The organism is Duganella sp. Dugasp56 (assembly GCF_047304105.1).
Classification (GTDB): Bacteria; Pseudomonadota; Gammaproteobacteria; order Burkholderiales; family Burkholderiaceae_D; genus Rugamonas; species Rugamonas hordei.
The window spans coordinates 1-101,071 of record NZ_JBGLYQ010000029.1; the positions used below are offsets into that span (position 1 = coordinate 1).

A 101,071-nucleotide genomic window follows, 5' to 3' on the forward strand; every position below is an offset into this window, starting at 1 on the left:
ATCTTCCAGCGCGGCACGCCGGCCACGCTGGAAGATCTCCACGGCCACCAGGCCGTGCACTTTTTGTGATCCAGCCGCGGGGAGATGTTTTGGGTGTGTGTTATTGACATCTCCGGGCCCCCGCGCCGAAGGGGGGGGGGGGGGGGGGGGGGGGGGGGCCGCCCCCCCCCCCGCCCCCCACCCACTGCCTCTTAAACCCCCCTTTTCAAAAAACCTTAAACCCCCCCAAAAAAAAACCCCCCCCCGGGGGGGGGCCCCCCCCCCCCGATCACTCTGGCATCGTACACGAAATCGTGCAATAAGTTTTACTTCGGCTGCATGCGGATGGCGCCGTCGAGGCGGATCGATTCGCCGTTCAGCATGGCGTTCTCGATGATGCTGCGGGCCAGCTGCGCGTATTCGGACGGCTTGCCGAGGCGCGGCGGGAACGGCACCATGGCGCCCAGCGCGTCGCGCACTTCGGTCGGCATGCCCATCAACATCGGGGTTTCGAAGATGCCGGGGGCGATGGTCATCACGCGGATGGCATTGCGCGACAGGTCGCGCGCCATCGGCAAGGTCAGGCCGACCACGGCGGCTTTCGAGGCGGCATAGGCGGCCTGGCCGATCTGGCCGTCGTAGGCTGCGACGGAGGCGGTATTGATGATGACGCCGCGTTCGCCGCTGTCGGTGGCGGCGGTCTTGCTCATGGCATCGGCGGCCAGGCGGGCCATGTTGAAGGTGCCGACCAGGTTGATGTTGATGGTGCGCTGGAATACGTCCAGCGGGTGCGGGCCTTCCTTGCCGACGGTCTTGACGGCGGGCGCCACGCCGGCGCAATTGACCAGGCCGCGCAGCGTGCCCAGCGCCGCGGCTGCGTCGATGACGACCTTGCCGTCCGCTTCCGAGGTGACGTCGCACTTGACGAACACGCCCTTGAGTTCGGCGGCCAGCGCCTGGCCCGGCTCGACCTGCACATCGGCCAGCACGACCTTGCCGCCCTGCTCCGCGATCATGCGCGCCGTGGCGGCGCCCAGGCCCGAAGCACCGCCGGTGATGATGAATACATTGTCCTGAATTTGCATGCCCGTCCCCTGTCTTGTTGGTGTTTGACGTTTACGTAAACGTCACATCGCAATTGTAGCGAATTTTTCGACGGCGATGAGGAAAACCTGTGCAAGCGTATAATGCGCATGATCCATCTTCCAATTGATGCGCATAGGAGCTCATATGGACAGTCCACCTCTCAAGCTTCCCGCAAAAAAAGCCACCAACATTACCCTCGCCATGGATGTGTACCGTGATGCGAAGGCGCTTGGCATCAATATTTCCCAACTCTGCGAGCAAAAACTGCGCGAGGAAATTGCAGCGCAAAAGGAATTACGATGGAATGCAGAGCACGCCGCTTTCATCACAGCGTATAACGAAGTTATCGAAGCTGAAGGCGTGGCGTTGCAGGAATGGCGGGCTTTTTAGGATGGCTCGCTTTGACATCTATGCCAATCCAGGCAAGAATCTAAAAAGCATTCCTTTCCTTATCGATGTCCAGAGCAACGTCATCAGCGGCCTGGCCAGCCGGATCGTCATACCGCTCCGGGCATCCACTTACTTTAGTCTGACCAACCTGCCCGCGGATCTGTTTCCCTTGATCGACGTGAACGGAACCTCCTGCATTCTCGATACGCCGCAACTCGGCGCCATTCCTTTGCGCGAATTAAAATCCAAGGTCGGTTCCGCGAAGTCCCAGCAAGCCGAAATACAGCTGGCGCTGGATCGAGCGTTCGGCGCCTACTAGCACTGCACTACGGCGCCGTTGCGGCTGCAGGTTTTGCCGGAGGGCATGATTACGGTGCCGGGGCCGGCCTGGTTGAGGTGGGTGCCGCTGGCGTCGTTGCAGCCGGTGGGGCCGCAGCCGTTCACCGCTTGCGGGGCGTTGGGCGGATTGAGCAGGGTTTGCAGCGACGGCGATGGCGACATGGCCGGCATCGCCACTTGCGGCGCCTGCTTGACGACCGGCATGCGCTGGATGATCTGCGGCACCGGACGGCGCGGCATCGGCACCCGCGCCGGCGCGGTGCGGCACGGCTCCACCGCCAGATGCTTGCCGTCCGCGCTGAGCTTGCAGACCGGCAGGCTGGCGTAGTCACGCAACTCGGACGCCGGCTTGGCGGCTGCAGGCGCCGGCGACTGGGCGGCCGCCAGCGTCGGGATTGCGCCGGGCAGCGCCAGCGACAACATCAGCAGCGCGGTGCGCGGCGTCATGGCGGCGGTACCACGGTGCCGATCACCACGCGCCATGGCACCAGACAGGCGTCCACATTGGGATAGTAGCCTCTGGGATTGTCGCAGTAGTACAGCCTCCGCGTGCCGGGCCCGGCGTACACGGCCGCGTCGCCGGGCGGCAGATACCACGGCGCGCCGACATAGTAGCCCGGCGTGTAGTAATAGTAGGGATCGAGGTAGCCGTAACGCGGCCAGTACAGCGGCGCGCCGACAATGATGCCGCCGCGTACGTAACCATGGCCGCGCCCGTGATAGTAGCCGTGGCCGACTGGTCCGCCGTGGAAATGATTATGGCCGCCGCCCTGGAAATGGCCATGGCCGCCGCCTCCGTGGCCATGCTGCGCCCACGCGTCAGGGCTGAGCAGCGCACCCAGCAGAAACGCCAGCGTCAGCGCCGGTTTCAACATGTTCATGGCATTCCCTCGCGTAGTGCTACACCTTCCATTATTAGCAGGTGTGGCACAGGAGGGAAGCCACTGAAACAATTCGTAACGCTTACTTGGCAGGCACCGGCTGCGCTTCCGTCGCCGGCGGTGGCGGAGGCGGAGGCGGAGCATCGGCCGGCGCCATCATGCCGGTCCCGGGGGCCATCATCATCGCCGGCGGCGGCATCGCCGTGTGCGCGGCGACCGGTGCCGGCACCGTTACCGCCAGCCAGCCCGACGCCGGCAGCAGCGGCACCAGCAGCAGCGCGACGATGTTGATGATCTTGATCAGCGGGTTGACCGCCGGACCGGCAGTGTCCTTGTACGGATCGCCGACGGTGTCGCCGGTGACCGCCGCCTTGTGCGCGTCGGACCCCTTGCCGCCGAAGTGGCCGTCCTCGATGTACTTCTTGGCGTTGTCCCAGGCGCCGCCGCCGGTGGTCATCGAGATCGCCACGAACAGGCCGGTGACGATGGTCCCCATCAGCATGCCGCCCAGCGCGGCCGCGCCCAGCAGCATGCCGACCACGATCGGCACCACCACCGGCAGCAGCGACGGGATGATCATTTCCTTGATCGCCGACGCGGTCAGCATGTCGACCGCCTTGTCGTATTCCGGCTTGGCCGTGCCTTCCATGATGCCCTTGATGTCGCGGAACTGGCGCCGCACTTCCACCACCACGGCGCCGGCGGCGCGGCCCACGGCCTCCATCGCCATCGCGCCGAACAGATAGGGAATCAGGCCGCCGATGATCAGGCCGACGATCACCATCGGGTTCGACAGGTCGAAGGTGATGCTCTGCCCGCGCGACTCCAGCGCGTGCGTGTAGTCGGCGAACAGCACCAGCGCTGCCAGGCCGGCCGAACCGATCGCATAGCCCTTGGTGACGGCCTTGGTGGTGTTGCCCACCGCGTCCAGCGGATCGGTGATCGCGCGCACCGATTCCGGCATGCCGGCCATTTCGGCGATGCCGCCGGCGTTGTCGGTGATTGGTCCGTAGGCGTCCAGCGCCACGACGATGCCCGCCATCGACAGCATCGAGGTCGCGGCGATCGCCACGCCGTACAACTGGCCCAGCTGGTAGGACACCAGGATCGCCGCGCACACCGCCAGCACCGGATAGGCGGTGGACTTCATCGACACGCCCAGGCCGGCGATGATGTTGGTGCCGTGGCCGGTGGTCGACGCTTCGGCGATATGGCGCACCGGATGGAAATCGGTGCCGGTATAGTACTCGGTGATGTAGACCATCAGGCCGGTCAGCACGATGCCGACCACGGTGCAGCCCATCATCTTCATGCGCATGGCTTCGTCAGGCCAGATCTGCCAGGTGACGACGGCAAAGCCGACCAGCGACAAGCCGGCCGCCCACCACAGGCCGGTGTACAGCGCCGACATGATTTTCTTGCCCGGCTTGGCCTTGACCATCGAGCAGCCGATGATGGAGGCGATGATGGACACCGCGCCCAGCAGCAGCGGATAGACGATGGCCGACGTCGGCGCCGACGTGATCAGCAAGGCGCCCAGCAGCATGGTGGCGATCAGGGTCACGACGTAGGTCTCAAACAGGTCGGCCGCCATGCCGGCGCAATCGCCGACGTTGTCGCCCACGTTGTCGGCGATCACCGCCGGGTTGCGCGGATCATCCTCCGGGATGCCCGCCTCCACCTTGCCCACCAGATCCGCGCCGACGTCCGCGCCCTTGGTGAAGATGCCCCCGCCCAGCCGGGCGAAGATCGAAATCAGCGATGCGCCGAAGGCCAGGCCGATCAGCGGCTTGATGACGTCGTGCGCCGTCATGTTCGGATTCGGCACGGCGGTCGAGGCCACCATGGTGAGGAACATATAGAACAGCACCACGCCCAGCAGGCCCAGGCCGACCACCAGCATGCCGGTGATCGCACCGCCCTTGAAGGCGACGTTGAGCGCCTCGTTCATGCCCTTGGTGGCCGCCTGCGCGGTGCGCACGTTGGCGCGCACCGAGACGTTCATGCCGATGAAACCGCAGGCGCCGGACAACACCGCGCCGATCAGGAAGCCGATCGCGGTATGCATGTCGAGTAAAACTGCAATGAGTATGAGCAGCACCACGCCGACGATGGCGATGGTGCGATACTGGCGCGCCAGATAGGCGGCGGCGCCCTGCTGGATGGCCAGCGCGATTTCCTGCATGCGCGGATTGCCCGCGTCCTGACTGAGTATCCAGCTTCTGGACCACAAACCATAAACCACGGCGATAACGCCGCACGCAACTGCTAACCAAAGACTAGCTGCCATAGTGTCCCCTTGTTTTTATTAATCGAGCCTACAAACCACACTTCAGAAAACCAACGCCCGCCGGGTAGGCAAGCGCAGCCAACTAAACCTGCGAACTGCAAAACTTCATAAAACGGGATGGCATCCAGCCGATTTTGGGCGCAAAAAAAGCGGACACTCGGTCCGCTCTACTTTACCGCTTATTCCGCCAGCGCTGCAAACGCGCTGTCGCGAATTTGCTCCACGGGGCCGACGCCCTCAATGCGGCGGTATTTCGGCGCGCCAGGCTGGCCCGATTGTGCCCAGCTATTGTAGTAACCCAGCAGCACCTCGGTCTGGTTGTGGTAGACCTCCAGACGTTTCTTGACGGTTTCCGCCTTGTCGTCGGGACGCTGCACCAGGTCTTCGCCGGTGATATCGTCCTTGCCGTCGACCTTGGGCGGATTGAACTTGATATGGTAGACGCGGCCCGAACCCGGGTGGCAGCGGCGGCCATCCATGCGCTCGATGATCGATTCGTCCGGCACGGCGATTTCCAGCACGTAGTCGACCTTGACGCCGCCGTCCTTCATCGCGTCGGCCTGGGCGACGGTACGCGGGAAGCCGTCGAACAGGTAGCCGTTGGCGCAGTCCGGCTGGGTCAGGCGATCCTTGACCAGGCCGATGATGATGTCGTCCGATACCAAACCGCCCTCGTCCATCACCTTCTTGGCGGCCATGCCCAACTCCGTACCCGCCTTGATTGCAGCACGCAGCATGTCGCCGGTGGAGATTTGCGGGATGTTATATTTTTCTTTGATGAAATTAGCCTGGGTGCCCTTGCCGGCACCTGGTGCTCCTAAAAGAATAAGACGCATGAAAAATTCCTAAAAAACAGATATTGGGTGGGTTAGTTGGTATCGGATCGTACGAAACTTACCACAAAACTTTGTCTCAACGCCAATTTATGACGGTTTGTACCGTTCTTAGCTGGCGAAATCCGGGCCCAGAGAGATATTCCGTATGAATACCGCACTGTTGTTTTCGTTATATCAGCCGTAACTGACTACTGGCTGACGCGCCTTTTGATGCAAATCAATAGAATTGCCGTACGCGAACGAGGTCTTCCGGTGTATCCACTCCGGCCGCGGGGGCCGTATCGGTCACATGGACCGCGATGGGATAGCCGTGCCACAGCACGCGCAACTGCTCCAGCGCTTCGATCGATTCCAGCGGCGACACTTCCAGCGCCGGATAGGCTTGCAGGAAGTCGTTGCGGTAGGCGTACAGTCCGATGTGACGGAGCGGCACGTAAGCGGCAGGCAGTGTGTCTTTGGACTGCGCAAAGGCGTCGCGGTTCCAGGGTATGGTCGCGCGCGAAAAATAAAGCGCCCGCCCCGCCTTGTCCAGCACCACCTTGACCACGTTGGGGTTGAAGGCGTCGGCGGCGTCGTGCAGCGGATGGGCGCAGGTGGACATCGGCACGCCGGCGTTGATGCGCGACGCGGCCGCCTGCAGCAGCGCCGGGTCGATCAGCGGCTCGTCGCCCTGCAGGTTGACGACGACCGCGTCGGCCGCCAGGTTCAGCGCGCGCGCCACCTCGGCGATGCGGTCGGTGCCGGATGGATGGTCGGAACGGGTCATGCAGACTTCGACGCCGTGCTGCTCGCAGGCGGCGCGGATGTCTTCGTGGTCGGTGGCGACGATGATGCGGGCCGCGCCGGCCTGCCGCGCGCGCTCGGCCACGCGCACCACCATGGGCTTGCCGCCCAGGTCGGCCAGCGGCTTGTTCGGCAGGCGGGTCGAGGCCAGGCGGGCCGGGATGATGACGATGAACGGGGATGCTGAAGACACGAGCTTATTCCGCCTTGTCCTGCAGCGTGCGGGCCTCGTCGGCCCACATGATGGGGATGCCGTCACGGATGGGATATGCCAGGCGGTCGCCCTTGCAGATCATTTCCTGGGCTTTTTTATCGTACTCCAGGGGGCCTTTGCAGACCGGGCAAACCAGGATATCAAGCAATCGAGCGTCCACGACATTTCTCCACAATTTGGTCGGCCAGCGCGCTATCGATGCGCGCGGTGACCGGGACGACCCATAGTCGCGGGTCGTCTCTGAGTTCTTCAATTTGCGCACATTTTACTGCATCCTTCTCGGTCATCAAGATCAGGTCCGCATCGAGGGCGGCAAATGGACGGTCCTGGAAGTCGTGATGGTCGGGCAGAGGCAGCTCGGTGATGCGCAGGCCGGCCGCTTTCAGCATGCCGAAAAAGCGCGCGGGATTGCCGATGCCAGCCGCCGCCGCGATGCGCAGGCCGGGGCCGCTGCGCGCCAACTCGGCCAACTCGGCCAGCGTGCGGCGCACGCCGCGGTCGCGCAGCTGCTCGGCGTGGTCGCCGGCAAGGACCATCTGGATCGGCGCCGGGGCGCCACGGTGCGCGCCGACGGCGGCCGCCAGTCCGGCGTCAAGCCGCGACGTGTTGATGACGGTGAAATCGCGACGGCGCGAGACGGGTTCCCGCAGCGGTCCGGCCGGCAGCAGCCAGCCATTGCCGGCGCCACGGCCATCGAACAGGATGATCTCGATATCGCGCTGCAGCGCGTAATGCTGCAGGCCGTCGTCGGTCAACAGGATGTCCACCTCCGGATGCGCCGCCAATAGCGCGCGCCCGGTCGCGGCCCGGTCACGTCCCACCATCACCGGACAGCCGGTTCTCTGCTTGATCAGCAACGGCTCGTCGCCCACCTGAGCCGGCGTCGATGCGGCGCCCACTTCGCGCGCGCCGTCGGCGCTGCTGCCATGGCCGCGCGAAATCACGCCCGGCTTCATGCCGGCTGCCTGCAGCGCCTGCACCAGCCAGATGGTCAGCGGCGTCTTGCCGGTGCCGCCGATGTAGATATTCCCCACCACGACCACCGGCACCGGCAGCCGCGACGACTTCAGCCAGCCGGCACGGAACATGGCCGCCCGCAAGCCGCTGAGCGCGCCAAACACCAGCGACACCGGCCACAAGGCGCAGGCCAGCGGCCCGCGCCGCAGCCAGTTGCGCGTCAGCGTCGCTTCGAGCGCAGACGATTTGGAAGGAGGATGGTTTAGCAAATTAAGGAGCCTTGGCGAACTGCGTCATTCCCGCGCAGGCGGGAATCCATGGAACATCGGCTCCGGACGTTCAGCATGGATTCCCGCCTGCGCGGGAATGACGTTCACATATTATTTCGCGGCACTGGTCTGCGCGGCGAAGGTCAGCTTTTCGTAGCCCGCGATGCGCGCCGCCTCCATCACGTTGATGACCATCTGGTGCATCGCGAACTGGTCGGCGTTGACGATCACCACCGGCGACTTGCCCGCCGCGCCACCCTTGTCGGCGGCACTCTTCATCGCCTGCGCGAAACCGGCCACGTCGTGGAACGACACCGGCTCGCCGTTGATCGTGTAGTTGCCCTTGGCGTCCACCGTCACGTTCAGTTCGAACGGCTTGTCGGTCGCCTTCTGCGCGTCGGCAGTGGGCAGCGTGATCTGCAGCTCGGTGAACTTGCTGTAGGTGGTGGTCACCATCAGGAAGATCAGGATCACCAGCAGCACGTCGATGAACGGGATCAGGTTGATCTCGGGATCCTCGCGGTGCCGGCCTTTGCGGAAATTCATGCCGGGTCCTTACTTGCGCTTGAGGTGCACGACATCGACGAACTTCACCGCCTGCTGCTCCATCTCGATGATGAAGCTGTCCACCAGCGCGCGGAAGTGGCGATAGAAGACCAAGGTCGGCATCGCGATCGCCAGGCCGAAGCCGGTGTTATACAGGGCCACCGAAATGCCGTGCGCCAGTTGCGCCGGATTGGAACCGGTGGCGTTTTGCGCGCCGAAGATCTCGATCATGCCGACCACCGTGCCGAACAGGCCCATCAGCGGCGCCAGGGTCGCGATGGTGCCCAGCGTGGTCAGGAAGCGTTCCAGCATGTGGGCCACGCCGCTGCCGGCCTCCTCGATGGACTCCTTCATCACGTCGCGCGGCGATTCGATATTGCGCAGCGCCGCCGACAGCACGACGCCCAGCGGCGAACTCTTTTCCAGCTTGTCGATGATGTCGGGGGTGATGTTGCCGCCGCGGTAGACCTGCACCACCTCGTCCAGCAGCTTCTTCGGCAGGATCTTGCTGCGACGCAGGTAGAGCAAACGTTCGATGATCAGGGCCGTCGCAACGATCGATGCGACCAGCAACAACCAGATAGGCCAACCTGCAGCTTGTAATATGGCGAGCAAAACGAACTCCTGTCTAGATAAACACCCGAAGGCGCAATGTATCTTGTTGGGCGGCACTCGGCAAGTGTCGATTCACCCGCGCTCGCGGCCGCCATCAGGCATGGACGAATGTTGTGCCCACTTATGCCCATATTCTGTTGATAAGATTGTGAGCAAGACATGCCATGCCGCCCTACTCCCTTGATTTTAATCAGTATTCTTTCCATGCGTAAAAATCTGGCATGCGGAGGATTGGGCGCTTTTTCAGCCACCAAAAGTGGCAAAGCCAAAACTTCTGCACACTTCTGCACATAAATTGTGGATAAGACTGTTAGCAAGGAAGCCCATCGTATACAAAGCCCTTGATTTATAAGGATATTTTTTCCATGCGTAAAAAAATCGCAGTAAAAACCTTGCTTTGTTGCACTGGTATGGATGTGGACTTCTGCACACTAAATGTGGATAAGATTGTTAGCAACGCTTCCCGCATCGTGAAAGAGCCTTGATTTATAAGGGAATTTTTGCCGTGAGTAAAAATCAAGCAGACTGTGCTTTTCGACCACTTTTCATAGGAGAAATGGCGTTTTCGATAAGACTGGATGGCGCCGCTACCGATAATGTCTGCCTATCGGCAACAAGGACTGACTTCTGCACATTTTGTGTGGATAAGATTGTTAGCAAGGCGGGGCGTGCTGATCAAAGTCATTGATTTATATCAGATTTATTGCCATGCGTAAAAATGAAGCAAGCGGTTTTTTATCCCCAACACCCCGCCGAAGCTGGCCGGCCTGCCTGCCACGGGATATTCAGCGGCCAACGCCGGCTGGGGGCAAGTCCGAAGTTTTGCACAAATTCTGTGGATAAAAGTGTGCGTAATGGCCCCACCTGTAACATAAGTCATTGATTTTTCACAATATACTTTCCGTGCGTAAATTTTGAGCATTACAAAATCAACAAGAAGAAAATAACTATCGCTCACCAAAGTTTCGCACATCTTTTGTGGATAACTTTGTGCGTAACCATGAGTGGCTGATGCAAAGTACTTGATCCATAAGGGTTTTTCCGCATTGCACGCAAATACGGCAGAAAAGTTTACCTTTTAAAATCAAATATTTACCTATAATACTTGCTGCTTTAGATACTCTATGACCGCTGTGTGACCGAAACAGCATAGTGTGGATAGTTTCCTTTTTTGAAATCAATGAACTTCGACGACCGCACCGATTCCGCCCCAGCCGCCGCCCCCGTGATGACCGTTACCGCGCTCAACCAGGCGGTGGCGCGGCTGCTGGAACGCTCCTTTCCCCTGACGTGGATATCCGGCGAGGTGTCGAACTTCACCAAGGCCAGTTCCGGCCACTGGTACTTCACGCTCAAGGACGACGCGGCCCAGGTGCGCGCGGTGATGTTCCGCGGCCGCGCGCAATATGCCGGCTTCATTCCGCGCGAAGGCGACAAGGTCGAAGTGCGGGCGCTGGTCACCTTGTACGGCGCGCGCGGCGACTACCAGATCAATGTGGAGGCGATACGCCGCGCCGGCGTCGGCTCGCTGTTTGAAGCGTTCCAGCGGCTGAAGGAAAAGCTGGACGCGGCGGGCCTGTTCCATCCGGAGCGCAAGCGCGCCTTGCCGCTGTTCCCGCGCACTATCGGCATCGTCACCAGCCCGCAGGCGGCGGCGCTGCGCGACGTGCTGACGGCGCTGAAACGGCGTGCGCCCCATGTGAACATCGTGCTGTATCCGACACCGGTGCAGGGCCAGGGCGCGGCGCAGAAAATCGCCGCCGCCATCGACACGGCCTCGCTGCGCGACGACTGTGACGTGCTGATCGTCTGCCGGGGCGGCGGCAGCATCGAGGACCTGTGGTCGTTCAATGACGAGGACGTGGCGTACGCGGTGGCCAACTGCCGCATGCCGGTGATTTCCGGCGTCGGCCACGAAACCGATTTTACGATCTGCGATTTCGCCGCCGACCTGCGCGCCGCCACGCCGACCGCCGCGGCCGAACTGGCCGTCACGCCGCGCGCGGACTGGATGGCGTCGCTGCGCGCGGACGTGGTCGACCTGCGCCGCGCGATGCGCCGCGGCGTCGGCGATGCCGCGCAAACGCTGGACAACTACGCGCGCCGGCTGCTGAACCCCGGCGCGCAGATCAAGCAGCAGCGCCTGCGCCTGCTGGCCTTGTCCACCGCGATGATGCACGCCAACCGCCAGCCCTTGTCGCAAGCGCGCTTCCAGCTCGATCGCCTGAGCGGCCGCCTCGGCGCCCGCAAGCCGGACGTGACGGCGGCGAGATCCGCGCTGGCGGGCCTGCAGCACCGCGCCGGCACCAGCGTGACGCGCCAGCTGGCGCAGCGCCGCGATGCGCTGACGGCGCTGTCGTCGCAGCTGGAACTGTTGAATCCACAGCGCACGCTGGAACGCGGCTACGCCATCGTCACCGACGACAAAGGCGCCATCGTGCGCGCGCCGGCGCAGCTGAAGCCGCACAGCATCCTGAACCTGCGCCTGGCCGAGGGCAGCGCCCAAGTCGGCGTGGAGTCGGTGCAGCAGTCCCTGTGACAAAGCGCGCATATCGGGCGCCGGAAACGCTATATAGTTGTCGCACCATCGACCAGACGCCGTCCCCATGACAAAGACTTCCGCCCTGATTTGCGCATTGCTGACCATCCACGCGGCCGCCCACGCCGAGCGTGCGGACAGTTTCAAGGAAACCAAAGTGAGCTCTCGCGAGGCGCTGATCACCCTGTCGCCCAAGGTCAGCACATTGGACGGCGCAGTCGAAATCCGTCGCGGCACGCTGTTGATTCGGGCGGACCACGGCGTGGTCACCATAGACGCCGAGGGATACCAGCACGCCGTCCTGACCTCGCATAAAAACGGCAACCCGGTGTTCTTCCGCCAGAAGCGCGACGGCGAAGGCAATCGATGGATGGAAGGCGAAGCACTGAGGGTCGAATACGACGAAAAGACCGAAGTGGTCGACCTGCTGGAGGATGCCAAGGCCCGCCGCACCACCGACGGCGAGCTGACCGACGAAATCACCGGCGAGCACATTTCGTATGTGGCGCGAGAGGAGCGCTACGCCGTCACTCAGTTGCCCGGCAGCGTGAAGCAAGGCGACCGGCGCGGCACACTGGTGCTGCAGCCCTCCCGCAAGGATCCGCTGGACGTGCCGTCATCGGCGGGGACGACATCCGCGACCGCATCGGCCCCGGTTCCGCAATAAAAACCCGCAGGCAGTGACAGGCCGTTGAATCCAACTGGTCGCCCTGTCAGGTCTACTTCTTGATCGTGGGTTTGCCAGCCCTGCGCGTGCAGGATGTGTTGTCCTTGCTGGAAGATCCGATGTTTTCTCCGCCGCTGGCGTCCACCCCGCCCTGCGGCCGATGGCAATCAGCCTTCGCCCCTTTTGGCGGCTTGTTGTCGAACCCAGGCTTGGAGGCCGCCTGCTGCGATCCATCATTGCCGTTCTGGGGCCCCGTGGCGGCTTCCACCTCGCCACGCGCCGCCCCCTTGGGCTGGAACGCGGTCGATCCGGCGGTGCCGGTCGGCTGGACGGCATCCTTGGTTTGCGCCTGAACTCCCGCGCCGAAGCCGCAGGCCAGGCAAAATGCAGCGAGGCCGCACGCCCGGTTGATGATTGCCGCCATGATGGTTCTCCCTCGCGATGATAGAGCAACCATTGTGTCACCCGAAGGCGAAACCGACAGTAGGATAGCGCCGCCTGCGCGGGTCGGACGTCAGCCCGCCGACAACATCGCCGACATGCCGGTCAGCACCGGATGTTTTTCGGTGATCACATAAGTCGGGATATGCGACAGGTAATCCGAGAAGCGGCCCTTCTGCTCGAAGCGCGCGCGGAAGCCGGAGCGTTCGAAGAAATCGCTCATCTGCAGCACCGTGCGGCCGCCGATGTAGATGCCGCCCTTGGCGCCCAAGGTCAGCGCGACGTTGCCGGCCACCGTGCCCAGCATCTCGCAAAACGCCACCAGCGTCTCCTCGCAGACCGGATCGAGCCGGTGCAGCCCGCGCTCCATGATCTGCGACGTCGTCAAGTTCTGCGGCTCGATGTGCGCCCGCTCGGCCAGCGCGCGGTAGGTCAGCACGATGCCGATGCCCGACACCAGCCGCTCGCTCGACACGTGATCGTGATAGCGCCGCGCGTAGCGCAGGATGTCGATCTCGCGCTCGTTCATCGGCGCGAAGGTGCTGTGCCCTCCTTCGCTGTCGATGGCGATCCAGCGGTCGCCGCCGGGCACCAGGCCCGACACGCCCAGCCCCGCATCCGCGCCGACCAGGCCGATGGTGGCGCCGATGCGCGCCACGCCGCCGCCGACCTGGTGCTTGTTTTCCGGCGCCAGGTAGGGCAAGGCGCTGGCCAGCGCGGTGAAGTCGTTCACCACCACCAGCGACTTCAGGCTGAATTGCGAACACACCGCCTCGATCGAGAACGACCAGTGGTGATTGGTCATCGTCACCCAGTCGCCGTCGATGGGATTGGCGATGGCGATGCCGGCGAAGCGGGCCTGGTAGCCGCCCGCCGCCACCGTGGCCGGCTGCGACAGATAGGCCACCAGCGCGGCGCCCAGGGTCGGATAGGCGGCGCACTCGGTGACCCAGATCGCGTCGATCTGGTTGGGCGCCGTCTCCAGGCCGAAACTGGCGCTGCTGCCGCCGATGTCGGCCAGCAGGCGCGGGCCGTTCGCGAGGTGCGAAAAAGATTCGCGTTTCATGTCTCTTCCTAGTCTTTCTCAGGTGTTCCGAGGTTCTTTGCTGGCGACTTGATTATATGTCACTCAAGTTATGAAAACGTTTTCAAGCATGCTTTTCATTAAATACCGTATCCGGATGAAAGTCAATGTGCCGCGATCCGACGATTTGGCGAAGACCGCCGCGATTTATGGTAATCTTTCGCCGAAAAGGTTTTCATAAATATCACCATAATTAAAACAGGAATCACCTTGGCAGACACCCCACACCCTTCCGGCCCGTCGACTTTGATGGATGTAGCCCGCCAGGCGGGCGTGTCGCCCAGTACCGTTTCACGCATCCTCAACGGCACCGCCAGGGTGTCGGACGACAAGCGCCAGGCCGTGCTGGCCGCCATCGACAAGATGAACTTCGCGCCCAACCAGATGGCGCAGGGCCTGAAAAAAGGCCGCTCGATGACCATCGGCATCGTGGTGCAGGACATTTCCTCGCCGTTCTTCGACGAAACGCTGCGCGGCGTCGACGACGGCTTGAAGGGCACCGGCTACGCCTCGGTCATCGTCAGCGGCCACTGGAACGCGGAAGAGGAAGCGGAGCGCATCCGTCTGCTGCTGGCGCGCAAGGTCGACGGCATCATCCTGCTGTCGGGCCGCATGTCGGACCAGACGGTGCTGGGCTTTTCCGGCCAGCGCCCCATCGTCTCCACCGGCCGCGCGCTGCAGACCCGCACCGCGCTGGGCTTCAAGCTCGACAACGAATACGGCGCCTACCTGGCGGTCCACCACCTGATCGAGCTGGGCCACCGCAACATCGCCTTCATTTCCGGGCCGTCCAACAATATCGACGCCGCCGAGCGCCTGGCCGGCTACACGCGCGCGCTGCAGGAAGCCAATATCCCGTTCAATCCCGAGCTGATCGTCGAGGGCAATTACCACGAGGCCAGCGGCATGCTGGCCATGAACCGCCTGTTCGACACCGGCCAGCAATTTACCGGCGTGTTCGCCGCCAACGACCTGAGCGCCTATGGCGCGCGGCTGGCGCTGTACCGCAAGGGCATCCGCGTGCCGGACGACATCTCGCTGGTCGGCTTCGACGACTTGCCCGGCTCCTCATATACGACGCCGCCTTTAACCACTATACGCCAGCCCTTGTATGACATCGGCCGCATCGCCACCCAGGCGCTGCTGCGCATCATCAACGGCGAGGAAGCGCGCGGCGAAGTGCCGCCGTTGGAGCTGATCGTGCGCGAAACCACGCGGCGCGTGCGCTGACCGGCGGCCACAACAAGTAGCCACACGGAAAGCGGGCCTTTTCTGCGCCGAAGGCCCATCCGCTTTACAATGGTGGACGTTTCGGCAAAAATCATCCCCGTTTTTTTAACATCGTCAAACCAACAAAAGGAAGAACAATGGAACATACCCTGCCACCACTGCCGTATGCAATCGACGCCCTGGCGCCGCACATCTCGCAAGAAACGCTGGAATACCACTACGGTAAGCACCATCAAACGTATGTGACCAACCTGAACAACCTGATCAAGGGCACCGAGTTCGAAAACCTGTCCCTGGAAGAGATCATCAAGAAATCGTCCGGCGGCATCTTCAACAACTCCGCCCAGGTATGGAACCACACCTTCTACTGGAACAGCCTGACCCCGAACGGCAAAGGCGCGGCAGCCGGCGCGCTAGCCGACGCGATCAACGCCAAGTGGGGTTCGTTCGACAAATTCAAGGAAGAGTTCACCAAGTCGGCAGTCGGCAACTTCGGTTCGAGCTGGACCTGGCTGGTGAAAAAAGCCGACGGCACCCTGGACATCGTCAACACCTCGAACGCGGCGACCCCGCTGACCACCGACGCAAAAGCCCTGCTGACCTGCGACCTGTGGGAACACGCCTACTACATCGACTACCGCAACGTACGTCCGAAGTATCTGGAGACCTTCTTCAAGCTGGCCAACTGGGACTTCGCAGCCGCCAACTTCGCCTGATCCCGGGCTGCGGCCTAAGCAAAAAAAAGGAAGCTTCTGCCTGCGGCACAAGCTTCTTTTTTTACGCCTTCATCCCACAGGAGATTCGCCCATGACCTACCACGCCTCCCCGCACCGCTACGAAGAAATGCAATTCCGCACCTGCGGACGCAGCGGCCTGAAACTGCCGCTGATGTCGCTCGGCCTGTGGCACAACTTCGGCGACACCAACACCCTCGCCTCGCAGCGCGACATGCTGCGCACCGCCTTCGACCTGGGCATCACCCACTTCGACCTGGCCAACAACTACGGCCCGCCGTACGGCTCGGCCGAGACCAATTTCGGTCATCTGTACAAGGAAGACTTCAAGCCCTACCGCGATGAGCTGATCATCTCCACCAAGGCCGGCTGGGACATGTGGCCCGGCCCCTACGGCCAGGGCGGCGGCTCGCGCAAATACGTGCTGGCCAGCCTCGATCAGAGCCTGCAGCGCATGGGGCTCGACTACGTCGACATCTTCTATTCGCACCGCTTCGACCCGGACACGCCGCTGGAGGAAACCATGGGCGCGCTGGCGCACGCGGTCCAGCAGGGCAAGGCGCTGTATGTGGGCGTGTCGTCCTATTCGGCCGAGAAGACCGCCGAAGCGGCGCGGCTGCTGCACGAGTGGAAGGTGCCGTGCCTGATCCATCAGCCGTCCTACAATATGCTCAACCGCTGGATCGAGGACGAGGGCCTGCTCGACACGCTGGGCAAGCAAGGCATAGGCTGCATCACCTTCACCGCGCTGGCGCAGGGCATCCTGAGCGACAAATACCTGAACGGCATTCCGGCCGACTCGCGCGTCAACCGTCCGGGCGGCGGCTCGCTGCAGCAGTCGCACCTGAGCGAGGCCAACCTCGAACGCGTGCGCGGCCTGAACGAAATCGCCAAGGCGCGCGGCCAGACGCTGGCCCAGATGGCGCTGGCCTGGGTGCTGCGCGATCCGCGCGTCACGTCCACGCTGATCGGGGCCAGCAGCAGCGCGCAGATCCGCGAGAACGTCGCCGCGCTGAAGAACCTGAGCTTCAGCGCGGCCGAGCTGGCGGCCATCGACGAGCAGGCCAAGGAAGGCGCGATCAACCTGTGGGCCGGTTCGTCCAGCCACAGATAAGCGGCCCTCCCGATGGATCGTTTCAACGCCATGCGCATCTTCACCCGCATCGTCGAGCTGGGCAGTTTCAGCAAGGCGGCGGACGATTTGCAGATGCCGGCGGCCACCGCCACCTACACCATCAAGCAGCTGGAGGCGCACCTGGGTGTGCGCCTGCTGCAGCGGACCACGCGCCACGTCAGCACCACGCTGGACGGCCAGGCCTACTACCAGCGCTGCGTGCGCATCCTGGCGGACGTGGAGGAAACCGAGGCCGGCTTCGGCAATAGCGGCGTGGCGCCGCGCGGCAAGCTGCGGGTGGATTTGCAGGGCACGGTGGCGCAGCATTATGTGCTGCCGCGCCTGTCGGAATTCTTCGCCCGCTATCCTCAACTGGAACTGGAGATCGGCATGGGCGACCGCCTGGTCGACCTGGTGCGGGACGGCATCGACTGCGTGCTGCGCGTGGGAGAGCTGCGCGACTCGAGCATGGTCGGCCGCCGCGTGGCGACGCTGCAGCAGGTCACCTGCGCCAGCGCCGCCTACCTGGACCAGCGCGGCACGCCGGCCACGCTGGAAGATCTCCACGGCCACCAGGCCGTCAACTTTTACTCATCCAGCAGCGGCAAGATGTTTCCGTTCGACTTCATCGTCGACGGCGAAGAGCGCAGCGTGCAGCTGCCCGGCGTGGTTTCGGTCAGCAACGCCGAGGCGTACGTGGCCTGCTGCGCCAACGGCCTGGGCCTGGTGCAGCTGCCGCGCTACCACGTCGCCAGGCACCTGGAAAGCGGCGCCTTCCGCGAAGTGCTCGGCGCGTGGCGGCCGAAGGCGATGCCGGTATCGGTGCTGTACCCGCACCAGCGCCAGCTGTCGCCGCGCGTGCGGGTGTTCGTCGACTGGCTTACGGACGTGATGACGGCGGCAAGCTAGTTCCTGGTAGTGCGCGACCAGTCGCGCCGTTCTTCGCGCGGCTCGGCTTCCACGTCTTCCGGCGCGCTGCCGTCGTCTTCCGGCTGCACCACGTCATGAAACTCGCCGTCGACCACCGGTATCGTCTCGACATGGTCGAAGCCTATGTCGGACGGTCCCGTGGTCATCTCCACGCCGGCGCGCTCGCCGGTGCCTTCCGCATCGGTATCGCTGTCGAGGCCGATATCCGGCTCGCCCACGACATCGCTGCCGCTGTCGGAATTGTCGCTGGGCCCCAGGGCGCGCGTGCCATGGCCGCGTCCCAGGGTTCGGTCGGTACCTACCGGAATGTTATCCGGATCCAGAGTGCTGTCAGACATGATGGACTCCTTTTCTAAAACCTGATTGGACCACCGCCGCAGCGGCCAGTCCGTGCGCACCCTCGCATAAGGCTATCGTACCGATAGGAATTTTTTACTTTACAAATGTAATATTCATCTCTATAGTTAATGCATTGAACGAGCAGACGCGCATTAACCACCTCACCCAGGAGAACCGCCATGAGCACCACGACCAAAACCCTGATCAACGCCGCCGCCACCACCGCTTTCGCGATTGCCGCAGCCGCCATCACCGTGACCAACGCTTTCGCGCAGACCACCGCGCCGGCCGCAACCACGACCACCGCCTCCACCACCAGCGCCGCGCAAACCGCCGTCGCCAACGGCGCGCTGGCCTCCACCAAGACCCAGCAAGCCACCGGCCTGACCCGCGCGCAAGTGCAGGCCGAGTTCCTGGAAGCCCGCAAAAACGGCACGCTGCTGGAAACCGAAGCCGACTTCGACGTCGCCCAGACCAAAAAGCACGTCGCCAAGTAACAGCTAACGGGAAACCACGCCCATGACACCGCGCCACGCCATCCGCCCGCTCGCCCTTGCATCGTGCATGCTGGCGCTGCTGGCCGGCTGCGCCGACATGGGCAAGGTCCGGCCGCAAGCGGTCGCGTTGAAACCTGCCGAGCTCAATTCCGGCAAGGCCATTGCCGCCGCCAGCAAAGACATCGCATGGCCCGAGCAGCAATGGTGGCAGGCGCTGCACGACGAACAGCTGGACAAGCTGGTAAGCGCCGCCTTGGCCGACAACCCGACGCTGCGCGCCACGCAGGCGCGTGTGCGCCAGGCCGAGGCGCTGGCCGGCGTCGCCAGGGCCGGCACGCAACCGCGCGTGGACGCCTCGGCCAGCGCCGACCGCGAACTGTATTCCGCGCACAGCACCGTGCCCGCTCCGCTGGCCGGCAACTACGCGTGGAAGAACACGGCCATGCTGTCCGGTTCCTACGACCTGGATCTGTGGGGCCGCAACCGCGACGCGCTGGCGGCCGCGCTGGACGAAGTGCACATGGCCTCGGCCGAATCGCAGATGGCGCGGCTGACGCTGACCACGGCCATCGTGCGCAGCTACATCCAGCTGTCGCTGGAGTACGCGCTGCAGGACAGCGTGGCCGAGAACCTGGCGCAGCGCCAGCGCATCCTGGACATCACGCGCAAGCGCCGGGCCGCGGGCCTGGCCAGCGAGCTGGATGTGGCCAGCATCGAAACAACGCTGCCGGCGGGACGGCGCGAGCACGAGCAGATCGGCGAGTCGATCGCGCTGCTGCGCAACCAGCTGGCGGCACTGATCGGCAAAGGACCGGGCGACGGCGATGCGATCGCCCGGCCGATGCTGGCTCTTGAGGCAGGCCGCGGACAGGCGGTGCCGGCGTCGCTGCCGGCCGAGCTGGTGGGACGCCGGCCCGACATCGCGGCGCAGCGCTGGCGCATCGAAGCGGCCAACTCGCGCGTCGCCGGCGCCAAGGCGGATTTTTACCCGAACATCAACCTGGCCGCCTTCGTCGGTTTCCAGGCGCTGGGGTTCACGCACTTCCTGGACGCTAACTCGGCCATGCGCGGCGTGACGCCGGCCATCAGCCTGCCGATCTTCGACGGCGGACGACTGCGCAGTCAATTGGGTAACCAGACCGCGCTCCATGACGGCGCGGTCGAGCAGTACAACGCCGCAGTGGTGCAGGCGATGTCCGACGTTGCAAACGCAGTCGTCCGGATCGACTCGGTGCGGCAGCAGGACCTGCTGGCGCAGCGCGCGCTGGGCTCGGCGCGCCGCCAGCAGCAGCTGGCCGAACGGGCCTACAAGGCCGGCATGACCGACGCGCTGAACGTGATCAATGCGCAGATCACGCTATTGAATGAACAACAGCAGATGGCGCAAGTGGCTAGCAAACAACTGGATAACTACGCATTACTGATGGCCGCACTGGGCGGTGGCATAAAACTGGATTTGCCTTGACGATTAGATAGTAGAATCAATCCTTCGAAAAAAATAAGCAGAGGAGCAAGGCAATGAGCAGTTTTGAAGCGACTAAAAAGCGCCTGAAAAACATCCATGCCCGAATGCCAGAGTTCCCGGAGGACTTGATGCGCCTGTTGCGCATGACCTACCACATCCAGAAACGGATGAAGGACTTGAGCAATGCCGCGCTGCGCAAATACGATCTGGTCGACGCCAGCTACATGGTATTGGCCGTGCTGTATGGATCCGATGGCGAAACCTCGACCGCGTCCACGCTGGGTGAAGCGTGCATGGAAAAACCGGCCAACCTGACACGCGTGTGCAACGACCTGGAAACCCAGGGCCTGATCACGCGCGGCAACCGTCCGGGCGACCGTCGCTGCGTGATGATCTCGCTGACGGATGCCGGCCGCGCGCTGGCGGAGAAAGTGCTGCCGGAAGTCTGGGCTGCCACCACGCACGCCTACGACGGCTACACCGACGAAGAAGTTAAAGTACTTGAAGCGCTGCTGAAACGGCAGCTGGACAATCTCGAAGCCCTTACATAACACGACGCCATGAATTCTCCCCCAGCCGCCACCTCCAACCAGGATCACAGCGCGGCCGGGGGAGCCTTGCGCTGGCTGGCGGCAGAAACCGCCGGCTGGTTCGGCACCGAAGGCGAACGCTGGGTGTTCGTCGCCAAGGCCATGCTGGCCTCCTTCTCCGCGCTGTGGCTGGCCTTCCGCCTCGGCCTCGACGCTCCCTACACCGCCCTCGCCACCACCGTCATCCTCGCGCTGCCCAGCAGCGGCATGGTGCTGGAAAAGGCTTTCTACCGTTTTCTCGGCACGCTGGTCGGCTGCTCGGCCGCGCTGGCGCTGGTCGCGCTGTTCCCGCAATCGCCGCCGCTGCTGTTCATCGGCGTGGCGGTCTGGATCGCGCTGTGCACCGGCGGCGCCGCCATGCACCGCAACCAGCAGTCGTACAGCTTTGTGCTGGCCGGCTATACCGCCTGCATGATCGCCGTTCCCGCCATCGACGCGCCGGACCACGTGTTCACGCTGGCCATTACGCGCGTGACCGAGGTTGGCCTGGGCATCATCTGCGCAGCGGTGGTGCATGACGTGGTGTTCCCGCGCCGTCACTCGCGCACGGTGATGCGCACCGTCGAAGCGCGCTACGCCAGCTTCACCACTTTCTACACGCAGGTGCTGGAACAGCGCCTGACGCCGGCCGAAGCGGAACTGACCCACCTGAAATTCGCCGCCGACATCGCCGCGCTGGAATCGGGCCGCGCCGCCGCCTTCTTTGAAGCCGACCATCCACGCTCGCACACGCGCCAGCTGCACGCCTTCAACGCGGCGTTCATGACGGCGCTGACCACGCTCTACACGCTGCACCGCCTGCTCCACCGCGCAAGCGGCGTGCCGGCCGGCGTGCCTGTCGAACGCCAGCAACAGATCGACATCGAAACGGCGGCCGAGCTGAGGGAGCGCTTCGCCCGCGACATCGATGCCTTCAACGCGCTGTACCACGGCCTGGCGGCCGAGAAGCGCCAGCAGGTCAGCGATCCCGGCGCCTACACGCCGAAGACGCCGCCGGCCATCGTCGCCGCCAGCGGCTTCCGTGCCGGCGCCACGCTGCTGGTGACAGCAGCCGCCTGGTACTGGCTGGCCTGGCCCTTTGTCGGCAACGCCATCCTGATGGCGACTATCTTCTGCGCACTGGCCTCGTCGTCGCCGCGGCCGACGGCGCTGGTGCGGCAGGTGCTGATCGGCTTCCTGCTGGCCTCGCCGCTGGCTTTCGTCACCGAGTTCTTCCTGGTCGCGCGCGCCAACGACTTCACTACGCTGATCATCTCCGCCCTGCCCTTGTTCGCCTTCGGTGCCTACCTGATCAGCGGACCGCGCTGGGCCGGCGTGGGCATCGGCATCTGCATGTTCTGCGCCACGCTGGTGGTGCCGACGAACCTGATGCGCTACGACGTCGAAAGCTTCATCAGCAGCGAACTGTCGCTGACGATGGGCGTGGCGGTGGCCTACCTGATGTTCAAGCTGATCCTGCCCGAGCACACCATGGGCCAGAAGGACCACGTGGCCGCCGCGCTGTGGCGCGAGGCGCTGGGCGCCTGCAACGCCCCGATGTACCGCCTGAAGCGGCGCTTCGACAACCGCGTGCGCGACTTGCTCAGCCAGTTGAACGCAGCCTCCGGCCCGGCGCCAGGCGAGGCGGCGCGGGCCGTGGTGCGCCAGGGCCTGACCCTGCTGGAGCTGGGCCATGCCGTCATCGAACTGCGCCAGCTGATCGGCAGCTCGCGTCCCGGACCGGTGCGCGACGCCTTGCAGGACGTGGTGCGCCAGCTTGCCGCCCACCTGCGGCAGCGCTCCGGCGCCAGCGGCCAGGCCGCGCTGCAAGCCATCCTCGATGCGGGAACCGCCGTGCGCGCGGCGCTGCCCGACGCCACGGCCGAGCGGCAACTGCGCCTGCGCACGGCGCTGACCGACCTGCATTCCATCTACACCTCCCTGCTGGACCAAATCGCTGCAGGAGAACCCACAGGAGAAACATCGCATGCCGCGTGAAATCGACTTTTTCGGCGTACTGCTGCCCGGCGTGCTGCCGCTGTTCCTGGCCAGCCTGGTGCTGCAGGTGGTGCTGGACAGCGCCTTGAGCCACGTCGGCGCCTACCGCCGCAGCTGGCACCCGGCGCTGGTGCGACTGTGCCTGTTCGTCTGCATCTTCAGCGCCCTGCTGGTCACGCTGTACAAATAATTCACTATCCTGAGGAACCGCCGTGAGTGCATCCAAAATCTTCCGCTTCTTCCTGACCATGCTGCTGCTGGCCGCCGCCCTGTGGATGGGCCGCTCGGCCTGGAACCACTACATGGAATCCGCCTGGACCCGCGACGGCCGCATCAAGGCCGACGTCATCAACATCAGCGCCGACGTCGCCGGTACCGTCACCGAGGTCAAGGTCCACGACAACCAGCTGGTCAAGCAGGGCGACGTGCTGTTCGTGGTCGACAAGGCGCGCTACCAGAGCGCGCTGGCGCAGGCCAATGCCCAGCTGGCGTCGCAGCAGGTGGAAAAAGGCCGCCGCAGCAAGGAGGCCAGCCGCCGCGCGGGCCTGGACAACGCCATCGTCTCGGCCGAAAGCCGCGAGACGGCCGAATTCGCGGTCGGCACGGCGTCGGCGCAGTACCAGGCGGCGCTGGCGGCGCGCGGCATGGCGGAGCTGAACCTGGAGCGCACCGTGGTGCGGGCGCCGGTGACCGGCTACGTCACCAACCTGAACGTGCACGTGGGCGATTTCGCCGCCGTCGGCGCGGCCAAGCTGGCGGTGATCGACAGCGCCTCATACTATGTGGTGGGCTATTTTGAAGAGACCAAGCTGCCGCTGCTGAAGGTGGACGATGCGGTGGAAGTGCACCTGATGAGCGGCGCCGCGCAGCTGCAAGGCCATATCGAGAGCATCGCCCACGGCATCACCGACCGCGACGCCAACACCGGCCGCGAACTGCTGGCCGACGTCAACCCGACCTTCAACTGGGTGCGCCTGGCGCAGCGGGTGCCGGTGCGCATCCACATCGACCGCCAGCCCAAGGGCATGGAACTGGTGGCCGGCACCACCTGCACGGTGGTGATCCACAGCTGAAAAAAAGCCCGCTGTTGCGGGCTTTTTGCATATTTATTTTTCGGGACTGACATGGGTCAGCGCGTACGTCACGTGCTCCCACCAGTGCTCGCGCGAGTGCACGGTGCGCAGGCATTTCTTATCCAGCTCGCCCTTGAACACCGGGTCCGCGCACTGCTTGGTCATCAGCGCGTTGCGCTGGTTCTCGGCGTTGGTCAACGCGATCACCAGCCAGACGATGAAGCCCAGCGCCAGCACGGCCAGGCTCCAGGCCACGTGATTGATATAGGCCCATTCGAACAGGCTCTCGATGACCGGCGAGGACTCCTTGTAAATCTTCATGACCTCGCCTTCGGCCGCCTTGCGTTCCTCGCTGATCTCTTTCATGACTGCTCCTTACTTCTTCCCGGCGCGTTCCTGAGCCGACTTGGCAACCAGGCTATCCATCACCGCGAACATGGCCGCGTGCGCCGCTGGAGCGGACGACAGGCCGTGGCCAGCCACCGCCGGCGAGGTCGTGTAGTGACCGTCGATCACCAGGGCAGGCGCACTGTCGATTTTATACTGGTTTGCGATCTGCACACCGCGTTTCATCTTGGTTTGGACCGCGAACGAGTTGAAAAATTCCAGATACTTGTTCTTGTCGACGCCGTTCTTGACCACGAAGTCCAGGATGGATGCGTCCGTATTCAGGCGGTTATGCTCGACGTGGATCGCGTGGAAGAACTTCTCGTGCAGGCCGTTGCCCAGCGCGTTCATCGCTTCCAGCGTGAAGAAGGCCTTGGCTTGCGCGTCCTCGCCCAGGTGCATGCGGCGGAACACGATCTTGTCGCCCTGCTTCTTGACCCAGTCCGCCAGCGGCGCGTCGAGCGCGTTGCAGTGCGGGCAGTGGTACATGAACACTTCCAGCACTTCGACCTTCTTGCCGGTGTCCGGACGGGCCGGCAGGTCCACCGTGTTGTAATCGAGGCCGTTCTTGAAGTCGGCGGCATGGGCGCCGGCGGCTGCGGCCATAAAGGCGGCGGTGGCAATCAGGGGACGCAGGAAGCTCAGGAAACGCATAACAGTCCTTCAACAGGTTAGGTGGCAAACGCCGGGAGATTACCACCTTTTTTACGCCGCGCATATTAAGAGGGGATTAAGGGGACCTCAAGGCCGCCGGCGGCGCGCCGTCTCCAGTTTTTCGCACAACACGGCGACGCCGTCGGCGATGCGCGGCGTGGCGCGCACCAGCAGTTCGCTGTCGAGCATGAACAGGTTACCGCGCCGGACCGCCTCCATGCCCTTGTACTGCTGCCAGATATTGATGCCGGATTCGGCGTCATGCTTCTCGCCGCCGACGATCGCTTCCGGATTTGCCTGCAGCACCGCTTCCGTGCTGACCGTCGGCGCCGGCACCTTCAGCGCGGCGAACACGTTCTGGCCGCCGCAGACGCGCATCGCGTCGCTGGCGATGTGATCGCCGTTCAGCGTGAAAATCGGCTTTTCCCAGATTTGATAGAACACCCGCACCGTCGGCCGCCGCGCATAGGTGGACGACAGCCTGGCGATCTTCTGCCGGTAGTCCTGCGCGGCGCTCTGCGCCAGCGCCTCGGTGCCCATCAGCTGGCCCAGGCGGGTCAGGCTGGTGGCCACCTCGTCCAGCTTGTGCGGATCGCTGTAGAAGATCGGGATGCCCAGGCTTTTGAGCTGCTCCAGCTGGCGCGCGGTGTTCCCGGTCCTCCATACCACCAGCAGGTCCGGCCGCAGCGCCAGCACCCGCTCCATGTCGATCTGCGCATCGCTGCCGACCAGCGGCAGGCGCTTGGCCGCCTCCGGGTAGTCGCTGTAGTTCATCACGCCGGCCACGCGGTCGCCGCCGCCGGCCGCGAACAACAGCTCGGTGATGTGCGGCGCCATCGAGATGATGCGTTGCGCCGGCTTGGCGAGGGTGACGCTGTTGCCGGCGTCGTCCCTCACCGTGACGGCGTGCGCCGCCACCGGCAGGCACGCCAGCGCCAGCAAGGCGGCGGGAACGGAGGTGGTGGCGGCTTTCATCAGAACTCGTAGCGCGCCGAGACTTTCAGCTGGCGGCCGTCCGATGGATAGATTCCGCTCTTGCCCCTGGCATCGCAGGTGAACGCCTGCGAGTAGTAGTGCTTGTCGCTCAGGTTGGTGCCCGCCAGCGCCAGCTCCCATTGGCCGAACCTGCGTGCATAGCGCGCGTCGAGCGTGGTGTAGGAAGGGATCTTGCCGGAGCAGGTGTTGTCGAAGTCCGAGCCGTAGCGCTGGCTGTCGACCCACTGTGCGCCGACGTCGGCAGTCTGGCCGCTGGCAGGGGTCCAGCTCAGGCGCGCGGTCAGCGTGTTCTCCGGCACCAGCACCATCTGCTTGCCATTGTTGGCGCCTCCGGTGAACTTGGCGTCCACGTGCTGGTAGTGCGCGGTGACGTTCCAGTCGGCGCCGATGCGCTGTTCGGCATCGACTTCGAAGCCTTCGCGTCGGGTAGGTGCCAGATTGGTGTTGGTGAAGATCGTCGGATCGTAGAAGATCTCGTTGGTCAGGTTGTGGCGGAAGACGCGGGCAGTGACCTTCTGCGCGGCGGTGGCATAGCTCGCGCCCAGTTCCAGGTCGTGCGACTGCTGCGGCTGCAGCGCTTCATTCGGCACCGGCGTCAGCGCGTTTTCATCGGAGTTGGCTACACGGTAGCTCTGGCCGGCCTTGCCGTACACGGTCAGACTGGCGACCGGCAGGTAACTGGCCTGCAGTTCCCACGCGTTCAGGCCTTGCGCCGTTTTGTAGGCGGTGGTGCCGTAGCCCAGCGGATCGCTGAAGTCCTTGTCGAAGATCTCGCGGCGCACGCCGGCCGAGACGCGGCCTTCATGGGCGGTATCGAAGCGCAGTTCGTCGCGCACGTACAGTGCTTTCGAATGCTGGGTGGCGTCGGCGGCAGAGTACGAGGCGGTGGTGGTGCGGTTCCACTCGGTCCAGTCGAAGCCGGCCACCATTTCGTTCAGCATGCCGCCGATGTCGCCCAGGCGGCGCACGCGCGGCGAGAACTGGGTCTGCTTGCTGTCGTAGGTGGTGGTCGATGGCGAGGCGCCGAAGAAGTAGGTCGAATCCACCGTCTTCTTGCGGTACGACAGGTCGGCCGCCAGGTCGTAGGCGCCGATGCGGCGCTGGGCGAAGGCGGTGAAGCGGTCGCTGTCGAGCGAACCGTTGTCATTCGGCGTCAGCGTCTGGCGCGGATTGGCGTTGAACTGCGCTTCCGTCAACGCGCCGGCGAAATGCGTGTCCTGGCGCGCGCCTTCGTAGCGGAAGCCGATGCGGCCGTTGTTGGAGAACCACTGGGCGCCGCCGCTGAAATGGGTCTGCTTGAATTCGTTGTTGTCACGGTAGTTGTCGGTGCGCTGGGTGGCCAGCGTGGCGTCGGCGGCAAAGCCGTCCCACGCCTGCGCGCCGGAGACGCGCACCTCGCCGGCGCGGAACTGGCCGCCTTCGACGAACACGCTGCCGCGGCTGGTGTTCTTGCCCGGACGCTTGGTGACGATGCTGATCACGCCGCCGGTGGCGCCGTCGCCGTACAACACGCTGGCGCCGCCGCGCGTGATTTCAATGCGCTCCACGGTGTCGATCGGGATGGCCGACAGGATGGCGTTGCTCAGTTCATTTTCCGACAGGCGCACGCCGTCCAGCACGATGACCATGTTCTGGCTGCTATCGGCGCCGAAGCCGCGCAGGTCGAGGCCGAAGTCCGGGCTGCCGTCCAGGCTCTGGCGGCCGTAGACGCCGCCCACCTTGCGGATCGCGGCGTTGACGTCGCTGGCGCCGGAGCGGCGGATATCGTCGGCGCTGATGATGGTGGCGCCGATCGTGGACAGGGCAGGGTCGGCGTCGAAGCGTGAGCCGGTGATGACGACGGGCGCCAGCACCTGGGATACCTGGGCGCCGGCAACGTCTTGTGCCAGCACGGTGAGGGGGACAGCGGCGCTAAAGCAGAGGGAAACGGCGACGGCCAGCAGGCGCGGTTGGACAGCGGTGGAATTCATGACAGATCTTTTCAAAAGAGACATCCGCCTGCGTCCCCGCAAGCCGGAAGTGCACGGAAGCCGTGCGCGTCGTGGCGGCGCACGCTTCCCCCATGTCTGGCCGATATCCGGGCTGGCGACCTTGACGTCGCGTTACCGTTGCGGGGGCAGCACACCTTGGCCGGTTCGCTGTGGAGCGGAGGCGGCCTGTGTTTCCCGTTTAACTGCGCATGTGAGCACATGGGCGAGCACCAGAACCCGGGCATTATACGCCCGCGTGCCGGATCATTAACAATTTAGATAGTATCCATCTACATTTCATGGATTGATCGCGGCGGCCGCGATGCTTATAGTGGATGTCAATGTCAAACCGGAGCAATGCCATGAGCACCCTACCAACCTACTTCCTTTCCCACGGCGGCGGCCCCTGGCCGTTCATGATGGACCAGGTCGGCCATCTGTACGGCCGGCTGGACGCATCGCTGCGCGACATCCCGCGCCAGGTCGGCGTCACGCCGAAAGCCGTGCTGGTGATCACGGCGCACTGGGAGGGCCGCGATTTCATGCTGTCGTCCTCGCCCAAGCCGCCGATGATCTACGACTACGGCGGCTTCCCGCCGCACACCTACGAGGTGCAGTACAGCGCGCCCGGCTCGCCGGAGCTGGCGGCGCAGGTGAAGGATTTGCTGGATGCCGGCGGCTTCCCGGCGCAGCTGGACGCGCAGCGCGGCTTCGACCATGGTACCTTCAGCGCGATGTACCCGGTGTATCCGGATGCCGACGTGCCGATCGTGCAGCTGTCGCTGAAGCACGGCCTCGACCCGCTGACGCACCTGCAGGTGGGCCGCCTGCTGGCGCCGCTGCGCAAGGAAGGCGTGCTGATCGTGGGCAGCGGGCTGAGTTACCACAACCTGCGCGCCTTCAACGCGCAGGGCGCGGCGGCCTCGCACGCGTTCGACGACTGGCTGAGGGCGACGATGGCCTTGCCGCCGAAGGAGCGCAGCGCGCAGCTGCTGGAATGGGAAAAAGCCCCGGCCGCGCGCATGGCGCATCCGCGCGAGGAGCATTTGCTGCCGCTGATGGTGGCGCTGGGCGCGGCCGAGGACGAAGCGGCGGCCGTGCCCTACCACGAAGACGCGTTCATGGGATCGCTGGCCGTCTCCAGCTTCCGCTTCGGCTAAACAGATCCGGGGTCAGATCCGACATTTGGACACGAGCTCTGCCGTAATGGCGATTACGGCAGAGCTCGTGTCCAAATGTCGGATCTGACCCCGGATCTTTAAGAGCCGCGCTTGCCGTTGGCGTAGGCTTCGGCCTTGGCGGCGGCGAGGGCGGCTTTTTCGGCGGCCTTGACCGCCATCTCGGCTTCGTGGATCTGCAGCCGCTCCTTGCGCGTGGCCGGCGTCTCCAGCGAGATGCGGCCCAGGATGCCGCTGCGGTAGTCGCCCAGGAAGGTGTGCGAGGCCTTCTCGAAATCGAGGTCGCCGCCCTTCTGGCGGAAGCCCCGCTTGGCCGCCACGCCCTCCACCACGGCGATGCCGTCGAAGGTTTCGATCTCCTTGAAGCCGTAGCGCGCCACCAGCAGCTGCGGGTAGTGCTTCAACAGCTCGTCGGCCAGGAACACCGCCACCTCTTCCTCGATCAGCGCGTTCGAGCCGATCGCATGGCTGGCGGCCAGCATCAGGCCGTCGCTTGGCAGCGCGATCTTCGGCCACAGCATGCCCGGCGTGTCGACCAGGATGGTGTTCTTGTCCAGGTACAGCTTCTGCTGCTGCTTGGTCACCGCCGGCTCGTCGCCGACCTTGGCCACGCGCTTTTTCAGCAGCGCGTTCATCAAGGTCGACTTGCCGACGTTGGGTATCCCCATGATCATGATGCGCAGCGGCTTGGTCGGCACGCCGCGGTGCGGCGCCAGCTGTTTGGCCAGCTCGGGCACGCGGGCCACGTCGGCCGGCTTCTTGGTCGTCATCGCGAACGCGGTCACGCCTTCCTGCGCGTTGTAGTACGCCACCCAGGCCGCCGTGGCGGCCGGATCGGCCAGGTCGATCTTGTTGAGGATTTTCAGGCATGGACGCTGGCGGAACTTGCGCAGCTCCTCCACCATCGGATTGGTGCTGGCCTCGGGCAGGCGCGCGTCGACCACCTCGATCACCAGATCGGTGTTCTCCATCTGCTCCGCCGCCTTCTTCTTGGCGGCGTTCATGTGCCCCGGGTACCATTGTATCGACATGCTCTGACCTTCAAAATCGTTCTGACAATCCGCTATTTTACCCGCAGCCCCGTCCGGACTTCGGATATCATGGGTCGCTTTTCGATTTTTCTGATTATATAAACAACCATTTATCAAACCGGAGTGCTGAAGATGAGCATAGCTGCACCGTCCAACCCGAAGGAAATCACTCTTCGCGGCATTATTCTGGGCATTCTGATTACGCTGGTGTTTACGGCGGCTCAGGTCTACCTCGGCCTGAAAGTAGGTTTGACTTTCGCCACCTCGATCCCGGCGGCCGTCATCTCGATGGCGCTGCTCAGCGCCTTCAAGGATGCCACCATCCAGGAAAACAACATCGTCCAGACCATCGCCTCGGCCGCCGGCACGCTGGCGTCGGTGATCTTCGTGCTGCCAGGCCTGCTGATGGTGGGCTGGTGGGCCAAGGTGCCGTTCTGGCCGACCTTCGGCGCCTGCGCCATCGGCGGCGTGCTGGGCGTGATGTACACGATGCCGCTGCGCCGCGCGCTGGTGTCGCAGTCCGACCTGCCCTACCCTGAAGGCGTGGCCGCGGCCGAAGTGCTCAAGGTCGGCATGGCCTCGCGCGCCGGCGCCGCCGAAGGCAAGGCCGGCCTGTGGGCGGTGATCTGGGGCAGCGTGGCCTCGGCCGTCTTCGCCGCCGGCGCCGCCGTCAAGCTGATGGCCGGCGAAGTGTCGATCTACTTCCGCACCGGCGCGGGCGCCACCGGCATCGGCGCATCGAGCTCGCTGGCGCTGATCGGCGCCGGCCATCTGATGGGCATCACCGTCGGCGTCGCGATGCTGGCCGGCCTGGTCATCGCCTGGGGCATCATGGTGCCGCTGATGACGTCCCTGACGCCGGCCGCCGCAGGCGTCGACGCCGCCGGCCACGCCTTGGGCATCTGGTCCAAGGAAGTGCGCATGATGGGCGCCGGCGTGATCGGCATGGCGGCGATCATCACGCTGGCCGGCCTGGCCAAGCCCATCCTCGGCGGCCTGAAGTCGGCGATGGAGTCGTCGCGCAAGGCCAAGGCCAACGGCGGCGTGCTCGATCGCACCGAACAGGATCTGCCGATCTTCGTGGTCGGCCTGGTCACGCTGCTGTCGATGGTGCCGGCCGGCTGGCTGCTGGCGAGCTTCCTGCAAGGCGGCCCGCTGGCCTCGCTGGCGTTCCCGCTGGTGGCCGTCGGCATCGGCTACATCCTGATCGCCGGCATGTTCGCCGCCGCCGTCTGCGGCTACATGGCGGGCCTGATCGGCTCCTCCAATTCGCCGGTGTCCGGCATCGCCATCCTGACCATCCTCGGCGCCGCGCTGAGCGTGGGCATGGTCGGCCGCAGCGTCATGGGCCCGGAAGTGGCGCAGGCGCTGATTGCCTACGCGCTGTTCGTCACCACCGTGGTGCTGGCCGTCGCCGTGATCGGCAACGACAACCTGCAGGACCTGAAGACCGGCCAGCTGGTCGACGCCACGCCATGGAAGCAGCAGGTCGGCCTGCTGATCGGCGTGGTCGCCGGTTCGTGCGTGGTGCCGCCGGTGCTGGAGCTGCTCAATCACGCCAACGGCTTCGTCGGCGCGCCCAACCTCAATTCGATCTCGGACCAGCCGCTGGCCGCGCCGCAGGCGCTGCTGATCTCGACCCTGGCCAAAGGCGTCATCGGCGGCCAGCTGCGCTGGGACCTGCTGGGCTACGGCGCGCTGGTCGGCCTGCTGCTGGTGCTGATCAACTACGGCCTGAAGAAATCCAGCAACGGCAAGTACAGCCTGCCGCCGCTGGGCGTGGGCCTGGCGATCTACCTGCCGAGCGCGGTGATCACGCCGGTCTGCATCGGCGCCGTGACCGGCTACCTGTTCGACCGCGCGATGGAGCACAAGGTCGGCGGCGACACCGCCAAGCGCCTGGGCGTGCTGGTGATGTCCGGCTTCATCGTCGGCGAGAGCCTGTTCAACGTCGCGCTGGCCGGCCTGATCGTGGTGTCGGGCAAGGGCGAGCCGCTGGCCATCGCCAACTCGCTGAGCGAGGCGCACATGATGATCATCGCGCTGGTCGTCGGCGTCGCCGTGGTCTGGGGCCTGTACCGCTGGTCGGCCAACAACGGCCGCGCCGTCAACGCCTGATCCGCATCCGCCAGACACAGAAGCCGCCCGTTCCGCCGGGCGGCTTTTTTTACGTCAGAGCTCCGCCAGCGCCTTCAGGTGCGCGACCACGCTGCGGCCCAGGGCCGACAGGTTGTAGCCGCCTTCGAGGCAGCTGACGATGCGGCCCTTGGCGTACAGGCGCGCCACCTCCATCACCTGCTCGGTCATCCACGCGTAGTCGGCCTCCACCAGGCCCATGCCGCCGATGTCGTCCTCGCGGTGGGCGTCGAAGCCGGCCGAGATGAAGATCATCTCCGGCTTGAAGGCATGCAGCGCCGGCAGCCACTGTTCGGTGACGACGCGGCGCACCACGTCGCCCTTGCTGTGCGCCGGCACCGGCACGTTGACCAGGCGCTCGGTGATCGGCTCCGGCTCGCAGTAGGGATAGAACGGGTGCTGGTAGAAGCTGACCATCAGCGCGCGCGGCTCGGCGATCAGCGCTTCCTCGGTGCCGTTGCCGTGATGGACGTCGAAGTCGACCACGGCCACCCGCGCCAGCCCGCGCGCGTCGAGCGCGTGCTTGGCGGCGACGGCCACGTTATTGAACAGGCAAAAGCCCATCGGCTCGACCGGCCGCGCGTGGTGGCCGGGCGGGCGCACCGAGCAGAAGGCGTTCTGGATCTCGCCGTCGATGACGGCGTCGGTCGCGGCCACGGCGGCGCCGGCGGCGCGCTGCGCGGCCAGCCAGCTGTAGGCGTTGAGCGAGGTGTCGCCATCGATCGGATAGGTGTCGCCCGGCGCCGGCACGTTGTCGCGCACGATGGCGATGGCGTTCTGGCTATGGTTGCGCTCGAGGTCCTCGATCCGCACCAGCGGCGCCTCGCGGTGCTCGAGCAGGTCGCTGATGTGCGATCCGATCAGCTGGTCGGCAATCGCCTGCAGGCGCGCCGGCGATTCGGGGTGCCAGTCGCCCATGTCGTGGCGGGCGCAATCGGGATGGCTGTAGATGGCTGTGGTCATGGTATTTTGTACTGCGGATCAATCTGTATCCTCTGCGCAGTTTCTCGCATAGAATCCGGTAAGCGCTAATCTACCACACATACCATGTACACAAAATTGCACGCCGTCGCCAGGCAGGTTGGCCACATCATCGTCGGCAAGGACCTGCAGATCCGCCAGGCGCTCACTTGCCTGCTGGCCGGCGGCCACCTGCTGGTGGAGGACGTGCCGGGCGTGGGCAAGACCACGCTGGCCCACGCGCTGTCGCTGTCGCTGGGGCTGCGCTTCAACCGCGTGCAGTTCACCAGCGACCTGCTGCCGGCCGACGTCAACGGCATCTCCATCTACGAGCGCGAAAAGAACGGCTTCGTGTTCCATCCGGGCCCGATCTTCACCCAGGTGCTGCTGGCCGATGAAATCAACCGCGCCACGCCGAAGACCCAATCCGGCCTGCTGGAGGCGATGGAGGAGCGCCAGGTCAGCGCCGACGGCGTCACGCGCGCGCTGCCGGAGCCGTTCTTCGTCATCGCCACGCAAAACCCGACCCACCAGATCGGCACCTTTCCGCTGCCGGAGTCGCAGCTGGACCGCTTCCTGATGTGCCTTTCACTGGGCTACCCGGACGCCGCCGCCGAGCGCGCGCTGCTGATGGGCGAGGACCGCCGCGTGCTGCTCAAGTCGCTGAAGCCGGCGATGACGCCGGCCGAGCTGGCCGCCGCCCAGCAGGAGCTGCGCCGCATCCACGCGTCGCCGGCGCTGATCGACTACGTGCAGGCGCTGGCCGCCGCGTCGCGCCAGAACGGCCTGTTCGCCGAGGGCATGAGCCCGCGCGCGGCCATCGCGCTGCTGCAGGCGGCGCGCGCCTGGGCCGCGCTGGAGGGCCGCGACCACGTGCTGCCGGAGGACGTGCAGGCGGTGCTGGTGCCGGTGTGCGCCCACCGTTTGCGGCCGCTGAAGTCGGCGCACGGCGTGGCGCTGGCCAGCCGCGACCTGGTGCTGCAGCTGCAAAAATCGGTGCCCGTCTAGGCAGCCATGGCCGCGCCGCTGCAAAGTCTCTACCGCAAGGCCCGCGACAAGTGGCTGTTCCAGCTGCGGGACAGCGAACCGGGCGTGGTGACGCTGACGATGCGCCGCGTCTTCATCGTGCCGACCCGCCCCGGCCTGGCCTTCTGCGGCCTGCTGCTGGTGATGCTGATCGGCGCGCTCAACTACAACCTCGGCCTCGGCTTCGCGCTGACCTTCTTTGCCGGCGCCTGCGCGGTGGCCGACATGTACCTGACCGCGAAGAACCTGGCCATGCTGCAGCTGGCGCCGGGCCGCGCGCAGCCGGTGTTCGCCGGCGAGGAGGCGCAGTTCGAGCTGCACCTGAACAACCGCGGCAAGCGCGATCGCTACGCCGTCTGGCTGGGCTTCCAGGCCGACGGCGAGCCGCGCCAGGCCACCGACGTACTCGCCGGCGGCAGCAGCGCGGTGCGGCTGTCGGCCGCCAGCGGGGAGCGCGGCTGGCTGGCGGCGCCGCGCGTGCGCCTGGTCACCCGCTTTCCGCTGGGCCTGTTCCGCGCGTGGAGCTACTGGCGGCCCGACCTGAAGGTGCTGGTGTATCCGGCGCCGGAGACGCCGGCGCAGCCGCTGCCGTCGAGCGGCGCGGCCAGCGCGGACGGCCACGGCACCGTGGGCCTGGATAACTTCGCCGGCATCCGCAGCTACCAGCCGGGCGATCCGATGCGGCACCTGGCCTGGCGCCAGATCGCGCGCCACGATCCGGCGCTGGGCGGGCAGCTGGTGACCAAGCATTTCGACGGCGGCGCGGTGGCCGAGCTGTGCCTCGATTTCGCCGAGCTGCCGCTGCAGATGGAGCTCGAACAAAAGCTGTCGCGCATGACGCGCTGGGTGCTGGAGGCCGAGCAGCGCGCCCTGCCCTACACCTTCCGCCTGGCGCAGCACGAATACGGCCCGGCGCTGGGCGACGCCCACCAGGCGGCCTGCCTGCGCGCGCTGGCGCTGTTCGGGCACGCCTCATGATGTCCTGGTTGCGCCATCTGCCGCGCGACAAGTCCGACACGCTGTTGCTGCTGGCGGCCGCGCTGATGGTGCTGGCGCCGCACTTCGAGCACCTGCCGGCGTGGATCACCGCCACCGTGTGCGGCACGCTGCTGTGGCGCGCCGCGCTGACCTGGCGCGGCAAGCGCATGCCGCCCTTGTGGCTGCTGCTGCCGGTGTCGATGGCGGCCATGGCCGGCGTCTGGCGCAGCTACCACACGCTGCTGGGGCGCGACGCCGGCGTGGCCATGCTGGCGCTGCTGCTGGCGTTCAAGCTGCTGGAGATGCGCGCCAGGCGCGACCTGTTCGTGGTGGTGTTCCTCAGCTTCTTCGTCCTGCTGACCAACTTCTTCTATTCGCAGACGATGCTGACCGCGCTGTGCATGGGCGCCACGCTGATCGTGCTGCTGACGGCGCAGATGTCGTTCCAGTACACCGGCGCCGTGCCGCCGCTGGCCGCGCGCCTGCGCATGGCGGCCCGGATCGCGGTGCTCGCCGCGCCGCTGGCGGTGCTGATGTTCTTCGGCTTCCCGCGCATCCAGGGTCCGCTGTGGGGCCTGCCGGGCGACGCCCACACCGGCCACACCGGCATTTCCGACAGCATGGCGCCGGGCACGCTGTCGTCGCTGGCGCAATCGGAGGCGGTGGCCTTCCGCGCGCGCTTCCTCGACGACCTGCCGCCGCCGCCCAAGCATTTGCTGTACTGGCGCAGCATCGTGCTGGGCGACTACGACGGCCGCACCTGGACCCGCGTGCCGCGCCGGCGCGGCCAGCCGCGGCAGGAGATCGCCATCGCCATGCGCGGCAAGCCGCTGCGGCTGCAGGTCACGCTGGAGCCGGGCAACACGCGCTGGCTGGCGGCGCTGGAGCTCAGCGGCCCGGAACTGAAGCTGGCCGGCTACCGCGTGCGCGATTCCGACGAGCTGGAATTCTTCACCACCGATCCGCTCACCCAGCGCGTACGCTACGAGACCACCGCCTGGACCGATTTCACCATCCAGGCCGACGACGACCCGCGGCGCATGGCGCGCTGGACCGAGCTGCCGGCCGGCTTCAACCCGCGCACCTTGGCGCTGGCGCGCCAGCTGCGCCATGCCGATCCGGCGTCCGGCACGCCCCTGCCGCCGCTGCCGGCCGCCGACTCGGCCGCCCTCGCGCAGCAGCTGCTGCAGCGCTTCCACGACGGCGGCTACAGCTACACGCTGCAGCCGCCGCTGCTGGGCCGCGACGCCGTCGACGAGTTCCTGTTCAACAGCAAGGCCGGCTTCTGCGAGCACTACGCCGGCGCCTTCGTGGTGCTGATGCGCGCCATGGGCATCCCGGCGCGGGTGGTGACCGGCTACCAGGGCGGCGAACTGAATCCGGTCGACGGCTACGTCACCGTGCGCCAGTCCGACGCCCACGCCTGGGCCGAGTACTGGAGTCCCGGCCGGGGCTGGCGCCGCGTCGACCCGACGGGCGCCGTCGCCCCCGAGCGCATCGCCCAAAACCTGGCGCGCGCGCTGCCGCAGACCTCCGCCTTCGGCCTCGGCCCCTTGATCGACTTGCAAAACGATCCCAATTCGTGGCTGGCGCAACTCAGATTTAACTATGCCGCGTTGAATAATTGTTGGAATCAATGGGTCCTGGATTACAATCCAGATAGGCAGCGAAGTTTCCTTGAAGAACTAGGCGCGGCCTTCGCCAACTGGCGCAGCGCACTGGGCGCGGCGCTGGTGTGCGCCCTGCTGTACGGGCTGCGCTGGCGGCGGCAGCGGCGCCCGGCCGATCCGCTCGACGGGCTGTACGACGCCTTTTGCCGGCAGCAGGCGCGCCACGGTTATGCGCGCCGCGCGGACGAAGGGCCGCACGCTTACGCGGCGCGGCTGCGCGCGATGCCGGCCAGCGGGGAGAAACACGCGGCCATGGAACAATTTTTATCCCTGTACGGTACGCTGAAGTACAGCGCGGCAGGGGCCGAACCACGATCATCGTCGCTAACGACGCTGAAAACACTGCTACCTCTATGCCGATGAAGACTCTGATTACCGCCCTGCTGCTGGGCGCCGCCACCCTGGGCCAGGCCGCCGCCGTCGATCCCTACGGCTACAAGCTGCCGCCGAGCATGCAGCCGAAGAAGAAGCCGGCCGTGGTCAAGAAGAAGGGCCCGCCGCCGATCGACTACGTCGGCGAGTTCGTCAACTTCGGCGAGTGGAAGGACGTGCGCGCCTTCCTCGACGACGTGGCCGGCCGCGACGGCTTCGACCGCGCCGCGCTGAACACGCTGATGGGCCAGGTGCGCTACGTCGATTCGGCGGTGCAGCTGGTCAAACCTGCGCCGCCGGGCAAGCCGAAGAACTGGCAAGCCTACAGCCGGCTGATCATCGATCCGGCGCGCATCGACGGCGGCGTCAAGTTCTGGAACGACAACCGCGAGGCGCTGGAGCGGGCCGAGTCGCTGTACGGCATCCCGGCGGAAATCCTGGTCGGCATCATCGGCGTGGAAACCGTGTACGGCCGCAACACGGGCCGCTTCCGCGTCGTCGACGCGCTGACCACGCTGGCGTTCTCCTATCCGGAAGCGCCGCAGCGCAGCGAGCGCATGGCCTTCTTCCGCAGCGAGCTGGAAGCGACCCTGCTGTTCGCGCGCCAGAACGGCATCGATCCGCTGTCGCTGCGTGGCTCGTTTGCCGGCGCCATCGGCATGCCGCAGTTCATGCCCAGCAGCGTGATGAAGTATGCGGTGGACTTCGACGGCAGCGGCCAGGTCGACCTGCTCGGCTCGAGCACCGACGCCATCGGCAGCGTGGCGGCCTTCCTGGCCGGCCACGGCTGGGAGCGCGACAAGGGCGGCCCGCTGGTGTACTCGGCCAGCGTGTCGCCGAACCGCGCCTGGGAACGCATGATCAACCAGGGCCTGAGCGCCAAATACCCGGCGCAGGAGCTGGCGGCGGCCGGCGTGACCACCGCCATCCCGGTGCCGGAGCAACAGACCTATGGCCTGGTGGACTTGCAAAACGGCGCCGAGCCGACGGAATACTGGTTGGCCAACAATAATTTCTTTGCGATCACTCAATACAACCGCAGCTATTTCTACGCGATGTCGGTGGTGGAGCTGGGCCGCGCGGTGCGGCTGGCCCGGGGCGGATTGTAAGGAAGCGTAAAGTGCCTTGTTGCGCGGCTTTGCTGCTTGTATTGTTTAGTTGACACTCGGAAATTATTTGTCCACACTTGTGATAATTGCAGGCAAAAGTCAGCGCGCTTACAACAAAATTATCTTATAATTAACTTTATCAGTTAATCAAAAGTGTGCACTCTCAGCATATCATATGAGTGGGTGTATAATTCTCACACAATGTTGCAACCGGACAACAATACCCTATGGGCAATCAGGTTTTTTTATTGCTTATGAGTATTAGATGGCGTGTTGTTGTAGAATTGTGTATATATTATGAAACTTGTTATCCCGGAATCCGTGTCCGTGTTTGAATTCGTTCCTTGGTAAGGATGAACATTAACGCAGCAAAGCGAGCTCCGAGTGTTGTACTTTGCAGGACAACTTTATCAGAAGGAAAAGACGAAATCATGACAAACCAAGTCGGCATAGATATGAACAACGATGCGGATGGCGATGATCTGCTGCAATACAATCCCAACCGCCTGCTCGATACCCTGATCGAGAACCTGCGCCTGAAAAACGACGCGGCCCTGTCGCGCGCGTTGGAAGTGGCGCCGCCGGTGATCAGCAAGATCCGCCACCACCGCCTGCCGGTCGGCGCCTCGCTGCTGATCCGCATGCACGAGGTGAGCGATCTGAGCATCCGCGACCTGCGTTACTTGATGGGCGACCGCCGCAACAAGTTCCGCATCAGCGACAAGCAGTTCAAGCCTAAAGAAGGCGAACCAGGCGGCGGCCAAGGCTGATCGAGCCGTTGTCCTGCTTGCACTCCCTCCCCCTTACTCGGGGGGCGAGGGAAGTAATGCCTTACGCCACGCCTTAGCCGCGCCTTAAGCCGGAAATACCCCGGTCGACAGGTAGCGGTCGCCGCGGTCGCAGACGATGAACACGATGGTCGCGTTCTCCACCGTCTGCGAAATGCGCAGCGCAATCTCACAGGCGCCCGCCGCCGAAATCCCGCAGAAGATGCCTTCCTCGGCCGCCAGCCGGCGCGCCATGCGTTCGGCCGCCGCCTGCGACACCGATTCCACCTGGTCCACCCGCGAACGCTCGTAGATTTTCGGCAGGTAGGCTTCCGGCCATTTGCGGATGCCGGGGATCGACGAGCCCTCTTCCGGCTCGGCGCCGATCACCTGCACCTGCGGGTTCTGCTCCTTCAGGTAGCGCGACACGCCCATGATGGTGCCGGTGGTGCCCATGGCGCTGACGAAGTGGGTGACGCGGCCTTCGGTGTCGCGCCAGATTTCCGGGCCGGTGCCCTCGTAGTGGGCGCGGGCGTTGTCGAAGTTGCCGAACTGGTCGAGGATGCGGCCCTTGCCGTCCTTCTGCAGCTGCTCGGCCATGTCGCGCGCGTACTCCATGCCGCCGGTCTTGGGCGTCAACATGATCTGCGCGCCGTAGGCGGCCATGCTCTGGCGCCGCTCGATGCTCAGGTTCTCCGGCATCAGCAGCAGCATCTTGTAGCCGCGCAATGCGGCCGCCATCGCCAGCGCGATGCCGGTGTTGCCGCTGGTGGCCTCGATCAGCGTATCGCCGGGCTTGATGTCGCCGCGCTCTTCCGCGCGCTTGAGCATCGACATGGCGGCGCGGTCCTTGACCGAGCCGGCCGGATTATTGCCTTCGAGCTTGCCGAGAATAATATTGTTGCGGGCCAGCGCATCGGCGCCGGGCAACCGGGTCAGCTGCACCAGCGGTGTGTTGCCGATCGTGTCTTCCAGAGTCTTGTAAGCCATCGTGTTCTATCTTCAGTGAATTGCGCCAAAACAGGCATTTTAATCCGAGTTGGACTTGCGCGTATTGCAAGCCCTGGCCCGGCTCCTCCGTATGGGGGAAACGGGGTGGAAGTTTTGGACTGCGAGGGCCGCATGCGATAGACTTGCACCATTTCTGCAACCCCTTTCATTTTCCGGAATCGTCATGGCCACCACCTCCACGGAACTGCTCCCCGAAGAAACACCGGACGAGCCCACGCCGCGCCCCCTGATCGACGTGGAGCAACGCCGCCACCAGATTTTCCCCACGCTGAGCGCGGTCGACGTCAAGCACATGATGCGCTTCGGCCATGTGCGCCACTTCAGCGACGGCGACATGATTTTCGAAGCGGGCAAGACCAGCTTCGGCCTGATGCTGGTGCTCAAGGGCGGCATCGTCGTCAGCCGCTACGACGGACTGGGCAACACCTCCTACATCACCACCCACACGCGCGGCCAGTTCAGCGGCGAAGTGGCGCAGCTGTCGGGCCGCCCTTCGCTGGGCAACGGCGTGGCCGAGGGCGAGGTCGAGGTGCTGGTGGTACCGTCCGAATCGCTGCGCGCGCTGCTGGTGGCGCACGCCGACCTGGGCGAGCGCATCGTGCGCGCGCTGATCCTGCGCCGCGTCGGCCTGATCGAACAGAATTCCGGCGGCCCGGTGATCGTCGGCCCGCGCGGCCACGGCCGCATCCACACGCTGCAAAGCTTCCTGGCCGCCAACGGTCATCCGCACGTGGTGCTCGATCCCGAGCTGGACCAGCAGGCCGCGCAGCTGATGGCGCACTACCAGCCCAAGCCGGAAGAGCTGCCGCTGGTGGTCTGCCCGGACGGCATCGTCAAGAAAAACCCGACCGTGGTCGACATCGGCCGCTGCCTCGGCATGCTGCCCGACATCGACAGCGAAAAGATCTGGGACGTGATCGTCGTCGGCGCCGGCCCGGCCGGCCTGGCGACGGCCGTGTACGCCGCATCCGAAGGCTTGTCGGTGCTGGCGCTGGAAACGCGCGCCTATGGCGGCCAGGCGGCCGCCAGCGCGCGCATCGAGAACTACCTGGGCTTCCCCACCGGCGTCTCCGGACGCGCGCTGGCCGGCCGCGCCTACGTGCAGGCGCAGAAATTCGGCGTCGAGGTGGCGATCCCGGCACCGGCCGGCCGCCTGGTCTGCGACACCTATCCGCTGCAAGTGGAAATGTGCGGCAGCCTGCAGCGGCTGAAGGCCAAGACCGTGGTGCTGTCGTGCGGCGCCCGCTATCGCCGGCCGTCGCTGGCCAACCTCAAGCAGTTCGAGGGCAAGGGCGTGTACTACTGGGCCTCGCCGATCGAGGCGCAGCTGTGCAAGACCGAGGAAATCGTGCTGGTCGGCGGCGGCAACTCGGCCGGCCAGGCCGCGGTGTTCCTGTCGGGCCACGCGTCCAAGGTGCACATGCTGATCCGCAAGGACAGCCTGGCTTCCACCATGTCCAGCTACCTGATCGAACGCATCCAGGCGACGCCGAACATCGAGCTGCACACGCACTCGGAAATCGTCGCGCTTGAAGGCGACGAGGACGGCCTGAAGCAGGTGCGCATCCGCAATTCGCAGAGCGAGCAGGAATGCGACTACGACGTCTGCCGCGTGTTCCTGTTCATCGGCGCCGATCCCAACACGGCGTGGCTCAGCGATTGCGGCGTGGACGTCGACAGCCACGGCTTCATCCGCACCGGCTTCGACGTGACCAAGGCGCAGTGCAAGGCCAATTTCGCGCACGGCGTGTATCCGAAGGAATTGCCGTCGCGGGCGGCGCTGGAGACCAGCGTGCCGGGCGTGTTCGCCATCGGCGACGTGCGCGCCACGTCCACCAAGCGGGTGGCGGCGGCGGTCGGCGAAGGCGCGGCGGTGGTGTCGCAGATCCACCAGTTCCTGGCGAACTTGCCTGCGGATAAGGTCTACAACTAGGACAGGCATGCCCGATTCCCCTCCATGAGGGGGATCGTTCTCTTTTGGCGTTCTCTTTTTGTCTCTTCTTATCAGTTTTGAACTTCGATTTCGTTCGACTGTCTAACAAACAGTAAGAGAAGAAAAACGACAAAATCCTGAAGGAGAAAGAGCATGAACCCTCTCACGCATTCGAAACCGCAGCCCACATCGGCCATTCCTCCTGCCGCGCTCGCTGAACTGCAGGACTACCTGCGCCAGAGCGGCAGCACGTTGTCTCCCGCCGAGGCGATCTCCCACGCCATCAAACTCTGGATAGCCAGGGACCGTGACGACGCGGCGCCGATGCGCGGCTATCAGTGGAAACAACTATTCCTGCCCGATGCGACGCGTCTCCGCGTGCACATGAACAATGAATGGCATATCGCCGAAGTCAGCGGCGACGACTTGATCTACGAAGGCCGCGCCGTTTCGCCCAACCAGATGGTGCAACAAGTGACGGGAGGTGGCCGCAATGCATGGCGCGAGCTGTGGATACGCTTCCCCGGCGAAAAGACCTGGGTCAACGCCGCCAGTCTGCGCACCCGGCAAAGCAAGCAGGCCGCCACGCCGCCGCTGTCGCCGGCCGATGCGATGGCGGCCGCCGCCAAGTCGATGAGCGTCGCACTGAGCACCGCGCTGACGCTGGTGGAACACGCCAATCACCAGGCGCAAAACACGCTGGAGCGCCGCCTGCCCCGCTATCGCCGCGAGATCGACCAGATGGACGATATCCACTGAGGCATCATCATGCCCGCCCAAGACGGCGCAGCTGCGCCGCCTGATAGGCGCCGAAGGCGTCGTTGAACAAGCAGCGTATCAACGGGTCGTCGACGATGTCGGCATCGGCCGGCGCGCCGCTGATGCGCATGTACATCGACGTCAGCGACTCGCCCAGCGCCAGGCCGGCGTACAGCTTGGCCATCGGGATTTCGGTATGCCAGGTCGGTGCCTCCCCGTCGCCGGTCGCTGCGATGGCATCGCCGTGGATACGGTAGCGGAACTGGTGGACCGTGCCCGCATGGTCGTACAGCGACAACTGCCAGATGCACGGCGTGGCGAAGTAGCTGTCCGCCGGCAGTTCCATGTCCGCGTATTTTTCGGCCAGGCCGGTGCGGCAGTAGTCCAGCACCTGCGCGGTCTGCTGGTCGCCGAGCGCGGCGAAATGGCTGGCGATCTCCGAGGTCGGCGGCGGCGCGATATCGGGACGGTAGTCGTAGTCGACATCCTGCTCGCCAACGGGCAGCACCCAAGGCAGCGGCGCGGCCGGCGTCAACGCATGCGGCGTCAGTTCGAAGGAGACCGATGGATTGAGCCGCACGACGGCGGCGCCGGGCAGCCATCCACTCACCTCGTCGGCGAACTGGCGGTAGGTGATCGGGAACAGAGCGTGGTTGTACCAGGACCACGGCTCCTGCACGAACTGGCAGGAACTGGGGACGACGTAGCGCGGTGCCAGCGCGCGCAGCTGCTCCGGCCATTCCTCGGGCAGCACGCTGGCCGCGCGGGGATCCGGCGCTCCCGCGCGCGACGGCGCGATGACGTCGATCTCGCGCATGGTCTGGAATGGCCACAGCACCATGTCCCACGGCGCGTAGGCCTTCAGTTGCTCCAGCGTTTCCGGGTCCATCCACGAATCGACCACGTTCAGCACGTTCAGGCCGGCGGCGCGGATGTGGAACATCGAATCCACGTCCGAGTCCAGCGCCTTGCGCGGAATGACTTCGAACGCCCCCACCCGCACCGGCGCGTCGACCGCCAGCGCCTGCACATTGGTGAAGCCAAGTTGCCGTATCATCGCGAACAGCTCGTCGAACAGGCAGTACAGATAAACCGGCGTGGCGCGATCGAGCAGGTCGAGGCTCTCCATCGAGCAGTGGTCGTCGTGGAAGTGGGAGATGAACACCGCATCGGGCTTCATGCCGCGTATCCGCGCATGATCGAAGCGCACGTCCGGGAAGGCGTGACAGTTCCTGCTGAACGGGTTCTCGAAGATCGGATCGAATGCGATCAGCGTGCCGTCGCATTCGAAGACATAGCCGGCGTGCAGGATGCGAGAGATTTTAAGCGTCATCCCGCCATGTTAGCACCGCAGCGATGACGCTGCGGTTTGCCGGCCAGCATGAGACTTACTTGGCGGGGGCGGCGGCCTTGTCGGCCTTGGCGGCGGTTTTGTCAGCCTTGGCGGCCGCCTTGTCCGCTTTGGCCGCAGGCTTGTCGGCCGGCGCTGCCATCGGCGCGCCATCGAGCGGCTTGCCGTTCACGGTCAGGCCAGCCTGCGACAGCTTGACCGCGCTTTTCTCGCCGATGCCCTTGACGCGCTTCTCCAGATCCGGCCAGTCCTTGAAATCGCCTTTCTTGCGCTCTTCCAGGATGGCCTTCGATTTGGCCGGGCCGATGCCCTTGATCGAATCGAGCGCGGCCGCGTCGGCCTTGTTGACGTCGACTTGCGCGAAAGCGAAGCTCATGGTTGCAATCAGGGTTGCAACTGCCAGCAATAGTTTCTTGAACATGTCTCTATCTCCGTTGTGGGTGAAAAGCAAGGGCGACAATCGCGCCTTGAGTTCCCTTAACGGCCAACCTCGGCCGCGGTTGACAACGCGGCCTTTGACATGGATCAAGCGCTGAACAGCTCCTCGCGCGTGACCGTCGCCGTGCCCAGCTTGCCGACCACGATGCCGCCGGCGCGGTTGGCCGTCTGCACCGCCTCGTTCCAGCCGGCGCCCGCTCCCAGCATGCAAGCCATGGTCGCGATGACGGTGTCGCCGGCGCCCGAGACGTCGAACACCTCGCGCGCCTGCGCCGGCATGTGGAACTGCGCGCCGTCGGTGTACAAGGTCATGCCCTCTTCCGAGCGGGTCAGCAGCAGCGCGTCCAGCTTCAGCTCCGCGCGCAGCTGCTGCGCCTTGGCCGTCAGCTGTTCCTCGCTGTTCCAGCTGCCGACGATGCGCTTCATTTCCGACTTGTTCGGCGTCAGCACGGTGGCGCCGGCGTAGCGGGAAAAATCGTCGCCCTTGGGATCGACCATCACCACCTTGCCGGCCGCGCGCGCCGAGGCGATCATGTCGGCCACGTTGACCAGCGAACCCTTGGCATAGTCCGACAGCACGATCACGTCGTAATCGGCCAGCAGCGCCTTGAACTGCACCAGCTTGTCGCGCAGCACCGTGTCGGTGGGCGCCTCCTCGAAATCGATGCGCACCATCTGCTGCTGGCGCCCGATGACGCGCAGCTTGATGATGGTGGAGATGGCGTCGTCGCGCTTGAGGTAGCTGTGGATGCCGCCGCCCTGCAGCAGCTGCTCCACCTCGGTCCCCGCCTCGTCGGCGCCGACCACGCCCAGCAGGCCGGCATGCGCGCCCAGCGCGGCCGCGTTGCGCGCCACGTTGGCGGCGCCGCCCAGACGCGCCTCGCGCTTCTCGATGCGCACGATGGGCACCGGCGCCTCCGGCGAGATGCGGCTGACGTCGCCGAACCAGTAGCGGTCCAGCATGACGTCGCCGACCACCAGGATGCGCACCTGGTCCAGCGCGGGGGTTTGATACGTCGTCACGGCAGTGCTCACGGCAACCTCTTCAAGTGCGGGTCAGGATGGAACGGCCGATGCCGTGGTATTCGAAGCCCGCTTCGGCCATCACTTCCGGCTCGAACAGGTTGCGGCCGTCGAAGATGATGGCCTGCTTCAGCGCGGCCTTGATGCGGTCGAAGTCCGGGCTGCGGAAGGCCTTCCATTCGGTGACGATCACCAGCGCCTCGGCGCCGGTCAGCGTATCCATCGGGCTGGCGGCGAAACGCACGCGCGCCATCTCCTCGGCGTTCAGGTCCAGCCCCAGCACGCGCTTGGCCTCGGCCATCGCCACCGGATCGTAGACCGCCACAGTGGCGCCGCCGTCGAGCAGCTGCTTGAGCAGCACGCGCGCCGGCGCTTCGCGCATGTCGTCGGTGTTCGGCTTGAAGGCCAGGCCCCACACGGCGAAATGCTTGCCGCGCAAATCGTCGCCGAAGCGCTTGACCACCTTCTGCCCCAGCACCAGCTTCTGCTTGTCGTTGACCGCCTCCACCGCGCGCAGGATCAGCAGGTCCTGGTTGTACTGGCGCGCCGTGCGTTCCAGCGCCTGCACGTCTTTCGGGAAGCAGGAACCGCCGTAGCCGGCGCCGGCGTACAGGAAGCTGTGGCCGATGCGCGGATCGGAGCCGATGCCGTGGCGCACCGCCTCGATGTCGGCGCCCACCTGGTCGGCCAGGTTGGCCAGTTCGTTCATGAACGAGATGCGGGTGGCCAGCATGGCGTTGGCCGCGTACTTGGTGAATTCGGCCGAGCGCACGTCCATCCAGAAGGTGCGCTCGTGGTTGCGGTTGAACGGCGTGTACAGCTTCTTCATCAGGCCGTGCGCCTTCTCGCCTTCCGCCGTGCTGTCGCAGCCGATGACGATGCGGTCCGGCCGCATGAAGTCTTCCACCGCCGCGCCCTCCTTGAGGAACTCCGGATTGGACACCACCGAGAAGGTCGACCCGTCGCCGCGCGCGGCCAGCTCGGCCTGCACCGCCGCCTTGACGCGGTCCGCCGTGCCCACCGGGACGGTCGACTTGTCGACGATGACCTTGAACTCGGTCATGTGGCGGCCGATGTTCTTGGCGGCGGCCAGCACGTACTGCAGGTCGGCCGAGCCGTCTTCGTCCGGCGGCGTGCCGACGGCGATGAACTGCAGGCAGCCGTGCGCCACCGAGGCGGCGACGTCGGTCGAGAACTGCAGGCGGCCGGCGGCGCGGTTGCGCGCCACCACTTCCTCCAGGCCCGGCTCGTGGATCGGGATGCCGCCGTTGTTGAGCAGGTCGATTTTCTTCTGGTCGACGTCGAGGCAGAACACGTCGTTGCCCAGTTCGGCGAGGCAGGCGCCGGTGACGAGGCCTACATAGCCGGTGCCGATAATTGTAATTTTCATGTGTATTCCGCCTTCTTGTTAGCAGCGCTGCCGCCCCGCCGTCATTCCCGCGCAAGCGGGAATCCATGCTGAGTATGGGTTCCCGCCTGCGCGGGAACGACTGCGGCGGCGCCGTATTTAATTCATGACATTCAGTTCTTCGGTGCGGCGCGGCGGGTAGGTCTCCCAGCGGCTGCATCCCGGGCACTGCCAGTAGAACTGGCGCGCCTTGAAACCGCAGTGGCTGCACTGGTAGCGCGCCAGCTTCTGCGTATAGCCGTGTACCAGGTTCTTCACCATCGACAGTTCCGGCACCAGGTTGGCCGGCGCATCCATCAGCCGCGCCTCCAGCAGCTTGTCCAGGCCCAGCAGGGTCGGCGTGCGGCGCAGCTCGTTGCTGACCAGCTGCTTGGCCGCGTCGACGCCGTCCAGCTCCAGCACCGCCTTGTACACCACCTCGATCAGGTCGATCGACGAGGCCTGCTCCAGATAGGACTTGAGCAGGCTGACGCCTTCCTGCGGGCGGCCCACCTTGCGGTAGGCGTCCATCATGCGCTGCGCCACCAGCGCCGTGTGCGGCACGCTGATCTGCTCGACGCGGCGCCAGGTCATCAGCGCGCCCTCGACGTCGCCCTGCGCCAGCTGGGCGTCGCCGGTCAGCATCGTGGCGCGCACGTTGACGCGGTCGGCCTGCAGCGACTTCTCCAGCAGCGGCAAGGCGTCCTCCGGATGCATGTGCACCAGCGCGTCCTGCGCCAGCTCGCAGTAGAACTGGGCGATTTCCTTCTGGCGCGAGCCGGCGCCCGATTCCTGCAGGCCGATGGCCGCCTCGATCGCGCGCGGCCATTCCTTCTCGCGCTGGAAGATCTCCAGCAGCGCGCGGCGCGCCTGCACCGCGTACTGGCCGCTGACCATCGAGGTGAAGGTTTCCTCGGCGCGGTCCAGCAGGCCGGCCTTCAGGTAGTCCATGCCCAGCTCGTACTGCGCGTGCTCCTTCTGCTCCTGCGGCAGGTCGGGACGCGACAGCAGGTTCTGGTGCACGCGGATGGCCCGCTCGGTCTCGCCACGGCGGCGGAACAGGTTGCCCAGCGCGAAGTGCATGTCGGCCGTTTCCGGGTCCAGCCGCACGATCTCGATGAAGGCGTCGATCGCCTTGTCGGGCTGCTCGTTGAGCAGGAAGTTCAGGCCCTTGAAGTAGCCGCGCGGCAGCGTGCGCGATTCGGACACCAGTTGACGAATGTCGACGCGCGCGGCGACCCAGCCCAGTCCGAAGAAGACCGGGATACCCAATAACCACCAGAGTTCGAATTCCATGCTTTGTGTTTTTTATTGTGTATTGATGCTGTCCGGCTGCGGCTGGACATTGGGCTGCAGCGCCGAGCTTTGCAGCGTCGAGATCGTGGTCTTGTGTTTGTTCGTTTCGCGGCGGTGGCGGAACACCGTCGGCGTCAGCGCCAGCACGCCGAGGAAGGCGCCGGCCACGAAGAAGCCGAGCAGCATCAGCACCAGCGGCCCGTGCAGGTCATAGTGGAGGAAAAAGTGCAGGTCGACTTCCTGCGTATTTTTCAGGGCAAAGCCAAAAAACAGGACGAAAAGAACGAATCCAATAATCGTGGAGATGAATTTCATTGGCCAGGTTTCCTGTTCAGTATTTCTAAAAAAAAGCGGCATCCGTAGACGCCGCTTTTATTTTAACTCATCAGACGCTTCAGTCCTCGATGATCGGTTGCCCGACCATCGCGTCAACCCGCTCGCGCAATTGCTTGCCCGGCTTGAAGTGAGGCACCCGTTTTTCGGGCACCATCACCTTGTCGCCCGACTTCGGATTACGTCCGATACGCGGTGGCCGGCTGTTGAGGGCAAAGCTGCCAAAACCGCGGATCTCGATGCGCTGACCGGTCGCCAGGGCGTTGGTCATCGCATCCAGTATGGTCTTGACGGCATACTCCGCATCTTTGGCCACCAGCTGAGAATAACGCTCAGCCAGGCGGTTGATCAACTCGGACTTAGTCATCGACTAGTTCTTAGTTCTTGTTGTCGAGCTTAGCTTTCAGCAGCGCGCCCAGGCTGGTGGTGCCCGAAGCTGCGTTGCTGTCGCCAGCGATCTTCTGCATGGCTTCCGCGGTTTCAGCGCTATCTTTCGCTTTGATCGACAGCTGGATGCTGCGAGCTTTGCGGTCGATGTTGATGACCAGGGCTTCGACGGAATCGCCAACCTTCAGGTGGGTACCGGCATCTTCCACGCGGTCGCGGGAGATTTCGGATGCACGCAGATAGCCTTCGACTTCTTCGGACAGTTGGATCACGGCGCCTTTAGGCTCCACCGATTTCACGGTGCCGGTCACCAGCGCGCCCTTGTCGTTCATGGCGGCGAAGTTGTTGAACGGGTCGCCTTCCAGTTGCTTGACGCCCAGGGAAACGCGCTCGCGCTCGACGTCGATGGCCAGAACGATGGCTTCCAGTTCGTCACCCTTCTTGAAGCGACGCACGGCTTCTTCGCCGGTTTCGGTCCACGACAGGTCGGACAGGTGCACCAGGCCGTCGATGTTGCCGGCCAGGCCGATGAACACGCCGAAGTCGGTGATCGACTTGATCGCGCCGCGGACTTTATCGCCCTTCTTGTGGGTCACGCCGAAGTCATCCCATGGATTCGCTTTGCACTGCTTCATGCCCAGCGAAATACGGCGACGCTCTTCGTCGATTTCCAGTACCATCACTTCAACTTCGTCGCCCAGCTGGACAACTTTGTTTGGCGCGACGTTTTTGTTGGTCCAGTCCATTTCGGAAACGTGCACCAGGCCTTCGATGCCTTGCTCGACTTCCACGAACGCGCCGTAGTCGGTCAGGTTGGTGACTTTACCGAACAGACGGGTGCCTTGTGGGTAACGACGGGACAGACCGGTCCAAGGATCGTCGCCCAGCTGCTTCACGCCCAGCGAGACACGGTTCTTCTCTTGATCGTACTTCAGGACCTTGGCGGTGATTTCCTGGCCGACGGTCAGCACTTCCGATGGGTGACGCACACGACGCCATGCCAGGTCGGTGATGTGCAGCAGGCCGTCGATACCGCCCAGATCCACGAACGCGCCGTAGTCGGTGATGTTCTTGACCACGCCGGTAACCACGGTGCCTTCTTTCAGCGTTTCCATCAGTTTCTGACGCTCTTCGCCCATCGAAGCTTCGATGACGGCGCGGCGGGACAGAACCACGTTGTTACGCTTGCGATCCAGCTTGATCACTTTGAATTCGAGGGTCTTGCCTTCGAACGGGGTGGTGTCCTTGACCGGACGGGTGTCGACCAGCGAACCCGGCAGGAAAGCGCGGATGCCGTTGGTCAGAACGGTCAGGCCGCCCTTGACTTTGCCATTGACGGTACCGACGACGATCTCGCCCGATTCCATGGCTTTTTCCAGTGCCAGCCACGACGCCAGACGCTTGGCCTTGTCGCGCGACAGGATGGTATCGCCGAAACCGTTTTCCAGCGATTCGATCGCCACGGAAACGAAGTCGCCTACTTTGACTTCCAGTTCGCCGTGGTCGTTCTTGAATTCTTCAACAGGGATGAATGCTTCCGATTTCAGGCCGGCGTTGACGATCACGAAGTTGTGATCCAGACGAACGACTTCAGCCGAGATCACTTCGCCCGAACGCATGTCTTGACGCGACAGGGATTCTTCGAAGAGGGCTGCAAAACTTTCCATATTAGACATTGTAACTTCCAGGTTACCAACAAGGCTCGCGATATGCGACTTCAGTTGGGTTAGGGTTGAAAAAACCGGGGCACTCAGAGCTTGCCCAGGCACGTACTATTTACCGACGGCCGCATACCACTGCAACACCTGATCGACCGCTGCCTCAGCGGTCATGTTCGAGGTATCAAGCACATGCGCCCCCTCTGCGGGGACCAGCGGTGCGATGGCCCGATTCGTATCCCGGTCGTCGCGCGCCTGCAAATCCATCAGTAGGTCTTCCATATTAGCAGAAAACCCCTTGTCAATCAATTGCTTATATCGACGCTCGGCCCGCGCCGCCACGGAGGCGGTCAAAAACACCTTCAACACCGCGTGCGGGAAGATCACCGAGCCCATGTCGCGCCCGTCCGCCACCACCCCCGGCGCCTTGCGGAAACCCAGCTGCAGCCCCACCAGCGCGTGGCGCACGGCGGGAAATGTTGCAATTTTTGAAGCGGTGTTGCCCACCTCTTCCGCCCGGATGGCGTCGCTGACGTTTTCGTGCGACAAGATGATGTCGCCGCCCTGGAAGCTGCACTGCAGGTGCTCGGCCAGCTTGGCCACGGCGTGCTCGTCGGCCAGGTCGGTGCCGCGGCGCAGCGCCGACAGCGCCGTCAGCCGGTACAACGCGCCCGAATCCAGGTAGTGGAAGCCGAGCTTATCGGCAACGCGATGCGCGACCGTGCCCTTGCCGGATGCGGTCGGGCCGTCGATGGTGATGACTGGAATTGGGGAAGTTACCATTTAGTTCACTTTGCTTATTTGCACTTCTTATTTTGCGATCGCCGCGAACGCCGCGAAATACTCCGGGAAGGTCTTGCCGACGCACTTGGGATCGTTGATGCGCATGACGTTGCCCTTGCGCGCGGCGCCGTCCAGCGACACCAGCGAGAAGCACATCGCCATGCGGTGATCGTCGTAGGTATCGATGGTAGCAGGCGTGATGACCGCCGGCGGGGTGACCTTGATGTAGTCCGGGCCCTCCTCGACGATGGCGCCGACCTTGCGCAGCTCGGTCGCCATGGCGGCGATGCGGTCGGTTTCCTTGACGCGCCAGCTGGCGATGTTGCGCAGCGTGCTGGTGCCGTCGGCGTACAGCGCGGCCACGGCGATGGTCATGGCCGCGTCGGGAATGTGGTTGAAGTCGGCGTCGATGGCCTTCAGCACGCCGTTCGAGCGCGCCTCGATCCAGTTGTCGCCCATGGTGATCCGCACGCCCATCTGCTCCAGCGCGGCGGCGAAGCGCACGTCGCCCTGGATCGAATCCTTGCCCACGCCCTCGACCCGCACCGGACCGCCGGCGATCGCGCCGGCCGCCAGGAAGTAGGACGCCGACGACGCGTCGCCCTCGACGTGGATGGTGCCCGGCGACTGGTAGACCTGGCCCGGCTCGATGGTGAACGACTCCCAGCCGTTCTGCTCGACCTTGACGCCGAAGCGGCGGATCAGGTTCAGCGTGATTTCGATGTAGGGCTTGGAGATCAGCTCGCCGACCACGTCGATGGCGATCGCGTGCTCGCGCGCCATCAGCGGCGCCACCATCAGCAGCGCGGTCAAAAACTGGCTGGAGACGTCGCCGCGCACCGACAGGCGCCGCGCGTGGATCTTGCCCTGCTTGATGTGCAGCGGCGGGAAGCCCGGGTTGCCGGTGTATTCGACGTCGGTGCCGGCGGCGTTGAGCGCGTCGACCAGGTCGCCGATCGGGCGCTCGTGCATGCGCGGCACGCCGTGCAGCGTGTAGTCGCCGCCGATCACGGCCAGCGCGGCGGTCAGCGGACGGATCGCGGTGCCGGCGTTGCCCATGAACAGGTCGGCCGATTTGTTCGGCAGCACGCCGGCCACGCCCTTGACGTGGTGGATGGTGCCGCTGGCGGTTTTCTCTTCGGTCCACTGCACGCCCAGCGCACGCAGGGCGGCCAGCATGACGGCGGTGTCGTCCGAGGCCAGCAGGTCGACGATGGCGACGTCGCCCTGCGACAGCGCCGACAGCAGCAGGATGCGGTTGGAGATGGATTTCGAGCCCGGCAGGCGCACGGCGCCCTCTACGTGGGCGACGGTGGGGAGATCGATAAATTCGTGGGTCATGCCGTTTCCTTATGCGGCGGCCGGAGTACCGTCGCCCTCGCGAAAGCGGGGGCCCATAGAACGCAAGCTCAGTATGGATTCCCGCTTTCGCGGGAACGACGGCGCCGCGGCCTCCTGTTAATCTGCGCGGTTAAACTTCTTTCGCTTGCGACGGCGGCGCCTCGGCCGCCTCGATCGCTGTGATCCACTGGTGGCGGGCATGCTGGGCGTTGCTGTACACGCGCTCCAGCCCTGCCCCGTCGCCAGCGGCGAGACGGGCCCTCAAGCCCGTCAATTGTGCCAGATACGCATCCAGCTCCGTCAACAGCGCCGACTGGTTGGCCAGGCTGATGTCGCGCCACATCTCGGGCGACGATCCGGCGATCCTTGTGAAATCGCGAAAACCGCTGGCCGCATACTGGAACAGTAAATCCGCATGCGGCTTGTTGGCGATGTCGTCCACCAGCGCATACGCCAGCAAGTGCGGCAGATGGCTGACGGCGGCAAACACCTTGTCATGCTCCTGCGGCGTCAAACGATGGATGACCGCATCGCAGGCCCGCCACGCCGCCGCCACGCGCTCGATATCGTCGGCCGCGTTTTCATCCAAGGCCGTCAGCACCACCTTCTTGCCGACGTACAGATCGTCGATGGCCGCCTCGGGACCGTTGGTCTCGCGGCCGGCGATCGGATGGCCCGGCACGAACTGGGCGATCTTGCCGCCCAGCGCGCGGCGCGCCGACGCCACCACGTCGGACTTGGTGCTGCCCGCGTCGGTGACCACGGTGCCCGGCCGCAGGTGCGGCGCGATCGCGGCCAGGATGGCCTCGGTCTGCGCCACCGGCGCGGCCAGCAGCACCAGGTCGGCGCCGGGCAGCGCCTCGCTCATATCGCCGCCGATGACGTCGATGATGCCCAGCTCCCGCGCGCGCTGCAGCGAGGCGGCCGAGCGCCCCATGCCGACCACGCTGCCGACGGCGCCGGCCTTCTTCAGCGACCGCGCGAACGATCCGCCGATCAGGCCAACGCCAAAGATGACGACTTTGTTCAGCATCATTTTTACTCTGCCAGCGCCTTGGTCAGCGCGGCGATCAGCACGGCGTTCTCCTGCGGCAGGCCGATGGAGATGCGCAGCCATTCCGGCAGACCGTAGTTGCCCACCGGGCGCACGATCACGCCCTGCTTCAGCAGCGACAGGTTGACGCGGGCGCCGGCCGCCAGGTCCTTGCCGACCTTGACCAGCACGAAGTTGCCGTACGACGGCACATACTCCAGGCCCAGCTTGTCGAACGCCTCGGTGAACTGCTGGTAGCCGGCGGCGTTGTTGGCCGCGCTGCGCTTGAGGAATTCCTTGTCGTTGAGCGCCGCGATGGCCGCCGCCTGCGCCAGCGAATTGACGTTGAACGGCTGGCGGATGCGGTTCATCAGGTCCGTCAGCGCCGGCTGGGCGATGCCGAAGCCCACGCGCAAACCGGCCAGGCCGTACGCCTTGGAGAAGGTGCGCGACACCAGCAGGTTGGGATACTTCTTGACCCACTCGGCCGATTCGAACTGGTTTTCCTCGGCCAGGAATTCGTTGTAGGCCTCGTCCAGCACCACCACCACATTGGCCGGCACCTGGTCCAGGAAGGCCTGGATGTCGGCGGCCGGGATGAAGGTGCCGGTCGGGTTGTTCGGGTTGGCGATGAACACCAGGCGCGTATCGTCCTTGATCGCCGCCAGCATCGCCGGCAGGTCGTGACCGTAGGCCTTGGCCGGCACCACGATGTGGTTGGCGCCCACGCCCTGCGTCGCCAGCGCGTACACGGCGAACGAATACTGCGAATACACGATCGACTGGCCGCGCTCGACGAACGCGTGGGCGGCGATTTCCAGGATGTCGTTGCTGCCGTTGCCCAGCGTGATCCACTCGGCCGGCACGTCGTAGCGCTTGGACAGCGCGGCTTTCAGTTCGAAGCCGTTGGCGTCCGGGTAGCGGCCCAGGTCGGCGGCGGCGGCGGTCATCGCCTGCACGGCCGATTCCGGCACGCCGAACGGATTCTCGTTGGACGCCAGCTTGACGATGGCCTCTTCGTCGAGGCCGAATTCACGCGCGACTTCCGCGATCGGTTTGCCGGCCTGGTATGGAGCGATGGCGCGGACGTACTCCGGGCCGTAATTCTTGGACATAGTCTCTCTCTGATTCTGGTTGGTTAGGTCAAACTCACGGGATAGGATCCCAGCACCTTGAAGAAGGCTGCATTGCCCTGCAGTTCATCCAGCGCCTTGGCCACGGCCTCGTCCTGCACATGGCCTTCGACGTCGACATAGAAGTAGTACTCCCAGGTTCCCGTGCGCGCCGGACGCGACTCGAAGCGCGTCATCGACACATTGTGCTGGGCCAGCGAACCAAGCAGGCGGTAGATGGAGCCGGCCTTGTGCGGCGCGGCCAGCGCCAGCGACGTGCGGTCCTCGCCCGACGGGCCGGCCTGCAGGTGGCCGATCACGGCGAAGCGGGTGCGGTTGTGCGGATCGTCCTGGATGTTGGCCTTGACCGTGCCCAGGCCGTAGCGCACGCCGGCGCGTTCACCGGCGATGGCGGCGATCGCGTGATCGTCGCGCGCCATGCGGGCCGCCTCGGCGTTCGACGACACGGCGCGGCGCTCGATGTCCGGGTAATTGTTGTTCAGCCAGATCTGGCACTGCGCCAGCGCCTGCGCGTGGGCGCAGATGGCGGTGATGCCGTCCATGTTGCCGGTGGCGGTCAGCAGGCTGTGGCGAACCGCGATCGACACTTCGCCGCTGATGGTCAGCGGCGTATGCAGCAGCAGGTCCAGCGTGCGGCCGATGGCGCCCTCGGTCGAGTTCTCGACCGGCACCACGCCGAATTCGGCGGTGCCGGCCTCGGTGGCGCGGAACACCTCGTCGATGGACGAGCAAGGCAGCACATCGACGGCGGTGCCGAACTGCTGGTACACCGCCTGCTCGCTGTAGGTGCCGGCCGGGCCGAGGAAGGCGATGGTGACGCGCTTTTCCAGCGAACGGCAGGCGGACATGATCTCGCGCCAGATGGTCTGCAGCTCGGTATTGCCCATCGGGCCGGGATTGCGCTCGGCCACGCCGCGCAGCACCTGCGCCTCGCGTTCGGGGCGGAATACGGGAGCGTTGGTCTCGGCCTTGACGTGGCCGACTTCCTGCGCCACCTTGGCGCGGCGGTTCAACAGGTCGAGGATCTGCGCATCGATGGTGTCGATCTGCTCGCGCAGGGGTTTGAGTTTATCGTTCATGAGAGTCTATTTGCCGGCGCGGCCGGCGAATTCGTTCAAGTAGTCCACGAGCGCTTGCACGCCCTCGATAGGCATCGCGTTGTAGATCGATGCGCGCATGCCGCCGACGGACTTGTGGCCCTTCAGTTGCAGCAGCCCGCGCGCCTTGGCGCCGGCCAGGAATGCCTCGTTCCTGCTCTCGTCCTTCAGGTAGAAGGGCACGTTCATGCGCGAGCGGCTGGTTTTCGCCACGCGGTTCTGGTAAAAGTCGTCCACGTCCAGCGCCGCGTACAGCAGCCCGGCCTTGGCCTTGGCGCGCTTTTCCATCTCGGCCACGCCGCCCTGCTTTTTCAGCCACTGGAACACCAGGCCGGCGATGTAGATGCCGTAGGTGGGCGGCGTGTTGTACATCGATTCGTTGTCGGCCACCAGCTTGAAGTCGAACGCCGACGGGCACACCGGCAGCGCCTTGCCCAGCAGGTCGTCGCGGACGATGACGATGGTCACGCCGGCAGGGCCGATGTTCTTCTGCGCGCCGGCGAAAATCAGCCCGTACTTCGACACGTCGACGGGGCGCGACAGGATGTGCGAGGACATGTCGGCCACCAGCAGCACGCCGTCCTGCGGCGCCGGCACGCCGGCGTCGAAGTCGTACTCGACGCCGTCGATGGTCTCGTTGGTGCACATGTGCAGGTAGGCGGCGCCCGGCGTGAGCTTCCACTCCGATTGCGGCGGCACCGACGTCATCGACGACGCGGCGATATTGACGTTGGCGTACTTGGCGGCTTCCTTGATGGACTTGCCCGACCACGAGCCGGTATGAATGAAATCGATGGTCGCTGGCTGCGGCTTGTGGCCGACGAGGTTCAGCGGGATCAGGGCGTTCTGCGACAAACCGCCGCCCTGCATGAACAAGATCTTGTAGTTGTCCGGTACTGCCAGCAGCTCGCGCAGGTCGCGCTCGGCCGCCTTGTAGATCGACATAAACTCCGGTCCGCGGTGGCTCATCTCCATGACGGACATGCCGCTGCCATGCCAGTCCAGCATTTCGGCAGCGGCTTGCGCCAGTACTTCCTTCGGCAATACGGCGGGGCCGGCGGAGAAGTTATAGATGTGAGTCACGTTGCGGTCCTTATTTGGTGGATTGTTTTTCCTGCAGCTTCTGCATCAGCGGGGTGATGCGGCGCGCGGCGACCTGCTGGCCGATCTGCATGGCTTCGGCCATCAGCTTGGGCATGGTCGACAGCATCTTGGCGCCGATCGGCGTGCGGTAGAAGGCGGTGATCTGCTTCAACTCGCCCGCGCTGTAAGTGCGCGCGTACAGCGGTACGGTTTCGGTGAGGATGTCGTCGATCATGGCCGGGTCGTTCATCGCGCCTTGCAGCACGGCGACGGCGGCCGGCAATTCCGCTTCCATCTTGGCCAGCGCCTCTTTCTTTTGCTCCGGCGTGGTATTCGGGTTGTTCTTGATGCCGGCTTCGGCGCCGGCGCGCATGGACTGGCCGATGCTCTGCGACATCTGCTGCATCACGCCGGTCATCATGGTGCGATAGTTCATCGCATCGAACAGCTCGCGCGCGGCGGCGGTGGAGGCGGCGTCGGCCTGGGCGTACGCCGGGGCGGCGCCGACGAGGGCGAACGCGGTGATCGCGGTGCTGACAATGGCTGCTATCTTCTTCATATGTTCGCCTAAAAATTAAAAACAAAAAAACGGGGCCAGTCTTATTGTCGCATTTATCCGCGAAATAAACCTGACCCCGCTGACCCCGGACCGCAGTCCGGGGGCGTGTTTGCTATGACTTACTCGGGTTGAGCTTCGTCTGGCTTGGCATCGGGGCCCGGTTCCAGCTCGACTTCGTCGATGTCGGTTTCAACCACGCGCTGCAGGCCGGACAGCTTGGTGCCGTCTTCGACCGCGATCAGGGTCACGCCTTGCGTGGCGCGGCCCATTTCGCGGATCTCGGACACGCGGGTGCGGATCAGCACACCGCCGGTGGTGATCAGCATGATCTCGTCGGTCGAATCGACCAACGTCGCCGCCACCACCTTGCCGTTACGCTCGGAGGTCTGGATCGCGATCATGCCCTTGGTGCCGCGGCCGTGGCGGGTGTACTCGGTGATCGGCGTACGCTTGCCGAAGCCGTTCTCGGTCGCCGTCAGCACCGACTGCTGCTCGTTTTCCGCCACCAGCAGCGCGATCACGCGCTGGCCCTCGTCCAGGTTCATGCCGCGCACGCCGCGGGCGTTGCGGCCCATCGGACGCACGTCGTTCTCGTCGAAGCGCACCGCCTTGCCGGCGTCGGAGAACAGCATCACGTCGTGCTCGCCGTCGGTCAGCGCGGCGCCGATCAGGAAGTCGCCCTCGTCCAGGTCGACCGCGATGATGCCGGCCTTGCGTGGATTGCTGAAGTCCTTCAGCGGCGTCTTCTTCACGGTGCCCAGGCTGGTCGACATGAACACGTAGTGGTCTTCCGGGAAGGTGCGGTTGGCGCCGGACAGCGGCAGGATGACCGTGATCTTCTCGTTGTCCGCCAGCGGGAACATGTTGACGATAGGCTTGCCGCGCGAGTTGCGCGAGCCTTGCGGCACTTCCCATACCTTGAGCCAGTACATGCGGCCGCGGTTGGAGAAGCACAGGATGTAGTCGTGCGTGTTGGCGATGAACAGCTGGTCGATCCAGTCTTCCTCTTTGGTCGCCATGGCCTGCTTGCCGCGCCCGCCGCGCTTCTGCGCGCGGTACTCGCTGATCGGCTGCGCCTTCATGTAGCCGGTGTGCGACAGCGTCACCACCATGTCCTGCGGCGTGATCAGGTCTTCGGTGCCCAGGTCGGTCGCGTTGTGCTCGATGTTCGAGCGGCGCGGATCCTTCTGCGGGTCGCCGAATTCGTTGACCACGTGGGTCATCTCGTCGGTGATGATGGTGGTCACGCGTTCCGGCTTGGACAGGATGTCCAGCAGGTCGGCGATTTCGGCCATCACGTCCTTGTACTCGTTGACGATCTTGTCCTGTTCCAGGCCGGTCAGGCGTTGCAGGCGCATCTGCAGGATCTCTTGCGCCTGGTCGTCGGACAGCTTGTACATGCCGTCGGTCTGCATGCCGTAGTGCTTCGGCAGGTGCTCCGGACGGAAGGCGTCGATGCCGCCTATGGTGCCGCCTTCGCCGGTACGGGCCAGCATCTCGCGCACCAGCGACGAATCCCACGAACGTTCCATCAGGCCGGTTTTCGCGACCGGCGGCGTCGGCGCCGCCTTGATGATGGCGATGAAGTCGTCGATATTGGCCAGCGCCACGGCCAAGCCCTCGAGCACGTGGCCGCGCTCGCGCGCCTTGCGCAGCTCGAACACGGTGCGGCGGGTGACCACTTCGCGGCGGTGCGACAGGAAGCACTGCAGCATTTCCTTCAGGTTCAGCAGGCGCGGCTGGCCGTCGACCAGCGCCACCATGTTCATGCCGAAGGTGTCCTGCAATTGCGTCTGCTTGTACAGGTTGTTGAGCACCACTTCCGGCACTTCGCCGCGCTTGAGCTCGATGACCACGCGCATGCCCGACTTGTCGGACTCGTCGCGGATGTCGGAAATGCCTTCGAGCTTCTTGTCGCGCACGTTTTCGGCGATGCGTTCCAGCAGCGATTTCTTGTTGACCTGGTATGGCAGCTCGTCAACGATGATGGCCGTGCGGCCGCCGTCCTTGCCGTACTCTTCGTAGTGGGTCTTGGCGCGCATCACCACGCGGCCGCGGCCGGTGCGGTAGCCGTCGCGCACGCCGGAGACGCCGTAGATCGTGCCGCCGGTCGGGAAGTCCGGCGCCGGGATCAGTTCGATCAGCTCGTCGATCGAGCAGGCCGGGTTGCGCAGCACGTGCAGCGCGCCGGCGATCACTTCATGCAGGTTGTGCGGCGGAATATTGGTCGCCATGCCGACCGCGATACCCGACGAGCCGTTGATCAGCAGGTTGGGAATGCGGGTCGGCAGGACGGTCGGCTCTTTTTCCTTGCCGTCGTAGTTGGGCTGGAAGTCGACGGTTTCCTTGTCGATGTCGGCCAGCAGTTCAGCGGAAATCTTGTCCAGGCGGCACTCGGTGTAACGCATCGCCGCCGCGCCGTCGCCGTCGACGGAGCCGAAGTTGCCCTGGCCGTCGACCAGCATGTAGCGCAGCGAGAAGTCCTGCGCCATACGGACCAGCGTGTCGTAAATCGACGCATCGCCGTGCGGGTGGTACTTACCCATCGTCTCGCCCACCACACGGGCGCATTTGACGTAAGGGCGGTTCCACACGTTGTTCATTTCGTGCATCGCGAAGAGGACCCGGCGGTGCACCGGCTTGAGGCCGTCTCGCACGTCCGGCAAGGCGCGGCCTACGATCACGCTCATGGCGTAATCGAGGTAGCTCTTGCGCATCTCTTCTTCGAGGGAAATAGGGATTGTTTCTTTTGCGAATTGATCCATTGGCGGGTCGACTGATCTTTGACTGTGGTTTATCTTTTATGCAATGTAGGCCGCACGTACTGCACTTCTACCCTGCCCTCCCAAATTGGACAGGCAAGCGTGCGATTTTAGCATGCGGGCAGGACGATCAGCGCAAATCCCGCGCCTGCCCCGGCATCCTCGAGCCCGCGCACGATTCACAAGCTTGTAACCCCTTGTAATATTCATGACACATTACTCAATTATTATCGATAATCACGTTGCAACAAAACAACATTTTGGTCGAAATCGAAAAGGGCGCGTGTTGCACCCTTTTTACGGCCGAAGATCGCTTGTGGCAAAATGGATTAGAAGTTAATTGCTTGTTTCGCAATCGGGAGACGGGCGCGACGCCCGTGCGTGGTAGAATTCGCCCCACGTATTACACGTCGCGCAGTTTTTCTGCGGATATCACCCCCGAAAGGAAGAAAAATATGAAAAAACTGATTTCGATGCTGGCCGTGTCGGCTGCCTTCGCTACCTCGGCTATTGCACAAACCGCGCCTACCGCTCCTCCGTATGCTCCTGTGACCCAGGACATCAAGGCAGCAACCCCTAAGAGCGCATACGTGCAGGATGCACGCGGCGTCATCGCCCGTGATCCGTTCGGCCTGTGCTGGCGTACCGGCTACTGGACCCCGGCTGATGCCGTTCCAGGTTGCGACCTGCCAATCTGCGTCGAGCCAGAAAAGCTGGAAAACGGCAAGTGCGTAGCACCGCCGCCGCCACCGCCAGCCGCGCCAGCCCCTGCTCCGGCACCGGCTCCAGCACCTGCGCCAGTCCCAGTGCCTACCGCACAAAAAGTCAGCTTCGCAGCGGATGCGTTCTTCGACTTCGACAAAGCCGTTCTGAAACCAGAAGGCAAAGCGAAACTGGACGACGTGACCTCGAAACTGGGTTCGATCAACCTGGAAGTGATCATCGCCGTCGGCCACACCGACTCCGTTGGTACCGATGAATACAACCAGAAGCTGTCGGTACGCCGCGCTGAAGCTGTCAAGGCCTACATCATCTCCAAAGGCGTTGAAGCCAACCGCGTGTACACCGAAGGCAAGGGCGAGAAACAGCCGGTTGCAGACAACAAGACTGCAGAAGGCCGCGCCAAGAACCGTCGCGTAGAAATCGAAGTCGTCGGCACCAGCAAGTAATTGCTCGTCCGGTAAGACAGAAACCCCGCCCCGGCGGGGTTTTTTTACGCCCGCTGCTTTAGAATAGCGGGATGAGTCCCGTAGCATTTATTTAGTCCTTACCAGAGCCCATGAACGCCGATCCATTAGAACTGCAAAAATTCTCCGACCTCGCGCACCGCTGGTGGGACCCGACCTCCGAGTTCCGCCCGCTGCACGAAATCAATCCGCTGCGCCTGGAATGGATCAACGCGCGCGCGCCGCTGGCCGGCAAGAACGTCATCGACATCGGCTGCGGCGGCGGCATCCTCAGCGAATCGATGGCGCGCAAGGGCGCCACGGTGACCGGCATCGACCTGTCCGAGAAGGCGCTGAAGGTGGCCGACCTGCATTCGCTGGAATCGGGTGTGCAGGTGCGCTACAAGCTCATCGCCGCCGAAGAGATGGCGGCGCAGGAAGCGGGCCGCTACGATGTGGTGACCTGCATGGAAATGCTCGAGCACGTGCCGGACCCGGCCGCCATCGTGCGCGCCGCCGCCACGCTGGTCAAGCCGGGCGGCCAGGTGTTCTTCTCCACGCTGAACCGCAACCCCAAGGCCTACCTGTTCGCCATCCTCGGCGCCGAGTACCTGCTGCGCATGCTGCCCAAGGGCACCCACGACTACGACAAGTTCATCACGCCGTCCGAACTGTCGCAATTCATCCGCAGCGCCGGCCTGGAACTGCAAGGCTTCAAGGGCATGGGCTACAATCCGCTGACCAAGATCTATTCCCTGAACGACGACACCAGCGTCAATTACCTGGTCGCCACCACCCGTCCGCTGTAAGAACTCATCCATGACCCTACCTACTCCTCCGCGCGCCATCCTGTTCGACCTCGACGGCACGCTGGCCGATACCGCGCCCGACCTGGCCGCCGCCGTCAACCTGCTGCGCGCCGAGCGCGGCCTGGCGCCCACCGCCTATGAACTGCTGCGCCCGACCGCCTCGGCCGGCGCGCGCGGCATGATAGGCGCCGCCTTCGGGCTGAAGCCGGAGGACGAAGGCTTCGTCGAGCTGCGCGACGGCTTCTTCCACAACTACCAGGCGGCGATGGCGGTGCACAGCACACTGTTCCCCGGCATCGTCGAGCTGCTGGCCGGCATCGAGCAGGCCGGGCTGCAATGGGGCATCGTCACCAACAAGCCGTCGCGCTTCACCGATCCGCTGCTGCCGCTGATCGGCCTGGCACACGCGGCCTGCGTGGTGTCCGGCGACACCACGGCGCACGCCAAGCCGCACCCGGCGCCGCTGCTGGAAGCGGCCGGCCGCCTCGGCCTGGCGCCGGAGCAATGCTGGTACGTCGGCGACGACCTGCGCGACATCCAGGCCGGCAAGGCCGCCGCGATGAAGACCATCGCCTGCGGCTGGGGCTATTGCGGACCGGTCGAGCCGCAGGGCTGGCAGGCCGACTATCTGTTTGATAGTCCTTTGGAATTGTTGGCGCTGATGCAACACTCGTTGACGGGCAATACCGAACTGGCCGCGTAAACTTAGCGACTTAGCATTTGATACCGCTAACCGTTGTATAGACGTATCAATGGTAACGGTGTCATTTGAAGCCAGGCACTAAACGGTTGTTCAGGAAACTTAACTACGTATAATCGGCGCCTGACTGCGTAGTATTACTTATTTCCTCAAGGCCACAAACTCGCTGAACGGAAAGGGAGACAGTCACCAACTATCTCAACTTTCCAATCAGGAGCATCATGAATTTTCCTGAGATGGCTGCCACGACCTCGCAGCCTTACTCCGAGCAGTTCGCTGTCTTAGCCGCCAACCTGGACGAGCCAGGCGCCCCGCAAAGCTGGATGGCCAGCGTGGCCGACGCCAAATACCACTGGTACGACCTGGTGGCCGGCTTCCCCGAAACCCCTGACATCCGCGATCCGATCGGCCGCTATCAGCGCCGCATGCAGTTCGAGCTCGAAGCGCTGGCGGAAAAACGCCACCTGTTCTTCGCCGTCACCCGTCCGCGCGTGCGCTTCGACGTCGCCGGCGCGATCCAGTGGGGTTTCTTCTCGCTGAAGCTGACGCTGCCGCTGCTGATGGGCCTGGCCGAAACCAAGGAAACCATTTCCATCGAACTCAAGGTGCCGTTCGCCGCCACCCTGAAGAAGCCGGCCGTGACGCTGACGCCGAACTTCATCACGCTGAACTGGGGCGGCCTGGTCGAAGCGTTTTCGATCCACGACATCCTGCAAACCTACGCCCACACGCTGAAGGTGCCGAGCAAGGTGGTCTACGTCGGCCAGACCCGCGACGCCGAGGCCCGCCTGTCCAAGGGCCGCCTGCCGGCGCTGCAGAAGCTGCACGCGCAAGCGGCCGGCGAGCTCGACATGCTGCTGCTGGTGCAGCAGATGGATGTGCAGGTGACCTGCGCCGACGGCGATCCGGCCGACGCCCCGCACAACGCGCATCCGGTCGCGGCCGACGCGCTGCAGGGCGAGCGCATGGACGTCATCGAGGCGGCGCTGATCCGCTACTTCGAAGGCAGCGCCGCCAGCCGCGTGCGCAGCCAGGAAGAGCGCACGCTGCGCGCCGCCCGGCTGCAGGACGCCCAGGCCAACAGCAGCCTGGCGCAGCTGACCATCGACCTGCAGCTCGACCAGGCCAGCCACTACCGCTACCTGGGCTCCGAGCACGTGGCCGCCGCCAAGCGCCACCTGCTGAGTTGCTACATCGCCGACGGCGCCGCCATGGTCGCGCCGCTGCCGTTGCCGGTGCCCGCCAAGGGCGCAAAAAATTAAAGCGCCGGAGGCCGGCGCGGATGCGCGCCGGCCTTGCCAGTGTTACATTGTGTGTAGAATTACCAGATTCCCCAGATTGCCATGTGGAAATATTCACGTGGACGTACTATACTGGGGGAATACATACGAGACACTCTGGAGCCCGCCCCATGACGAGCGATTTGCCCGACTCGATCGCTGACGACTATCCCGACCCTTCGCCGGATGAGCTGGGCGTGGGGGCGCTGTTCGCCGAAGTGCAGGAACCCTTCCACGACCTGCTGGCGCCGCCGGTGGACCACGACGACCTGCTGCCGCTGGTGCCGCGGCGCACCGCGTCGCCGCAAACCTGGACCGTCACCGTGGCCGACGCCAAGTTCCACTGGTACGACCTGGTGGCCGGCTTCCCCGAGATTCCCGACATCCGCGATCCGGTCGGCCGCCACCTGCGCCGCATGCAGTTCGACCTTGAGGCGACCACCGAAAAGCGGCTGATCTATTTCGTCGTCAACCGTCCGCGGGTGCGCTTCGACACCACGCGCAGCACCAGCTGGGGCTTCTTCTCGCTCAAGCTGACGATCCCCATCCTGCTCGGCGCCGAGGAAAAACGCGACAGCCTCACGATCGAACTCGAAGTGCCGTTTGCCGCCACGCTGAAAAAGCCCAGCGTCATCGTCACCGACCGCTTCATCACGCTGAACTGGGGCGGCTTGATCGAGGCGCTGTCGATCCACGACATCCTGCAGAACTATGAGAACACGCTGACCTTCCAGAGCAAGGTGCAGTACGTCGGCCAGACCAAGGATCCGATGGGCCGGCTGGCGCGCGCGCGCCTGGCGCCGGTGCAGAAGATCCACCGCGACAATGAAGAGTTCAACGACATGCTGCTGCTGATACAGCGCATGAACATCGAGGTGATTTCCGACGACGGCGATCCGGGCGAGCTGCCGGAGAACCAGAACCCGATAGCGGCGGACATCCTGCTGAAGGACCGCATCGACGTCATCGAATGCGCGCTGATACGCTACTTCGAAGGTCCGCAGATGCACGGCCGCAGCGACAAGGAAGCGGAAGTGCGCAAGCAGCGCCTGCGCGAGGTGCAGGCGGCCAACCACCTGGAGCACTTCCGCATCGACCTGAGGCTGGACAATCCAGGCAAGTACGAAGACCTGTTCTCGGCCCACGCGGGCGTGTCGCGCACTCACATCATCGACTGCACCATCGTCGACGGCGAGGTGCTCGTCACCCGCGTGCCGGACAAGCCGGCCAAGGGCTGATACCCGGGTTTAAAGCTTGGCCGGCTGGTACAGCTGGTCGAACAGGCCGCCGTCCGAGAAGTGCGCCTTCTGCGCCTTGGTCCAGCCGCCAGCCACTTCGTCGATGGTGAACAGCTTCACTTTCGGGAACTGGTTGGCGTACTTCTTCGCGGCCTTCTCCACCGTCGGACGATAGTAGTTCTTCGCGATGATCTCCTGCCCCGCATCGGTGTACAGGTAATCCAGATAGGCCTGCGCCACCTTGCGGGTGCCGTGCTTGTCCGCCACCTTGTCGACCACCGCCACCGGCGGTTCGGCCAGCACGCTGATCGACGGCACCACGATGTCCACCTTGTCCGGGCCCAGCTCCTTGACCGCCAGGAAGGCTTCGTTTTCCCATGCGATCAGCACATCGCCGATGCCCCGCTCGACAAAGGTCACCGTCGAGCCGCGCGCGCCGGAATCGAGCACCGGCACGTTTTTAAACAGCTTGGAGATGTAGTCCTTGGCGGTGGCCTCGCTGCCGCCCGGCTGCTTCAGCGCATAGCCCCAGGCCGCGATGTAGTTCCAGCGCGCGCCGCCGGAGGTCTTCGGATTCGGCGTGATGACCGAGATGCCTGGCTTGACCAGGTCGTTCCAGTCCTTGATGCCTTTCGGGTTGCCTTTGCGGACCAGGAACACGATGGTCGACGAATACGGCGTGCTGTTGTGCGCCAGGCGCTTCTGCCAGTTTTTGTCGAGCAGGCCGTGCTCCGCCACCTCGTCGATGTCGTAGGCCAGGCCCAGCGTGACGACGTCCGCATCGAGACCGTCGATCACCGTGCGCGCCTGTTTGCCGGAACCGCCATGCGACTGCTTGATGGTGACGCTGTCGCCGGTCTTGGCCTTCCACTGCCTGGAGAAGGACGCGTTGACGTCCTGGTACAGCTCGCGGGTCGGATCATAGGACACGTTCAGCAGCGAGATATCGGCCGCATGCGCGGTCGCCGCCACCGCGCCAAGCAGCAGCGCGGAATGAATCAGTTTTTTTACAAACATCAGTAGTTCTCCTTTTGGACAAGTTGATTTTTATGCGATGCCGCCACCGGCGGCACCAGGGTTATGCTGGCGATACGCGCCGCCATCTGCTGGTCGGTCAATGGGCCGGTGCCGCTGTAGCGGTCCAGCACCAGGTAGATCACCGGCGTGATGTACAGCGTGATCACCTGCGAAAACAGCAGGCCGCCAACCACGGCAAGGCCCAGCGGCTGGCGCAGTTCGGCGCCGGCGCCCCAGCCGAAGGCCAGCGGCAAGGCGCCCATCAGCGCCGCCAGCGTCGTCATCATGATCGGCCGGAAGCGCTGGATACAGGCCGCGCGGATCGCCTCTGGCGCCGACAGCCCCTGATTGCGCTGGGCGTCGAGCGCGAAGTCGATCATCATGATGGCGTTCTTCTTGACGATCCCGATCAGCATCAGGATGCCGATGATGGCGATCAGCGTCAGGTCCATGTCGAACAGGCGCAGCGTGATCAGCGCGCCCACCGCCGCCGACGGCAGCCCAGCCAGGATGGTCAGCGGATGGATATAGCTTTCGTACAGCACCACCAGCAGCACGTAGATCACCAGCACCGCGATGGCGATCAGCACCAGCTGGCTCGATTGGGTGTCCTGGAACACCGCCGCCTCGCCGCCGTACTTGGTGATGATGGAGGCCGGCAGCTGCACTTCCCTGCCGATCGCCGCGATGCGGTCGGTGGCGTCGCCCAGAGCGGCGCCGGGCGCCAGGTTGAACGACAGCGTGATCGCCTGCAGCTGCCCCTGGTGGTTGACGGCCGTCGGCCCGACCGTGCGCACCACGCGCGCAAAGCTGGACAGCTGCACCAGCGCGCCGCCGCTGCCGCGCATGCTGATCTTGTCGAGCGCGGCGTCGAACTGGCGGTCGGCCGCTTCCATGATGACCTGGTAACTGGCGCTCGGCGCGTAGATGGTGGAGATCTGGCGGTCGCCGAAGGCCAGGTACAGCGCGCTGCGCAGGTCCGCCATCTGTACGCCCAGGCCGCTGGCCTTGTCGCGATCGATGTCCAGCGTCGCCTGCAGTCCCTTGTTCTGGGTGTCGCTGGTGACGTCGCGGAACAGCGGATCGGCGCGCATGCCTTGCATGACCTTGTCGGCCCAGCCCTCCAGCGCGTCCGGCGTCACGCTCTGCAGCGTGTACTGGTAGCGGCTCTTGCTGGTGCGTCCGCCCAGCTGCAGGTTCTGCATCGGACTGAAATACACCGCGATGCCGGGCACCGTGCGCGCCGCCTTGCGCAGCGAGTCCAGCGTTTCCTTCATGCCGGCCCGTTCGCCCTTCGCCTTCAGCGTCAGGATCAGCCTTCCGCTGGAGGTGCTGTTGCCGCCGCCGGGACCGCCTGCGCCGGTGAAGGACAGCACGCCCTGCACGTTGGGGTCGGCCTGCAGCGCCTTCGCCACCCTGGCCTGCAGCGCCATCAGCGCCGGCATCGACACGTCCTCCGAAGCCTCGGTGATGACGCGGATGCGGCCCAGGTCCTCCTCCGGGAAGAATCCCTTGGGGATGGACTGGTACAGCACCGCCGTCAGCACGAAGCTGGCCAGCGCCGCCAGCAGCACCGCGTTGCGATGCCGCAGGCCCCAGTCCAGCGTGCGCTCGTAGGCACCGGTCAGCCGTGCGAAGGCGGCTTCGAAGACGTTGCTTTCGGCGTGCGCCGCGTTCTCGTGGGTGAGCAGGCGGCTGGCCAGCATCGGCACCAGCGTCAGCGACACCAGCGCCGAGACCAGCACCGCCAGCGACACCACCACCGCGAATTCGTGGAACAGCAGGCCGATCACTCCCGGCATGAAGAAGATCGGGATGAACACCGCCACCAGCGACACAGAAATCGAGATGATGGTGAAGCCCATCTCCTTCGAGCCGTTCAGCGCGGCCTTCAGCGGCGGCTCGCCGCCCTCGATGTGGCGCACGATGTTTTCCAGCACCACGATGGCATCGTCCACCACCAGTCCCACCGCCAGCGTGATGCCGAGCAGCGAGACGTTGTCGAGGCTATAGCCGGCCCAGTAGAACAGCACCATGGAGCCCAGCAGCGAAATCGGCAGCGTGACGGCGGGGATCAGCGTCGCCGACGCGCGGCGCAGGAACAGGAAGATCACCAGCACCACCAGCACCACGGTCAGCGCCAGCGTCAGGTTGACGTCGTGGATGGCGTCGCGGATCGACAGTGAGCTGTCGCCGCTGAGCGTCACGCTGATCGACGCCGGCAGCTGCGCCTGCAGCAGCGGCATCAGCTTGCGCACCGCGTCCACCACCTTCACCGTATTGGCATTGGGCTGCCGCTGGATCTGCAGCACCACGGAGCCTGCGCCGTTGTAGTTGGCGCTGGTGCGGACCGATTGAAAGCTGTCCTCCAGCGAGGCCACCTCCTTGAGCCGTATCGGCAAGCCGTTGCGGTTGGCGATAATCAGTTCGCCGAACTGCGCGGCCTTCATCAGGCGCGCGTCGGCCTGGATGGTCAGCGTCTGGTCCGGGCCTTCGATGATGCCCAGCGGGGAATTGGAATTGGCCGCCTTGACGGCGTTGGCCAGCTCGTCGAGCGTGATGTTGCGGGCGTTGAGTCTTTCCAGGTCGGCGCGCACGCGCACCGCGAAACGCTTCTGGCCGTTGACGTTCACCTGCGCCACGCCGTCCAGCGTGGCCAGGCTGGGCGCGATCAGGTTCTCGGCAAAGTCGTTCAATTCGGTCAGGCCCAGCGTCGGCGAATTAAGCACGATGAACAAGGTCGGGCCGTCGGCGGGATTGGTCTTGCGGTAGGACGGCAGTTCCGTCACCTCCGGCGGCAGCGAGCGCTGCGCGCGCAGCAGCGCGGCCTGCACGTCCAGCGCCGCGACGTTGATGTCGATGCTGGGATCGAACTCCAGCGTCAGCGCGGTGGTGCCGGACGAGCTGCTGGAGGTGATCAGGTTCAAGCCGCCGATGGTGGCGAACTGCTTCTCCAGCGGCAGCGCCACCGACGACGCCATCGTCTCGGGACTGGCGCCGGGCAGGTCGGCGTTGACGTTGATGACAGGCGTGTTATAGCTGGGCAGCGCGGCGACCGGAATGCGGAAGCACGCCATGACGCCGGCCACGATCAGCGACAGCGACAACACGAACACCAGCGCGGGCCGGCGGATGCACAATTCGGAAATGTTCATCGCGTGCTCCCGCCGGCGTCGGCCACCAGCGCGTCCTTGCTGGCGTCTTTGCCCACCTTGACCTTGGCGCCGGGTTTCAGATTCTGCTTGCCTTCAATGATGATCTGCTCGCCGCCGGTCAATCCCGAGACGGCGGCCTGGCTGCCGAAGGCGTGCAGCACCCGCACCTTGCGCGGCTGCGCCAGCTGATCGGCGCCGACCGCGTACACCACCGCGCCCTCGGGGTGGGTCAGGATGGCCGCCAGCGGCACCACGACGGCGTCGCGCATCGTGTCCAGCGTGACGCGCGCATGCACGTACTGGCCGGGCCACAGCCGCGTATCGGTATTGTCGAATTGCGCCTTGACGCGTATGGTGCCCGCCACCGCATCGACGGAACTGTCGATGAAACTGAGCTTGCCTTGCAGCGTGCGCGCGGATGTGCCATCGCCCAGGCTTGCGCTGACCGCGACCGCGCCTGCCTTCTGCCCGGCCAGCAGCGCGGCCAGTCCACTCTCGGGTATCGTGAAGCTGACGGCGATAGGATGAATCTGCGTCACGCTGGCCAGCGGCGTGTTGGCCTGCACCAGGCTGCCCGCAAAGACATTGACCGCACCGACGCGCCCCGCCGACGGCGCGCGTATCGTCGTGTAACTCAGATCGACCTGCGCGGAACGCAGCGCCGCCTGGTCGGCCTGCAGCAGCGCGCGCTGGCTCTCAACCTGGGTTTGCAGGCTGTCCGCAGCACTGACGGAGATGAAGTTTTGCGCCGACAGATCCTGGCTGCGCTTGAACTGGCGCTCCAGGTCGGCCAGCGTGGCCTGGTCGCGCAGCAGTTGCGCCTGCGCGCGGTCCAGCGCCGCGCGTTCGCTGCGGTCGTCCAGCGAGAACAGCAAGGCATCGGCCGCGACAAACTGGCCTTCCTTCACATGCACGCGCGTCAGCAGGCGGCTGACGTGGGGACGGATTTCCACCGTATTCAAAGGCACCACGGTGCCGTTGGCTTCCAGCTCGACCGGCACGTCGCGCCGCAGCGCCGGCGCCAGCCGCACGCTCGGAACGCCGCCGGCTGCCTTGGCCGATGGAGCGGCGACCGCCTGCGCAGGCTGCGGACGGCCGAGCGCGAAATAGCCGCCCGCCGCCACGCAGGCCAGCGCGGCCACCGCCACACTTGTACGCTTCGCCTTCAACCGCCCGGCTCCGTCAATACCGACAGCTTGGTCACTCCGGAGCGCTGGATATTAGCGATCACCTTGGCCACGGCGCGATACGGCACGCCCTGGTCGGCCTGCAGGCTCAGCGCCAGCTCGGGATCCTTGGTCACCAGGTCCTTCAGTTCCGGTTCCAGCGCGGCCGGCTCCACCTCCCGCTTGTCGATGAAGATCTTGTTACTGCCGTCAATACTCACCGTCACCGTCTTCGACGGATTCGCCGGAGTGGTGGTGGAAGTCTTCGGCAGGTTGATGCGCACCGCGTTGTTGAGCAGCGGCGCGGTCAGGATGAAGGTCACCAGCAGCACCAGCATCACATCCACCAGCGGCGTGATGTTGATCTCGCTGACCACGTCGCTGCTATCTCTACCAGTCGAGAAGGCCATTATGCGTATGCTCCCTGCTGGACCGGGCGCACGGCTTGCGGCGCGGTGCGCGATGCGGGACGCGTCACGCGGAAGCCGTTCTTCTGCGCCAGGTTGACGAAGTCGGTGGCGTAGTTATCCAGCTCGGCGGCCGTCACCTTCAGGCGGCGCACATAGAAGTTGAACGCCAGGACCGCGGGCACCGCCACCGCGATGCCGACGCCGGTGGCTATCAGCGCCTCGCCGATCGGGCCGGCCACCACGTCGATGCTGGCCGAACCGCTCTTGCCGATGGCGCCCAGCGCATGGATGATGCCGAACACGGTGCCGAACAAGCCGACGAAGGGCGCCGTGCTGCCGATCGACGCCAGCACCGCCAGCCCGCTTTCCAGCGACTGGTATTCCTTCTGGATTTGCTGGCGCAGATGGCGTTCCAGCAGCTCCTGCCTGTCCCAGCTGTGTTCCAGGTCGCTGCTGGCGTCGCCCGATTCGCTCACATGCAGCGCTTCGAAGCCTATGCTGGCCAGCCGCGATTTCGGGCTGGCGTCGCTGGCCAACGCGCTGGCGGCGTCCAGCGTGCTGGCGCTCCAGAACTGTTTGGTAAATTGTTTATCCCGTTTTCCCAGCCGGTAGTGCTGCACGCCCTTGGCCAGTATCAGCACCCAGGTAACGACGGAGAACAGCACCAGTGCATACAGGGCGCCTTGAACGATAAGATCTAAGTAATAGGAAGACATGGAGTGCACCCTTAATATAAAAAGTCAGGAAAGTTTGAAATTCAGTGGGACCTTGACCCAGCCATCGATCGGCGTCTGGCCGCGCTTGGCGGGATCGAACGACCACGCCAGCACCGCCTTCACGGCCGCGTCGTCGAGTATCTTGTGGCCGCTGGACTTATCGACGGCGACGTTGTCCGGTTTGCCCGAGGCCAGCACGTGGACCTTCAGCACAACCTGTCCCTGCAGGCCGCGGTCCTGCGCCAGCGCTGGATATTCCGGCGCCGGGTTGCTGCGATAGCCGGCATAGCCGCGCGGCTCGGTGACCGGCTCGGGTGCCGGCGGCGCAGGCGGCGCGGCCACGGGAGCCGGCGGTGCCGGCGTCGCCACCTGTACGGTGTTCGCGCTTGGAGGACCGTCGTCGACCGGTGCCTGCGCCACCACCGGCAACTGCGGCGGCGCCTTGGCCGGCGCAGGCGCCACCTTGGCGACCTGCGGCTGAATCTTGGGCGGCTCAGGCGGCGGCGGTGGCGGCGGCGCAAACTCGATCGCCAGCGGCTCGGCAGCTTTCGGCGGCAGCGGTTCGATTTGACCGCCCTGGTGGAAGGCGATGATCACGCCGGCATGCAGCACCACCGCGAGGCCGACCAGCGCAGCCAGACCACGCTTGTTGCCTTTGCCGGCAATGCCGGTACGTGGAATCGCAACGCTGGCCGGTACCGCCGCTTCAACCGGCTGCACGCGCGGAGCGGGCCGCGCCTGCCGGCGCACCGCCGCGCGGCGCGGCGAATAATTCATACTCTCAAAAGTCAGTGCGGTCATGATGAGGCCCTTTCGCTATTGTCCTTGCACGTCCTTGAGCAGAAACCGTGCCCGGACTTCAAGTGACTGATTTCATTGAAAACTCTGTATTTCATCGGCCGCCAGCTGCTGCGCAGCCAACAGCCTGCGCACGGCGGCTGCTTACCAGTGAACAGCGCCGCTGGCGGCGGTCACCACCGCAGCGGCGGCGGCGAGCGCCAGCACCAGCGCGGCCCCACTACCCTTGGTCGCGGAGGCGCCAACGCGCACCTCCTTGAATCCGGTCACCATCGGCTTGACCAGGTTGTCCTTCTTGAGAACGAGGTAGACCAGGATGGCGACGATGTGCAGCGCCAGCACCCCCAGCAGCACATACGCCAATTGCTTGTGCAGGCCGGTCAGACGATTTGCCAGCCCCTCCTCCACCAGCGCGAACAGCGGGCCGGTGAACGAGATCTCGTCGTTGCCGAACAAGCCCGTGGTGGCCTGCACCGCCAGCAGCCCAAGCAGCGCAAACACCGACAGCGCGCCAAGCGGATTGTGCCCCTGCCCCTTCCAGCGGCCGCGCAGATAGGCCCGCAGCTTGCCGGCGGTCGGCGCGAAATTCACGAAGCGGGCATGCGTGGAACCGGCGAATCCCCATACCAGCCGGAAGGTCACCAGTCCCAGTATCGCCAGGCCCGCCTTGCCGTGGATTTCCATCCAGTCGCCGCCGATCTCGCCGCTGACGATGGCGACCGTCACCGCCAGCACCAGCGACCAGTGAAATATCCGCGTCGGCAGGTCCCATACCAGGATGCGTTTGCCGGCCGGTGCCGCAATCTGCGGCTGCACTTCCTCATAGGTGGCGCGCTTGTTCATGGCTGGACTCAGTTCGGGGCTGCGGCGGCAACCTGCTTGACCGGCGGCGCGATGCGGACAATCTTGCCGCCCTGCGATTCATAGTCTTCCGAGCCGGCGGCGCCGGCCACCTTGAAGCCCTTGGCGGTCAACAGGTCGCCGACGGCGCCGGCGCGATGGGCGTGGTTCGAGACGGTGACGATGACGCGGTCCTTTGGAATATAGGCCAACTGGTTTTCGACGTCCTTGGCCTGGATATTCAGGAAGACAGGGAAGCTGCCCTTGGCCGTTACTTCGTCCGGACGGCGCACGTCAATCACGACCAGCTTTTCCGGCTTGGCCAGCAGCGCGTCGACTTCAGCGCGCTCCAGTTGTTTGGTCTTGTAAGTCCAGGGTTGCGCGGCTTGCTGCGCGAATGCGGAAACGCTGGATACCAGCGCCAGTGCCAATGCTGCTATGTGGATTTTTTTCATGGTGTGTGCTTTCGAAGTGAATGAGTGAGATGGCTCATCCGCTTCGTTCGCAACTATCATGCCAAGCACCTGCGTATCGCGGAACGCCCGTATTTGCTGGCTTCCTGCAGTTTTTATCCGCAACGGCCTGGTGATGCACCAACAGAAAATACAGCAGAGCTGTTGGGGATTCAACAGCGCCTTCAGTCGTTCCACGCGCAGTCGCTACGCCGTATGCAAGCATGCGGGCACGCCAATACTGGTGCTTAAACATATACGTTAATCGTATAAACAATTTATCCGCGATGGCACGTAACTTGCGAAATAGAGCTCAATACCACCGCCACCATCAGGAGAGCAAAGTAATGAGCAAAACGCATAACGTTTTACCGAACCACTTCCGAGCGGCGCCGTTGGCCGCAGCTGTTGTCGCCGCGCTAGGCCTGCTGGCTACGGGTCCGCTGCATGCCGCCGACGCGCCGACCATCGCTGATCTGCAGGCGGAAATCGCCCGCGTACTGGCGGAGAACGCCAAGCTGAAACAGGCGTTGGCCGCGCAGGCGCAAGCCGGTTCGGCCGCCGCTCCGGTGGCGCCGGCTGCCGAGGCTCAGGCGCCTGCCCCCGCCGTCGCTGCGGCCGAAGAAGAACCACAGGCATTGGGCGCAGTCACCGTGCGTGGCAAGAAGAAGATCGAACTGCTGAAAGACGTGCCATTGTCCGTCTCCGTAGTCAGCGGCGCGGAGCTGGATCGCGAACTGGCGCAAGACCTCAGCGCCATCACCAAGCGCAGCGCCGGGATCCAGTTCAACCAGAACAACACACGCGGCGCCTCGCTGTCGATACGCGGCCTGGGCAAGCGCTCGTTCACCGAAACGCAGGATCCGAGCGTCGGCATGGTGGTCGATGGCGTCAGCTACGGCTTGTCGCAACTGGCTAACTTCGATTTCTACGACGTCGATTCGGTCGACGTCACGCGCGGCCCGCAAGGCACGCTGGGCGGAAAGGGCGCCAGCTCGGGCGTGGTCAGCGTCAACACCAAGCGTCCGTCGTTCTACCCGAGCGCCGACTACCAGATCACCTACGGCCAGCGCGACACGCTGATCGCCAAGGCCAATCTCGGCGGCCCGATCATCGACGACCTGCTCGCCTGGCGCGGCTCCTTCGTGGTCGACCGCAGCCGCGGCTACTACGTCAACAACTTCGATACCAACTACAGCCTGTATAACAAGAACCGCGTCAGCGGCCGCACCCAGTTCCTGTTCACGCCGACCGCCGACTTCAACGTCCGCGTCAGCTTCGATCTCGAGCCGCACGCGCCGCAAGTACAGAACGGCCTGACCTTCTACAAGAATCAGCCCGACCGCTTCGCCGACGGCTCGCTGACGGACCCCAGCGGCACCACCACGCGCGCCAAGCTGACCGGCTTCACCAACGCCACCGGCGTCTACACTCCGGGCCGCGCATGGTTCGCCGGACGAGATTTCAACGGCACGCCCTACACCTATGACAACAACTACATCGGCGACAACAACCTTAACTTCAACGAGAACCAGGGCCAGACCGTGCATAACAAGGGCGGCCAGATTGACCTGACCTGGAACGTCGCCAACCACACGCTCAGCTCCATCACCGCCACCCGCAAATACACCTTCGACGCGCACAACGACGAAGGCACGCCGTTCGACATCAACCGCAACGGCGGCGGCGGAGTGGACTACCAGCAGTTCAGCCAGGAGTTCAAGCTCAAGTCCAAGCCGGGCGGCGCCTTCGACTACGTGGCCGGCCTGTTCTACCTGAAGACCGACGACGACATCGCCTCCAAGACCGGCTGGGGTTCGGACGCCGGCGCGTGGTTCGCCACCGTCGCCCAGTACAACACGCTGGACCGCAACGCCGGTGCCAACCGCGGCGCGGGCCTGGCACTGCTCAAGGACTCGCTGGATGACGCAGTGGCTAAAGGCGACACGGTGGTCCACACCAAGAGCTCGGCGATCTACGGCAACGCCACCTGGCACGCGACCGACGCGGTCAGCCTGACCGGCGGCCTGCGCCTGACGCACGAAAACCGCAACACCACCGACACGCGCTTCCTGACCGCCAACGGCGCCGGCGCGGCCCTCAATCCGGTCTCCGTGCGCGGCGTGCAGCTGGGCGGCTTCAACTCCACCGCCAGCGGCGCGCTCGCCACCGGCAACAGCGCTGCGCAACTGGCGCTGGCCGATGCTGTGGCCAACCGCTACTTCGGCGCAGCCTCGTATGGCGCCCTGACCACCGCGCAACTGGCGCAGGTGGCGGCGGCCAAGGCGCTGCGCGCAGGCCAGGTCGGGCAGCTTATCAGCGGCATCACCAGCTATTACAACGACAACCTGACCACCGCGACGTTGAGCCCAAGCTACCGCTTCAACGACAACATCACCGGCTATACCTCGTGGCAGTATGGGGAGAAGTCCGGCTCTGCGCTCAACGTCAACGGCTTGTCGGCCAACGTGCGGCCGGAAAAGACCAACGCGTTTGAAGTCGGCCTGAAATCGAGCCTGCTGAACAACACGCTGATCGTCAACGCGGACCTGTTCCAGATGAATATCCGCGACTACCAGTCGACGGTGCGGGTGGTGGACGACTTCACCACGCAGACCAACATCGCCAACGGCCAGGCCAATCCGACCGCCTACGTGACGGCGCAGGGCAACGTGCCCAAGGCGCGCGCACGTGGCCTGGAGTTGGATGCGGTGTACTCAGGCATCCAGAACCTCAGCATCCGCGTATCCGGCGCCTACACCGACGCCCGCTACATCAGCTTCCCGCAGGCGGCCAAGCCGGACGAACTGGGCTACCTGACGGCCGCCTACGTCGACCAGAGCGGCCTGACGCTGCCCGGCGTGGCCAAATGGACCGGCAACGTCGGCGCCGAGTACCGCGCGCCGGTGTGGGCGGACAAGCAGTTCCACACCAGCTTCAACACCGCCTTCACCAGCCGCTATAACAACAGCGACACGCTGTCCTCCTACGGCTACGTTCCGGGCAATGCGATAACCGACTTCGCCATCGGCCTGTCGACCAAGAGTGGCTTCGATGTCAGCCTGATCGTGAAGAACCTGACAGACAACCGCAAGCACGAGCCGGCATGGGTCAGCTATGCGCCAAATCCGTATCCGCGCTGGTACGGCCTGACCTTCAGCGGCAAGCTGTAAGTCCAACAGCGGCCTGCTGTTTATTCAACAGCAGGCCGCAGCATCTGCCCGCGCAGCAGCAGGCGCCTTCCTCGCGCTCGGAAGAAATCCCAGTTAAATCAATCGCATGGGCCATATGAAGGCGCTGGCCCGGTAGTTGCTATCTAAAGCTTAGAGAGCCGCATTAACACTTATCAGAAGGAGCAAGTCAGTGAACAAGCCCGCAATAAAGATACTATCGATCGCCGTGCTGCTGTGCTTTTCCGCCGTGCTGTCGGCTGCGCCGGAGGACGCCTCCAAAGCCGCAACACCGGCCGCTGGAAAGGCATGGGCCTATACCACGCCGACCCAGCCGACGGTCCCCGTGGTCAAGCAAAAGGCCTGGGTGCGCACGCCGGTCGACGCCTTCGTGCTCGCCAAGCTTGAAGAGAAAGGCCTGAAGCCATCGCCGGACGCCGACCGCGCCACCTTCATCCGCCGCGCGACGCTGGACACCTGGGGCCTGATCCCGACGCCTGAAGAGGTCAAGGCCTTCGTCAACGACAAGTCGCCGGACGCCTATGAAAAGCTGGCCGACCGCCTGCTGTCGTCGCCGCATTACGGCGAACGCCAGGCGCGCCGCTGGCTGGACCTGGCGCGCTATGCCGACAGCGCCGGTTTCCAGAACGACACCACCCGTCCGAACAACTTCCGCTACCGCGACTACGTCATCAACAGCTTCAATGCAGACAAGCCGTTCGACCGCTTCACCCGGGAGCAGCTGGCTGGCGACGAGATCTGGCCTGACAGCCAGGAAGCGAAGATCGCCACCGGCTTCCTGGCCGGCTATCCGGACAACTCGAACTCGCGCGACCTGGTGCAGCGCAAATACCAGATCGCCACCGACATGACGGACCTGGTCGGCGAGACCTTCCTCGCCGCCACCGTCGGTTGCGCGCGCTGCCACAATCACAAGGCGGACAAGCTCACCCAGAAGGAATACTTCCAACTGCAGGCCTACTTCGCCAACACCAGCTTCGACGAAAAGGCGCCGGCCGCCAAGGGTGAAGGCGAACTGGCTTACGAGAAGCAGCAGAACGCCTACCGCGAAGCGACCAAGGATATCCGCGCGCAGCAGAAAGCCATCCTGGACTCCGTGCGCACGGTGGCCGTCAAGTATCACAAGGAACGCTACCTGACCGACAGCCGCGAGGCCATCTTCAAGCCGGAAACGGAATGGAACGCGATGGACCGCTGGGTCAACTTCCGCCTGAAGTCCGTCAGCTCGGAGCAGGACGTGGTGGCCTACCTGAAGCTGACCGCCGAAGACAAGGACACGCCGGACTACAAGCCGGAAAACGTCGAGAAGTGGAAGCAGTACCAGAAGCTGACCGCCGACCTGAAGAAGTTCGACAAGCTGCGTCCTGAAAAAGGCAGCCTGACGCTGACCACCGCCACCGAGCTAGGTCACCCCGACGCGCCGCCGACCTTCGTCCGCTTCGGCGGCGTGCATGAGCGGCCGACGGATGAAGTACAGCCTGCGCTGCCGGTGCTGTGGGCCGGCGCCAACGCCAAGCTGGAGATCAAGCCGACCGCCACCTCGTCGGGCCGCCGCACCGCGCTGGCCAACTGGCTGGCAAGCCCGGACAATCCTCTGACGGCGCGCGTGTTCGTCAACCGCGTCTGGAGCCAGTACTTCGCCAACGGCATCGTCGGCACCGTGGCGGACTTCGGCCGCGCCGGCCAGAAGCCTACCCACCCGGAACTGCTGGACTACCTGGCCACGGACTTCGTCAAGCAAGGCTGGAGCGTCAAGAAGCTGCATCGCGAGATCCTGCTGTCGAGCGTCTACCGCCAGTCCTCCGGCCAGCGCGACGATGTGCTGAAGGTCGATCCGGACAACAAGCTGCTGGCGGTCTATCCACGCAAGCGCCTGGAAGCCGAGGAAATCCGCGACTCGCTGCTGGCCGCATCCGGCCAGCTGGAAGACAAGATCGGCGGCCCTGCCGTATTCCCGCCGGTGCCGTCGAACTTCAATGCCGGCAATCTGTGGACGCCGTCGAAGGATCCGGCGGAGCAGAACCGCCGCAGCGTGTACGTGTTCGTGCGCCGCAGCGTTCCGTATCCGCTGATGCAGAGTTTCGACCTGGCCGATCCGTCGCATGCCCATCACAAGCGCGACGTCACCACCACGCCGCTGCAAGCCCTGACGCTGTTCAACAGCGACGTGGTGTTCGGCTGGTCGCAGGCTCTAGCCGGCCGCGTGATCCGCGAAGCCGGCAAGGATGAATCGGCGCAGATCAACCGTCTGTACGAGATCCTGTTTGCCCGCGTTCCGAACAAGAACGAAAGGGCGGCGCTGAAGGACTTCCTCGACAAGGAGGAAAAAATCATCCTGGCCAAGAACGCGCAAGGCAAGTTTGAAATCGCCGTGCCATCGGGCCTGAAAGAGAATCAGCAAGTTAATCCGGTCCGGGCGGCGGCGTTTGTCGACCTGGTTCACGCAGTCGCCAATTCCAACGACTTCGCCTACCGCTTCTAATCATTCATACAAAGGACAGCACCATGAGTATCAATTCCCGTCGCGACTTCCTGCTTAAATCCAGCCTGGGCCTGAGTGCCGGCGCCCTCACCGGCCTGCTGCCGGGCGGAGGCCTGCTGCACGCGGCCAGCGCCGCCGAGCTGGCCGATCCGCTGGCGCCGAAGCAGCCGAACTTTCCGGCCAAGGTCAAGTCCGTGATCTGGCTGCACATGAATGGCGCGCCAAGCACGCTGGACCTGTTCGACTACAAGCCTGACCTGATCAAGCTGGCGGGCCAGGACGTGCCGGCCTCCTTCCTGAAAGGGATCAAGACCAGCACCCAGGGCGGCGTCGGCAAGCTGTATGCATCCAAGCGCACCTGGAAGCAGCACGGCGACAGCGGTTCGTGGTTCTCGGACCTGGTGCCGAGCATCGCCACCCAGTCCGACAAGATCGCCTTCATCAAGTCCAGCGTGACGGTCGGCGCCACGCACGACATCTCGATCCTGAAGCTGAACACGGGCGACCTGAGTCCTGGCCGTCCGTCGCTGGGCGCGTGGGTCAGCTACGCGCTGGGCTCGGCCAATCCGGACCTGCCGCCGTATGTGGTGCTCTACAACGGCAAGAGCGAGCCCAGCGCCGGTTCGGTCAACTGGAACTCCGGCTTCCTGCCGGCGGTATATCAAGGCACGGCCTTCCGTCCGGGCCCATCGCCTATCCTGTACCTGGAGCGTCCGGAGCTGCGCACGGCGGCCCAGCAACGCGCGTCGCTGGACCTGCTCAAGCGCCTCAACAACGACGGCGCGGCGCGCTACTCGGCTGATACCGAGCTGAAAGCCCGCGTGCGCTCCTACGAACTGGCCGACCGCATGCAGGTGGCCGCGCCGGAAGCCGTGGACCTGACCAAGGAAAGCGACGCCACCAAGGAACTGTATGGCCTGAACGACGAAACCAGCGCCAGCTACGGCACCACACTGCTGCGCGCGCGCCGCCTGGTGGAACGCGGCGTGCGCTTCATCCAGGTGGTGTCCGGCGCGCCGGACGGCCAGACCGAAATCACCAGCTGGGATGCGCACAGCGAACTGGAAAAGAATCACACCGTCAACGCCCGCATGATCGACAAGCCGATCGGCGGCCTGCTGGCGGACCTGGAGGCTCGCGGCCTGCTGGAATCAACGCTGGTGGTGTGGACTTCGGAATTCGGCCGCACCTCATATGGCCAGAGCGGCAATGGCCGCGACCACAACCCCTGGGGCTACACCCAATGGGTGGCGGGCGGCGGCATCAAGGCCGGAACCACCTACGGCGCCACCGACGAAATCGGCCTGCAGGTGGCGGACAAGGACAAGGCGGTCGACACCTACGACCTGCATGCGACCGTGCTGCAGCTGCTGGGCCTCGACCACCTGAAAACCACATTCCTCAACAACGGCCGATCGGAGCGTCCGACCGTCGTCTACGGAAAAGTCATCAAAGAACTGCTGGCCTAAGAGAGAAAATACCCATGAAAAAATACAGCATAGCCATGATCCTCGCACTGGTCGCCGCAGCGGCCCACGCCGGCGACACCAAGGTAGTCCTGACCGGCGCTGAAGAAACGCCGGCCGTCGCCACCAGCGCCAGCGGAAACGGCACGATCTCGGTCGGCGCCGGCGCCGAGCACGCGGTCAGCGGCGGCATCACCACCAAGGAAGTGCAGGCCACCGCCGCGCACATCCACCTGGCCGCCCCGGGCAAGAGCGGTCCGCCGGTGATCACGCTGGCCAAAACCGGCGACAACACCTGGTCCGTTCCGGCCGGCGCCACGCTGAACGACGAGCAGTACGCCAGCTACCTGGCCGGCAACCTGTATATCAACGTGCACAGCGCCGACCACAAGCCGGGCGAGATTCGAGGCCAGTTGCGTCCATGAGGTCAGGTAAAGCCATTTTAGTGATTGCGGTGTCGATGCTGCTGTCGGCCGGAGTCCGGTCGGCGGAGGAGCTCAGCGTCGACCTGATGCAGACCATCGAGGACACCAACAAAAGCCTGTCTTCCAATATCGCCCTCAGTAACAAGCAAGGCGCCACCGCCGACGCGAAGGAGCTGACGCAGATGTTTGCGGAGGTCGAGACATTCTTCGACCACAAGGGCGATGCGAAGAACGCGGTGGACCTGGCGAAGCAGAGCAAGGACCTGTCATCCGAGATCGTCGGCTACGTGGCGGCCAATAATTTTGAATCGGCCACCACGGCGGCCACCACGCTGTCGCGCACCTGCCGTACCTGCCACACGTTTTACAAGAAGGAGTAGCTTATTTTCAGAGTATCGCGGACGGCGGCGAAGTTACTGACGCTGTTGCTGACAATGATGCTGCCGCCTGCCCTCGCCGCGCCGCCGGGTGATCCGGTGGCAGGCAGGGAAAAAGCCGACACCGAGCGATGCCTGGAATGCCACGGCGCCGCCGGCGAAGGCCAGGGCTTCAGTAACGGCGCCGACGGCAAGTTCGCCAAGCTGGGAGGCCAGTATCCGGCGTATATCGTCAAGCAGATACAGGACTTCCGCAGCGGCAAACGCAAGCACGAGTTCATGAAGATGATGGCGACCGGGATCAGCGACGCCGACCTGGCCGACATCGCCGCCTACTTCGCCACGCTGCCGGCCCTGGCCGGCACTCCGCGCGCCGCCTCGGCCACGGCGCCGGACGCCATGGCCCATCCGGCCGCGCGGCAGCTGTATGCGCAAGGCGACCCGGCGCGCAAGCTGCCAGCCTGTATCGCCTGCCACGGTGAAGGCGGCAAAGGCGTGGCGGGTGTGGCACCGGTGATCGGCGGCCAGGGGCAGCGCTACCTGGAGCAGCAACTGCAGGACTGGCGCAACGGCAGCCGCAACAACAGCGCCGGCGGCGTCATGAACCAGCTGGCGGCGCCGCTGACCGACGCCGAGATCGAATCGCTGGCGCGCTACGTATCCGAGATGTAGTCATCCAACCAAAACAGGAATATCAATGAAAAAACTGATCATCGCATCACTGCTGGCCGCAACGGTCATCCTGCCGGCCAGCGCCGCGCTCAGGGAAGGCGACGCCGCACCGGCCTTCAAGGCCCAGGCTTCGCAGGCCGGCAAGGCTTTTGCCTTCTCGCTCAAGGACGCGCTGAAGAAAGGCCCGGTCGTGGTCTATTTCTACCCTTCCGCCTTCACCGGCGGCTGCAACATCCAGGCCCACACCTTCGCCGTCAATCATGACAAGTTCAGCGCCGCCGGCGCCACCGTGGTGGGCGTCTCGCTCGACAGCATTGCGCGCCTGAACGAATTCTCGGCCGATCCGAACTACTGCGCCGGCAAGTTCCCGGTCGCGGCTGACGCCAACGGCGACATCGCAAAATCGTACGATCTGGCGATCAGGGAAATCGCCGCCGGCAAGAAGGATACGCGCGGCATCGAGATCGACCACGCCGCCGCCGAACGCACCACGTTCATCATTACGCCGGACGGCAAGATCGCCGCCACCGTGGGCGGCCTGACGCCTGAAGCCAACGTCGAGAAGGCGCTGGCGACGGTGCAGCAGCTGGCCCAGCATCCTTCCAAAAAATCCTGATGAGGCGCGGACGATGAAGAACCTCACAATCTGGAAACCTCACCTGGCCGTCGCCATCGCCGCGGGCGTGGCGCTGGTGGCAGCCGACCTCACCGCCCATGCACAGACCACCGCCGCTGCCGCGCTGACACCCGCCATCGCCGGCGTGGTGGCAGCCGGCACGCCGATACAGCTGATCAAGGAAGGCTTCACCGGCACCGAGGGCCCGGTGGTACTGCCAGACGGCAGCCTGATCTTCACCGAGACTCAGGCCAACCGCATCACCCGCATCGCCGCCGACGGCTCCACTTCCACCTTCCTCGACAACACCAACGGTTCCAATGGCCTGGGCTTCACCGCCAACGGCGACCTGTACGCGGTGCAGGTGCTGAAGCCGCGCGTCGGCATCGTCTATCCGGCCTCGCATGCGCGCACGCTGGCGGATCAGTATGAAGGCAAGCCTTTCGGCCGCCCCAACGACCTGGTGGTCGACCGCAAGGGCAGTGTCTACTTCACCGATTCCGGCGCTCCGCCCCGTCCTGCGGGCACGCCGGCGCCGGCCGAACAACCGGTGGTCGCCAAGCCCGCCGTGTACCACATCACGCCGTCAGGTGAACTTCAGCGCATCGCCGCCGATATCGAGCGCCCGAACGGCATCCAGCTGAGCCCCGACGAGAAGGTGCTGTATGTCGCCAACACCGCCGGAGAACACGTGCTGGCCTACGACATCGCCGCCGACGGCAGCATCGGCGCTCGCCGCAATTTCGCCAAACTGGAAGGCTGGCGCAAGACGGACACCGGCACCAGCAGCGGCGCCGATGGATTGGCGGTCGATGCCAGCGGCAGGCTGTATGTGGCGTCCACCGCCGGCATCCAGGTCTTCTCGAACAAGGGCGAGGCACTGGGCATCATCGCCTTGCCGAAAGCGCCGCAGAACCTCGCCTTCGCAGGCCCGGACAAGAAAACCCTGTACGTCGTCGGACGCGGCGCCGCTTACAAGATCGCCCTGCTGGCGGAAGGCTACGGCGGACGCGCCAAGTAGCGATTTTTAACCTCACGATGGAAAAACGATGAATCAACGACTCAAGAAAATCCTCGCACCATCCCTGGCGATCGCCCTGCTCGCCGGTTCCGCCAGTGTGCTGGCACAGCAAGCGCCGAAGCCGGAGAACCTGATCAAATGGCGCCAGTCGGCGTTCCAGATCGTGGCCTGGAACACAGGCCGCATCAAGGCATCGGTCGAAGGCACGTACAACAAGGACGAAGTGCAGCGCGCCGCCAACGTCATCTCCGCCATCGCCAATTCGGGCCTGGGTGGACTGTTTGCGGCCGGTACAGAACAGGGCAAAGGCTGGCACGACACCAGCGCCAAGCCGGAACTGTTCAAGGATCCGAAAAAATTCGCCGACCTGAACGCCAGCTTCGGCAAGGAGGCCGGCGAACTGGCGACCGTGGCCGGCGGCGGCGACGTCGCCGCCATCAAAGCCCAATTCGGCAAGCTGCAGCGCACCTGCAAATCCTGCCATGACGACTTCAAATCCAAAGACTGAACATGACTACTTTCTTACGTAAATCCGCGCTGATCTGCGGCGCCGTCGCGGCGTTGTGCCTGGCCACGGCGGCTTCCGCGCAAACGCCGGCGCCCGCACAGCAACCGAACACCGCGCGTTCAACCGACCCGGCCAAGCCGTTGAGCTTTTTCGTCACCAGCGAAGGTTTGGGCAAAGGCGCGGACCTGGGCGGCCTGGCCGGTGCGGATGCGCACTGTCAAAAACTGGCCGAATCGGTCGGCGCCGGCAAGCAGACCTGGCACGCCTATCTGAGCACGCAGGCGGCCGATGGCAAGCCGGCCGTCAACGCGCGCGACCGCATCGGCAACGGGCCGTGGTTCAACACGCGGGGCGCGGCGGTGGCCAAGGATGTCGCGCACCTGCACGGCGATACGCTCGATGCGGCCCGCCTCGGCAACAACCTGACCCGCACCACCGTCTTCACCGAAAAGAACGAACCGGTGAAAGGGGCAGGCGACAAGCCGAACGAGCATGACATCATTACCGGTTCGCAGCCGGACGGTCGTGCCTTCGCCGACGCGGCGGATCACACCTGCAAAAACTACACCAGCAGTGCCGCCGAAGGTTCGGCGCAACTGGGCCACTTCGACCGCACCGGTGGCGGCAACTCGTCGTGGAACGCGGCGCATCCAAGCCGCGGCTGCGGCCAGGCCAACCTGGTCGCCACCGGCGGCGCCGGCCTGCTGTACTGCTTCGCCACGAACTAAGCTAAGGAACAGCATGGCAGCGAAAGAAGTGATATTCGGCGATAGCGCCCGCAGGCGCATAGTTTCCGGCATCGACATTGTCGCCAATGCGGTCCGGCTGACACTCGGCCCCAACGGGCGCAACGTTGTGCTGGAACGCGGCCATGCGAGCCCCGTGCTGACCAAGGACGGCGTGACCGTGGCACGCGAGATCGACTTTGAAGATCCACTGCAAAACATCGGCGCGCAGTTGATCAGGGAGGTGGCGGCCCGCACCGGCAACGACGCTGGCGACGGCACCACGACCGCTACTGTATTGGCGCAGTCCATTGTTCGCGAAGGTCTCAAATATGTCAGCGCTGGTTTCAGCCCGATGGAGCTGAAGCGTGGCATAGACAAGGCCGTGATGGCCATCGTGGCCGAACTTGCGGCGTCGGCCCGGCCACTATCGGGCAATCGCGAAATCGCGCAGGTGGCTACCGTGTCGGCCAACGCAGATGCTGTCATCGGCGGGATCATCGCCAGATCGTTCGGGCGCGTCGGCAACGATGGCGTGATCACAGTGGAAGACGGTCCGTCGCTTGAGGACGATCTGGTCATCGCCGAGGGATTGCAGTTCAAGCGCGGCTATCTGTCGCCCTACTTCATCAGCGATGCGGAACGGCAGGTGGCGGAGCTGGAACGGCCGTTGATACTGCTGGCGGATGCCAAAATAGCCAACGTGCGCGAACTGCTGCCGTTGCTGGAGCTGGTGGCCAAGACAGCGCGCCCGCTGTTGATCGTGGCGGAGGATGTGGAGGGCGAGGCGCTGGCGGGGCTGGTGGTCAATCATTCGCGCGGCTTGCTGAAATCTGTGGCGGTCAAGGCGCCGGGGTTTGGTGAACGGCGGCGCGACAGCCTGGAGGATCTCGCCGCGCTGACCGGCGCTCGCGTGGTGTCTGCCGATTCAGGATTGCCCCTGGCGCAGGTCACGCTGGCGGACCTTGGCGAAGCGCGCCGCGTGGAAGTGGGCAAGGAACACACTATCGTCATCGATGGCCGCGGCGCTGAGGAATCGATACAGGTACGCACGGGCCAGATCAAGGCGCAGATCGATGCCACGCCGGCCGGCTACGACCGCGACAAGCTGCAGGAGCGGCTGGCAGGACTGGCGGGCGGCGTAGCGGTTATCCGCCTCGGTGCCGCCACCGAGGCGGCGCTGTCGGAGAAAAAGGCGCGACTGGAAGACGCATTGCATGCCACCCGCGCGGCGCTGGCCGAGGGCATAGTGCCCGGCGGCGGCGTGGCCCTGCTGCGTGCGCGCCAGTCGCTGGGAAAGTTGCGCGGTGCGAACGCCGATCAGGATGCGGGCATCGCCATCGTCCTGCGGGCGGTGGAGGAGCCGCTGCGACAGATCGTAGTCAACAGCGGCGGCCTGCCGGCGGTGGTGCTTGCGCGCCTGCTGCAAGGCAGCGGAAACTTCGGCTACAACGCCGCCGATGGCGGCTACGGCGACCTGCTTGAACTGGGTATACTGGATCCGGCCAAGGTTACGCGCGTGGCGCTACAGAACGCGGCCTCCGTGGCCGGCCTGCTGCTGTCCACCGAGGCCGGCATTTACTCCATCCCGTTGCCGCCATCGGCGGACGATCATCATCATCACGAAGAAGCGGCGTAACACCGCGCCTCGGCTCAGTTCTGCGGGGCTTTGGCGATATTCTCCGCGATCGACTTGCCGATATCGGAATCGGCCGGCACCAGCGCCAATATCTTCTTCCACGGCTTGACCGCATTGGCGACGTCGCCCCGCTCAAGTGCCGCGCTGCCCGACAAAGCCAATGCCTGAATATGGTTCGGATCGATGGCCAGCGCGCGACCGATCAAGGCTTCCGGTTCGCCGACCAGCGTGCGGTTCAGCGTCATGCCCAGCACCACCGCATAGTCCACCAGCAGATCCGGGTTTTGTGGCTCCAGCGCGAGCAGGTGGCGGTATGCGTCGGCGGCCAGGTCGAAGCGGCGCAGCGTTTCGTAGGACCGGGCCAGCATACGCCAGCCATCCGCATCGTCCGGCTGCTTCGCCAGCCGCTGCGCCAGGCGGGTTACCATGCTTTCGATCTGCTCCGGCCCGACCGCGCGGGCGGCGATGGCCTGCACCGATTCCGGTGGCGGCAGCAGCCCTTTCGGATTGCCGATCCCTGCGTACAGCGAGGCGGCCAGCACAGGCAACGCGACCGCAATCAACACCAGCGGCCAGCGCTGGCGCGACGCTGGCGTGCCGTCACCGCCAGCCTCGCGGCGCAAAAGGACGGGCAACACGAAAGCCAGGCTACAAGCCAGCATCACGCCGGCGATCAGGATAAATCCGGTCATGTCTTTTCCTCCCGCTGTCGCAAGATGTACAGCAATGTGGCCATTCCGGCGGCCAGCAACAGGAACGGTCCTATCCACAACAACCAGGTGTTTGGTTTGAACGGCGGACGATACAGCACGAAGTCGCCGTAGCGTTGCACCATGAAGTCGATCACGTCCTGCTCGGAACGCCCTTGTGCCAACTGCGTTCGCGCCTCGTTCTTCAGGTCCAGAGCCAGCTGCGCATGCGAGTCGGCGATGGTCTGGTTCTGGCAGACCAGGCAGCGCAGCTGCTCGGCCACATGATTGACGCGTAATTCAAGCGCGCCGTCGGCTTGCGGTGCTGCCTGCACGATGCAGCACAGCGTCGCCGCGCAGAACGTCAGCAGCAGGCGGCGCAGTTCAAGCATGATTCAACTCGCGTATCAGCGGCAGCAGCTTGTCGCGTATCAGGTCCGACGTCAGCGGGCCGGTCAACTTGAGCCGGATCTGCCCCCGTTTGTCGATGACGAAGGTCTCCGGCACGCCGTAAACGCCGAATTCGATGCCGGTCTTGCCATCGCCGTCGAAAGCCGACACCAGATACGGATTGCCGAATTCCCGCAACCATCTCTGGCTGTCGCCACGCGCGTCGTTGTAGTTCAAGCCGACGACCGGCGCCGCGCCCAGCCGGGAGAACTCAAGCAGCACCGGATGCTCGGCGCGGCAAGGCGCGCACCACGACGCCCACACATTCAATACCCACACCTTGCCATCCATGTCCTTCGACCGGAAGGTGCGCCCTGCATCCTCCACCTGCGGCAGCGCGAACGCCGGTGCGCGCTTGCCGATCAGCGGCGAAGGAATTTCCTGCGGCTTGAGCCGCAAGCCAACGCCGAGGAAGATCAGCAGCACAAGAAATCCACCCAAGGGCAACAGATATCGTTTCATGTTCAACTCCAGTTCAAGCGGGAACGACGGCGGACGATGTCACCGCACGCGACTGGCGCGCCAGCCGGTAGCGCCGGTCCGACGCGGCCAGCAAGCCGCCGCCGGCGATGATCAGGCAGCCCGCCCATATCCAGCCGACAAACGGCTTGTACTGCATGCGTACCGCCCAGGCGCCGCCTTTGGTTGGCTCGCCCAGCGACAGGTAGATGTCGCGCGAGAAGCCGCGATCGATCGCCGCTTCCGTCATCGGCATCTGCTGCACCGTGTAGTAACGCTTTTCCGGTTGCAGCAGCAATACCTTTCCATCCGTGTTGCGTACTTCGAAGGTGGCGCGCGCGGCGATGTAGTTGGGGCCATCCACCTTGTTCAACGCCGTGAAGCTGTAGCGCCAGCCGTTGCTGACGATGCTGTCGCCCACCCGCATGCTGGCGTCGGCCGATACTTGGCCGCCATTGACCAGCGTGACGCCGACCACGAACACCGCCACGCCGGCATGCGCGGCCAGCATGCCCCAGTAGCTCAGCGGCTGCTTGGCCAGATGGCGCATGAACGGCACGCCCTCCCCCGGTTCGGCAAGACGTTGATACAGATGCAGCGCGGTCCCCAGCAATATCCACACGGCCAGCATCAGGCCGCCCGCCACTGCCGGCGACACCTTCCACCCAAACCACGCGGTCAACCCGAGCAGCAGCGCCGCCTGCGCGATGCGCGAGACGCGCGCCAGAACCGTGCGCAGCGACGCGGACTTCCATTCGACGAATGGTGCGGCGGCCATCAATAGCAGCACAGGCAGCATCAGCGGCACAAAAACCGCCTCGAAGTACGGTGCGCCGACCGATATCTTGCCGAGGTCCAGCGCATCCAGGAACAGTGGGTACAAGGTGCCCAGTAATACCGTGGCGGCCGCGGTCAGCAGCAGCACGTTGTTCAGCAACAGCAGCGTCTCGCGCGAGAACAGCGCGAACCTGCCGCCCAGCCCCACCGACGGCGCACGCCATGCATACAGCGTCAGCGAGCCGCCGATCACGATCGCCAGGAACACCAGGATGAACAGGCCGCGGCGCGGATCGGTGGCGAAGGCATGCACCGACGTCAGCACGCCCGAGCGTACGAGGAAGGTGCCGAGCAGCGACAGCGAGAACGCGACGATCGCCAGCAGCACCGTCCAGTTCTTGAAGCTGCCGCGTTTTTCCGTCACCGCCAGCGAGTGGATCAGCGCCGTGCCGACCAGCCATGGCATGAAGGAGGCGTTTTCCACCGCGTCCCAGAACCACCAGCCGCCCCAGCCCAGCTCATAGTAAGCCCAGAAGCTGCCCATGAAGATGCCCAGCGTGAGGAAGGACCACGCCACCAGCGTCCATGGACGCGACCAGCGCGCCCACGCCGCATCCAGTTCTCCGCTCAGCAGCGCCGCGATGGCGAACGCGAACGCCACGGAGAAGCCGACATAGCCCATGTACAGCAGCGGTGGATGGATGATCATGCCGAAATCCTGCAGCAACGGATCGAGATCTCGGCCGTCACGCGCGGCCGGCAGAAGACGGTCGAACGGATTGGACGTGAACAGCATGAACAGCAGGAAGCCGACGCTGATCCAGGCCATGACGGCCAGTACGCGCGCCGTCATGGCGGCCGGCAGCCGGCGGCTGAACACCGCGACCGCGAGCGTCCACAACGCCAGTATCTGCACCCACAGCAGCAGTGAGCCCTCGTGGCCTCCCCAGACGGCGGCCACGCGGAAGTGCAGCGGCAGCATGGAGTTGGAATTGGATGCCACGTATGCCACCGAAAAATCGTTGGCGATGAAGGACGCCAGCAGGCAGCCGAAGGCGAAACTGATAAACGTGAACTGTCCCGCCGCCGCCGGCCGCGCCAAGGCGATCCAGCGCCGGTTACCGCGCCAGGCACCCAGCAACGGCAGGCTGCCCTGCACAAGCGCCAGGCACAATGCCAACATCAATGCGAAGTTGCCGAGTTCTGGGATCATTTGTCCACCTTGGCGGTCTGGCGGCCTTTTTTCAACGCGTACGCGGCGTCCGGCGGCATGTAGTTTTCATCGTGCTTGGCCAATACCTCGTCGGCGACGAAGCGGTGGTCGTCGCCCAGTTTTCCCTGCGCGACCACGCCCTTCCCTTCCTTGAACAGGTCCGGCAGGATGCCGCGATAGTGCACAGGCAAGCTGCGCACGGTGTCCGTGACAACGAAGCTGACGGTGACGCCGTCGGCTTCCCGTTTCAGGCTGTTCGGCTCGACCATGCCGCCCATGCGGAAGCTCTTGTTGCGTGGCGCCTCGCCGGCCAGGATCTGGCTGGGCGTAAAGAAGAACACCAGGTTCTTTTGAAACGCCGACAGGACCAGCCAGGCCGCGAGCAGCAGCGCGCCCAAGGCGGCGGCCAGCAGCGCCAGGCGTTGTTGACGGCGTGTCATACGCGCTTCCCGACCGCCTTGCGCGCGGCGCGCCAGCGCAGGATCAGCGCTGATTGCTCGCCTGCGAGGGCAATCCCCACGACGGCGAACGAACCCCATACATACCTGGCGTATCCGCCCATTGCGATGAAATCGCTCCAGCTATCCCAATTCATCGCTGCTCCGTGATGTAGCGTTGTACCCATTCCGTGTGCCGTTCGCGCTCCAGCACGATCGTCCGCAACCTTTGCAGCGTGGCGGCGATGGCGTAGGCCCACAGGGCCAGCGTCATGATCAGCATCCCTTGCAGCATCAGCGTCGCCATCGTTGGCGCGCTGCGCAGCGATACCGACGAGCCTTGATGCAGCGTGTTCCACCACTGGACGGAAAAATAAATCACCGGCACGTTGACCACGCCGACCAGCGCCAGCACGGCGCCTGCGCGGTCGGCGCGGCGCGGATCGTTGATCGCCGCCTGCAGCGCCATGAAGCCGATGTAGAGGAACAGCAGTATCAGTTCCGACGTCAGGCGCGCGTCCCACACCCACCATGCGCCCCATGTCGGCTTGCCCCACAGCGCGCCGGTCCACAACGCCAGGAAAGTGAACAGCGCGCCGGTCGGCGCCAGCGCGCTGGCCATCATCGACGACAGCCTTGTGTTCAGCACCAAGCCAACGGCGGCCCAGAAAGCCATCGCCAGGTAGATCAGCATCGACAGCCATGCGGCGGGAACGTGCACGAAGATGATGCGGTAGGCATCTCCCTGCTGGTGATCGGTCGGCGCCACGAACAGGCCGATATACAGGCCGGCTATCGTCAGTAGCAGCGCGGCGGACAGCAGCCACGGTATCAGGCGGCCGGCCACCGGAAAGAAAGCCTGCGGCGCGGCGTAACGCAGCCAGCTGCCCGCGCGCGCGGGCCCGTCTGCGGCGGGGTAAGGTGTTCGGATACTCAGCACGGTGGTGTTCCTTTTCTATTCATTCAAGCGAAATGCGTAATGCCGATGCGGTAGCCCACGGCGACAACGCCGCCGCGCCGGCCAGCAGGCCGCCCAGCAGCAGCAGGTTGGCTTCGGCGGCACTGCTGCCGGCCTCCGCCACCGCCGCGCCGGCGCCAAAGATCAGCACCGGTGCATACAGCGGCAGTACCAGCAATGCCAGCAGCACGCCGCCGCCACGTACGTCCAGCGTCAGCGCTGCGCCGATGGCGCCCACCAGGCTTAACGCCGGCGTGCCGACCAGCAGGCTGATTGCCAGCGACGCCGTGGCCTGCGGGCCCAGGTCGAACTGCAACGCCAGCACAGGCGTCAGCAATACCAGCGGCAGGCCGCTGATCAGCCAGTGCGCCACCACCTTGCCGGCGACGATCAGCACCAGCGGCTCGGACGACAGCAGCATCTGCTCCAGCGTGCCGTCGGCATGATCGAGGCCGAACAGGCGGTTCAGCGCCAGCGTGCTGGCCAGCAGCGCGGCCACCCACAGCACGCCCGGCCCCAGTGTGCGCAGCAGCTCCGGCTCCGGTCCGACACCCAGCGGGAACAGCGTGCAAACGATGACGAAGAACACCAGGGTGCTCAACACATCGGCGCGGCGGCGGAACGCCAGCAGCAGGTCGCGCCGTATCACATGGCCCAGCGCGGTCAGCATGGCAGCAACTGGTCGAGGTCGAACTGCTCCAGGCGGCGCGCCTGCAGCGCCTGCGCCTGGTGCGTGGTGTAGACCAGCATGCCGCCGGCGGCGAGGTGCCGGTTCAGCGTGCGGCACAGCGACTGCACGGCGGCGGCGTCCAGCGCGACAAACGGTTCGTCCAGCAGCAGCAAGGGCGGCAACGGCTCGACCGCCAGCCGCGCCAGCGCGACGCGGCGGCGCTGGCCCTGCGACAAGGCCCGTGCCGGCAGGTCGGCGGCACCGCCCAGCCCCACGCTGACCAGCGCCACCACCGCCTGCTCACGGTTGCACGTTACGCCGGACAGGGTGCTGGCGGTGGCGACGTTCTCCCATGCCGACAGGTCGTCCTTGACGGCGCTGGCGTGGCCGCAGTAAATCAGATGCCGGTGAAAATCCTCGCGCAGCTTCTGGATAGGCTGACCGTTCCAGCGCACTTCTCCCGCCAGCGGCCGGCCAAGGCCGCACAGCAATCGCAGCAGACTGGTTTTTCCACTGCCGTTGCCGCCCTTGAGCCACAAGGCTTCGCCGCTTTGCAGCTCGAGATTCAGATCGCTGAACAGCTGTCGCTCTCCGCGCGCGCATGCCAGCTGGTGCGCCTGCAGACGCATGGTTGCCGCCGCCATCAGTGCTGCAGCAGTTCGCCGTGGCCGCCCGCGACGGTTCCCACGGCTGCGATGTCCGCGCCGGCTTCGAAGCCGATCAGGCCGAAACGCTTCAAATGCGTGCGCAGGATGTTGCGGCTGATGCCCAACACCCGCGCGGTCTGCACCTGGTTGCGGTTGCAGGTGTCGAACGCGGTGCGGACCAGGCCCTCCTCCAGCCGCTCGAATAGGTCCGGCTGGTCGGCGTCGATCATGCTGTTGACCAGCACCGACAACTGCTGCAGGAAGCTGTCCGCATTCGACAGCGGCGCGGCCGCCACCGGCGCCTGCCGCGCGTGATGGTTCTGGTGGCGGTGCGAGATGCCCGTCAACTTCAAGTCTTCGGCCTGGATCTGGTTGTCGCGGCAGACGATCAGCGCAAAGTGGATGACGTTTTCCAGCTCACGAATATTGCCCGGCCATTCGTAGGACAACAGCGCCAGCTTGGCGTCCGCCGACAGCGTGACGTTCTCCAGTTTCAGCTTGCCGCTGTAGACATCGATGAAATGACGCGCCAACGGCAGGATGTCGCCGGTGCGCTCACTCAGCGGCGGCAGATGCACGGTCGCCACGCCGAGGCGGTAGTACAGGTCGGAGCGGAAGCGTTCGGCGGCAATCGCCTTGTGCAAGTCGACGTTGGTGGCGGCCACCAGGCGTACGTTCAACGGAATCGGGTGACGCGCGCCCAGGCGCACCACCTGGCGCTCCTGCAGCACGCGCAGCAGCTTGACCTGCAACGCCAGCGACAGGTCGCCGATCTCGTCGAGGAACAGCGTGCCGCCGTTGGCCGCCTCGAACCAGCCGGAACGCGCCTGCGTGGCGCCGGTGAAGGCGCCCGCCTCATGGCCGAACAATTCGGCGTCGATCAGCGATTCGCTGAAGGCGCCGCAGTTGACGGCGACGAAGGGACCGCGACGTTCGCTCTGGTTGTGGATGTGGCGCGCAATCAGCTCCTTGCCGGTGCCGGTCTCGCCGATGATCAGGGTCGTGGCGTCGCTGCGCGCGATACGCTCCACCTGCTGCAGCAGCTCCGACGAGCGCGGATCGTGAAACAACATCGCCTTGGCGCGGATCGACAAGGTCATTCCTGACTGATCGGGGAAGGTAAGTAGTTTGTCCACGGCGGTTCCCGTTGTTGATAAGAAGTCATGCCAGCGTAAGGGGATTTTTGTGCGACGCACACGAATCATTTTGTACATCTAAATTCACATTCTGGATAAAGAAGCCCTTCTCCCTCTTGTGCGCTGGTGCGGCATGCGGCACGGGCCGCGAAGAAAACGTAAAATTATTTTTATCGCAGTGTTGTATTTTTTTGCTGCGTCGCGAGGTGCTGCGAAACCAACATGGAATCAACAGATAAGCAACAGTTGTGCAACACTGTCACAAACCGGAACGCTGCCGCGTCTAACCATCATGACCGACCAAAACTCCCCCGCCGAACTGGCCACATTTGCCGCGCTGCGTCCGCGGCTGTTTTCAATCGCCTACCGCATGCTCGGCACCCGCGCCGACGCCGAGGACGTGGTGCAGGATGCCTGGCTGCGCTGGCACGGCAGCGAGAAGGAGGCGGTGCAATCGGCCGAGGCGTGGCTGGTGACCATCACCACCCGGCTGGCGATAGACCGCCTGCGCTCGCGCATGGCCGAGCGCGAATCGTATGTGGGCTGGTGGCTGCCGGAACCCATCGTCGAGATGGACGAGCGCACGCCCGAGAGCAGTGCCGAAATGGCCAGCGAAGTGTCGATGGCGTTCCTGTGGGTGCTGGAGCGTCTGTCGCCGGAGGAGCGCGCGGCGTTCCTGATGCGGCAGGTGTTCGATCACGATTACGCGGATATCGCCAACATGCTGGGCAAGAGCGAATCGGCCTGCCGCCAGATGGTGCATCGCGCGCAGGAGCGCGTACAGCAGCAGAAGCCGCGCTTCGACGTGCCGAAGGAGCAGCACCACGACCTGCTGGGTAAGTTCATGGAGGCGGCCAAACTGGGCGACCGTTCCGCAATGAAGGCGATGATGGCGGACGATGTACAACTGGTGGCCGACGGCGGCGGCAAGGTCAACTCTTTCCTGCACATCCTGCACGGCGCGGGACGGGTGGCTGGCGTCTACTGGTCGCTGGAATACCAGAATCCGACGCAGGTCGCCTACCGCCAGGCGCGCGTCAACGGCGAGCCCGGACTGGTGCGTTATGTGAACGGCAAGCTGGAATCGGCGCAGTCTTTCCTGGTGGAGGACGGACGCATCGTTTCGATCTTCATCGTGCGCAATCCGGACAAGCTGACCGGCGTGCCGCAATTTATTTGAGTTTTTTTGCGTGGGCTGTCACAAGACGGCAAACCGCCCCGTCTTACAGGTATGGAGGGCGCAATGGTGTGCCCTCTACCTGACAGAAAGGCCTCATCATGAACCACGCTGCCCGTCTCAACTTCTTCCAACTCGCTCCGGCCAACCTGCAGGCCATGATCGCGCTGTCCGGCACCGTCAAGAAAAGCTCGCTGGGCGCGCGCCTGGTGGAGCTGATCAATCTGCGCATCTCGCAAATCAACGGCTGCGGCGTGTGCGTCGACATGCACTGGCGCGACCTGATCAAGCAGGAAGCCAATCCACGCCACGTGAACGCCATCGCCGGCTGGCGCGAAGCGCCGTTCTTCAGCGACCGCGAACGCGCCGCGCTGAACTGGGCCGAAGCGGTCAACGCGATTCCGCACCAGCATCCGACCGACGCCGATTTCGCGCTGCTGAAGGAGCATTTCAGCGACAACGAAATCGCTGAAATGAGCTACGCCATCGCCGTGATCAAGGGTTGGAACACCATCAACGCCAGCCTGCGCAACCAGATCCCGGAAGTGCCGGCGCCAGGCTTCTAAAAAATACGGGCCGCCTGGGCGGCCCATATTCACGACATCAGAACGAGTACTGCACCTACGAACTGAAGCTAATCCCGCTAAAGCAGCGGAGGCCTGACTTTAACGGCCACACCCGCGACGATCTCATAGGGCACACGCACTAACGGTCCTTCGCCCCCAAAGTCCCCGGGATTACGGGTAATAATGATCCGCCCGGATGCTTCCGCAGTCGCTCGGATAATACAATCTGGGAGCCTGAATTTAGGCGGGTGAGCGATACTGTTGCCTCGGATCGTCGTTGCACGGCGCATGATGTCGTTGTTCGGATGCACAACGCGAATGCCAGCGTCGTCAAGGAAGGCTTGAAACTGAACCTTGGCGGGCTCGTCCATCACGCATGCCACTTCCATCCAGGTGATTGAGCTGATGATCGCGTCGTCGTAGCTCAGAATCTCCAACGCTGCAGCGGCATGGCCGTTCAGGTTGTCTATCAGGATGCTGCTATCAAAAAGTGCTATCGCCATTCGGCACGCATCTCGCGTTGATAGTCGCCCCCATCTTTCGGCTTGGTCGGGTCATCCTTCCATATGCCATGCACACTCATAATGGCGGCCAAGCGTTTGGCGCGAGCGGCGCTGGGCTTTTGCGCGGTCAGCAGGTTTAGCAGCTGCAGCTTGGTCATATGTGTCGGATCGATGCTACGGGCACGTGCAGCGGAATGCAGCACCGCCATCTCGCGATCATCCAATTCCACGGTAAGTTGCTCCATGACATACCTCAAATCAGTCACCACTACAGGTAGTGTATAGCATTTGAGCGGAACTGCCAGCGTCCGGGTCTCAGGCTGCGGCGAGCACCTTGCCGACGACCTCGCAAACACGGTCGACGTCGTCCATCGACATATCCGCATGCAGTGGCAAGGTGACGGTTTCGCGCGCAATGCGCTCGGCGTTCGGGAACTGGCCGTCGGTGTAGCCGTATTGCCGGCCGACGGTGGTCAGATGGCAGGCTTCGTAGGACATGCCGGTGCCGATACCCTGCTCCTGCAACGCGGCGCGGAAGCTCTTGCGCGTGTGACCGAACTGCTCGTATGGAATCAGCACATTGAACATGTTCCAGCTTTGGCGCGGCTGTCCTTGCGGCGGCAGCACCACGCCGGGCAGTTGCGGAAAACGCTCGAAGTAACGCCCGGCCAGCGCCGCGCGCTGTGCCAGGAAGCGCGGCAACTGCTTCAGCTGATGGATGCCGATCACCGCCGCTACGTCGGACATATTGAATTTTCCGGCGGCGATGGCGACATCGCGCGTGTCGTCCGGTAGACGCTGGATGCCGTGGAAGCGCAGCACGTCGACCAGTTTGGCCTCGTCCTCGCTGGCGACGACGATGGCGCCGCCTTCGATGGTGGTCATGTTTTTATTCGGATGGAAGCTGAACGTGGCGATGTCGCCGAAGCCGCCGATCGGCTGGTCCTTCCAGTACGAGCCCTGCACCAGCGCGGCGTCTTCGATCACGCGCAACTGATGGCGTTTGGCCAGTGCGTAGAGCGCGTCGATGTCGCCCAGGGCGCCTGGGAAGTGCGTCGGCATGATGGCTTTGGTGCGCGGCGTGATGGCGGCCTCCACCTGGGCCAGATCGATGGCACGGGTATGCAGGTCGCAATCGACGAACACCGGCGCGGCGCCGACCTTGACGATCATGTTCATCGCAGAGAAGAAGCTTTGCGCCGAGGTGATGACTTCATCGCCGGGACCGATGCCGCAGACCTGCAGCGCAATCTCCATCGCGCCGGTTGCCGACGTGACGACGCGTGTAGGCCGCGAACCAAAGCTCTCCGATAACGCCCGCTCAAGTTCGGCCACCTTTGGGCCGGTCGCTATCCAGTTGGAGCGCAGCACGGCGGCTACTGCCTGGATAGTGTCTTCATCGAGTTGAGGTTGGGCGAATTTGAGCATGATGTGGCCTGCGCGGCAGAACTGGGAAAACCGATTCTAGCAGCGCCAGTGAATGCCCGCTTCGCAACACCTTAGTTCGTCAGGTCTGATTTGACGAAGTACTTGCGCGCATAGGTCAGCAACTGGCCGTCGTTCGGATGATCGACGGTTTCGACACTGATCACTTTTTCAGCCGTTTCGCCATAGCTCTTGGCCATGTGGCGCATGAGCACAAGCTTTTCCACACCGGGGCCGACCACCAGGATCTGCTTGGCGTCGGTGACGGCGGCGATCACTTCGTCCATGTAGGTATGGTCAGGCTCGGCGCGGTTGTTGCCGGTAACGCCGGCTTTCTGATGCTGCGAGGTGGTTTTAATGACTTCCGTCATGGCGTCATCACGCGTGAAATGGATGACATGAGCTTCGGTCTGGTCGAGCCAGACGACTGCGTGTTGGAACGGCATGGGGATTTTCCTTGAGGTGGGGATGGCCGATAAGAAGGCCAGTGCGTGCAGCTTGCGCGCCTGTCCTCTGCCCGTCTGTACGAAACCGTACCCAGCTGCCATTCAATCAAAGATTTCGGCCGGCGTCGCGCGTCTCCAGTACCTGGTCGATCAGGCCATATTCCACGCCCTGGCGGGCCGACATGTAGTTGTCGCGGTCCGAATCCTTTTCGACCTGCGCCAGCGTTTGCCCGGTGCGCTCGGCCATGATGGTGTTAAGGCGGTGACGCTGGTACAACACTTCACGCGCCTGGATTTCGATATCGGACGCCACGCCCTGCGACCCGCCGTGCGGCTGGTGGATCATGATGCGCGCGTTGGGCAAGGCATAGCGCTTGCCTTTCGCGCCGGCGGCGAGCAGGAAGGAACCCATGCTGGCGGCGAAGCCGGTGCACAGGGTAGATACGTCGGGCCTGATGAACTGCATCGTGTCGTAGACCGCCATGCCGGCATACACCGAGCCGCCCGGCGAATTGATGTACAGCGAAATATCCTTGTTGGGATTGTCCGATTCCAGGAACAGCAACTGCGCGACGATCAGGTTGGCCGATTGCTCGGTCACCTCGCCCACCAGGAAGATCACGCGCTCCTTCAGCAGGCAGGAGTAAATGTCGAAGACGCGCTCGCCGCGCGCGGTTTGTTCGATGACGGTGGGTACCAGACCCAGTCCCATGGGAGAATTCGAAGTCATGATCGTCCTTTGGCGGTGGAGTTGAATCACGGAGTTGACTCACTGCCCGCTTGACGTCCGCGGCCGGGTGCCGTGTGACGCGAAAAAAATATATAGTTGGCGTGTCACATCCGGGCGCCACCAAGCGTCAAGTGGTACCACCACCGCAACAGGAGATTCAATATGCCACGCACCACCGATACCGACTGCGCCATGTTCGAGCAACTGCGCCCGCGCCTGAAGGCGATCAGCAGCCGCATCGTCGGCAGCGAGGCGGAGGCCGAGGATATTGTGCAGGACTGTTTTCTCAAGTGGCATGGCGCCGAACAGGGGACGCTGACAACGCCGGCGGCGTGGCTGACTACTGTCGTGCAGCACCAGTCGATCGACCGCCTGCGCAAACGCGGCCGGGATGCGGTGGCGGCACGCGTCGCAATGGAACTGGTGCCCGATGTGCCGCCTGCATTGCCGGAGGATGAGCTGCTGCGACGCGCTGAACTGGGTGAGGCGCTGGCCCGCTTGCTGGCATGCCTGACGCCGTCCGAGCGCCTGGCGCTGGTGCTGCATGAAGTCTTCGAGTGCGAACATGCCGACATTGCGGCGGCGCTCGGCACGAAGACGGTCAATGCGCGGCAGTACCTGGCGCGTGCGCGCAGGCGGCTGCGTGAGGAGAAGGATGAGGCGTCATCGGACGAAAAACTGTGCCGCGAACTGGTGCTTCGCTTCCAGGCCGCGATCAACTGCCGGGACGTACCGGCGATGGTGACGCTGCTTGCTGACGAACAGCCGATGTCCGTGCACGAAACCCCGCAGTTGCGGATCCGCGTTGGCTCATGTGCCAATGATGCGTGGTATGGCCTTGCGTTGGCAGCCTAAAGACGTCTACAAGTTCAGTTGTTCCGGCAAGATGCCCAGCGCCAACGCGATCTTTTCACGGGTCGATTTACGGAGCTTTTCGCTATTTTCCTGGACGGCGTAGGACGGCTGGGAAATCCCGAGCCTGCCGGCAACTTCCGCTTGGGTCAGCCCAAGATATTCGCGCCACGCGCGGATCGGCGTAACACCGTCCTTGATGATCTTGCCGACCACGGCGTTAGGAACGTCGCGTGCTGGCACTTGCTTGGTCAGCACCAGGTAATCATTGTAGGGAATGACAGCGAACGCGGGCTGGCCATCCGGTCCGTTCAAGAACTGAATGTTAGTAAGTGCGTTCATTTCGCTTTGCTTGAGATGTTCAACCATAGGATTCACAAATTATAGCCAAGGTATGGTTTTATTAAAAAATAGGCTATAACGCGAAGCGGCCTTAATATTTGGTCGAGCTTCCATACGGAATTAGATGATGTAAAGCAAAAAACCGCCTCCGGCGGTTTCTAGTCGGACGAATCGGAGAGGCCGTTGGCGTTGAAGCCCCAAGCCCCCCCCCCCGCGCCCCCCCAGCCGGGGGGGATACCAGCGGCCCCCCCCCGGCCCC

General features: G+C 64.4%; 103 protein-coding genes and 1 riboswitch. Of the genes, 42 read left to right on the forward strand and 61 right to left on the reverse strand.

From position 1 onward, the window contains the following. A partial coding sequence (locus ACCD07_RS20080) for a hypothetical protein (RefSeq protein ID WP_413448359.1) occupies positions 1 to 185 on the reverse strand: 185 nt, incomplete at its 3' end. A gap of 120 nt (positions 186 to 305) precedes the next feature. Next, positions 306 to 1,064, reverse strand: coding sequence for an SDR family NAD(P)-dependent oxidoreductase (locus ACCD07_RS20085; RefSeq protein WP_413448360.1), 759 nt, complete (start codon positions 1,062 to 1,064; stop codon positions 306 to 308). A 145-nt stretch (positions 1,065 to 1,209) separates the two neighbouring features. Between ACCD07_RS20085 and ACCD07_RS20090 the strand changes: the two genes are divergently transcribed. Then, complete coding sequence (locus tag ACCD07_RS20090; protein WP_353404224.1) at positions 1,210 to 1,455, forward strand: type II toxin-antitoxin system CcdA family antitoxin; 246 nt, start codon at positions 1,210 to 1,212, stop codon at positions 1,453 to 1,455. Position 1,456: 1 nt separating this feature from the next. Then, positions 1,457 to 1,774 (forward strand): CcdB family protein, encoded by a 318-nt coding sequence (locus ACCD07_RS20095; protein WP_353404223.1) that lies wholly within the window; start codon positions 1,457 to 1,459, stop codon positions 1,772 to 1,774. Here ACCD07_RS20095 and ACCD07_RS20100 read toward each other — a convergent pair. The 9 genes from ACCD07_RS20100 to ACCD07_RS20140 all read right to left on the reverse strand — a co-directional run bounded on the left by ACCD07_RS20100 (position 1,771) and on the right by ACCD07_RS20140 (position 9,185). After that, the gene (locus ACCD07_RS20100) at positions 1,771 to 2,241 is read right to left on the reverse strand and encodes a hypothetical protein (protein ID WP_176655125.1); all 471 of its coding nucleotides are present in this window, start codon (positions 2,239 to 2,241) and stop codon (positions 1,771 to 1,773) included. The two genes, ACCD07_RS20095 and ACCD07_RS20100, sit on opposite strands and share 4 nt — an antisense overlap. Next, entirely contained in the window at positions 2,238 to 2,675 is a 438-nt protein-coding gene (locus tag ACCD07_RS20105; RefSeq protein ID WP_176655124.1) for a hypothetical protein, read from the reverse strand. Before ACCD07_RS20105 ends, ACCD07_RS20100 begins: the two co-directional genes overlap by 4 nt. 82 nt (positions 2,676 to 2,757) lie before the next feature. Beyond that, positions 2,758 to 4,965, reverse strand: coding sequence for a sodium-translocating pyrophosphatase (locus ACCD07_RS20110; protein ID WP_413448361.1), 2,208 nt, complete (start codon positions 4,963 to 4,965; stop codon positions 2,758 to 2,760). A gap of 179 nt (positions 4,966 to 5,144) precedes the next feature. Continuing rightward, positions 5,145 to 5,801, reverse strand: a complete 657-nt coding sequence (gene adk, locus ACCD07_RS20115) for an adenylate kinase (RefSeq protein WP_413448362.1) — start codon at positions 5,799 to 5,801, stop codon at positions 5,145 to 5,147. A gap of 217 nt (positions 5,802 to 6,018) precedes the next feature. Beyond that, positions 6,019 to 6,777 (reverse strand): 3-deoxy-manno-octulosonate cytidylyltransferase, encoded by a 759-nt coding sequence (gene kdsB, locus ACCD07_RS20120; protein WP_413448363.1) that lies wholly within the window; start codon positions 6,775 to 6,777, stop codon positions 6,019 to 6,021. 4 nt (positions 6,778 to 6,781) lie between these two features. After that, positions 6,782 to 6,958: a Trm112 family protein gene (locus tag ACCD07_RS20125; RefSeq protein ID WP_008446346.1), complete on the reverse strand. Its 177-nt coding sequence runs from the start codon at positions 6,956 to 6,958 to the stop codon at positions 6,782 to 6,784. Continuing rightward, positions 6,939 to 7,937, reverse strand: coding sequence for a tetraacyldisaccharide 4'-kinase (lpxK, locus tag ACCD07_RS20130; protein WP_413448416.1), 999 nt, complete (start codon positions 7,935 to 7,937; stop codon positions 6,939 to 6,941). The genes ACCD07_RS20125 and lpxK overlap by 20 nt, the downstream gene beginning before the upstream one ends. A 198-nt stretch (positions 7,938 to 8,135) precedes the next feature. After that, positions 8,136 to 8,570, reverse strand: a complete 435-nt coding sequence (locus ACCD07_RS20135; protein WP_176655119.1) for an ExbD/TolR family protein — start codon at positions 8,568 to 8,570, stop codon at positions 8,136 to 8,138. A 9-nt stretch (positions 8,571 to 8,579) separates the two neighbouring features. Beyond that, positions 8,580 to 9,185, reverse strand: coding sequence for a MotA/TolQ/ExbB proton channel family protein (locus tag ACCD07_RS20140; RefSeq protein WP_176655118.1), 606 nt, complete (start codon positions 9,183 to 9,185; stop codon positions 8,580 to 8,582). A gap of 1,180 nt (positions 9,186 to 10,365) precedes the next feature. Between ACCD07_RS20140 and xseA the strand changes: the two genes are divergently transcribed. Next, a complete protein-coding gene (gene xseA, locus ACCD07_RS20145; protein ID WP_413448364.1) occupies positions 10,366 to 11,724 on the forward strand; it encodes an exodeoxyribonuclease VII large subunit in 1,359 nt (452 codons plus the stop codon). Between the two features lie 67 nt (positions 11,725 to 11,791). Then, positions 11,792 to 12,391, forward strand: coding sequence for a lipopolysaccharide transport periplasmic protein LptA (gene lptA / locus ACCD07_RS20150; protein WP_176655116.1), 600 nt, complete (start codon positions 11,792 to 11,794; stop codon positions 12,389 to 12,391). Between the two features lie 52 nt (positions 12,392 to 12,443). Here the strand turns inward: lptA and ACCD07_RS20155 are convergent, their stop codons facing one another. Next, the gene (locus ACCD07_RS20155) at positions 12,444 to 12,815 is read right to left on the reverse strand and encodes a hypothetical protein (protein ID WP_413448365.1); all 372 of its coding nucleotides are present in this window, start codon (positions 12,813 to 12,815) and stop codon (positions 12,444 to 12,446) included. Between the two features lie 90 nt (positions 12,816 to 12,905). Further along, positions 12,906 to 13,898, reverse strand: a complete 993-nt coding sequence (gene glk, locus ACCD07_RS20160; RefSeq protein WP_176655114.1) for a glucokinase — start codon at positions 13,896 to 13,898, stop codon at positions 12,906 to 12,908. A 267-nt stretch (positions 13,899 to 14,165) separates the two neighbouring features. Between glk and ACCD07_RS20165 the strand changes: the two genes are divergently transcribed. From ACCD07_RS20165 to ACCD07_RS20180, 4 genes are all read left to right on the forward strand, one after another. Beyond that, the gene (locus ACCD07_RS20165; protein ID WP_176655230.1) at positions 14,166 to 15,146 is read left to right on the forward strand and encodes a LacI family DNA-binding transcriptional regulator; all 981 of its coding nucleotides are present in this window, start codon (positions 14,166 to 14,168) and stop codon (positions 15,144 to 15,146) included. Between the two features lie 137 nt (positions 15,147 to 15,283). Next, positions 15,284 to 15,862 (forward strand): superoxide dismutase [Fe], encoded by a 579-nt coding sequence (gene sodB, locus ACCD07_RS20170; protein WP_176655113.1) that lies wholly within the window; start codon positions 15,284 to 15,286, stop codon positions 15,860 to 15,862. A gap of 91 nt (positions 15,863 to 15,953) precedes the next feature. Beyond that, a complete protein-coding gene (gene mgrA / locus ACCD07_RS20175; protein WP_176655112.1) occupies positions 15,954 to 16,994 on the forward strand; it encodes an L-glyceraldehyde 3-phosphate reductase in 1,041 nt (346 codons plus the stop codon). Between the two features lie 12 nt (positions 16,995 to 17,006). Beyond that, on the forward strand, positions 17,007 to 17,903 hold the full coding sequence (locus ACCD07_RS20180; RefSeq protein ID WP_176655111.1) for a LysR substrate-binding domain-containing protein: 897 nt from the start codon (positions 17,007 to 17,009) through the stop codon (positions 17,901 to 17,903). On the opposite strand, the gene ACCD07_RS20185 is transcribed toward ACCD07_RS20180, so the two are convergent. After that, the gene (locus ACCD07_RS20185) at positions 17,900 to 18,262 is read right to left on the reverse strand and encodes a hypothetical protein (protein ID WP_353404215.1); all 363 of its coding nucleotides are present in this window, start codon (positions 18,260 to 18,262) and stop codon (positions 17,900 to 17,902) included. The two genes, ACCD07_RS20180 and ACCD07_RS20185, sit on opposite strands and share 4 nt — an antisense overlap. 180 nt (positions 18,263 to 18,442) lie before the next feature. On the opposite strand from ACCD07_RS20185, the gene ACCD07_RS20190 reads away from it, so the two are divergent. From ACCD07_RS20190 to ACCD07_RS20215, 6 genes are read left to right on the forward strand one after another with little or no spacing between them, the layout of a single operon-like run. Further along, complete coding sequence (locus ACCD07_RS20190) at positions 18,443 to 18,760, forward strand: DUF4148 domain-containing protein (RefSeq protein ID WP_413448366.1); 318 nt, start codon at positions 18,443 to 18,445, stop codon at positions 18,758 to 18,760. A gap of 22 nt (positions 18,761 to 18,782) precedes the next feature. Continuing rightward, positions 18,783 to 20,225: an efflux transporter outer membrane subunit gene (locus ACCD07_RS20195; protein ID WP_413448367.1), complete on the forward strand. Its 1,443-nt coding sequence runs from the start codon at positions 18,783 to 18,785 to the stop codon at positions 20,223 to 20,225. A gap of 53 nt (positions 20,226 to 20,278) precedes the next feature. Next, the gene (locus ACCD07_RS20200; protein ID WP_176655108.1) at positions 20,279 to 20,776 is read left to right on the forward strand and encodes a MarR family winged helix-turn-helix transcriptional regulator; all 498 of its coding nucleotides are present in this window, start codon (positions 20,279 to 20,281) and stop codon (positions 20,774 to 20,776) included. Between the two features lie 9 nt (positions 20,777 to 20,785). Then, positions 20,786 to 22,792, forward strand: a complete 2,007-nt coding sequence (locus ACCD07_RS20205; protein ID WP_413448368.1) for an FUSC family protein — start codon at positions 20,786 to 20,788, stop codon at positions 22,790 to 22,792. Next, positions 22,782 to 22,982, forward strand: coding sequence for a DUF1656 domain-containing protein (locus tag ACCD07_RS20210; RefSeq protein ID WP_176655106.1), 201 nt, complete (start codon positions 22,782 to 22,784; stop codon positions 22,980 to 22,982). The genes ACCD07_RS20205 and ACCD07_RS20210 overlap by 11 nt, the downstream gene beginning before the upstream one ends. Positions 22,983 to 23,004: 22 nt before the next feature. Beyond that, complete coding sequence (locus tag ACCD07_RS20215; RefSeq protein WP_176655105.1) at positions 23,005 to 23,865, forward strand: efflux RND transporter periplasmic adaptor subunit; 861 nt, start codon at positions 23,005 to 23,007, stop codon at positions 23,863 to 23,865. 33 nt (positions 23,866 to 23,898) lie between these two features. On the opposite strand, the gene ACCD07_RS20220 is transcribed toward ACCD07_RS20215, so the two are convergent. The 4 genes from ACCD07_RS20220 to ACCD07_RS20235 all read right to left on the reverse strand — a co-directional run bounded on the left by ACCD07_RS20220 (position 23,899) and on the right by ACCD07_RS20235 (position 27,872). After that, the gene (locus ACCD07_RS20220) at positions 23,899 to 24,231 is read right to left on the reverse strand and encodes a hypothetical protein (RefSeq protein WP_176655104.1); all 333 of its coding nucleotides are present in this window, start codon (positions 24,229 to 24,231) and stop codon (positions 23,899 to 23,901) included. Positions 24,232 to 24,240: 9 nt separating this feature from the next. Beyond that, positions 24,241 to 24,906 carry a thiol:disulfide interchange protein DsbA/DsbL gene (locus ACCD07_RS20225; RefSeq protein ID WP_176655103.1) on the reverse strand — a complete coding sequence of 222 codons (666 nt, stop codon included), beginning with the start codon at positions 24,904 to 24,906 and terminating at the stop codon, positions 24,241 to 24,243. 87 nt (positions 24,907 to 24,993) lie between these two features. Then, entirely contained in the window at positions 24,994 to 25,881 is an 888-nt protein-coding gene (locus ACCD07_RS20230; protein ID WP_413448369.1) for a cobalamin-binding protein, read from the reverse strand. Then, positions 25,881 to 27,872 carry a TonB-dependent receptor family protein gene (locus ACCD07_RS20235; protein WP_413448370.1) on the reverse strand — a complete coding sequence of 664 codons (1,992 nt, stop codon included), beginning with the start codon at positions 27,870 to 27,872 and terminating at the stop codon, positions 25,881 to 25,883. Before ACCD07_RS20235 ends, ACCD07_RS20230 begins: the two co-directional genes overlap by 1 nt. Before the next feature lie 80 nt (positions 27,873 to 27,952). Beyond that, positions 27,953 to 28,122: riboswitch (cobalamin riboswitch) on the reverse strand. 112 nt (positions 28,123 to 28,234) lie between these two features. Between ACCD07_RS20235 and ACCD07_RS20240 the strand changes: the two genes are divergently transcribed. After that, positions 28,235 to 29,032, forward strand: a complete 798-nt coding sequence (locus ACCD07_RS20240) for a DODA-type extradiol aromatic ring-opening family dioxygenase (RefSeq protein WP_413448371.1) — start codon at positions 28,235 to 28,237, stop codon at positions 29,030 to 29,032. Positions 29,033 to 29,130: 98 nt separating this feature from the next. Here the strand turns inward: ACCD07_RS20240 and ylqF are convergent, their stop codons facing one another. After that, positions 29,131 to 30,081: a ribosome biogenesis GTPase YlqF gene (gene ylqF, locus ACCD07_RS20245; protein WP_413448372.1), complete on the reverse strand. Its 951-nt coding sequence runs from the start codon at positions 30,079 to 30,081 to the stop codon at positions 29,131 to 29,133. 132 nt (positions 30,082 to 30,213) lie between these two features. Between ylqF and ACCD07_RS20250 the strand changes: the two genes are divergently transcribed. Continuing rightward, positions 30,214 to 32,199 (forward strand): OPT family oligopeptide transporter, encoded by a 1,986-nt coding sequence (locus ACCD07_RS20250; protein ID WP_176655098.1) that lies wholly within the window; start codon positions 30,214 to 30,216, stop codon positions 32,197 to 32,199. 54 nt (positions 32,200 to 32,253) lie between these two features. Here ACCD07_RS20250 and ACCD07_RS20255 read toward each other — a convergent pair whose 3' ends face one another. Continuing rightward, positions 32,254 to 33,180 carry a histone deacetylase family protein gene (locus ACCD07_RS20255; RefSeq protein WP_176655097.1) on the reverse strand — a complete coding sequence of 309 codons (927 nt, stop codon included), beginning with the start codon at positions 33,178 to 33,180 and terminating at the stop codon, positions 32,254 to 32,256. A gap of 84 nt (positions 33,181 to 33,264) precedes the next feature. Between ACCD07_RS20255 and ACCD07_RS20260 the strand changes: the two genes are divergently transcribed. From ACCD07_RS20260 to ACCD07_RS20280, 5 genes are all read left to right on the forward strand, one after another. After that, the gene (locus ACCD07_RS20260) at positions 33,265 to 34,185 is read left to right on the forward strand and encodes an AAA family ATPase (protein ID WP_176655096.1); all 921 of its coding nucleotides are present in this window, start codon (positions 33,265 to 33,267) and stop codon (positions 34,183 to 34,185) included. A gap of 6 nt (positions 34,186 to 34,191) precedes the next feature. After that, a complete protein-coding gene (locus ACCD07_RS20265; protein WP_413448373.1) occupies positions 34,192 to 35,181 on the forward strand; it encodes a DUF58 domain-containing protein in 990 nt (329 codons plus the stop codon). Next, entirely contained in the window at positions 35,178 to 37,214 is a 2,037-nt protein-coding gene (locus ACCD07_RS20270) for a transglutaminaseTgpA domain-containing protein (protein WP_413448374.1), read from the forward strand. Before ACCD07_RS20265 ends, ACCD07_RS20270 begins: the two co-directional genes overlap by 4 nt. Continuing rightward, positions 37,205 to 38,332: a lytic murein transglycosylase B gene (gene mltB / locus ACCD07_RS20275; protein WP_413448375.1), complete on the forward strand. Its 1,128-nt coding sequence runs from the start codon at positions 37,205 to 37,207 to the stop codon at positions 38,330 to 38,332. The genes ACCD07_RS20270 and mltB overlap by 10 nt, the downstream gene beginning before the upstream one ends. Positions 38,333 to 38,763: 431 nt before the next feature. Continuing rightward, positions 38,764 to 39,102, forward strand: coding sequence for a hypothetical protein (locus tag ACCD07_RS20280; RefSeq protein WP_166107892.1), 339 nt, complete (start codon positions 38,764 to 38,766; stop codon positions 39,100 to 39,102). 84 nt (positions 39,103 to 39,186) lie between these two features. Here the strand turns inward: ACCD07_RS20280 and cysM are convergent, their stop codons facing one another. Continuing rightward, positions 39,187 to 40,089 carry a cysteine synthase CysM gene (gene cysM / locus ACCD07_RS20285; RefSeq protein WP_353400680.1) on the reverse strand — a complete coding sequence of 301 codons (903 nt, stop codon included), beginning with the start codon at positions 40,087 to 40,089 and terminating at the stop codon, positions 39,187 to 39,189. Between the two features lie 184 nt (positions 40,090 to 40,273). Between cysM and ACCD07_RS20290 the strand changes: the two genes are divergently transcribed. Both ACCD07_RS20290 and ACCD07_RS20295 read left to right on the forward strand, forming a co-directional pair. Then, a complete protein-coding gene (locus ACCD07_RS20290; RefSeq protein ID WP_413448376.1) occupies positions 40,274 to 42,043 on the forward strand; it encodes an FAD-dependent oxidoreductase in 1,770 nt (589 codons plus the stop codon). Between the two features lie 153 nt (positions 42,044 to 42,196). Continuing rightward, the gene (locus tag ACCD07_RS20295; protein ID WP_413448377.1) at positions 42,197 to 42,802 is read left to right on the forward strand and encodes a hypothetical protein; all 606 of its coding nucleotides are present in this window, start codon (positions 42,197 to 42,199) and stop codon (positions 42,800 to 42,802) included. 7 nt (positions 42,803 to 42,809) lie between these two features. Here the strand turns inward: ACCD07_RS20295 and ACCD07_RS20300 are convergent, their stop codons facing one another. From ACCD07_RS20300 to gyrA, 16 genes are all read right to left on the reverse strand, one after another. Then, positions 42,810 to 44,135 (reverse strand): MBL fold metallo-hydrolase, encoded by a 1,326-nt coding sequence (locus ACCD07_RS20300; protein WP_413448378.1) that lies wholly within the window; start codon positions 44,133 to 44,135, stop codon positions 42,810 to 42,812. A 55-nt stretch (positions 44,136 to 44,190) separates the two neighbouring features. Beyond that, positions 44,191 to 44,574: a ComEA family DNA-binding protein gene (locus tag ACCD07_RS20305; protein ID WP_353400675.1), complete on the reverse strand. Its 384-nt coding sequence runs from the start codon at positions 44,572 to 44,574 to the stop codon at positions 44,191 to 44,193. A 104-nt stretch (positions 44,575 to 44,678) separates the two neighbouring features. Further along, the gene (rfaE1, locus tag ACCD07_RS20310; protein ID WP_176655087.1) at positions 44,679 to 45,626 is read right to left on the reverse strand and encodes a D-glycero-beta-D-manno-heptose-7-phosphate kinase; all 948 of its coding nucleotides are present in this window, start codon (positions 45,624 to 45,626) and stop codon (positions 44,679 to 44,681) included. Positions 45,627 to 45,636: 10 nt separating this feature from the next. Beyond that, positions 45,637 to 47,004 carry a UDP-glucose dehydrogenase family protein gene (locus ACCD07_RS20315; RefSeq protein ID WP_413448379.1) on the reverse strand — a complete coding sequence of 456 codons (1,368 nt, stop codon included), beginning with the start codon at positions 47,002 to 47,004 and terminating at the stop codon, positions 45,637 to 45,639. A 117-nt stretch (positions 47,005 to 47,121) separates the two neighbouring features. Beyond that, entirely contained in the window at positions 47,122 to 48,297 is a 1,176-nt protein-coding gene (gene lapB, locus ACCD07_RS20320) for a lipopolysaccharide assembly protein LapB (protein WP_176655085.1), read from the reverse strand. Positions 48,298 to 48,309: 12 nt separating this feature from the next. Beyond that, positions 48,310 to 48,612 (reverse strand): lipopolysaccharide assembly LapA domain-containing protein, encoded by a 303-nt coding sequence (locus ACCD07_RS20325; RefSeq protein ID WP_176655084.1) that lies wholly within the window; start codon positions 48,610 to 48,612, stop codon positions 48,310 to 48,312. 79 nt (positions 48,613 to 48,691) lie between these two features. Continuing rightward, positions 48,692 to 48,997, reverse strand: a complete 306-nt coding sequence (locus ACCD07_RS20330) for an integration host factor subunit beta (protein ID WP_008446215.1) — start codon at positions 48,995 to 48,997, stop codon at positions 48,692 to 48,694. A gap of 10 nt (positions 48,998 to 49,007) precedes the next feature. Beyond that, positions 49,008 to 50,684, reverse strand: a complete 1,677-nt coding sequence (gene rpsA, locus ACCD07_RS20335) for a 30S ribosomal protein S1 (RefSeq protein WP_176655229.1) — start codon at positions 50,682 to 50,684, stop codon at positions 49,008 to 49,010. Between the two features lie 105 nt (positions 50,685 to 50,789). Continuing rightward, positions 50,790 to 51,458, reverse strand: a complete 669-nt coding sequence (cmk, locus tag ACCD07_RS20340; RefSeq protein WP_176655083.1) for a (d)CMP kinase — start codon at positions 51,456 to 51,458, stop codon at positions 50,790 to 50,792. A 27-nt stretch (positions 51,459 to 51,485) separates the two neighbouring features. Beyond that, complete coding sequence (gene aroA / locus ACCD07_RS20345) at positions 51,486 to 52,799, reverse strand: 3-phosphoshikimate 1-carboxyvinyltransferase (protein ID WP_413448380.1); 1,314 nt, start codon at positions 52,797 to 52,799, stop codon at positions 51,486 to 51,488. A 130-nt stretch (positions 52,800 to 52,929) separates the two neighbouring features. Next, positions 52,930 to 53,832 (reverse strand): prephenate dehydrogenase, encoded by a 903-nt coding sequence (locus ACCD07_RS20350; RefSeq protein WP_413448417.1) that lies wholly within the window; start codon positions 53,830 to 53,832, stop codon positions 52,930 to 52,932. Positions 53,833 to 53,837: 5 nt separating this feature from the next. Then, positions 53,838 to 54,947: a histidinol-phosphate transaminase gene (gene hisC / locus ACCD07_RS20355; protein WP_353400668.1), complete on the reverse strand. Its 1,110-nt coding sequence runs from the start codon at positions 54,945 to 54,947 to the stop codon at positions 53,838 to 53,840. 23 nt (positions 54,948 to 54,970) lie between these two features. Continuing rightward, positions 54,971 to 56,044 (reverse strand): prephenate dehydratase, encoded by a 1,074-nt coding sequence (gene pheA, locus ACCD07_RS20360; RefSeq protein WP_413448381.1) that lies wholly within the window; start codon positions 56,042 to 56,044, stop codon positions 54,971 to 54,973. 6 nt (positions 56,045 to 56,050) lie between these two features. After that, positions 56,051 to 57,145: a 3-phosphoserine/phosphohydroxythreonine transaminase gene (gene serC / locus ACCD07_RS20365; RefSeq protein ID WP_413448382.1), complete on the reverse strand. Its 1,095-nt coding sequence runs from the start codon at positions 57,143 to 57,145 to the stop codon at positions 56,051 to 56,053. A gap of 10 nt (positions 57,146 to 57,155) precedes the next feature. Then, complete coding sequence (locus ACCD07_RS20370) at positions 57,156 to 57,704, reverse strand: DUF2059 domain-containing protein (RefSeq protein ID WP_413448383.1); 549 nt, start codon at positions 57,702 to 57,704, stop codon at positions 57,156 to 57,158. Positions 57,705 to 57,823: 119 nt separating this feature from the next. After that, the gene (gyrA, locus tag ACCD07_RS20375; protein WP_413448384.1) at positions 57,824 to 60,469 is read right to left on the reverse strand and encodes a DNA gyrase subunit A; all 2,646 of its coding nucleotides are present in this window, start codon (positions 60,467 to 60,469) and stop codon (positions 57,824 to 57,826) included. A gap of 452 nt (positions 60,470 to 60,921) precedes the next feature. Between gyrA and ompA the strand changes: the two genes are divergently transcribed. The 5 genes from ompA (at position 60,922) to ACCD07_RS20400 (ending at position 65,659) form a co-directional block, all read left to right on the forward strand. Then, positions 60,922 to 61,635, forward strand: coding sequence for an outer membrane protein OmpA (ompA, locus tag ACCD07_RS20380; RefSeq protein WP_176655227.1), 714 nt, complete (start codon positions 60,922 to 60,924; stop codon positions 61,633 to 61,635). Positions 61,636 to 61,745: 110 nt separating this feature from the next. Then, positions 61,746 to 62,441 carry a bifunctional 2-polyprenyl-6-hydroxyphenol methylase/3-demethylubiquinol 3-O-methyltransferase UbiG gene (gene ubiG, locus ACCD07_RS20385; RefSeq protein WP_413448385.1) on the forward strand — a complete coding sequence of 232 codons (696 nt, stop codon included), beginning with the start codon at positions 61,746 to 61,748 and terminating at the stop codon, positions 62,439 to 62,441. A 10-nt stretch (positions 62,442 to 62,451) separates the two neighbouring features. After that, complete coding sequence (locus tag ACCD07_RS20390; RefSeq protein ID WP_413448386.1) at positions 62,452 to 63,144, forward strand: HAD-IA family hydrolase; 693 nt, start codon at positions 62,452 to 62,454, stop codon at positions 63,142 to 63,144. Between the two features lie 218 nt (positions 63,145 to 63,362). Then, complete coding sequence (locus tag ACCD07_RS20395) at positions 63,363 to 64,403, forward strand: hypothetical protein (RefSeq protein ID WP_413448387.1); 1,041 nt, start codon at positions 63,363 to 63,365, stop codon at positions 64,401 to 64,403. A 149-nt stretch (positions 64,404 to 64,552) separates the two neighbouring features. After that, positions 64,553 to 65,659, forward strand: a complete 1,107-nt coding sequence (locus ACCD07_RS20400; RefSeq protein WP_413448388.1) for a hypothetical protein — start codon at positions 64,553 to 64,555, stop codon at positions 65,657 to 65,659. Positions 65,660 to 65,668: 9 nt separating this feature from the next. On the opposite strand, the gene ACCD07_RS20405 is transcribed toward ACCD07_RS20400, so the two are convergent. The 8 genes from ACCD07_RS20405 to ACCD07_RS20440 form a co-directional block, all read right to left on the reverse strand. After that, entirely contained in the window at positions 65,669 to 66,676 is a 1,008-nt protein-coding gene (locus tag ACCD07_RS20405; protein ID WP_176655072.1) for a sulfate ABC transporter substrate-binding protein, read from the reverse strand. Next, the gene (locus ACCD07_RS20410) at positions 66,676 to 69,831 is read right to left on the reverse strand and encodes an efflux RND transporter permease subunit (protein WP_413448389.1); all 3,156 of its coding nucleotides are present in this window, start codon (positions 69,829 to 69,831) and stop codon (positions 66,676 to 66,678) included. The genes ACCD07_RS20405 and ACCD07_RS20410 overlap by 1 nt, the downstream gene beginning before the upstream one ends. Next, the gene (locus ACCD07_RS20415; RefSeq protein WP_413448390.1) at positions 69,828 to 71,000 is read right to left on the reverse strand and encodes an efflux RND transporter periplasmic adaptor subunit; all 1,173 of its coding nucleotides are present in this window, start codon (positions 70,998 to 71,000) and stop codon (positions 69,828 to 69,830) included. The genes ACCD07_RS20410 and ACCD07_RS20415 overlap by 4 nt, the downstream gene beginning before the upstream one ends. Then, on the reverse strand, positions 70,997 to 71,407 hold the full coding sequence (locus ACCD07_RS20420) for an ExbD/TolR family protein (RefSeq protein WP_176655069.1): 411 nt from the start codon (positions 71,405 to 71,407) through the stop codon (positions 70,997 to 70,999). The genes ACCD07_RS20415 and ACCD07_RS20420 overlap by 4 nt, the downstream gene beginning before the upstream one ends. After that, the gene (locus ACCD07_RS20425; protein WP_413448391.1) at positions 71,407 to 72,123 is read right to left on the reverse strand and encodes a MotA/TolQ/ExbB proton channel family protein; all 717 of its coding nucleotides are present in this window, start codon (positions 72,121 to 72,123) and stop codon (positions 71,407 to 71,409) included. Before ACCD07_RS20425 ends, ACCD07_RS20420 begins: the two co-directional genes overlap by 1 nt. A 24-nt stretch (positions 72,124 to 72,147) precedes the next feature. Continuing rightward, entirely contained in the window at positions 72,148 to 72,924 is a 777-nt protein-coding gene (locus ACCD07_RS20430) for an energy transducer TonB (protein WP_413448392.1), read from the reverse strand. Between the two features lie 141 nt (positions 72,925 to 73,065). Beyond that, entirely contained in the window at positions 73,066 to 73,764 is a 699-nt protein-coding gene (locus ACCD07_RS20435; protein WP_413448393.1) for a cytochrome b/b6 domain-containing protein, read from the reverse strand. 8 nt (positions 73,765 to 73,772) lie between these two features. Beyond that, positions 73,773 to 74,216 carry a rhodanese-like domain-containing protein gene (locus tag ACCD07_RS20440; RefSeq protein WP_413448394.1) on the reverse strand — a complete coding sequence of 148 codons (444 nt, stop codon included), beginning with the start codon at positions 74,214 to 74,216 and terminating at the stop codon, positions 73,773 to 73,775. Between the two features lie 344 nt (positions 74,217 to 74,560). Here ACCD07_RS20440 and ACCD07_RS20445 point away from each other — a divergent pair, with 344 nt between their 5' ends. The 11 genes from ACCD07_RS20445 to groL all read left to right on the forward strand — a co-directional run bounded on the left by ACCD07_RS20445 (position 74,561) and on the right by groL (position 87,335). Beyond that, positions 74,561 to 77,386, forward strand: a complete 2,826-nt coding sequence (locus tag ACCD07_RS20445; RefSeq protein WP_413448395.1) for a TonB-dependent receptor — start codon at positions 74,561 to 74,563, stop codon at positions 77,384 to 77,386. A 190-nt stretch (positions 77,387 to 77,576) separates the two neighbouring features. Next, entirely contained in the window at positions 77,577 to 79,886 is a 2,310-nt protein-coding gene (locus ACCD07_RS20450) for a DUF1549 and DUF1553 domain-containing protein (protein WP_413448396.1), read from the forward strand. A gap of 23 nt (positions 79,887 to 79,909) precedes the next feature. Beyond that, positions 79,910 to 81,355 carry a DUF1501 domain-containing protein gene (locus ACCD07_RS20455; RefSeq protein WP_176655062.1) on the forward strand — a complete coding sequence of 482 codons (1,446 nt, stop codon included), beginning with the start codon at positions 79,910 to 79,912 and terminating at the stop codon, positions 81,353 to 81,355. 14 nt (positions 81,356 to 81,369) lie between these two features. Continuing rightward, positions 81,370 to 81,777 (forward strand): CHRD domain-containing protein, encoded by a 408-nt coding sequence (locus ACCD07_RS20460; protein WP_413448397.1) that lies wholly within the window; start codon positions 81,370 to 81,372, stop codon positions 81,775 to 81,777. Next, positions 81,774 to 82,157, forward strand: coding sequence for a hypothetical protein (locus ACCD07_RS20465; protein WP_413448398.1), 384 nt, complete (start codon positions 81,774 to 81,776; stop codon positions 82,155 to 82,157). The genes ACCD07_RS20460 and ACCD07_RS20465 overlap by 4 nt, the downstream gene beginning before the upstream one ends. Positions 82,158 to 82,211: 54 nt before the next feature. Further along, entirely contained in the window at positions 82,212 to 82,826 is a 615-nt protein-coding gene (locus ACCD07_RS20470; RefSeq protein WP_413448399.1) for a c-type cytochrome, read from the forward strand. Between the two features lie 25 nt (positions 82,827 to 82,851). After that, positions 82,852 to 83,442 (forward strand): peroxiredoxin, encoded by a 591-nt coding sequence (locus ACCD07_RS20475; protein WP_413448400.1) that lies wholly within the window; start codon positions 82,852 to 82,854, stop codon positions 83,440 to 83,442. A 13-nt stretch (positions 83,443 to 83,455) separates the two neighbouring features. Continuing rightward, positions 83,456 to 84,463, forward strand: coding sequence for an SMP-30/gluconolactonase/LRE family protein (locus ACCD07_RS20480; protein ID WP_413448401.1), 1,008 nt, complete (start codon positions 83,456 to 83,458; stop codon positions 84,461 to 84,463). 28 nt (positions 84,464 to 84,491) lie between these two features. Continuing rightward, positions 84,492 to 84,971 carry a cytochrome c gene (locus ACCD07_RS20485; RefSeq protein ID WP_176655057.1) on the forward strand — a complete coding sequence of 160 codons (480 nt, stop codon included), beginning with the start codon at positions 84,492 to 84,494 and terminating at the stop codon, positions 84,969 to 84,971. Between the two features lie 2 nt (positions 84,972 to 84,973). Further along, complete coding sequence (locus tag ACCD07_RS20490) at positions 84,974 to 85,699, forward strand: lectin (RefSeq protein WP_413448402.1); 726 nt, start codon at positions 84,974 to 84,976, stop codon at positions 85,697 to 85,699. A gap of 13 nt (positions 85,700 to 85,712) precedes the next feature. Next, positions 85,713 to 87,335 (forward strand): chaperonin GroEL, encoded by a 1,623-nt coding sequence (gene groL, locus ACCD07_RS20495; protein WP_413448403.1) that lies wholly within the window; start codon positions 85,713 to 85,715, stop codon positions 87,333 to 87,335. Between the two features lie 14 nt (positions 87,336 to 87,349). Here groL and ACCD07_RS20500 read toward each other — a convergent pair whose 3' ends face one another. The 10 genes from ACCD07_RS20500 to ACCD07_RS20545 are packed head-to-tail and all read right to left on the reverse strand — an operon-like array spanning position 87,350 to position 94,771. Next, positions 87,350 to 88,027 carry a tetratricopeptide repeat protein gene (locus tag ACCD07_RS20500; protein ID WP_413448404.1) on the reverse strand — a complete coding sequence of 226 codons (678 nt, stop codon included), beginning with the start codon at positions 88,025 to 88,027 and terminating at the stop codon, positions 87,350 to 87,352. Continuing rightward, positions 88,024 to 88,416: a cytochrome c-type biogenesis protein CcmH gene (locus ACCD07_RS20505; protein ID WP_413448405.1), complete on the reverse strand. Its 393-nt coding sequence runs from the start codon at positions 88,414 to 88,416 to the stop codon at positions 88,024 to 88,026. The genes ACCD07_RS20500 and ACCD07_RS20505 overlap by 4 nt, the downstream gene beginning before the upstream one ends. Then, entirely contained in the window at positions 88,409 to 88,936 is a 528-nt protein-coding gene (locus ACCD07_RS20510) for a DsbE family thiol:disulfide interchange protein (protein WP_176655052.1), read from the reverse strand. Before ACCD07_RS20510 ends, ACCD07_RS20505 begins: the two co-directional genes overlap by 8 nt. A 13-nt stretch (positions 88,937 to 88,949) precedes the next feature. Next, on the reverse strand, positions 88,950 to 90,923 hold the full coding sequence (locus tag ACCD07_RS20515) for a heme lyase CcmF/NrfE family subunit (RefSeq protein ID WP_413448406.1): 1,974 nt from the start codon (positions 90,921 to 90,923) through the stop codon (positions 88,950 to 88,952). Continuing rightward, positions 90,920 to 91,363, reverse strand: a complete 444-nt coding sequence (gene ccmE / locus ACCD07_RS20520) for a cytochrome c maturation protein CcmE (protein ID WP_176655050.1) — start codon at positions 91,361 to 91,363, stop codon at positions 90,920 to 90,922. Before ccmE ends, ACCD07_RS20515 begins: the two co-directional genes overlap by 4 nt. Then, positions 91,360 to 91,518 carry a heme exporter protein CcmD gene (gene ccmD, locus ACCD07_RS20525; protein ID WP_176655049.1) on the reverse strand — a complete coding sequence of 53 codons (159 nt, stop codon included), beginning with the start codon at positions 91,516 to 91,518 and terminating at the stop codon, positions 91,360 to 91,362. The genes ccmE and ccmD overlap by 4 nt, the downstream gene beginning before the upstream one ends. Next, the gene (gene ccmC / locus ACCD07_RS20530) at positions 91,515 to 92,300 is read right to left on the reverse strand and encodes a heme ABC transporter permease CcmC (RefSeq protein ID WP_413448407.1); all 786 of its coding nucleotides are present in this window, start codon (positions 92,298 to 92,300) and stop codon (positions 91,515 to 91,517) included. Before ccmC ends, ccmD begins: the two co-directional genes overlap by 4 nt. 19 nt (positions 92,301 to 92,319) lie before the next feature. Then, the gene (gene ccmB / locus ACCD07_RS20535) at positions 92,320 to 92,988 is read right to left on the reverse strand and encodes a heme exporter protein CcmB (protein WP_413448408.1); all 669 of its coding nucleotides are present in this window, start codon (positions 92,986 to 92,988) and stop codon (positions 92,320 to 92,322) included. Then, on the reverse strand, positions 92,982 to 93,632 hold the full coding sequence (gene ccmA, locus ACCD07_RS20540; protein WP_413448409.1) for a cytochrome c biogenesis heme-transporting ATPase CcmA: 651 nt from the start codon (positions 93,630 to 93,632) through the stop codon (positions 92,982 to 92,984). The genes ccmB and ccmA overlap by 7 nt, the downstream gene beginning before the upstream one ends. Further along, a complete protein-coding gene (locus tag ACCD07_RS20545) occupies positions 93,632 to 94,771 on the reverse strand; it encodes a sigma-54 interaction domain-containing protein (RefSeq protein ID WP_413448410.1) in 1,140 nt (379 codons plus the stop codon). Before ACCD07_RS20545 ends, ccmA begins: the two co-directional genes overlap by 1 nt. Positions 94,772 to 95,063: 292 nt before the next feature. Here ACCD07_RS20545 and ACCD07_RS20550 point away from each other — a divergent pair, with 292 nt between their 5' ends. Both ACCD07_RS20550 and ACCD07_RS20555 read left to right on the forward strand, forming a co-directional pair. Next, complete coding sequence (locus ACCD07_RS20550) at positions 95,064 to 95,951, forward strand: RNA polymerase sigma-70 factor (protein ID WP_413448411.1); 888 nt, start codon at positions 95,064 to 95,066, stop codon at positions 95,949 to 95,951. Positions 95,952 to 96,049: 98 nt separating this feature from the next. Next, positions 96,050 to 96,514: a carboxymuconolactone decarboxylase family protein gene (locus ACCD07_RS20555; RefSeq protein WP_413448412.1), complete on the forward strand. Its 465-nt coding sequence runs from the start codon at positions 96,050 to 96,052 to the stop codon at positions 96,512 to 96,514. Between the two features lie 77 nt (positions 96,515 to 96,591). Here the strand turns inward: ACCD07_RS20555 and ACCD07_RS20560 are convergent, their stop codons facing one another. The 5 genes from ACCD07_RS20560 to clpP all read right to left on the reverse strand — a co-directional run bounded on the left by ACCD07_RS20560 (position 96,592) and on the right by clpP (position 99,618). Beyond that, complete coding sequence (locus ACCD07_RS20560) at positions 96,592 to 97,017, reverse strand: PIN domain-containing protein (protein WP_176655043.1); 426 nt, start codon at positions 97,015 to 97,017, stop codon at positions 96,592 to 96,594. After that, complete coding sequence (locus ACCD07_RS20565; protein ID WP_176655042.1) at positions 97,008 to 97,262, reverse strand: hypothetical protein; 255 nt, start codon at positions 97,260 to 97,262, stop codon at positions 97,008 to 97,010. The genes ACCD07_RS20560 and ACCD07_RS20565 overlap by 10 nt, the downstream gene beginning before the upstream one ends. A 70-nt stretch (positions 97,263 to 97,332) precedes the next feature. Further along, on the reverse strand, positions 97,333 to 98,445 hold the full coding sequence (locus ACCD07_RS20570; RefSeq protein WP_413448413.1) for a DegT/DnrJ/EryC1/StrS family aminotransferase: 1,113 nt from the start codon (positions 98,443 to 98,445) through the stop codon (positions 97,333 to 97,335). Between the two features lie 71 nt (positions 98,446 to 98,516). Continuing rightward, positions 98,517 to 98,888 (reverse strand): translational machinery protein, encoded by a 372-nt coding sequence (locus ACCD07_RS20575; protein ID WP_176655040.1) that lies wholly within the window; start codon positions 98,886 to 98,888, stop codon positions 98,517 to 98,519. 106 nt (positions 98,889 to 98,994) lie between these two features. Further along, entirely contained in the window at positions 98,995 to 99,618 is a 624-nt protein-coding gene (gene clpP, locus ACCD07_RS20580) for an ATP-dependent Clp endopeptidase proteolytic subunit ClpP (protein WP_413448414.1), read from the reverse strand. A 162-nt stretch (positions 99,619 to 99,780) separates the two neighbouring features. Here clpP and ACCD07_RS20585 point away from each other — a divergent pair, with 162 nt between their 5' ends. After that, a complete protein-coding gene (locus ACCD07_RS20585; protein ID WP_413448415.1) occupies positions 99,781 to 100,473 on the forward strand; it encodes a sigma-70 family RNA polymerase sigma factor in 693 nt (230 codons plus the stop codon). A gap of 6 nt (positions 100,474 to 100,479) precedes the next feature. Here the strand turns inward: ACCD07_RS20585 and ACCD07_RS20590 are convergent, their stop codons facing one another. Beyond that, positions 100,480 to 100,812 (reverse strand): helix-turn-helix domain-containing protein, encoded by a 333-nt coding sequence (locus tag ACCD07_RS20590; RefSeq protein ID WP_176655037.1) that lies wholly within the window; start codon positions 100,810 to 100,812, stop codon positions 100,480 to 100,482. Positions 100,813 to 101,071 lie beyond the last annotated feature (259 nt).

Excerpts from the sequence above, each read along its gene's own strand:
- ACCD07_RS20440 (WP_413448394.1), bottom strand. The coding sequence starts at position 74,216 with ATGAAAAAAATCCACATAGCAGCATTGGCACTGGCGCTGGTATCCAGC.
- ACCD07_RS20190 (WP_413448366.1), top strand. The coding sequence starts at position 18,443 with ATGAGCACCACGACCAAAACCCTGATCAACGCCGCCGCCACCACCGCT.
- ylqF (WP_413448372.1), bottom strand. The coding sequence starts at position 30,081 with ATGTCGATACAATGGTACCCGGGGCACATGAACGCCGCCAAGAAGAAG.
- ACCD07_RS20445 (WP_413448395.1), top strand. The coding sequence starts at position 74,561 with ATGAGCAAAACGCATAACGTTTTACCGAACCACTTCCGAGCGGCGCCG.
- ACCD07_RS20105 (WP_176655124.1), bottom strand. The coding sequence starts at position 2,675 with ATGAACATGTTGAAACCGGCGCTGACGCTGGCGTTTCTGCTGGGTGCG.
- ACCD07_RS20395 (WP_413448387.1), top strand. The coding sequence starts at position 63,363 with ATGAATTTTCCTGAGATGGCTGCCACGACCTCGCAGCCTTACTCCGAG.
- ACCD07_RS20200 (WP_176655108.1), top strand. The coding sequence starts at position 20,279 with ATGAGCAGTTTTGAAGCGACTAAAAAGCGCCTGAAAAACATCCATGCC.
- ACCD07_RS20570 (WP_413448413.1), bottom strand. The coding sequence starts at position 98,445 with ATGCTCAAATTCGCCCAACCTCAACTCGATGAAGACACTATCCAGGCA.
- ACCD07_RS20400 (WP_413448388.1), top strand. The coding sequence starts at position 64,553 with ATGACGAGCGATTTGCCCGACTCGATCGCTGACGACTATCCCGACCCT.
- ACCD07_RS20300 (WP_413448378.1), bottom strand. The coding sequence starts at position 44,135 with ATGACGCTTAAAATCTCTCGCATCCTGCACGCCGGCTATGTCTTCGAA.
- ccmA (WP_413448409.1), bottom strand. The coding sequence starts at position 93,632 with ATGGCGGCGGCAACCATGCGTCTGCAGGCGCACCAGCTGGCATGCGCG.
- adk (WP_413448362.1), bottom strand. The coding sequence starts at position 5,801 with ATGCGTCTTATTCTTTTAGGAGCACCAGGTGCCGGCAAGGGCACCCAG.
- cmk (WP_176655083.1), bottom strand. The coding sequence starts at position 51,458 with ATGGTAACTTCCCCAATTCCAGTCATCACCATCGACGGCCCGACCGCA.
- ACCD07_RS20510 (WP_176655052.1), bottom strand. The coding sequence starts at position 88,936 with ATGAAACGATATCTGTTGCCCTTGGGTGGATTTCTTGTGCTGCTGATC.
- ACCD07_RS20590 (WP_176655037.1), bottom strand. The coding sequence starts at position 100,812 with ATGAACGCACTTACTAACATTCAGTTCTTGAACGGACCGGATGGCCAG.
- ACCD07_RS20485 (WP_176655057.1), top strand. The coding sequence starts at position 84,492 with ATGAATCAACGACTCAAGAAAATCCTCGCACCATCCCTGGCGATCGCC.
- groL (WP_413448403.1), top strand. The coding sequence starts at position 85,713 with ATGGCAGCGAAAGAAGTGATATTCGGCGATAGCGCCCGCAGGCGCATA.
- hisC (WP_353400668.1), bottom strand. The coding sequence starts at position 54,947 with ATGTCCAAGAATTACGGCCCGGAGTACGTCCGCGCCATCGCTCCATAC.
- ACCD07_RS20185 (WP_353404215.1), bottom strand. The coding sequence starts at position 18,262 with ATGTCTGACAGCACTCTGGATCCGGATAACATTCCGGTAGGTACCGAC.
- gyrA (WP_413448384.1), bottom strand. The coding sequence starts at position 60,469 with ATGGATCAATTCGCAAAAGAAACAATCCCTATTTCCCTCGAAGAAGAG.
- ccmE (WP_176655050.1), bottom strand. The coding sequence starts at position 91,363 with ATGACACGCCGTCAACAACGCCTGGCGCTGCTGGCCGCCGCCTTGGGC.
- ACCD07_RS20370 (WP_413448383.1), bottom strand. The coding sequence starts at position 57,704 with ATGAAGAAGATAGCAGCCATTGTCAGCACCGCGATCACCGCGTTCGCC.
- ACCD07_RS20475 (WP_413448400.1), top strand. The coding sequence starts at position 82,852 with ATGAAAAAACTGATCATCGCATCACTGCTGGCCGCAACGGTCATCCTG.
- mltB (WP_413448375.1), top strand. The coding sequence starts at position 37,205 with ATGCCGATGAAGACTCTGATTACCGCCCTGCTGCTGGGCGCCGCCACC.
- ACCD07_RS20270 (WP_413448374.1), top strand. The coding sequence starts at position 35,178 with ATGATGTCCTGGTTGCGCCATCTGCCGCGCGACAAGTCCGACACGCTG.
- ACCD07_RS20290 (WP_413448376.1), top strand. The coding sequence starts at position 40,274 with ATGGCCACCACCTCCACGGAACTGCTCCCCGAAGAAACACCGGACGAG.
- ACCD07_RS20205 (WP_413448368.1), top strand. The coding sequence starts at position 20,786 with ATGAATTCTCCCCCAGCCGCCACCTCCAACCAGGATCACAGCGCGGCC.
- glk (WP_176655114.1), bottom strand. The coding sequence starts at position 13,898 with ATGAAACGCGAATCTTTTTCGCACCTCGCGAACGGCCCGCGCCTGCTG.
- ACCD07_RS20325 (WP_176655084.1), bottom strand. The coding sequence starts at position 48,612 with ATGAAATTCATCTCCACGATTATTGGATTCGTTCTTTTCGTCCTGTTT.
- ACCD07_RS20100 (WP_176655125.1), bottom strand. The coding sequence starts at position 2,241 with ATGACGCCGCGCACCGCGCTGCTGATGTTGTCGCTGGCGCTGCCCGGC.
- ACCD07_RS20090 (WP_353404224.1), top strand. The coding sequence starts at position 1,210 with ATGGACAGTCCACCTCTCAAGCTTCCCGCAAAAAAAGCCACCAACATT.
- ubiG (WP_413448385.1), top strand. The coding sequence starts at position 61,746 with ATGAACGCCGATCCATTAGAACTGCAAAAATTCTCCGACCTCGCGCAC.
- cysM (WP_353400680.1), bottom strand. The coding sequence starts at position 40,089 with ATGGCTTACAAGACTCTGGAAGACACGATCGGCAACACACCGCTGGTG.
- ACCD07_RS20480 (WP_413448401.1), top strand. The coding sequence starts at position 83,456 with ATGAAGAACCTCACAATCTGGAAACCTCACCTGGCCGTCGCCATCGCC.
- ACCD07_RS20280 (WP_166107892.1), top strand. The coding sequence starts at position 38,764 with ATGACAAACCAAGTCGGCATAGATATGAACAACGATGCGGATGGCGAT.
- ACCD07_RS20455 (WP_176655062.1), top strand. The coding sequence starts at position 79,910 with ATGAGTATCAATTCCCGTCGCGACTTCCTGCTTAAATCCAGCCTGGGC.
- ACCD07_RS20515 (WP_413448406.1), bottom strand. The coding sequence starts at position 90,923 with ATGATCCCAGAACTCGGCAACTTCGCATTGATGTTGGCATTGTGCCTG.
- ACCD07_RS20350 (WP_413448417.1), bottom strand. The coding sequence starts at position 53,832 with ATGCTGAACAAAGTCGTCATCTTTGGCGTTGGCCTGATCGGCGGATCG.
- ACCD07_RS20250 (WP_176655098.1), top strand. The coding sequence starts at position 30,214 with ATGAGCATAGCTGCACCGTCCAACCCGAAGGAAATCACTCTTCGCGGC.
- ACCD07_RS20085 (WP_413448360.1), bottom strand. The coding sequence starts at position 1,064 with ATGCAAATTCAGGACAATGTATTCATCATCACCGGCGGTGCTTCGGGC.
- ACCD07_RS20095 (WP_353404223.1), top strand. The coding sequence starts at position 1,457 with ATGGCTCGCTTTGACATCTATGCCAATCCAGGCAAGAATCTAAAAAGC.
- ACCD07_RS20550 (WP_413448411.1), top strand. The coding sequence starts at position 95,064 with ATGACCGACCAAAACTCCCCCGCCGAACTGGCCACATTTGCCGCGCTG.
- ACCD07_RS20425 (WP_413448391.1), bottom strand. The coding sequence starts at position 72,123 with ATGTCTTCCTATTACTTAGATCTTATCGTTCAAGGCGCCCTGTATGCA.
- ACCD07_RS20330 (WP_008446215.1), bottom strand. The coding sequence starts at position 48,997 with ATGACTAAGTCCGAGTTGATCAACCGCCTGGCTGAGCGTTATTCTCAG.
- ACCD07_RS20260 (WP_176655096.1), top strand. The coding sequence starts at position 33,265 with ATGTACACAAAATTGCACGCCGTCGCCAGGCAGGTTGGCCACATCATC.
- ACCD07_RS20405 (WP_176655072.1), bottom strand. The coding sequence starts at position 66,676 with ATGTTTGTAAAAAAACTGATTCATTCCGCGCTGCTGCTTGGCGCGGTG.
- ACCD07_RS20240 (WP_413448371.1), top strand. The coding sequence starts at position 28,235 with ATGAGCACCCTACCAACCTACTTCCTTTCCCACGGCGGCGGCCCCTGG.
- ACCD07_RS20305 (WP_353400675.1), bottom strand. The coding sequence starts at position 44,574 with ATGTTCAAGAAACTATTGCTGGCAGTTGCAACCCTGATTGCAACCATG.
- lapB (WP_176655085.1), bottom strand. The coding sequence starts at position 48,297 with ATGGAATTCGAACTCTGGTGGTTATTGGGTATCCCGGTCTTCTTCGGA.
- ACCD07_RS20585 (WP_413448415.1), top strand. The coding sequence starts at position 99,781 with ATGCCACGCACCACCGATACCGACTGCGCCATGTTCGAGCAACTGCGC.
- ACCD07_RS20505 (WP_413448405.1), bottom strand. The coding sequence starts at position 88,416 with ATGCTTGAACTGCGCCGCCTGCTGCTGACGTTCTGCGCGGCGACGCTG.
- rpsA (WP_176655229.1), bottom strand. The coding sequence starts at position 50,684 with ATGGAAAGTTTTGCAGCCCTCTTCGAAGAATCCCTGTCGCGTCAAGAC.
- ACCD07_RS20460 (WP_413448397.1), top strand. The coding sequence starts at position 81,370 with ATGAAAAAATACAGCATAGCCATGATCCTCGCACTGGTCGCCGCAGCG.
- ccmD (WP_176655049.1), bottom strand. The coding sequence starts at position 91,518 with ATGAATTGGGATAGCTGGAGCGATTTCATCGCAATGGGCGGATACGCC.
- ACCD07_RS20490 (WP_413448402.1), top strand. The coding sequence starts at position 84,974 with ATGACTACTTTCTTACGTAAATCCGCGCTGATCTGCGGCGCCGTCGCG.
- aroA (WP_413448380.1), bottom strand. The coding sequence starts at position 52,799 with ATGACCCACGAATTTATCGATCTCCCCACCGTCGCCCACGTAGAGGGC.
- ACCD07_RS20195 (WP_413448367.1), top strand. The coding sequence starts at position 18,783 with ATGACACCGCGCCACGCCATCCGCCCGCTCGCCCTTGCATCGTGCATG.
- mgrA (WP_176655112.1), top strand. The coding sequence starts at position 15,954 with ATGACCTACCACGCCTCCCCGCACCGCTACGAAGAAATGCAATTCCGC.
- ACCD07_RS20230 (WP_413448369.1), bottom strand. The coding sequence starts at position 25,881 with ATGAAAGCCGCCACCACCTCCGTTCCCGCCGCCTTGCTGGCGCTGGCG.
- ACCD07_RS20210 (WP_176655106.1), top strand. The coding sequence starts at position 22,782 with ATGCCGCGTGAAATCGACTTTTTCGGCGTACTGCTGCCCGGCGTGCTG.
- ACCD07_RS20295 (WP_413448377.1), top strand. The coding sequence starts at position 42,197 with ATGAACCCTCTCACGCATTCGAAACCGCAGCCCACATCGGCCATTCCT.
- ACCD07_RS20220 (WP_176655104.1), bottom strand. The coding sequence starts at position 24,231 with ATGAAAGAGATCAGCGAGGAACGCAAGGCGGCCGAAGGCGAGGTCATG.
- ACCD07_RS20565 (WP_176655042.1), bottom strand. The coding sequence starts at position 97,262 with ATGGAGCAACTTACCGTGGAATTGGATGATCGCGAGATGGCGGTGCTG.
- ACCD07_RS20465 (WP_413448398.1), top strand. The coding sequence starts at position 81,774 with ATGAGGTCAGGTAAAGCCATTTTAGTGATTGCGGTGTCGATGCTGCTG.
- ACCD07_RS20265 (WP_413448373.1), top strand. The coding sequence starts at position 34,192 with ATGGCCGCGCCGCTGCAAAGTCTCTACCGCAAGGCCCGCGACAAGTGG.
- ACCD07_RS20315 (WP_413448379.1), bottom strand. The coding sequence starts at position 47,004 with ATGAAAATTACAATTATCGGCACCGGCTATGTAGGCCTCGTCACCGGC.
- ACCD07_RS20390 (WP_413448386.1), top strand. The coding sequence starts at position 62,452 with ATGACCCTACCTACTCCTCCGCGCGCCATCCTGTTCGACCTCGACGGC.
- ACCD07_RS20560 (WP_176655043.1), bottom strand. The coding sequence starts at position 97,017 with ATGGCGATAGCACTTTTTGATAGCAGCATCCTGATAGACAACCTGAAC.
- ACCD07_RS20575 (WP_176655040.1), bottom strand. The coding sequence starts at position 98,888 with ATGCCGTTCCAACACGCAGTCGTCTGGCTCGACCAGACCGAAGCTCAT.
- sodB (WP_176655113.1), top strand. The coding sequence starts at position 15,284 with ATGGAACATACCCTGCCACCACTGCCGTATGCAATCGACGCCCTGGCG.
- ACCD07_RS20470 (WP_413448399.1), top strand. The coding sequence starts at position 82,212 with ATGATGCTGCCGCCTGCCCTCGCCGCGCCGCCGGGTGATCCGGTGGCA.
- ompA (WP_176655227.1), top strand. The coding sequence starts at position 60,922 with ATGAAAAAACTGATTTCGATGCTGGCCGTGTCGGCTGCCTTCGCTACC.
- ccmB (WP_413448408.1), bottom strand. The coding sequence starts at position 92,988 with ATGCTGACCGCGCTGGGCCATGTGATACGGCGCGACCTGCTGCTGGCG.
- ACCD07_RS20225 (WP_176655103.1), bottom strand. The coding sequence starts at position 24,906 with ATGCGTTTCCTGAGCTTCCTGCGTCCCCTGATTGCCACCGCCGCCTTT.
- ACCD07_RS20500 (WP_413448404.1), bottom strand. The coding sequence starts at position 88,027 with ATGACCGGATTTATCCTGATCGCCGGCGTGATGCTGGCTTGTAGCCTG.
- ACCD07_RS20180 (WP_176655111.1), top strand. The coding sequence starts at position 17,007 with ATGGATCGTTTCAACGCCATGCGCATCTTCACCCGCATCGTCGAGCTG.
- ACCD07_RS20430 (WP_413448392.1), bottom strand. The coding sequence starts at position 72,924 with ATGACCGCACTGACTTTTGAGAGTATGAATTATTCGCCGCGCCGCGCG.
- ACCD07_RS20165 (WP_176655230.1), top strand. The coding sequence starts at position 14,166 with ATGGATGTAGCCCGCCAGGCGGGCGTGTCGCCCAGTACCGTTTCACGC.
- clpP (WP_413448414.1), bottom strand. The coding sequence starts at position 99,618 with ATGACTTCGAATTCTCCCATGGGACTGGGTCTGGTACCCACCGTCATC.
- ACCD07_RS20155 (WP_413448365.1), bottom strand. The coding sequence starts at position 12,815 with ATGGCGGCAATCATCAACCGGGCGTGCGGCCTCGCTGCATTTTGCCTG.
- ACCD07_RS20255 (WP_176655097.1), bottom strand. The coding sequence starts at position 33,180 with ATGACCACAGCCATCTACAGCCATCCCGATTGCGCCCGCCACGACATG.
- ACCD07_RS20410 (WP_413448389.1), bottom strand. The coding sequence starts at position 69,831 with ATGAACATTTCCGAATTGTGCATCCGCCGGCCCGCGCTGGTGTTCGTG.
- ACCD07_RS20135 (WP_176655119.1), bottom strand. The coding sequence starts at position 8,570 with ATGAATTTCCGCAAAGGCCGGCACCGCGAGGATCCCGAGATCAACCTG.
- ACCD07_RS20420 (WP_176655069.1), bottom strand. The coding sequence starts at position 71,407 with ATGGCCTTCTCGACTGGTAGAGATAGCAGCGACGTGGTCAGCGAGATC.
- xseA (WP_413448364.1), top strand. The coding sequence starts at position 10,366 with ATGAACTTCGACGACCGCACCGATTCCGCCCCAGCCGCCGCCCCCGTG.
- ACCD07_RS20235 (WP_413448370.1), bottom strand. The coding sequence starts at position 27,872 with ATGAATTCCACCGCTGTCCAACCGCGCCTGCTGGCCGTCGCCGTTTCC.
- ACCD07_RS20555 (WP_413448412.1), top strand. The coding sequence starts at position 96,050 with ATGAACCACGCTGCCCGTCTCAACTTCTTCCAACTCGCTCCGGCCAAC.
- lptA (WP_176655116.1), top strand. The coding sequence starts at position 11,792 with ATGACAAAGACTTCCGCCCTGATTTGCGCATTGCTGACCATCCACGCG.
- pheA (WP_413448381.1), bottom strand. The coding sequence starts at position 56,044 with ATGAACGATAAACTCAAACCCCTGCGCGAGCAGATCGACACCATCGAT.
- ACCD07_RS20435 (WP_413448393.1), bottom strand. The coding sequence starts at position 73,764 with ATGAACAAGCGCGCCACCTATGAGGAAGTGCAGCCGCAGATTGCGGCA.
- ACCD07_RS20110 (WP_413448361.1), bottom strand. The coding sequence starts at position 4,965 with ATGGCAGCTAGTCTTTGGTTAGCAGTTGCGTGCGGCGTTATCGCCGTG.